103 protein-coding genes, 1 tRNA gene and 25 pseudogenes (2 of these 129 only partly in view) are annotated in these 115,343 nt (G+C 32.1%); 61 read left to right on the top strand and 68 right to left on the bottom strand.

Translation table 11 applies throughout. The features are described from left to right. A protein-coding gene (locus ACZZZT_RS02690) for a hypothetical protein (RefSeq protein ID WP_463459323.1) crosses the window boundary here: on the bottom strand, positions 1-30 show its beginning. It extends 216 nt beyond the left edge of the window; 30 of the gene's 246 nt are visible here — the first part of the coding sequence; it begins with the start codon at positions 28-30; its stop codon lies off the left edge, out of view. Positions 31-172: 142 nt separating this feature from the next. On the opposite strand from ACZZZT_RS02690, the gene ACZZZT_RS02685 reads away from it, so the two are divergent. Continuing rightward, complete coding sequence (locus ACZZZT_RS02685; RefSeq protein WP_042564915.1) at positions 173-1,156, top strand: SPFH domain-containing protein; 984 nt, start codon at positions 173-175, stop codon at positions 1,154-1,156. Between the two features lie 18 nt (positions 1,157-1,174). Here the strand turns inward: ACZZZT_RS02685 and ACZZZT_RS02680 are convergent, their stop codons facing one another. The 5 genes from ACZZZT_RS02680 to ACZZZT_RS02660 all read right to left on the bottom strand — a co-directional run bounded on the left by ACZZZT_RS02680 (position 1,175) and on the right by ACZZZT_RS02660 (position 5,774). Next, positions 1,175-1,429, bottom strand: a complete 255-nt coding sequence (locus ACZZZT_RS02680) for a DUF6327 family protein (RefSeq protein ID WP_463459322.1) — start codon at positions 1,427-1,429, stop codon at positions 1,175-1,177. 4 nt (positions 1,430-1,433) lie between these two features. Continuing rightward, a complete protein-coding gene (locus tag ACZZZT_RS02675) occupies positions 1,434-1,784 on the bottom strand; it encodes a hypothetical protein (RefSeq protein WP_042564913.1) in 351 nt (116 codons plus the stop codon). 74 nt (positions 1,785-1,858) lie between these two features. Next, the gene (locus ACZZZT_RS02670) at positions 1,859-2,185 is read right to left on the bottom strand and encodes a YtxH domain-containing protein (RefSeq protein WP_463459321.1); all 327 of its coding nucleotides are present in this window, start codon (positions 2,183-2,185) and stop codon (positions 1,859-1,861) included. Between the two features lie 91 nt (positions 2,186-2,276). Then, positions 2,277-2,753 carry a hypothetical protein gene (locus ACZZZT_RS02665; RefSeq protein ID WP_073394440.1) on the bottom strand — a complete coding sequence of 159 codons (477 nt, stop codon included), beginning with the start codon at positions 2,751-2,753 and terminating at the stop codon, positions 2,277-2,279. 903 nt (positions 2,754-3,656) lie between these two features. Continuing rightward, positions 3,657-5,774, bottom strand: a complete 2,118-nt coding sequence (locus tag ACZZZT_RS02660) for a glutamine--tRNA ligase/YqeY domain fusion protein (RefSeq protein ID WP_463459320.1) — start codon at positions 5,772-5,774, stop codon at positions 3,657-3,659. Between the two features lie 106 nt (positions 5,775-5,880). On the opposite strand from ACZZZT_RS02660, the gene folB reads away from it, so the two are divergent. Continuing rightward, positions 5,881-6,240, top strand: a complete 360-nt coding sequence (folB, locus tag ACZZZT_RS02655) for a dihydroneopterin aldolase (protein WP_463459319.1) — start codon at positions 5,881-5,883, stop codon at positions 6,238-6,240. Between the two features lie 94 nt (positions 6,241-6,334). Further along, positions 6,335-6,405: transfer RNA gene (locus ACZZZT_RS02650), tRNA-Cys, on the top strand. Positions 6,406-6,958: 553 nt separating this feature from the next. Here ACZZZT_RS02650 and ACZZZT_RS02645 read toward each other — a convergent pair. The 3 genes and pseudogenes from ACZZZT_RS02645 to rnr all read right to left on the bottom strand — a co-directional run bounded on the left by ACZZZT_RS02645 (position 6,959) and on the right by rnr (position 10,527). After that, positions 6,959-7,638: pseudogene (locus ACZZZT_RS02645) on the bottom strand (LysE family translocator). Positions 7,639-7,654: 16 nt separating this feature from the next. Next, positions 7,655-8,323, bottom strand: a complete 669-nt coding sequence (locus tag ACZZZT_RS02640) for a head GIN domain-containing protein (RefSeq protein ID WP_042564905.1) — start codon at positions 8,321-8,323, stop codon at positions 7,655-7,657. A 23-nt stretch (positions 8,324-8,346) separates the two neighbouring features. Next, entirely contained in the window at positions 8,347-10,527 is a 2,181-nt protein-coding gene (gene rnr, locus ACZZZT_RS02635) for a ribonuclease R (RefSeq protein WP_463459318.1), read from the bottom strand. Positions 10,528-10,635: 108 nt separating this feature from the next. Between rnr and ACZZZT_RS02630 the strand changes: the two genes are divergently transcribed. Together ACZZZT_RS02630 and rpiB are read left to right on the top strand one after the other, a co-directional pair. Continuing rightward, positions 10,636-10,869 (top strand): putative signal transducing protein, encoded by a 234-nt coding sequence (locus ACZZZT_RS02630; protein WP_042564903.1) that lies wholly within the window; start codon positions 10,636-10,638, stop codon positions 10,867-10,869. Positions 10,870-11,653: 784 nt separating this feature from the next. Further along, positions 11,654-12,085 (top strand): ribose 5-phosphate isomerase B, encoded by a 432-nt coding sequence (gene rpiB / locus ACZZZT_RS02625; protein ID WP_463459317.1) that lies wholly within the window; start codon positions 11,654-11,656, stop codon positions 12,083-12,085. 150 nt (positions 12,086-12,235) lie between these two features. On the opposite strand, the pseudogene ACZZZT_RS02620 reads toward rpiB, so the two are convergent. After that, positions 12,236-12,504 (bottom strand): annotated as a pseudogene (locus tag ACZZZT_RS02620) (DUF1294 domain-containing protein). 116 nt (positions 12,505-12,620) lie between these two features. Between ACZZZT_RS02620 and ACZZZT_RS02615 the strand changes: the two are divergent. From ACZZZT_RS02615 to ACZZZT_RS02605, 3 genes and pseudogenes are all read left to right on the top strand, one after another. Next, positions 12,621-14,743, top strand: a pseudogene (locus ACZZZT_RS02615) (Tex family protein). A 214-nt stretch (positions 14,744-14,957) separates the two neighbouring features. Next, complete coding sequence (locus ACZZZT_RS02610; protein WP_463459316.1) at positions 14,958-15,395, top strand: hypothetical protein; 438 nt, start codon at positions 14,958-14,960, stop codon at positions 15,393-15,395. A 64-nt stretch (positions 15,396-15,459) separates the two neighbouring features. Next, a complete protein-coding gene (locus ACZZZT_RS02605; protein WP_463459315.1) occupies positions 15,460-15,582 on the top strand; it encodes a hypothetical protein in 123 nt (40 codons plus the stop codon). A 65-nt stretch (positions 15,583-15,647) separates the two neighbouring features. Here the strand turns inward: ACZZZT_RS02605 and ACZZZT_RS02600 are convergent, their stop codons facing one another. The 3 genes from ACZZZT_RS02600 to ACZZZT_RS02590 form a co-directional block, all read right to left on the bottom strand. Beyond that, entirely contained in the window at positions 15,648-16,817 is a 1,170-nt protein-coding gene (locus ACZZZT_RS02600; protein ID WP_463462371.1) for a glycosyl hydrolase family 8, read from the bottom strand. Between the two features lie 35 nt (positions 16,818-16,852). After that, entirely contained in the window at positions 16,853-17,053 is a 201-nt protein-coding gene (locus ACZZZT_RS02595; protein ID WP_463459314.1) for a hypothetical protein, read from the bottom strand. A gap of 115 nt (positions 17,054-17,168) precedes the next feature. Next, complete coding sequence (locus ACZZZT_RS02590; protein ID WP_042564899.1) at positions 17,169-17,348, bottom strand: Sec-independent protein translocase subunit TatA/TatB; 180 nt, start codon at positions 17,346-17,348, stop codon at positions 17,169-17,171. Positions 17,349-17,556: 208 nt separating this feature from the next. Between ACZZZT_RS02590 and ACZZZT_RS02585 the strand changes: the two genes are divergently transcribed. From ACZZZT_RS02585 to ACZZZT_RS02530, 12 genes and pseudogenes are all read left to right on the top strand, one after another. Further along, positions 17,557-18,054, top strand: coding sequence for a peptidase (locus ACZZZT_RS02585; protein WP_463459313.1), 498 nt, complete (start codon positions 17,557-17,559; stop codon positions 18,052-18,054). 8 nt (positions 18,055-18,062) lie between these two features. Then, a pseudogene (locus tag ACZZZT_RS02580) lies at positions 18,063-19,546 on the top strand (GH3 auxin-responsive promoter family protein). Between the two features lie 16 nt (positions 19,547-19,562). Beyond that, complete coding sequence (locus ACZZZT_RS02575) at positions 19,563-19,901, top strand: hypothetical protein (RefSeq protein ID WP_463459312.1); 339 nt, start codon at positions 19,563-19,565, stop codon at positions 19,899-19,901. Between the two features lie 249 nt (positions 19,902-20,150). Beyond that, positions 20,151-21,829 (top strand): annotated as a pseudogene (locus ACZZZT_RS02570) (DUF6909 family protein). A gap of 8 nt (positions 21,830-21,837) precedes the next feature. Continuing rightward, positions 21,838-22,830 carry a hypothetical protein gene (locus ACZZZT_RS02565; protein WP_073394450.1) on the top strand — a complete coding sequence of 331 codons (993 nt, stop codon included), beginning with the start codon at positions 21,838-21,840 and terminating at the stop codon, positions 22,828-22,830. A 26-nt stretch (positions 22,831-22,856) separates the two neighbouring features. Beyond that, positions 22,857-23,597: a lipopolysaccharide biosynthesis protein gene (locus ACZZZT_RS02560; RefSeq protein ID WP_463459311.1), complete on the top strand. Its 741-nt coding sequence runs from the start codon at positions 22,857-22,859 to the stop codon at positions 23,595-23,597. Then, complete coding sequence (locus ACZZZT_RS02555; RefSeq protein WP_463459310.1) at positions 23,579-24,160, top strand: MATE family efflux transporter; 582 nt, start codon at positions 23,579-23,581, stop codon at positions 24,158-24,160. The genes ACZZZT_RS02560 and ACZZZT_RS02555 overlap by 19 nt, the downstream gene beginning before the upstream one ends. A 42-nt stretch (positions 24,161-24,202) precedes the next feature. Next, positions 24,203-24,598 carry a glycosyltransferase family 2 protein gene (locus ACZZZT_RS02550; protein WP_463462370.1) on the top strand — a complete coding sequence of 132 codons (396 nt, stop codon included), beginning with the start codon at positions 24,203-24,205 and terminating at the stop codon, positions 24,596-24,598. 38 nt (positions 24,599-24,636) lie between these two features. After that, positions 24,637-25,188 (top strand): hypothetical protein, encoded by a 552-nt coding sequence (locus tag ACZZZT_RS02545; protein WP_463459309.1) that lies wholly within the window; start codon positions 24,637-24,639, stop codon positions 25,186-25,188. A 47-nt stretch (positions 25,189-25,235) separates the two neighbouring features. Then, the gene (locus ACZZZT_RS02540) at positions 25,236-25,811 is read left to right on the top strand and encodes a hypothetical protein (protein ID WP_463459308.1); all 576 of its coding nucleotides are present in this window, start codon (positions 25,236-25,238) and stop codon (positions 25,809-25,811) included. Then, complete coding sequence (locus ACZZZT_RS02535; RefSeq protein ID WP_463459307.1) at positions 25,808-26,263, top strand: hypothetical protein; 456 nt, start codon at positions 25,808-25,810, stop codon at positions 26,261-26,263. Before ACZZZT_RS02540 ends, ACZZZT_RS02535 begins: the two co-directional genes overlap by 4 nt. A gap of 288 nt (positions 26,264-26,551) precedes the next feature. Then, positions 26,552-27,538 (top strand): O-antigen ligase family protein, encoded by a 987-nt coding sequence (locus tag ACZZZT_RS02530; RefSeq protein WP_463459306.1) that lies wholly within the window; start codon positions 26,552-26,554, stop codon positions 27,536-27,538. Here the strand turns inward: ACZZZT_RS02530 and ACZZZT_RS02525 are convergent. Then, on the bottom strand, positions 27,474-28,115 hold the full coding sequence (locus ACZZZT_RS02525; protein ID WP_463459305.1) for a glycosyltransferase: 642 nt from the start codon (positions 28,113-28,115) through the stop codon (positions 27,474-27,476). The genes ACZZZT_RS02530 and ACZZZT_RS02525 overlap by 65 nt on opposite strands. 80 nt (positions 28,116-28,195) lie before the next feature. Next, positions 28,196-28,582, bottom strand: a complete 387-nt coding sequence (locus ACZZZT_RS02520; protein WP_463459304.1) for a glycosyltransferase — start codon at positions 28,580-28,582, stop codon at positions 28,196-28,198. Positions 28,583-28,748: 166 nt separating this feature from the next. Here ACZZZT_RS02520 and ACZZZT_RS02515 point away from each other — a divergent pair, with 166 nt between their 5' ends. From ACZZZT_RS02515 to ACZZZT_RS02500, 4 genes and pseudogenes are all read left to right on the top strand, one after another. Further along, complete coding sequence (locus ACZZZT_RS02515) at positions 28,749-29,732, top strand: UDP-glucuronic acid decarboxylase family protein (protein ID WP_318801339.1); 984 nt, start codon at positions 28,749-28,751, stop codon at positions 29,730-29,732. 64 nt (positions 29,733-29,796) lie between these two features. After that, a complete protein-coding gene (locus ACZZZT_RS02510; RefSeq protein ID WP_463459303.1) occupies positions 29,797-30,723 on the top strand; it encodes a hypothetical protein in 927 nt (308 codons plus the stop codon). 26 nt (positions 30,724-30,749) lie between these two features. Further along, a pseudogene (locus ACZZZT_RS02505) lies at positions 30,750-31,163 on the top strand (sugar transferase); the annotation flags it as partial. Continuing rightward, positions 31,163-31,930 carry a glycosyltransferase family 2 protein gene (locus ACZZZT_RS02500; RefSeq protein WP_463459302.1) on the top strand — a complete coding sequence of 256 codons (768 nt, stop codon included), beginning with the start codon at positions 31,163-31,165 and terminating at the stop codon, positions 31,928-31,930. The pseudogene ACZZZT_RS02505 and the gene ACZZZT_RS02500, both read left to right, overlap by 1 nt. 141 nt (positions 31,931-32,071) lie before the next feature. Here ACZZZT_RS02500 and ACZZZT_RS02495 read toward each other — a convergent pair whose 3' ends face one another. Together ACZZZT_RS02495 and ACZZZT_RS02490 are read right to left on the bottom strand one after the other, a co-directional pair. Continuing rightward, positions 32,072-32,599 (bottom strand): ORF6N domain-containing protein, encoded by a 528-nt coding sequence (locus ACZZZT_RS02495; protein ID WP_463459301.1) that lies wholly within the window; start codon positions 32,597-32,599, stop codon positions 32,072-32,074. A gap of 39 nt (positions 32,600-32,638) precedes the next feature. Then, positions 32,639-33,947, bottom strand: a pseudogene (locus ACZZZT_RS02490) (phenylacetate--CoA ligase family protein). 136 nt (positions 33,948-34,083) lie between these two features. Here ACZZZT_RS02490 and purD point away from each other — a divergent pair. Further along, positions 34,084-35,358 (top strand): phosphoribosylamine--glycine ligase, encoded by a 1,275-nt coding sequence (gene purD / locus ACZZZT_RS02485; RefSeq protein WP_463459300.1) that lies wholly within the window; start codon positions 34,084-34,086, stop codon positions 35,356-35,358. Here the strand turns inward: purD and ACZZZT_RS02480 are convergent. After that, positions 35,350-35,601 carry a DUF6341 family protein gene (locus ACZZZT_RS02480; RefSeq protein WP_463462369.1) on the bottom strand — a complete coding sequence of 84 codons (252 nt, stop codon included), beginning with the start codon at positions 35,599-35,601 and terminating at the stop codon, positions 35,350-35,352. The two genes, purD and ACZZZT_RS02480, sit on opposite strands and share 9 nt — an antisense overlap. Positions 35,602-35,718: 117 nt before the next feature. Here ACZZZT_RS02480 and ACZZZT_RS02475 point away from each other — a divergent pair, with 117 nt between their 5' ends. Continuing rightward, complete coding sequence (locus ACZZZT_RS02475; RefSeq protein ID WP_073394460.1) at positions 35,719-36,648, top strand: DUF6427 family protein; 930 nt, start codon at positions 35,719-35,721, stop codon at positions 36,646-36,648. Here ACZZZT_RS02475 and upp read toward each other — a convergent pair. Further along, positions 36,643-37,296 (bottom strand): uracil phosphoribosyltransferase, encoded by a 654-nt coding sequence (upp, locus tag ACZZZT_RS02470; RefSeq protein ID WP_073394461.1) that lies wholly within the window; start codon positions 37,294-37,296, stop codon positions 36,643-36,645. The two genes, ACZZZT_RS02475 and upp, sit on opposite strands and share 6 nt — an antisense overlap. A 111-nt stretch (positions 37,297-37,407) precedes the next feature. Here upp and ACZZZT_RS02465 point away from each other — a divergent pair, with 111 nt between their 5' ends. Next, positions 37,408-38,013: a DUF4254 domain-containing protein gene (locus ACZZZT_RS02465; RefSeq protein WP_042564958.1), complete on the top strand. Its 606-nt coding sequence runs from the start codon at positions 37,408-37,410 to the stop codon at positions 38,011-38,013. Between the two features lie 36 nt (positions 38,014-38,049). Beyond that, positions 38,050-39,056 (top strand): annotated as a pseudogene (locus ACZZZT_RS02460) (glycosyltransferase family 9 protein). 97 nt (positions 39,057-39,153) lie between these two features. Here ACZZZT_RS02460 and ACZZZT_RS02455 read toward each other — a convergent pair. The 3 genes from ACZZZT_RS02455 to ACZZZT_RS02445 form a co-directional block, all read right to left on the bottom strand. After that, complete coding sequence (locus ACZZZT_RS02455) at positions 39,154-39,399, bottom strand: hypothetical protein (RefSeq protein WP_463459299.1); 246 nt, start codon at positions 39,397-39,399, stop codon at positions 39,154-39,156. Between the two features lie 340 nt (positions 39,400-39,739). Then, positions 39,740-40,048, bottom strand: coding sequence for a hypothetical protein (locus tag ACZZZT_RS02450; RefSeq protein WP_073394463.1), 309 nt, complete (start codon positions 40,046-40,048; stop codon positions 39,740-39,742). Between the two features lie 152 nt (positions 40,049-40,200). Beyond that, entirely contained in the window at positions 40,201-41,253 is a 1,053-nt protein-coding gene (locus tag ACZZZT_RS02445) for a ferredoxin--NADP reductase (protein WP_042564879.1), read from the bottom strand. Positions 41,254-41,377: 124 nt separating this feature from the next. Here ACZZZT_RS02445 and ACZZZT_RS02440 point away from each other — a divergent pair. From ACZZZT_RS02440 to ACZZZT_RS02310, 27 genes and pseudogenes are all read left to right on the top strand, one after another. Next, positions 41,378-42,837: pseudogene (locus ACZZZT_RS02440) on the top strand (DUF5687 family protein). A gap of 95 nt (positions 42,838-42,932) precedes the next feature. Next, on the top strand, positions 42,933-43,628 hold the full coding sequence (locus tag ACZZZT_RS02435) for an ABC transporter ATP-binding protein (RefSeq protein ID WP_073394465.1): 696 nt from the start codon (positions 42,933-42,935) through the stop codon (positions 43,626-43,628). 89 nt (positions 43,629-43,717) lie between these two features. Beyond that, the gene (locus tag ACZZZT_RS02430; RefSeq protein ID WP_463459298.1) at positions 43,718-44,086 is read left to right on the top strand and encodes a hypothetical protein; all 369 of its coding nucleotides are present in this window, start codon (positions 43,718-43,720) and stop codon (positions 44,084-44,086) included. Next, positions 44,086-46,338, top strand: a complete 2,253-nt coding sequence (gene porW / locus ACZZZT_RS02425) for a type IX secretion system periplasmic lipoprotein PorW/SprE (RefSeq protein WP_463459297.1) — start codon at positions 44,086-44,088, stop codon at positions 46,336-46,338. The genes ACZZZT_RS02430 and porW overlap by 1 nt, the downstream gene beginning before the upstream one ends. Positions 46,339-46,342: 4 nt before the next feature. After that, positions 46,343-46,751, top strand: a pseudogene (locus tag ACZZZT_RS02420) (bactofilin family protein). Next, the gene (locus tag ACZZZT_RS02415) at positions 46,717-46,944 is read left to right on the top strand and encodes an AtpZ/AtpI family protein (RefSeq protein ID WP_042564874.1); all 228 of its coding nucleotides are present in this window, start codon (positions 46,717-46,719) and stop codon (positions 46,942-46,944) included. The pseudogene ACZZZT_RS02420 and the gene ACZZZT_RS02415 overlap by 35 nt, the downstream one beginning before the upstream one ends. Positions 46,945-47,001: 57 nt before the next feature. Continuing rightward, complete coding sequence (locus ACZZZT_RS02410; RefSeq protein ID WP_073394468.1) at positions 47,002-47,394, top strand: hypothetical protein; 393 nt, start codon at positions 47,002-47,004, stop codon at positions 47,392-47,394. A 117-nt stretch (positions 47,395-47,511) separates the two neighbouring features. Then, a pseudogene (atpB, locus tag ACZZZT_RS02405) lies at positions 47,512-48,686 on the top strand (F0F1 ATP synthase subunit A). Positions 48,687-48,723: 37 nt separating this feature from the next. Next, positions 48,724-48,921 (top strand): ATP synthase F0 subunit C, encoded by a 198-nt coding sequence (gene atpE / locus ACZZZT_RS02400; RefSeq protein ID WP_008465835.1) that lies wholly within the window; start codon positions 48,724-48,726, stop codon positions 48,919-48,921. An 89-nt stretch (positions 48,922-49,010) separates the two neighbouring features. Next, on the top strand, positions 49,011-49,511 hold the full coding sequence (locus ACZZZT_RS02395; protein ID WP_042564872.1) for a F0F1 ATP synthase subunit B: 501 nt from the start codon (positions 49,011-49,013) through the stop codon (positions 49,509-49,511). A gap of 4 nt (positions 49,512-49,515) precedes the next feature. Then, positions 49,516-50,048 (top strand): annotated as a pseudogene (gene atpH / locus ACZZZT_RS02390) (ATP synthase F1 subunit delta). Between the two features lie 38 nt (positions 50,049-50,086). Further along, positions 50,087-51,664: a F0F1 ATP synthase subunit alpha gene (gene atpA, locus ACZZZT_RS02385; protein ID WP_042564870.1), complete on the top strand. Its 1,578-nt coding sequence runs from the start codon at positions 50,087-50,089 to the stop codon at positions 51,662-51,664. An 86-nt stretch (positions 51,665-51,750) separates the two neighbouring features. Next, positions 51,751-52,611 (top strand): ATP synthase F1 subunit gamma, encoded by an 861-nt coding sequence (gene atpG, locus ACZZZT_RS02380; RefSeq protein WP_318801362.1) that lies wholly within the window; start codon positions 51,751-51,753, stop codon positions 52,609-52,611. A gap of 394 nt (positions 52,612-53,005) precedes the next feature. Continuing rightward, complete coding sequence (locus tag ACZZZT_RS02375) at positions 53,006-53,686, top strand: hypothetical protein (RefSeq protein ID WP_463459296.1); 681 nt, start codon at positions 53,006-53,008, stop codon at positions 53,684-53,686. After that, entirely contained in the window at positions 53,686-53,940 is a 255-nt protein-coding gene (locus ACZZZT_RS02370; protein ID WP_463459295.1) for a hypothetical protein, read from the top strand. The genes ACZZZT_RS02375 and ACZZZT_RS02370 overlap by 1 nt, the downstream gene beginning before the upstream one ends. A gap of 2 nt (positions 53,941-53,942) precedes the next feature. Next, positions 53,943-54,806, top strand: a complete 864-nt coding sequence (locus tag ACZZZT_RS02365; protein WP_463459294.1) for a hypothetical protein — start codon at positions 53,943-53,945, stop codon at positions 54,804-54,806. Between the two features lie 28 nt (positions 54,807-54,834). Next, complete coding sequence (locus ACZZZT_RS02360) at positions 54,835-56,649, top strand: OmpA family protein (protein ID WP_463459293.1); 1,815 nt, start codon at positions 54,835-54,837, stop codon at positions 56,647-56,649. A 289-nt stretch (positions 56,650-56,938) separates the two neighbouring features. Next, entirely contained in the window at positions 56,939-57,463 is a 525-nt protein-coding gene (locus ACZZZT_RS02355) for an ABC transporter permease subunit (protein WP_463459292.1), read from the top strand. 2 nt (positions 57,464-57,465) lie between these two features. Beyond that, positions 57,466-58,296, top strand: coding sequence for an ATP-binding cassette domain-containing protein (locus ACZZZT_RS02350; protein WP_463459291.1), 831 nt, complete (start codon positions 57,466-57,468; stop codon positions 58,294-58,296). An 8-nt stretch (positions 58,297-58,304) separates the two neighbouring features. Continuing rightward, entirely contained in the window at positions 58,305-59,834 is a 1,530-nt protein-coding gene (locus tag ACZZZT_RS02345) for an AAA family ATPase (protein WP_463459290.1), read from the top strand. A 570-nt stretch (positions 59,835-60,404) separates the two neighbouring features. Next, positions 60,405-60,851: a GNAT family N-acetyltransferase gene (locus ACZZZT_RS02340; RefSeq protein ID WP_463459289.1), complete on the top strand. Its 447-nt coding sequence runs from the start codon at positions 60,405-60,407 to the stop codon at positions 60,849-60,851. Between the two features lie 93 nt (positions 60,852-60,944). Beyond that, positions 60,945-62,404, top strand: a pseudogene (locus ACZZZT_RS02335) (lipopolysaccharide biosynthesis protein). A gap of 29 nt (positions 62,405-62,433) precedes the next feature. After that, positions 62,434-62,867, top strand: a pseudogene (dut, locus tag ACZZZT_RS02330) (dUTP diphosphatase). A gap of 225 nt (positions 62,868-63,092) precedes the next feature. Next, positions 63,093-64,109 (top strand): sugar phosphate nucleotidyltransferase, encoded by a 1,017-nt coding sequence (locus ACZZZT_RS02325; RefSeq protein ID WP_463459288.1) that lies wholly within the window; start codon positions 63,093-63,095, stop codon positions 64,107-64,109. A 26-nt stretch (positions 64,110-64,135) separates the two neighbouring features. Next, positions 64,136-65,484: pseudogene (locus ACZZZT_RS02320) on the top strand (tetratricopeptide repeat protein). Positions 65,485-65,499: 15 nt separating this feature from the next. Beyond that, the gene (lolB1, locus tag ACZZZT_RS02315; protein WP_463459287.1) at positions 65,500-66,276 is read left to right on the top strand and encodes a lipoprotein insertase outer membrane protein LolB1; all 777 of its coding nucleotides are present in this window, start codon (positions 65,500-65,502) and stop codon (positions 66,274-66,276) included. 24 nt (positions 66,277-66,300) lie between these two features. Continuing rightward, a complete protein-coding gene (locus ACZZZT_RS02310) occupies positions 66,301-67,581 on the top strand; it encodes a murein hydrolase activator EnvC family protein (protein ID WP_042564859.1) in 1,281 nt (426 codons plus the stop codon). A gap of 37 nt (positions 67,582-67,618) precedes the next feature. Here ACZZZT_RS02310 and ACZZZT_RS02305 read toward each other — a convergent pair whose 3' ends face one another. Continuing rightward, complete coding sequence (locus ACZZZT_RS02305) at positions 67,619-68,041, bottom strand: CBS domain-containing protein (RefSeq protein ID WP_073394475.1); 423 nt, start codon at positions 68,039-68,041, stop codon at positions 67,619-67,621. Between the two features lie 215 nt (positions 68,042-68,256). Between ACZZZT_RS02305 and rbfA the strand changes: the two are divergent. The 5 genes and pseudogenes from rbfA to ACZZZT_RS02280 all read left to right on the top strand — a co-directional run. Further along, positions 68,257-68,580: pseudogene (gene rbfA / locus ACZZZT_RS02300) on the top strand (30S ribosome-binding factor RbfA); the annotation flags it as partial. 69 nt (positions 68,581-68,649) lie between these two features. Then, a complete protein-coding gene (locus ACZZZT_RS02295) occupies positions 68,650-69,849 on the top strand; it encodes an ABC transporter permease (protein ID WP_073394476.1) in 1,200 nt (399 codons plus the stop codon). Between the two features lie 170 nt (positions 69,850-70,019). Continuing rightward, positions 70,020-71,447, top strand: coding sequence for an MATE family efflux transporter (locus ACZZZT_RS02290; RefSeq protein ID WP_073394477.1), 1,428 nt, complete (start codon positions 70,020-70,022; stop codon positions 71,445-71,447). Between the two features lie 91 nt (positions 71,448-71,538). Next, positions 71,539-72,087, top strand: a complete 549-nt coding sequence (locus ACZZZT_RS02285) for a DUF6934 family protein (RefSeq protein ID WP_073394478.1) — start codon at positions 71,539-71,541, stop codon at positions 72,085-72,087. Between the two features lie 9 nt (positions 72,088-72,096). Next, complete coding sequence (locus ACZZZT_RS02280) at positions 72,097-72,318, top strand: hypothetical protein (protein ID WP_073394479.1); 222 nt, start codon at positions 72,097-72,099, stop codon at positions 72,316-72,318. Between the two features lie 101 nt (positions 72,319-72,419). Here the strand turns inward: ACZZZT_RS02280 and dusB are convergent, their stop codons facing one another. The 39 genes and pseudogenes from dusB to flxA form a co-directional block, all read right to left on the bottom strand. Beyond that, entirely contained in the window at positions 72,420-73,412 is a 993-nt protein-coding gene (gene dusB, locus ACZZZT_RS02275; RefSeq protein WP_073394480.1) for a tRNA dihydrouridine synthase DusB, read from the bottom strand. A 143-nt stretch (positions 73,413-73,555) separates the two neighbouring features. Then, the gene (flxY, locus tag ACZZZT_RS02270) at positions 73,556-74,818 is read right to left on the bottom strand and encodes a flexirubin biosynthesis putative acyl-CoA ligase FlxY (RefSeq protein ID WP_463462368.1); all 1,263 of its coding nucleotides are present in this window, start codon (positions 74,816-74,818) and stop codon (positions 73,556-73,558) included. Positions 74,819-74,857: 39 nt separating this feature from the next. Then, a complete protein-coding gene (locus ACZZZT_RS02265; RefSeq protein WP_463459286.1) occupies positions 74,858-76,519 on the bottom strand; it encodes a C45 family autoproteolytic acyltransferase/hydolase in 1,662 nt (553 codons plus the stop codon). Positions 76,520-76,577: 58 nt separating this feature from the next. Beyond that, positions 76,578-78,094: pseudogene (locus ACZZZT_RS02260) on the bottom strand (phytoene desaturase family protein). Beyond that, positions 78,095-79,321, bottom strand: coding sequence for a lysophospholipid acyltransferase family protein (locus ACZZZT_RS02255; RefSeq protein WP_463459285.1), 1,227 nt, complete (start codon positions 79,319-79,321; stop codon positions 78,095-78,097). Next, positions 79,297-80,547 carry an MMPL family transporter gene (locus ACZZZT_RS02250; RefSeq protein WP_463459284.1) on the bottom strand — a complete coding sequence of 417 codons (1,251 nt, stop codon included), beginning with the start codon at positions 80,545-80,547 and terminating at the stop codon, positions 79,297-79,299. The genes ACZZZT_RS02255 and ACZZZT_RS02250 overlap by 25 nt, the downstream gene beginning before the upstream one ends. An 11-nt stretch (positions 80,548-80,558) precedes the next feature. Beyond that, positions 80,559-81,770: an MMPL family transporter gene (locus tag ACZZZT_RS02245; protein ID WP_463459283.1), complete on the bottom strand. Its 1,212-nt coding sequence runs from the start codon at positions 81,768-81,770 to the stop codon at positions 80,559-80,561. 127 nt (positions 81,771-81,897) lie between these two features. After that, positions 81,898-83,079, bottom strand: a pseudogene (locus ACZZZT_RS02240) (DUF2062 domain-containing protein). A gap of 19 nt (positions 83,080-83,098) precedes the next feature. Continuing rightward, positions 83,099-83,584 carry a hypothetical protein gene (locus ACZZZT_RS02235; RefSeq protein WP_463459282.1) on the bottom strand — a complete coding sequence of 162 codons (486 nt, stop codon included), beginning with the start codon at positions 83,582-83,584 and terminating at the stop codon, positions 83,099-83,101. Positions 83,585-83,586: 2 nt separating this feature from the next. Next, a pseudogene (locus ACZZZT_RS02230) lies at positions 83,587-83,957 on the bottom strand (3-hydroxyacyl-ACP dehydratase). Between the two features lie 6 nt (positions 83,958-83,963). After that, the gene (locus ACZZZT_RS02225) at positions 83,964-84,605 is read right to left on the bottom strand and encodes an outer membrane beta-barrel protein (RefSeq protein WP_463459281.1); all 642 of its coding nucleotides are present in this window, start codon (positions 84,603-84,605) and stop codon (positions 83,964-83,966) included. Positions 84,606-84,618: 13 nt separating this feature from the next. Beyond that, a complete protein-coding gene (locus ACZZZT_RS02220) occupies positions 84,619-85,236 on the bottom strand; it encodes a porin family protein (RefSeq protein ID WP_073394488.1) in 618 nt (205 codons plus the stop codon). 20 nt (positions 85,237-85,256) lie between these two features. After that, positions 85,257-85,892 (bottom strand): flexirubin biosynthesis protein LolB2, encoded by a 636-nt coding sequence (lolB2, locus tag ACZZZT_RS02215; RefSeq protein WP_463459280.1) that lies wholly within the window; start codon positions 85,890-85,892, stop codon positions 85,257-85,259. Beyond that, positions 85,858-86,484 (bottom strand): flexirubin biosynthesis/transport protein LolA2, encoded by a 627-nt coding sequence (lolA2, locus tag ACZZZT_RS02210; RefSeq protein ID WP_302094149.1) that lies wholly within the window; start codon positions 86,482-86,484, stop codon positions 85,858-85,860. Before lolA2 ends, lolB2 begins: the two co-directional genes overlap by 35 nt. 522 nt (positions 86,485-87,006) lie before the next feature. After that, positions 87,007-87,561: a polysaccharide deacetylase family protein gene (locus ACZZZT_RS02205; RefSeq protein ID WP_463459279.1), complete on the bottom strand. Its 555-nt coding sequence runs from the start codon at positions 87,559-87,561 to the stop codon at positions 87,007-87,009. Beyond that, the gene (locus tag ACZZZT_RS02200) at positions 87,558-88,619 is read right to left on the bottom strand and encodes a beta-ketoacyl synthase N-terminal-like domain-containing protein (protein WP_463462367.1); all 1,062 of its coding nucleotides are present in this window, start codon (positions 88,617-88,619) and stop codon (positions 87,558-87,560) included. Before ACZZZT_RS02200 ends, ACZZZT_RS02205 begins: the two co-directional genes overlap by 4 nt. Beyond that, the gene (locus ACZZZT_RS02195; protein ID WP_463459278.1) at positions 88,615-89,817 is read right to left on the bottom strand and encodes a beta-ketoacyl-[acyl-carrier-protein] synthase family protein; all 1,203 of its coding nucleotides are present in this window, start codon (positions 89,815-89,817) and stop codon (positions 88,615-88,617) included. The genes ACZZZT_RS02200 and ACZZZT_RS02195 overlap by 5 nt, the downstream gene beginning before the upstream one ends. Before the next feature lie 172 nt (positions 89,818-89,989). Then, positions 89,990-90,247, bottom strand: coding sequence for a phosphopantetheine-binding protein (locus tag ACZZZT_RS02190; protein WP_042564839.1), 258 nt, complete (start codon positions 90,245-90,247; stop codon positions 89,990-89,992). A 2-nt stretch (positions 90,248-90,249) separates the two neighbouring features. Next, a complete protein-coding gene (locus ACZZZT_RS02185; protein ID WP_463459277.1) occupies positions 90,250-90,867 on the bottom strand; it encodes a 3-oxoacyl-ACP synthase in 618 nt (205 codons plus the stop codon). Positions 90,868-90,937: 70 nt separating this feature from the next. After that, positions 90,938-91,549, bottom strand: a complete 612-nt coding sequence (locus ACZZZT_RS02180) for a hypothetical protein (protein WP_463459276.1) — start codon at positions 91,547-91,549, stop codon at positions 90,938-90,940. A 144-nt stretch (positions 91,550-91,693) separates the two neighbouring features. Continuing rightward, on the bottom strand, positions 91,694-92,833 hold the full coding sequence (locus ACZZZT_RS02175; protein ID WP_463459275.1) for a beta-ketoacyl synthase N-terminal-like domain-containing protein: 1,140 nt from the start codon (positions 92,831-92,833) through the stop codon (positions 91,694-91,696). 189 nt (positions 92,834-93,022) lie between these two features. Next, positions 93,023-93,472, bottom strand: coding sequence for an acyl-CoA thioesterase (locus ACZZZT_RS02170; RefSeq protein WP_042564836.1), 450 nt, complete (start codon positions 93,470-93,472; stop codon positions 93,023-93,025). Continuing rightward, positions 93,447-94,730 (bottom strand): ABC transporter permease, encoded by a 1,284-nt coding sequence (locus tag ACZZZT_RS02165; protein WP_073394497.1) that lies wholly within the window; start codon positions 94,728-94,730, stop codon positions 93,447-93,449. Before ACZZZT_RS02165 ends, ACZZZT_RS02170 begins: the two co-directional genes overlap by 26 nt. Further along, positions 94,720-95,418, bottom strand: coding sequence for an ABC transporter ATP-binding protein (locus ACZZZT_RS02160; RefSeq protein WP_302094156.1), 699 nt, complete (start codon positions 95,416-95,418; stop codon positions 94,720-94,722). The genes ACZZZT_RS02165 and ACZZZT_RS02160 overlap by 11 nt, the downstream gene beginning before the upstream one ends. A gap of 60 nt (positions 95,419-95,478) precedes the next feature. Next, a pseudogene (gene darH / locus ACZZZT_RS02155) lies at positions 95,479-96,476 on the bottom strand (BtrH-related acyltransferase DarH). After that, the gene (DarG, locus tag ACZZZT_RS02150) at positions 96,476-96,880 is read right to left on the bottom strand and encodes a flexirubin biosynthesis protein DarG (RefSeq protein WP_042564833.1); all 405 of its coding nucleotides are present in this window, start codon (positions 96,878-96,880) and stop codon (positions 96,476-96,478) included. The pseudogene darH and the gene DarG overlap by 1 nt, the downstream one beginning before the upstream one ends. Positions 96,881-97,207: 327 nt before the next feature. Beyond that, a pseudogene (locus tag ACZZZT_RS02145) lies at positions 97,208-97,668 on the bottom strand (ABC transporter permease). Positions 97,669-97,675: 7 nt separating this feature from the next. Beyond that, positions 97,676-98,106, bottom strand: a pseudogene (locus ACZZZT_RS02140) (hypothetical protein). Further along, positions 98,106-99,238: pseudogene (darB, locus tag ACZZZT_RS02135) on the bottom strand (dialkylresorcinol biosynthesis protein DarB). Before darB ends, ACZZZT_RS02140 begins: the two co-directional pseudogenes overlap by 1 nt. A 16-nt stretch (positions 99,239-99,254) precedes the next feature. After that, a complete protein-coding gene (locus tag ACZZZT_RS02130) occupies positions 99,255-100,157 on the bottom strand; it encodes an NADPH-dependent FMN reductase family protein (protein WP_463459274.1) in 903 nt (300 codons plus the stop codon). A gap of 44 nt (positions 100,158-100,201) precedes the next feature. After that, positions 100,202-101,221 (bottom strand): phytoene desaturase family protein, encoded by a 1,020-nt coding sequence (locus ACZZZT_RS02125; protein ID WP_463459273.1) that lies wholly within the window; start codon positions 101,219-101,221, stop codon positions 100,202-100,204. A 107-nt stretch (positions 101,222-101,328) separates the two neighbouring features. Then, entirely contained in the window at positions 101,329-101,589 is a 261-nt protein-coding gene (locus ACZZZT_RS02120) for a hypothetical protein (protein ID WP_463459272.1), read from the bottom strand. Continuing rightward, positions 101,586-101,843 (bottom strand): phytoene desaturase family protein, encoded by a 258-nt coding sequence (locus tag ACZZZT_RS02115; RefSeq protein ID WP_463459271.1) that lies wholly within the window; start codon positions 101,841-101,843, stop codon positions 101,586-101,588. The genes ACZZZT_RS02120 and ACZZZT_RS02115 overlap by 4 nt, the downstream gene beginning before the upstream one ends. A 185-nt stretch (positions 101,844-102,028) precedes the next feature. Next, positions 102,029-102,912, bottom strand: a pseudogene (locus ACZZZT_RS02110) (LpxL/LpxP family acyltransferase). Then, positions 102,912-103,166 (bottom strand): acyl carrier protein, encoded by a 255-nt coding sequence (locus ACZZZT_RS02105; protein WP_042564825.1) that lies wholly within the window; start codon positions 103,164-103,166, stop codon positions 102,912-102,914. The pseudogene ACZZZT_RS02110 and the gene ACZZZT_RS02105 overlap by 1 nt, the downstream one beginning before the upstream one ends. A gap of 4 nt (positions 103,167-103,170) precedes the next feature. After that, a complete protein-coding gene (locus ACZZZT_RS02100; RefSeq protein ID WP_042564824.1) occupies positions 103,171-104,394 on the bottom strand; it encodes a beta-ketoacyl-[acyl-carrier-protein] synthase family protein in 1,224 nt (407 codons plus the stop codon). 229 nt (positions 104,395-104,623) lie between these two features. Further along, positions 104,624-105,354 (bottom strand): annotated as a pseudogene (gene flxB, locus ACZZZT_RS02095) (flexirubin biosynthesis SDR family reductase FlxB). A 36-nt stretch (positions 105,355-105,390) separates the two neighbouring features. Then, entirely contained in the window at positions 105,391-106,623 is a 1,233-nt protein-coding gene (locus tag ACZZZT_RS02090) for a WG repeat-containing protein (protein ID WP_463459270.1), read from the bottom strand. 35 nt (positions 106,624-106,658) lie between these two features. Beyond that, positions 106,659-108,179 (bottom strand): flexirubin biosynthesis tyrosine ammonia-lyase FlxA, encoded by a 1,521-nt coding sequence (gene flxA, locus ACZZZT_RS02085; RefSeq protein WP_463459269.1) that lies wholly within the window; start codon positions 108,177-108,179, stop codon positions 106,659-106,661. 101 nt (positions 108,180-108,280) lie between these two features. Between flxA and ACZZZT_RS02080 the strand changes: the two genes are divergently transcribed. Further along, complete coding sequence (locus ACZZZT_RS02080) at positions 108,281-109,543, top strand: NAD(P)/FAD-dependent oxidoreductase (protein WP_042564820.1); 1,263 nt, start codon at positions 108,281-108,283, stop codon at positions 109,541-109,543. Positions 109,544-109,574: 31 nt separating this feature from the next. On the opposite strand, the gene ACZZZT_RS02075 is transcribed toward ACZZZT_RS02080, so the two are convergent. The 6 genes from ACZZZT_RS02075 to galK form a co-directional block, all read right to left on the bottom strand. Then, positions 109,575-110,594 (bottom strand): hypothetical protein, encoded by a 1,020-nt coding sequence (locus tag ACZZZT_RS02075; RefSeq protein WP_463459268.1) that lies wholly within the window; start codon positions 110,592-110,594, stop codon positions 109,575-109,577. Positions 110,595-110,901: 307 nt separating this feature from the next. Beyond that, positions 110,902-111,192 carry a hypothetical protein gene (locus ACZZZT_RS02070; RefSeq protein ID WP_463459267.1) on the bottom strand — a complete coding sequence of 97 codons (291 nt, stop codon included), beginning with the start codon at positions 111,190-111,192 and terminating at the stop codon, positions 110,902-110,904. A gap of 175 nt (positions 111,193-111,367) precedes the next feature. Further along, on the bottom strand, positions 111,368-111,706 hold the full coding sequence (locus tag ACZZZT_RS02065; protein ID WP_463459266.1) for an L-rhamnose mutarotase: 339 nt from the start codon (positions 111,704-111,706) through the stop codon (positions 111,368-111,370). Positions 111,707-111,829: 123 nt separating this feature from the next. Next, positions 111,830-113,515, bottom strand: a complete 1,686-nt coding sequence (locus ACZZZT_RS02060) for a sodium/sugar symporter (protein ID WP_463459265.1) — start codon at positions 113,513-113,515, stop codon at positions 111,830-111,832. Positions 113,516-113,766: 251 nt separating this feature from the next. Next, positions 113,767-114,840 (bottom strand): UDP-glucose--hexose-1-phosphate uridylyltransferase, encoded by a 1,074-nt coding sequence (locus tag ACZZZT_RS02055; protein WP_073394512.1) that lies wholly within the window; start codon positions 114,838-114,840, stop codon positions 113,767-113,769. Positions 114,841-114,850: 10 nt separating this feature from the next. Further along, positions 114,851-115,343, bottom strand: partial view of a galactokinase gene (gene galK, locus ACZZZT_RS02050; protein ID WP_463459264.1) — the 3' end only. It continues 668 nt past the right edge of the window; 493 of the gene's 1,161 nt are visible here — the last part of the coding sequence; the start codon falls outside the window, past its right edge; it ends in the stop codon at positions 114,851-114,853.

Below are 115,343 nucleotides of genomic sequence, written 5' to 3'. Positions count from 1 at the left end.
TAAGGCAATACTAAGTAGTATTCTTTTCATAAATTTGTTTTTGGGTTAAAATTTGAACCAAATGTAGAATAAATTTTAACAATTAAAATCTTCTAAAGAAATTAATAAGTAACCAATCTCATTATATTATTCGTATTTTTAAAAAATTAATAAAATCTAAATTAATATCACCATGAACACAGCTTTAATTATCCTTTTAGTATTTGGATTCTTCATTTTTATGTCTTCATTTTTTACCGTAAAACAACAATCATCTGTTGTAATCGAAAGATTTGGTAAATTTTTAAGCGTAAGAAATTCAGGTTTACAACTAAAAATTCCGATCGTCGACAGAATCGCAGGACGTGTAAATTTGAAGATTCAACAGTTAGATGTTATCATCGAAACCAAAACCAAAGACAACGTTTTTATCAAAATGAAAGTTTCGGTTCAGTTTAAAGTTATCCAGGAAAAAGTATACGATGCTTTTTATAAACTGGAATATCCACACGATCAAATTACCGCTTATGTATTTGATGTGGTTCGTGCCGAAGTTCCAAAACTAAAATTGGATGATGTTTTTGAAAGAAAAGATGATATTGCAATTGCTGTAAAAAGAGAATTGAATGAAGCCATGACTACTTATGGTTATGATATTATCAATACTTTGGTTACTGATATCGATCCGGATATTCAGGTAAAAAATGCCATGAACAGAATTAATGCTGCAGACAGAGAAAAAACGGCTGCTGAATTTGAAGCTGAAAGTTCAAGAATTAGAATCGTTGCAAAAGCAAAAGCTGAAGCAGAAAGTAAACGTTTACAAGGTCAAGGTATTGCAGATCAACGTCGTGAAATTGCAAGAGGTCTTGTAGAAAGTGTTGAAGTTTTGAATAATGTTGGGATCAATTCTCAGGAAGCTTCTGCCCTAATTGTAGTTACTCAACATTATGATACTTTACAAGCAATTGGTGCCGATGCAAATTCTAATTTAATCTTGCTGCCAAATTCTCCACAAGCCGGAAGTGATATGTTGAATAATATGGTTGCATCATTTACAGCTTCAAACCAAGTTGGTGAAATGATGAAAAAGAACAATAAAAAAGTAGAAAAACCAAAACCTATTCAACCACAATCTGGTTATGAAGATGACATTCAACCAGATGTGCAACAATAATAAAAATAAAAAAGAGGCTTAACGGCCTCTTTTTTTATTTATAAACCAATTGAAAACAAATGGTAAAATTGATTGTAAAATTTTTGGATAGGATTCTGAAAAGTAATCTGTATATGAAGAAACAAATCCATTTACGATTTTTTGTGGTGTAATGCCTTCTTTAGTTTTCTGAAAACTCAAAACTAATTTCTGATAATTTATATCTTTTTCTAATTTCAGAATTTCTAAATCTCTGTCGATTTCAGCATAAGATGAGTATTTTTTCTTTTCCATTTTCTTAATCGTTAAAAAATATTTCTGAAAATTTCTCTAAAATCGGTCCTTCGACAATCTTATCTTTTATAAGAAAAAGTAATATTGTAAACAAAAGATAGATCCCTCCTACTGCTAAAAATCCAAGAGCATTACTTCCGAATAAATCTCCAAAAGCATAAGCTGCCGCAAAAGATCCAAAAAATAGAACCATAGTAAAACACAATAAAATCAAAGTAAACTTTAAAATTAAAGTTGTCGACTTCATTGCAACCTTAAAACCCCAAAGCTTATAATAAGCCAAATGACTGTCAATATAAACTTTAGTCTGATCCTGAATTTTTTCTGTATTTTCTTTTAACTCTTCAAAAGCCATATTTAATTTTTTAAAATAAAAAAAAGCACAAAACTTACGTATATAAATAAGTGTATGTGCTTCTTGTATCGATTTTATTTTTGAAGTTTAGCGTTTTGAGCTTTCAAATCAGCCAATTTAGATTCTAAAAAAGTAATAACTTCTTCAGTTTTATGGCTTACATTCGATAGCAACTCATCTAAAGTTCCGTCAAGATTTTGTGTTGCTCCGGAAAATTTTTCACGAAGAACATCTGAAGTAGCTCCTAATGAATCTTTTATATTGCCTTTTGCATCATCAAAGCCTTCCTTAAGTTTTGCTCTTGTATTTGAACCTTTATCGGGAGCCAATAAAATTCCGATTGCCGCCCCTACCGCAGCACCAGCTAAAATAGCCGCTATTGTATTTGAATTATTTGACATAATATTAAAATTTAAATGAATACTAAAGATACAGTATTTTTGAAAGATAAATAATTGATTAAAAAATATTTACCAATAATTAACAATAAAATTAATACACATAAGCCACAGCTTCGTATTTACCATCTTTTTCAATAATACTTACAAAAGGATAACCATTTGATGCTGACTTGGTTTTGATTCTCATAGCAGTATGATTTTTATTAGCCATTGGCGGTTCTCCTTTTGTCTTTGTCGAGACTCCCGTAAAATTAGCCGCTTGTTTTAATCCAATTGTTTTTTCCTGAGACAAAACAGTTACCATTGAATAATCTGATTTTGAATCTACTATAACTTTATCAGATATTTTTTGAGTTTGATTTGTTTGTTTATTGGTAATTTGTGAAACAGCATATTTACTTATTTTGTGTTCTTCTGCACTTCCGTTAAAAGAATAATAAATTAAACCATTTTCGTTTTTAATAAAGTTTACATCCAATTGTTCACCATTGTGTTTTGTAATTTGATGAGTTTGAGAAATTGCAATGTTTGCAAATAAAATAGCTAGTGTAAAAAATAAATTTTTCATGATAATTAAATTTAAGGGTTAAAAAATTTCTTAGTTCAAATGAAAATCAAAATTTAAATAAACCACAAAACTAATTTCATGAAATTTGAAAATTATGCAATGCAATTGAAAAATACTTATTTAAACATTGAAGTATTATCAAAACAAAATCATAATTAGAAATTGACCATAAAACCAATTTTCAGAATTCAGACTTAGAATAAATTCTAAAACAAAAAATTACATTTTAAAATTTTAGAAAAACTCAGTTTCGATTCTTAAAGTGTCATTTTTAAAATTATAAAATTTCAGATTTGACCTTTGGATAAAAATACCAACTTTATAAACAATTGTGTGTTAATAACCCGTTAAACTGACAAAAATAACAGCTAAAACTAAAATAAAGACCAATAACAAACAATAATTCAAAAAACGAATAATGTGTCGACTACTATAAAAAAATAGCTTAAAAATAAGATATGAAAGTTATTTTTTATATAAATAAACTATTAAAAATATAATTATAATAGATTATATAAATAATAAATAAAATTTACTAATTAAACTAAAATAATCATTTTAATTGATTTAATATAAAAATAGAATTTTCAATTTGATTTTACTATTGAGCTAAAAATTTGATCTGTTTTTAGAAAAATTACATCGATTATACTTTATAAACAATTCACTGTTAATAACCTGTCAAGTAGCATAAAATAAGGGCTAAACTTAAAATAAAGCGTTTTAAACTATTAACTTTTAAAAGATGATAATTGAGATGGAAGAATTTAAAAAATAGCTTAAAATTAATTTATGAAAGTCATTTTTAATCTAAAATATTTATTATTTTTTAATTTTTAATATAAAATATAAATAATAAAAAAAGCGCTTATATAAAGCGCTTTTTAATAGATTCTAATTATATTATTTTTTTACCATTTCGGCAAGAATTTCAATTTCTCTTTCCGAAGCATTTTTTGGAGGATTTGAATATAATTTCAAAATTTCATCATCAAATTGATTTTTGAAACTTTCATTTTCAATATCTCTTAAATTTAAAAGTGCTTTTGATCGAACATAAGTCGATTCGCTTCTTAGAGACATTGTATATAATTTTTTAATATCTTCTTCTTCAAAATCTGTTGATTTCCAACTAGAATATTTCAAAAGAAACTGAGAAAATAATAATGAAGCTTTATTATTGTTGATATTCTTCTTTAATGAATTTTGTAATAATGAAAAACTTGAAACATTTTTGATGCTCTCCCCTATTGCACTTTCAATCGCAATACGTTCCGGTTTAGATTCTACTTTGAAATATTTATTGATTTCTTTTAAAGAATTATTAATACTGTTTTCTTCTTTTTTACCTTTTTCTTCCCAGGCATCTTTCAATCCAACAGTTTTGTTAAATACTAGTTTTGAAGGAGTTGAGTCTTTATCAACAGTAAAATATCCTAAACGTTGAAACTGAAATTTATCCTCGTTTTGAGCCGTTGCCAAACTTGGTTCAACAAATCCTTTGATGATTTCTAATGAATTTGGATTGACAAAATCTAAGAAATTTTTCTCTTTATAACTGTCCGGAGCTTCATCTGTAAACAAACGGTCGTACATACGAACTTCTGCTTCCACAGCATGAGAAATTGAAACCCAATGTAAGGTTCCGGAAACTTTTCTTTGACTTGCTTCTGTCCCACTTCCGCTTAAAGAATCGGTATCGTAAGTAACGTGAATTTCTGTAATATTTCCACTAGCATCTTTTATAACACTTTCTCCTTTAATGATATATGCATTTTTAAGACGTACTTCTTTTCCTAATGTCAAACGGAAAAACTTCGCTGGAGCTTCTTCCAAAAAGTCTTCTCTTTCAATGTATAATTCACGAGAAAAAGGTACTTTTCTGAAACCTGCATTCTCATCTTCCTGATTATTTTCGGCTTCAAGCCATTCTTCTTTTCCTTCAGAATAATTTGTAATTACCAATTTTACAGGATCTAAAACAGCCATTACACGAGGTGCAATTTTGTTTAAATCTTCACGAATACAAAACTCTAAAACCGATACATTTATTAAATTATCACGTTTTGCAATACCAATTGTATTGGCAAAATTACGCAATGAAGCTGCAGTATAACCACGTCTTCTTAATCCTGAAATGGTAGACATTCTTGGATCATCCCAACCGTTAACATGCTTTTCCTTAACTAGTTGCTGCAATTTTCTTTTACTAACAACTGTATGTGAAAGGTTACGTCTTGCAAATTCTCTTTGCTTTGGACGAATCTGATTTTCATCAATAATCTGGTCTAAAAACCAATCGTATAATTCACGGTGAGGCAAAAATTCAAGTGTACAAAATGAGTGTGAGATTTCTTCTAAATAATCACTTTGTCCGTGTGCCCAATCGTACATTGGATAAATTTTCCAATCATCTCCGGTTCTATGATGATGTCTGTGTAAAATTCTGTACATGATAGGATCACGCATCAGCATATTGGTCGATTTCATGTCTATTTTTGCACGAAGAATATGTGTTCCAGCCTCAAATTCACCATTTTTCATTCTTTCGAATAAATCTAAATTTTCTTCAACAGAACGATTTCTGTATGGACTATCAGTTCCGGTTGTAGACGGAGTTCCTTTTTGAATTGCCATATCTTCAGAAGACTGACTATCAACATAGGCTTTATCTTTTTTAATTAATAAAACAGCCCAATCATATAATTGTTGAAAATAATCAGAGGCATAACGCTCTTCTGCCCAGGTATACCCTAGCCATTCGACATCTTTTTTAATAGCATCGACAAATTCCTGTTCTTCTTTTTCAGGATTCGTATCGTCAAAACGTAAATTTACAGGTGACTGATAATCAATTCCTAAACCAAAATTTAAAGCAATAGAACTTGCGTGACCGATATGCAAATAACCATTTGGTTCTGGTGGAAAACGAAAATGAAGTTTAGTTTTGGAAAGACCTGATTTCAAATCTTCCTCTATGATTTGTTCAATAAAATTGAGTGATTTCTCTTCTGATGCCATTATTTTATAGTAATTTTAGCAAAGATAAAAAAAGGTTTCAGGTTTCAGGTTTAAAGTTACTTAAGTGGCGGAAAACCTGAAACTTTAAACTTTAAACAATAAGAAAATGGGAGTTATAAAACTAAAAAACATTCGAACTTTCTCCTACCACGGATGTTTAATTGAAGAAGGAAAAATTGGATCTGATTACACTGTTGATCTAAAAATTAAAACCAATTTACAAAAATCAGCACAAACAGATCATTTAGCTGACACAGTTGATTATGTACATTTGAACAGAATTGTTACTGAAGAAATGGCAATTCGTTCGCATTTGTTAGAACATGTGGCTAAAAGAATCAATATTCGGGTACTTACAGAAATAGAAATGATAGAAAAAACAACGGTTTGGGTTTCTAAAATAAATCCTCCTATTGGTGGTGATGTTGAATCAGTTACTATAAAAATGACTGAAATTAGAAAGTAATTCTATCAGACAAAAAAACTAATTTTTTAAAATAGTTACTTTTAAAGTTTTGAATTTTAAAGATTTTAGTTACTTTTGCCATCCGTTCAACTACGGCGTCGTGGCCGAGCGGCTAGGCTGGGCTCTGCAAAAGCTCCTACTCCGGTTCGAATCCGGACGATGCCTCTAAAACCTTCAAGGAAACTTGGAGGTTTTTTTGTGGTTAATTTTTAGAAAAAATTAGATAAAGATTTACGTTCGAATCCGGACAATCCTCTAAAACCTTCAAGGAAACTTGGAGGTTTTTTTATGATTAATTTTTAGAAAAAATTAGATAAAGATTTACGTTCGAATCCGGACAATGCCCTAAAACCTTCAAGGAAACTTGGAGTTTTTTTGTGATTAATTTTTAGAAAAAATTAGATAAAGATTTACGTTCGAATCCGGACGATACCTCTAAAACCTTCAAGGAAACTTGGAGGTCTTTTTGTGGTTAATTTTTTAAAAAAATTAGATAAAGATTTACGTTCGAATCCGGACATTCCTCTAAAACCTTCAAGGAAACTTGGAGGTTTTTTTGTGCCTATTTTTTTCGCATTTTATGTCATTTCTGAAATGACAAGATTGCGTCAAACCCGCAATTATCTTTGTCAAAGTTTCAAACTTTGACAAAGATTTAGAACACAAAAAAACCTCCGAAATTCAGAGGTTTAATTTTATAATTTAAGGTTATTAACAACTACTTCTTCTCAATCTTCTCAAAAGCATTTCTAACCATTTCTTTTTCACCTGGAAACCAGCCTTGTGTTATTAAAACCAATCCAAAAATCATTAAAACAATACTAATTACTTTTTTAATTTTTAGAATATTTCTTGGTGTCATTTTAGATTTTAATTGTTTGGCTAATAGTATCTTAATACAGTCAACTAGCAAATAAGTAATGATAACTGAAGTAAAAAAGTAAACATTCTTGAGTTTTGCATTTCTAATTTTGGTCCCACAGAAATGATAACTGCCAGCCAAAAACCCAAAACTCCAATGTTAATAACGTTGAGTAAAAAGCCTTTTATAAACAAACTACCATAATTTCTTTTTATAATATCACGATCTATTTCTTCGTCATCAATTTTTTCTTCATTTCTTAATCTTACGAAAGAAATAATTCCATAAGCCACCATTATAATTCCACCAAAAATAAAGAGTGCCGGTTTATCTTTTAAACTCTGAATTAATCTGTAACTTCCTAAATAAGCAATTGCTATAAAAAAAATATCACCTAATACTACACCAAAATCAAAGACAATTGCAGCTCTGAACCCTTTTGTAATACTGGTCTCTAATAGTATAAAAAATACCGGGCCTACCATAAAACTCAGGAAAATTCCCCATGGCAGCCCAGCTAAAATATCATTTATCATTCAAATACAAATTGATTTATTTTACTTCTTCAATCTTACCACCAAGAACAGTTTTTTGATTGATTTGTTTTGGTTTTCCGTAAATGTAAATAGAGCCTCCTGCGCTAACTTTTGCATCAACAAGAGTAGAAGCATTCACATCTGCTTTTCCTCCCGCAGAAACGCTTACTTTAGTTTGAGAGGTAGCTAATTTACTTCCTAGGAAATATCCGCCGGCTCCTAAACTTGCATCAAGGTTATCTGCTTTACCAGTTGCAGTGATTTCGCCGCCAGAAACAGAACTTACTTTCAACTTATCAACATTCAAATCTACATTAATTTTACCACCTTCCTGAGCACTTACTTTAAATGAAGTTGCTTTCAATGTTTCCTTGCTGGTAACTTCTGCACCTTCATTCACATCGATTAATTCAATATGTTTATAATACAAAGTCACTTCAAGATCATTTCCTGAAAGAAGTTTTGGAAAAGGCATTCTTATTTTTAAAATACCATTTTTATTAACAGCTTCTAATTCTGTTTCTCTTGCTCCTTTTATAACAACTTTATTTTCAGAAGACTGAACTAGTTTTACACTTAATTTATCATAAACTTTCACTGTATCAAAATCACCTAATTCTTTAGTAACCTGACCAAAAGACATTTGTGCAATAAAAATTGCAGCTCCTATTAATAACTTTTTCATCTCTCTATTTTTTAATTTAACAACTATTCTGCTCTTCTTAAAAAATGGAAATCCAGTTGTTTTTTAACCAAATCTGCATTTTTTACTTTAACATAAATTTCATCTCCTAATTGCAATATACTATTTGAAGTTGCGCCAACTAAAGCATATTGCTTTTCATCGAAAGTATAATAATCATCTTTAATTTCTCTGATTCTTACCATTCCTTCACATTTGTTAGAAACAATTTCAACATAAATTCCCCATTCTGTAACTCCTGAGATAACTCCCAAAAATTCTTCGTCCTGGTGATCCTGCATATATTTAACCTGCATGTATTTAATACTATCACGTTCAGCATTTGTTGCTAAACTTTCCATACTAGAACAATGCAAACATTTTGTTTCATAAACTTCATCATCTACAGAAGCTCCATTATCCAGATAATATTGTAGCAAACGATGTACCATAACATCAGGATAACGACGAATTGGCGAAGTAAAATGACTGTAATAATCAAAAGCTAAACCATAATGACCAATATTATCTGTTGAATATTTGGCTTTACTCATACTTCTAATTGCAAGAGTATCAATTAAGTTTTGCTCTTTTTTCCCATTTACTTCTTCCATCAATGCATTCAAAGACTTCGAAATATCACCTTTGTTACGGAAATCAATTTTATAACCAAATTTAGCAATTACGGTTTGCATCGCAATTAATTTGTCTTCATTTGGTTCATCGTGAATTCTGTAAACAAATGTTTTCTTTTGTTTTCCAATGTATTCAGCTACTTTTCTATTGGCTAAAAGCATGAATTCTTCAATCAAATGATTGGCATCTTTAGAAACTTTAAAGTAAACTCCTTCTGGTTCACCTTCAGCATCTAAGTTGAATTTTACTTCTACTTTATCAAAAGAAATAGCACCATTAGCCATTCTTTTCTTTCTTAAAATCTTAGCTAATTCATCTAATTTTAGAGTTGCATTTTTTATTTCATCCGAAACTGTGTAAGATTCTCCGGTAATAGAAACATCAACCGGAATCGTACTATCTTTTGTTTCAATGATATATTGTGCTTCTTCGTAAGCAAAACGCTGATCAGAATAAATTACAGTTCTTCCAAACCATTGGTTAATAACCTGAGCATTTTCTGAAACTTCAAATATGGCAGAGAATGTATATTTCTCTTCATTTGGACGCAGCGAACAAGCAAAATTGGATAAAACTTCAGGAAGCATTGGCACCACTCTATCGACTAAATAAACAGAAGTTGCACGTTGATACGCTTCATCATCTAAAATTGTTCCTTCTTCCAAATAATAAGAAACATCGGCAATATGAATCCCGATTTCGTAGTTTCCGTTTTCTAACTTTTTGAAAGACAAAGCATCATCAAAATCTTTTGCATCTTTTGGATCTATCGTAAACGTAAGCGTATCACGCATATCACGACGTTTTGCAATTTCAGATTCCTGAATCGAAGTATCTATTTTTTGAGCATACACCTCTACTTCTACCGGAAAATCTGCAGGTAAACCATATTCAGCCAAAATCGCGTGAATCTCTGTATTATGTTCTCCTGGTTTTCCTAAAACTCTGATTACAGATCCAAACGGACTATCAGCTCTTTTTGGCCAATCTTCAATTGTAACTAAAACAACATCACCATTTTCTGCTTCTCCAATTTTATCTTTTGGAATAAAAATATCCGTATACATTTTAGGATTTGCAGTAGACACAAATGCAAAATTTGCCTGGATATCAATTACTCCAACAAACTCAGTTTTGTTCCTTTCTATAACTTCAATTACTTCACCTTCAGGTCTTTTTCCTTTTCTTCTGTTATAAACATAAACTTTTACTTTGTCTTTATCTAATGCACGATTCAAATTATTGGTCGGAATAAAAACATCTTCGGTAAAATCAGGACAAACAAAATAGGCCGTTTTTCTACTCGTCATATCAATTGTTCCTTCGTAATAATCCTGGCTTTCGACTTTTACTAAATATTTACCAGGTTCAGTCTCTATTATTTTCTTTGAAGCAGCCAGAATCTTTAAATCTTTTATAATCTGATTTCTGCTTTTTGTATCATCAAGTTCTAACTTTGCTCCTATCTGTTTATAATTGAATGCTTTATTTGGGCTTTGCGATAAAATTTTTACTATTTTGCTCGAGAAATCTTTCTCATTTTTTATCGGCTTTCTAATTTTCTTACTCATAAATCTTTTTCTTAAAAAGTTAAAATTACAAATAAGATACCACATTATAGATTTTAACAAATAAATTATTAAAAATATAACTTTCGTATCTTTATAAAAAGACACTTTATGGAAAGCTTTAAAACCATCGCAATATTTAATTATCAGCACGAAACAGTGGTTCTGAAACACTTATTAGAGCAAGAAGAAATTCCGTATTTTTTTGAGAACGAAATAACACTTTCAGTTGTTCCCATGTATACTTCGGCACTCGGCGGAATTAAACTTAAAGTTCATCCAAACGATTTCGAAGAAGTTCAGCAAATTCTGGACAATCTTAATAACCCACTTAAAATCGTTTAGACAGTTTCTTTTTTTCAGTTCAAAAATTTTTTTCTCTTTTCAAATTTCAAAGTTGTCAACATATATTAAATACAACAAAAAAGAAATTTTAAATTTAATTAATTTTTGATGGTTATTATAGCTTGTTAATATGTCGAATAAATTTATTTTTAAATGTATTGAAATGAAGTTTCTCTTAGTTATATAGAGTTATCAACATAGTTATATTTTGCTAAATGATTAATTTATAAGACTTTTTGTATTTTAATTAACAACGGTTGACAACCAAAAACACATTCAATTTGTAGATAAGTTCATATGTTGATTTTTGTTGAAAATGGCATTTTTGATATTGATAACTTTTCTAAAAATTCATCAAACTTTATTAGGTTTTTTGATTCCGGTTTTGGATTAGGTTTTTTTTCGACACAACCAAAAAATACTTCTAATTTTCTATCTTAACTTATTAACAAATAATGTTAATTTAAAGTTAACTGAATATCAACGAATTAGGTTTAGGTATTAACATTCTAAAATTTTAACAAAAAAGCAAAATATTCTTAACTGATTTACAGATAATTACAAGTTATTAAAATTGTTGATAACGTATAAGATTTTGATCTGAAGTAAGTTATAAATTCAGTTTTTTTACCGCTAATTTCACGAATGTACACGAATTATATTGATTTGTTAAATTGTGTTCTAAAAAAGTTTAAAAGAAAAATATTAGTGAAAATTAGCGGAATTAGTAGCAACCATTTATTAATTAAGTAAATTTGCAATACACAACTTAATAGTATTTAAAATGAAAATTTCGATAGGAAACGACCACGCAGGACCGGATTATAAAAAAGCAATCGTTGCAATGCTTAAAGCAAAAGGATATGAAGTAACGAATTACGGAACAGATTCTGAAGATTCTGTTGATTATCCTGATTTTGGACATCCGGTAGCAAATGATGTGTCTGAAGGAAAAGCTGATTTTGGAATCGTAATCTGCGGAAGTGGAAACGGTATTGCCATGACAGTTAACAAACATCCAAAAGTAAGAGCGGGTTTATGCTGGACTAAAGAAATTGCTTATTTAACACGTTTACATAATGATGCCAATATCGTGAGTATTCCGGCACGTTTTACCTCGATTCCACAAGCGGTAGAAATTGTTGAAATGTTTTTAACAACTGAATTTGAAGGCGGAAGACACCAAAACAGAGTGAATAAAATCGCCTGTTCGTAAAAAGTCAAAAAAATCGGGTGCTACGCACCTATAAATAAACACACCGGGCGGATTTTTAATTCATCCGGTTTTTTATTTAAAAAGCTTAAAAATTAATAAATTAACTAACTGATAAATAGTTTTTTGTCGAGTTGTTAACAATGGAAATGTTTATATTTTATGGGTTAATTTCAGATAAACCAATACAATTTGAAGCAAAAGAATTATCCCAAATTTAACAATAAAAGAAGATTTACTCGTTTTATGTCTAAACAATAACATTGCTAACAATAATCCGATTGAACCTCCAAAAAAGCGATTGTAAATAATGTATTTTCAGGAATTCGGTATCTGTTTTTAATGGCTAAATATTTGTCATATCCAGCAATGACGAAGGTTAGGCAAGTTACAATTAAAAAATACGCGAATAAAACTTCCATAGGCTTAAAATTAAAAACAAAGATATTATTTTAGCAGAATTATTGATTAATTTGCTTCTTTATTTTAACAAGTAAATTATATCATTTTGTAATTAAGAATTATTTCATTAAAAGTTATGACTAATATTCAATTCATTGCCAAGACTGTTCAAACAGCAGCGATTAACATTCAAAACACGGTAAAACTGTTAGAAGAAGATTGTACGATTCCGTTTATTTCCCGTTATCGAAAAGATACAACCGGAAATCTTGACGAAGTTCAAATTGAGCAGATAGCAAAACTTCATAAAGAATATGAAGCGATTGTAAAACGTAAAGAAGCAGTTTTAAAATCGATCGAAGAGCAAAAAGCACTTACACCCGAATTGAAGCAAAAAATAGAACAAAGTTTTGATTTACAAGAAATTGAAGATTTTTATTTACCTTTTAAAAAGAAGAAAAAACAAAAGCCGATGTAGCTCGCGAATTTGGTTTAGAGCCGTTGGCAAAAATAATCATGTCTGAAAATGATGTTGATGTTGATTTTATTTCGACGCAATATTTAAATGAAAATGTAATTAATGAAGAAGCCGCAATGCAGGGCGCACGTGATATTATCGCCGAATGGATTAATGAAAACATTTATGTTCGTAAACAACTGCGACGATTATTTAACAGAAAAGCGACAATAGGAACTAAAGTCGTAAAAAAGAAAAGCGAAGAAGAAGGAGCCCAAAAATTCAGTCAGTATTTTGATTGGGAAGAACCGTTGACAAAAGCACCATCCCACCGATTATTAGCAATGCTTCGTGCAGAAAATGAAGGTTTTGTAAAAATGAAAGTTGATGTTGATATTGATGAGGCTTATGATATTATTGACGAAATAATCATTAAAAAACAAAATAGTACAACAGCACATTTGCAATTAGCGATTGAAGATAGTTACAAACGATTATTGAATCCGGCGATTGGAAACGAAACCTTACAAGAAGCAAAAGCAAAAGCCGATGCCAACTCAATTCAGGTGTTTGCGAATAATTTAGGTCAGTTATTATTGGCGCCGCCTTTGGGCGAAAAACGAATTCTGGCAATCGACCCGGGATTTAGAAGTGGTTGTAAAGTAGTTTGTCTGGATGAAAAAGGCGATTTATTATACAACGAAACCATTTATCCACATGCATCACAAAACGAGGAAGCAATGGCGATTAAAAAAATTCGTTCTATGGTAAATGCGTATCAAATTGATGCCATTTCTATCGGAAACGGTACGGCCTCCAGAGAAACTGAATTTTTCATAAAAAAAATCGCGTTCGACAAACCGTTGCAGGTTTTCATCGTTTCCGAGGCTGGAGCTTCGGTATATTCGGCATCAAAAATTGCGCGTGAAGAATTCCCAAATTACGATGTTACCGTTCGTGGTTCGGTTTCTATCGGTCGACGACTTTCAGATCCTTTGGCCGAATTGGTAAAAATTGACCCAAAAGCCATTGGCGTAGGCCAATACCAACACGACGTTGATCAAACTAAACTAAAAGAAGAATTAGACAATACGGTAATTCGCTGCGTGAACTCGGTTGGAATTAATATCAATACGGCTAGTAAACATTTGCTAAGCTATGTGAGTGGAATAGGAGAGAAGCTAGCAGAAAATATTGTACAATATCGTTCTGAAAACGGTCCGTTTGAAGATAGAAAACAGCTAAAAAAAGTGCCTAGATTAGGCGATAAAGCGTATCAGCAAAGTGCGGCTTTTATTAGAATTTCGAATGCCAAAAATCCGCTGGATAATTCGGCAGTACATCCTGAAGCATATCCGGTTGTGGAGAAAATGGCAAAAGATTTAAATCTTTCGGTAAACGACTTAATTGCAAACAAAGAGAAAACGGCCTTAATTAAAGCCGAAAAATATATTACACCAGAAATTGGTTTATTAACTTTAAAAGACATCATAAAAGAGCTTGAAAAGCCAGGATTAGACCCAAGAAAGTCTGCGAAGGTTTTTGAATTTGATGCAAATGTAAAATCGATCAAAGATTTAAGAACCGGAATGATTTTACCGGGTATTGTAAACAACATTACCAACTTTGGCTGTTTTGTTGATATCGGAATCAAAGAAAGCGGATTGGTTCACATTTCTCAGCTAAAAGCAGGTTTTGTAAGCGATGTAAATGAGGTTGTAAAATTACATCAGCATGTTGACGTAAAAGTTACTGAGGTTGATGAAGATAGAAAAAGAATTCAGTTGACCATGGTATTGTAGAATAAAATTCCAGGTTTTTAATTCAAAATTCTAATGTAGGATACTAAAAACTCCCAAATTACAAATTGTAGTTTGGGAGTTTTTTTATAATCTAATAAACTGATATTGAATTGGCTAAAATTGCTGAGGTAATGAACACTTGATATGACAGTAATTATTAAAATAATTTCTTATTAAGAACTATATATTTGCGTAAAATTATAAACCCCAAAACATGAAAAAATTATTTACACTATTAGTTGTATTACTATTCTCTGCTGTTGGACATGCTAAATATTATAAAGCGGTTTTGTATATGCAAGATGGAACAAATAAAACAGGTCTGGCAGAATTAGTAGATATGGAAGACTCTAAAGTCTATTTTAAAAGCAATGAAGAAGCAAAAACCGAAAAAATATCCAGCACTGACCTTACAAGAATTGTATACACGTATGATACGGGTCAAATTGTAACAATGGACTATTTATATTTAACAAGTGAAAATATTTTTTCTAAAAAGATATCTAAATCTAAAAAGAAAAAGTGGTTTACAATTCTATATAGTAAGGATTTTAAAATAGGCAGAATTGATGATAAAGGAAGTCACGGACCTAACAATTTTAGAGCAGCCAGTTCTTCTTATTTTTTGAGAAGAATGGAAGTGACCAATTAGTTTTTGGTTTTAATTCTTTAGGAAGTATAACAAAATCATATGGAACAGATGCGAGAATAAAAAAATGGCAAAAGAAACATTTGTAGATTGCCCTAAACTTATTGAAGCAGTTGAAAATGAGACATTTACATTGGATACTGCATTAAATCAAATGATTGCTATTTTTGCAACAATAAAATGTAATTAAAAATCTTTTATATAAGTAAAAACTCCCAAACTACAATTTGTAATTTGGGAGTTTTTATTTTATAATTATTTCAAAATCACCTTTTTGGTAATACTTTTATTTTCGTTTGAAATTTTTATCAAATACAAACCAGACGAATGATTGGTCAAATTAATTTCGGTGGTTTCGGCATTTGTTTTTTGTTCCGAGATAATTTTTCCTTGCGGAGAAATCACAGAAATCACAGATTTTTCGGGAGCAAAAACGGTAAATTTATCCGCACTTGGGTTTGGAAATAAAGTAACAGTCGAATTTTCTAATTCAAATTCATCATTCGATAACGTTGCATTCGACGGCAAATAAAAGTTACCCGTTAATAATAAAGAATATAGTGTTTTTAAAGTGTGATTAAAGTAATTGTTTGGCTCATTTAAATTGTTTAAATCTGTATAAGAAGTATTTAAATGCGTTTGATTTTCTCCTCCCATTGCTGCACAGGCAAAAGCTCCAACAAACGTGGCGTTATGCCATTGTCCTATTAAAGAACCATTTTGATTATAACCATCTTTAATATTTGCAGATCCGCCAAGGTTTATGCGAACAAAATCGGATGATTTTTTAGAATAGGTTTTGGCATCGGCATTGCCAAACCATAAATAATCTACAGCAATACGCCATGGAGTTCTGGCCGCATCATAAGTATATGCTTTTCCTTCTCTATTGTATCCATTCGCAGAAGCTACAGGCGAATATGCACCGGATGCCATACACCAGTCAGAAACCAATCCTCTGGTGGCATTATTTACAGTTAAATTATTGTTGATAATCGTATACGATTTTGCAGCAACCGAATTCCAAAAAGCCACATCGTTTGTAAAAGTTCCAAAAACTCTGTAGTAAGCTGGTGAAAAATAAGAAGGATTTGTAATTTGGCTTCCGCCGAATTGATCTCCGGGCTTTAAAACAAAAGTATTTGCTTCGACTTCATGTGCTTTAATAGTAGCGATTAATGTTTTGGCATCCGCTTTATAATTGATATTTCCGGTGCTTGCCCACTGATAATCGGCTACGATAAGAGCAAAAGCTGCGTCCAGTTCAGCATCTGTTGCACCATTGGGGCCATCAATTCCTGAACAGCCATTAATTTTCCAGTTCATAACACCGTTTGAATTGACATTGTCTTTATAATACAGCCAAAGTCCGTCGAAGAGTGTTTTATCGGCCATATAAACAGACAGAAGCATTCCATAACCAATTCCTTCAGAAACAGTTTTATTAGGATCGTCAAATTTTATTCGTTTTCGGCCATTTGCGCAATCTGCAACAAAATTTTTTTCCAGGTATCATAATTAGTTTGAGCATCCTGGCTATTTTTATTGGTTGCCATAAGGCCATTTCCATAAACTTTGTTGGCAGGAAAAGGTTGAGTAGGGTTTTGTGAATAACTCTTGAGACACAAAAATGCAATACTTACTAAAAGTAGGTTTTTCATAAAATATTATTTATTTGATTTAGGGACTCTAAAAGTAAGAATTTTTAGATATAAAAAAATCCCAAACAACAATTCTAGAATTGTTGTTTGGGATTTTCAATAAATTTGAAGGTTATTATTTAGTTTCCTCTTCTTGTTTTTTAGCAGGCGCAGGTTGATCGTCTTTAGCAGCGTTTTTAAATTCCTTAATTCCACTTCCTAAACCTTTCATTAATTCTGGAATTTTTTTACCTCCAAAAAGTAATATCACAATACCTACTATAACAAGGATTTCTGTAAGACCTAATCTTCCCATGGTTGTATATTTAATGCCGAAGCAAATTAATTCTTAATTTTGACGCAAAGTTATATAGAATATACGAACAACAAGTGTTTTTGGATTAAAAATTTATTTTTTAGAGCGTTAAATATTTTATAAAATAAGTAAATTAATACGCTTGCCAATTTTTGTCTGATATTAACAAGGCGATTAATTATTATATTTGCGAGTATATCTTATAACAATGGCAAGGAAAAAACGCGATTTACGGAAAAAATTATATACAAAAAACCGATTGGTAATTTTGAATGAAGATACTTTTGAAGAGATTTTTTCATTTAAACTAACCTTAATGAATGTTTTTGTAGTTTTTTCTTTGGGTGGAATATTCTTAATATTAGTAACAACTTTTATTATCGCTTTTACGCCATTAAGAGAATTTATTCCGGGATACTCTTCTACGCAATTAAAAAAGAACGCAACACAATTGGCCATTAAATCAGATTCTCTGGCTGTTGCTTTAAAGAAAAACGAAGCTTATATAAAAGGAATTCAAAAAGTATTGAGAGGCGAACTGGAGTACGCAAAGTTCAATAAAGATTCTATTTTATCAGAAGCAGAAGAGACTCCGCATCTTAATATGAAAGCCTCTGAAGAGGAAATTGAATTGAGAGAAGAAGTAAATAATATAGAAAAGGAGTCAGGCGTTACTGGAAATAAAAATAAAAAAGCCAAAAAATAATCAATACAATGTCAATTAAATCAGTAGCAGCAAAATTATTTGCCGGCAAAATATACCATCAAACCAAAACCTGGGCCAATAAACCTGTTGAAACACAATTGGCAGTTTTTAAGAATTTAATCAAAGATGCAAAAAGGACTGAATTTGGGATTGATCATCATTTTGATAAAATAAAAACGTACGAAGATTTTAGGAAAAATGTTCCGGTTCGCGATTACGAAGATCTAAAAACCTATATCGACAAAGTTAGAGCAGGCGAAAAAGATATTCTCTGGAAAGGAAAACCACTTTATTTTGCCAAAACATCCGGAACAACATCCGGGGCAAAATATATTCCGCTTACCAAAGAATCAATGCCTACGCACGTAAATGCAGCGCGAAATGCTATTCTTCATTATATTAATGAAACCGGAAATGCAGATTTTGTAGACGGAAAAATGATTTTTTTGCAGGGAAGCCCTATTTTGACTGAAAAATACGGAATTAAATTTGGAAGACTTTCCGGAATCGTGGCGCATTTTGTTCCTAAATATCTGCAGAAAAACCGAATGCCTTCGTGGGAAACCAATTGTATAGAAGATTGGGAAACCAAAGTAAATGCGATTGTTGACGAAACAATTAAAGAAGATATGTCGGTTATTTCCGGAATTCCGGCCTGGGTTCAAATGTATTTTGAGCGCTTACAGGAAAAAAGCGGAGGAAAAAGATAAGCGAGATTTTCAGGAACTTTAATCTGTTTATTTACGGAGGTGTAAATTACGAACCATATCGCGCCAAGTTTGAACAAATGATTGGTAAAAAAGTCGACAGCATTGAGTTGTTTCCAGCTTCAGAAGGATTTTTTGCCTATCAGGATTCACAAAAAGAAAAAGGAATGTTGCTGCTTTTAAACTCAGGAATTTTTTACGAGTTCATTAAAGCCGATGAATTTTTTACAGAAAATCCAAAAAGACATACTATTGGTGAAGTAGAAACAGGGGTAAATTATGCCTTAATTATTTCTACAAATGCCGGACTTTGGGGATATAATATAGGAGATACAGTTCAGTTTACGTCTTTGTTTCCGCATCGTGTAATTGTTTCGGGCCGAATTAAACACTTTATTTCTGCTTTTGGTGAACATGTTATTGCCAATGAAGTCGAAAAAGCGATGAAAGAAGCAACAGAAGCAACAAAAACGGTTATAAACGAATTTACAGTTGCACCACAAATTAATCCTTCAGGAGGATTACCCTATCACGAATGGTTTGTAGAATTTGAAAATGAACCGGAGAATATGCAAGCTTTTGAAGAAGCAATTGACAATTCGATGCGAAAACAAAACATCTACTACGATGATTTGATTACCGGTAATGTTTTAAGAAAAGTGGTTGTAACCAAAGTTTCTAAAAACGGATTTCAGGAGTATATGAAATCGCAGGGAAAATTAGGCGGACAAAATAAGATTCCGAGATTGTCAAACAATAGAGATATTGCAGATAATTTAAAATAGAGAGCAGTTTATATTTATGAAATATAAATATTATTTAAGACCGGGATATAAATCTCAAGATCTGTTAATTGAGATATTTAGTGGTGCCGAAGGCGAATGTTTTCTCACAGACCTATTAGATTCAATTTCAGAAATAAATCCAAAAGTTGATAAAATGAATGACCTTTGGATGAATGATGAAATTGAGATAGAAGTTAGCTCAGATATTGGTTTATTCTATGTTTCGAAAGACATTTGGGATCTGGCTTTTATAATGTCAGATAATAATCAGGAATGTATCAACAAGATAAATTTGATTTTACTAAAAGATAAAAATTTCCATAAAACAGAAGTTAACTTCGAGGATTATAAATAACAATACAATAATAAATAGTTTAAAATTATCAAAATAAGAGCGATAATTTGAAATAGAAAACTTAAGATAAATTCTTCTTCTAAATTTTTTAAATTACAGATAATAAATTACTTACCATAAAATTATATTGTAATAACAGTTTAGTAATAATGATGTTTTGCAGAGTTAACGTTTTTAATTCCTATTTTCGCTAAAATTAATAATACTCAGATTAATCTTCTAAAACGGAAGATTTTTAAAATATAAAGCATGAAAGAAACCAAACATATATCAAGATCAAGAGCGCAGGAATCATCTGCAGCAATTGAAAAAATGTACATAACAATGCGCCACTTATTCAACCGTGGTTTTTATAAACCTATGGGAGTTTCGGGGGATAGTTTACGTGAATCATTATTGGCCTTGCGTCCGGAAATTTACGGAAACATTGGTGAAGAAAAAGTAGAACTTAATGGTCTTCTATATGTTATAGAACGTCTTCCGATAGGAATTGAACAATGCCGATTTATTAATTTAACTTCAGATGAAGGATATTCTAAATCACATTTTCAGGCCATTGTTCCTCCAAAAGAAGAAGAAATTGTTATCGAATTGATGAGGAACAAATGAATGTTGAAATCACCCGAGGACGATCTGACATTTATGATATTTTGACGCATTTGACTTTTATTTTTATCGAATCGCACAAAATAAAAAACAGAGTTTTATTGGATGATGGTGGTGAAGTTTCACGCGATTGGATGAAATTGGAACAAGCTGTATTACAGACAAAAAAACTTTCTTTAATAGAAAAAGAAAAAGCAATCTCGCATGTTGCCAATATTTTAGGAAGAACATTTGAAGAAGTTCTGGATATTTATGATGCTTTTGGATCAGAAAATGCTCCGGATCGTTTTCTGCACGTTATTTATTGGTTAGGAAAACTAGCGATAGAAGAAATGATCGATAATAACAAACGTACAATCACTTTTAGTCCTGTTTTAAGAGAACGTCTTGGACATCATATTCATGGTGAAATCTGGGCAACAAATATCAAGGAAGTTTTAAAAGCGAATAACCTTTTAAAGCGTCCAATTCATGTGATAAGTGCGAATATGCACAGTGTAATGAATTCGATTTTTGCAACTCCGTTGTTGAAAACGAAATTCAAGGACAAATCTGATTTCTTTATTTATGAAGAACTAAGCAAGTCTGGCGCAAAAGAACTTAGAGCACATGTTGAAGAACTGGCGTTGAAAAATGGAATGATTTCTTTACCGGATAGTTCAGGAACAAATATCGATGTTCAAATTTTTGACACGGCCAAAATCGACTGGTCAAAAACGGCATTTTCGTATGGAAATATAGATGAAGAAAAACCGGTAATCATTGTAATGGATTATGCATTTGGCGAGCAGGCTTATGAAACTATCGACGAGCTTTTAAAACCGTATAAAAAAGAAACGTTACTAAATGTAAAATCAGTTTCGATAATGGGTAAAGCCGGAATCCTGGAAGGCGGAAAAGGCGACATTATGATTCCGTCTGCGCATATAAATGAGGGAACGGCAGATAATTATTTCTTCGAAAATGAATTAACAGGCGCTATGTTTGAAGGAAATGACATTGCTGTTTTTGAAGGCGCAATGGTTACTGTTTTAGGAACATCATTGCAAAACAGAGATTTGCTAAAATTCTTTCATGAGTCGACCTGGGGAGTAATTGGTCTTGAAATGGAAGGTTCTTATTATCAAAAAGCAATACAATCGGCATCAAAAATCAGAAAAAGTGTACCGCATGATATCAAAGTTCGCTATGCTTATTATGCTTCAGATAACCCGTTGGAAACCGGAAGTACACTTGCTTCGGGTGGATTAGGAACAACCGGTGTAAAACCAACTTATTTGATTACTATTAAAATTTTGGAACAAATTTTCAACGTAAAATAAAAACTTAAATGAGTACAAAAGTACCCGAAAATACCACAGATCAGGAAATTGATATTTTTCAGCTTTCAAAAAGTATTGGTAATTTTTTTGATAGAATTAATGCTGCAATTTTTCAGTCGATTCAATTTTTTGTTCGAAACTGGGTTGTTGTTTTGATTTTGCTTATAGTTGGTTTTGGTTTTGGATGGTACTTAGATTCTAATAAAAAATCATTTGAAAATCAGGTAATTGTTACACCAAATTTTGGAAGTGTTGATTATTTGTATGCTAAAATCGATTTAATTCAATCTAAGGTTATTTCTGGAGATGCTTCTTTCTTAAAAAATGTGGTAGGAATTTCAGATCCAAAATTAATTAAGAAAATAGAGATTAAACCTGTTGCCGACGTTTATAAATTTATTGAAGACAAAGAGCAAAACTTTGAACTTATAAAATTAATGGCTGAGGTTGGCGAAGTAAAAAAAGTTTTAGAAGATAATGTAACGAGTAAAAACTATACTTTTCATACAATTTCTTTCGTTTCAGATGAAGCTATAAATGAAAAAGAAGTGGTTGAACCGTTGATGAAATATTTGAATGATTCTGAATATTTTGCCGCAATTCAAAAAATAGGATATAAAAATCTGGAACAGCAAATTGCTCAAAACGATACGATATTGCTGCAGATAGACAATGTTTTAAACGGATTTTCGAATAAAGTAAAAGGAGGCTCAAACAACGACAAACTGATTTATTACAACGAAAATTTACAGCTAAACGACATTATAAAAACCAAACAAAAATTAGTTACAGATCAGGGAGAAAACAGATTAAAATTAATAAGTTTTGACAAAACCATTAGAGAAATTAATTCGACGCTTAACATAAATGATAATAAAATTACAAACGGCAGATTTAAATTTTTGTTTCCGGTTTTCTTCATATTTATTTTTGTCCTTATCAGCTTATTTTCTAAATTTTACAGTAAACAGCAGAGAATTCATAATACAAAATCAATTTAAAGGATATTCTCTTTAACATACACCAATTGAAAATCAATATCATATTTGAGAAATTATCTCGAAATCCATTTTTAAAACAAAGTTTTGCCACTTTGCTTTTAAGGGTTTTTGGAGTTCTCTTGTTGTTTGGTTTTACGGTTCTTCTAACCAAATCTTACAGCCCAAAATTAGTAGGGCAATATGATTTTGCAAGATCGTTTTTGATATCGGTTAGCAGTATTTGTATGTTGGGCTTTGATCAGTCCATTTTATATTTTAAAGGGAAATTAGCCAGTGACAATGCGATTTCAGAATTGAAAAAGATTTATGCTAAAATGGTAAAGATGCTTTTTGCAACTTCTGTACTTGCATTTATTATAATTCTAATGATCGATGACGAAATAGTGAATGGTTATTTTAGTGATTCTGAGGTATATCTTATTTTTCTAAAAGGTGCTGCAACCTTATTTTTTTACGGCCTTTCAATATTAAATACAGAAGTCATAAGAGCTTTAGATAAACTCTACATTGCAGAATTATTCAGAAACATTCTCAAATATATACCGCTCATAATAGGTTCTATCGTTTTGCTTTACTGGAATAAAGAAAACTATTTGGTTGATGTTTTCTTTTGGGGATTTGTTTTATTAGCAATAGTGAGTTCAGCATTGGTTTTACATTATTTTAGAAAAGTAAAAATTGTAAAAACAGCTTACAGTATTTCTAGTAAAGAAATTTTTTTAAATCATATCCAATTGCCATTAGCAGCATGGCTATGTTTTTATTAATGTGTTTTGATATTATGTTTTTAAAAAAGTACCGTAATGATGAAACAGTTGCCTTTTATTCTATTGGAGTCAAATTAATGACTATTGTTTCTGTAGTTATTTTGTCAATCAACATTACGATTTCGGCTAAAATTTCAGAATATTTTTCAAGTGAGAACAAAGTAGAACTAACAAAAACATTAAGAAATAGCTCGCGTTTAATTTTCGGAATTACAGTTCCGGTAATTATTGCAATGTGCATTTTTTCAGAAAATATTCTGAACTTTTTTGGCCATCAATATGTGGTCGCCCAACAGGCATTTTTAATTTTAATAATAGGTCAGGGAATTTGTTCTGCATTTGGAGCCGCTCCTGTTTATCTAAATATGACGGGAAGACAGCATGCTTTTCAGGTTATTTTGATAATCGCTGTTATAATTAATTTTATGATGAATCGATTTTTAATTCCTGTTTATGGCATGAACGGTGCCGCAATTGCGTTTGTTTCCAGCTCTTTTTTCTGGAATTTTATGGTTGCGATAATCATTTATAAAAAAGATAAAATAATAGTTTTTTTGAATTAAAATGAAGGAAATGAGTAATCAGGAAAAAGCTGTTTTTTTAGCATTATTATTCCAGTTTATAATGTTGAGGATTATCTAAACCAATGTTTAGATAGTATTTTATGCCAGACCTATTCTAATTATGAAATTGTTTTGGTTAATGACGGTTCTACAGATTCTTCTTTTCAAATTTGCCAAAAATACCAGCAAACTTCATCACACATAATATTAATTAATAAAGAAAACGGAGGTTTATCAGACGCCAGAAATAAAGGTTTATTAGCGTCAAAAGGCGATTATATTATTTTTGCAGACAGCGATGATTACTGGTCAGGAGATTCTGTTTTAAGGGATTTGAATAATCTGATCGAAGAATCAAATCCGGATTTGATTATTCATGAAGAAAGCCGTTTTTTTCTGAGCAGGATGTGCATTGCAAGTACAACCAGCGATTTATAAAAAACAAAACCGGAAAAATAGAGGACGAAATAGTAAACTTGGTTTATTACGATTTGTATGTTGCATCTGCCTGGGATAAAGTAATTAGAAGGTCAATTTTAACAGATAATCAATTGTTTTTCCCCTTAGGGCGAAAATCTGAAGATATTGAATGGTGCGGCCGATTAATGCATTACATTGACACTTTTAGTATTTACTCTAAATCATTTTACATTTATCGTCAGGTTAGAAAAGGATCTATAACTACAAACGTAACCGAAAAACATATTGAAGATGTTTATTTTATGGTAAAAAATGGTTTAAATGCACCAAAAGCAAATTCTGAAAATATAAATCAGGCAATAGAAAATTATTGGGCTTTTAATTATGTTGTAATTTTAAAAGATTTTTATTTACTCTCTTCAAAAACGAGACATACTATTTGGAGAAATATAGTTTCCTGGAAGTATTTGCTTCAAAAAAAGCGAAATTTAAGAGTTGATAAAGTGGTAACTTTTTATCAATATTTACCTTTTACAGCATTGATACTTTTTTTAAACGGATATAGAATTAAAACAATTTTGTTCAAGAAATACAGAGCTTTAAAATAAAAGGATTTTAGTATGCAGAAAAATATAAAAAAAGCACCGCAGCATTTTTGCTTATTGCAATTGCCAATTTGGTTATTGCATGTACTGCTTTTTTTATTTTGCCACCCCGTTTTTTTTATGATGCAGCCATTATAGCCTATGATAAAGGAAATTTGATAGGATATTTAGGAAGTTATCCCCTTTCAATCTTATTCTATAAAATTTCAGGGTTCCGTTATTTGCCATTTCCCGTAATAGCGTTAATTCAATTCCCCGTTTTGATGTATGTTTTGTATAAAATTGGTATTCCCGATAGATTTGAAAAACTTAATGTCAAGAACATTTTGGTTTATATGGGAATTTTAATGATTGCCATTTTTATCTCAATGCCATCAAAAGAATTTATAACCTTTTTATACATAACGCCAATTGTTTTTTTGTGTATGAATGATGAGGTATCGCTAAAGAAAACAGTTGTATATACCATTTTAATCTTGTTGTTTTTTGGCGCAATTTTTCGTCCTTATTTTGCCTTAATTCCTATTATTGGCGGCGGAATGTATTTGCTTAGTTTGATAAGCTTTAAGAACAAAACGATAACAACAATTTTTTACGGTTTATTAATTGCCTTTTTTTATCATTGAGCCATGGTATTATAAAAGGAAAATATCTTTCAGAAATTAGTCGTGAATTGGTAAATAACGACCGGGTAGGTTCTGCAGATGCAAATTCTATGATTGTTTCGCCTGTAAAAACAGATACCTGGTATGGAGAAATGGTGAGTGTTTTTTACGGCTTTTTTACAGTTAATGTTCCTTTAAATGGGTTAAAATATATATTTTCTCCTCAAATAATAATCTTTATAATTTGGCAGCTTTTGTTGTTTTACATTTTATTTGTTCGCTTTTCTAAATGCCTAAAAGGGAGAAAAACGTATTCAAAAGAACTTCTGATTTTATTAATTCTTTTTTCCTTTTTTATTGTGCAGGGTGTATTCGAACCAGATTTAGGGACTGCTGTTCGACATAAAATAGGCATTTTTCCTTTAATTTATTTTGCGTTATACTATGAATCTTTCCGAAAAGAACTTCAATAAAATATTCCATGTTTTTTTATGTCTCATCGCTGTTGCGATGATTTTTAGAAAACCGTGTTCATTGCTTATAATTTTATTTGCTGTTTTTAATTTGGTTTTTATTCGAAAATTAAAATTCACCAAAACGAGCCTTATTTTAATGGCCTGTATTGCTTCACCTATATTGTTGGAGTTATTGTTTTTTGGAATAATGATTCTTTTACAAAAGGACTAAAAGCAATAGAAAAAAGCACTTCGTTATTATTGTTTCCAATTTTTATTATTGGTAATTATCAAAGAATTAATTTTTTGAGAATAACACAAATTTACAGCATTGCAACAACAATTTTAATGTTGTTGTTGTTTATCCGTTTTAATGTTATTTATCCCGAATTGATGAATAAATATCGTAACGGAATCGATTTATGGGAAATGGGATATCAATTTGCAGACAGTATTGGTATTCATGCTCCGGCTTTAAATATGCATTTGGCTTTTGTTTCGGTTTGTGCTTTGTTTTTTGTTTTTTATAGTATTAAAAATCAGGAAAAAAGAAGTTTTAAGATTATTCGATTAATTGTTTTTCTTTTATCGTTTTTCTTTGTGCTTTTTGTGAATACCAGAATAGCGTTGGTTAATGTTTTGGCAGGATTTGCGATTGTTTTCTTTCTTGAATTTAAATCAAAAATAAACGTAAAAAAAACGGCAATAATTTCAGCAATTGCTTTGATTTTATTGGGAAGTATTTTGTTTTTTTTCGTTCAGAAAAATCCATATATGAAAGAGAAATATTCTAAAACAACTTTTGCTTATATGGATAAAGTAGGGAAATTAGATGAAATTGATCATCCTGAAATTAAGGTTTTCAATTCTTTTGTAACCCGTCTTTCGATCTGGAAATCAGCTTGGGAATTGTCTGAAAAAAATCTTCCTTTCGGAGTTGGAGCGTCTGACGGAAAGCCGGAATTGGTTAAATATTACAAAGAAACCAATCAGCATTTTTTGGCTAAATATGAATTTCCAACACATAACCAGTTTCTTGATTTTTTATTAAAATTCGGAATTCTTGGGCCAATAGTAGCGTTGCTTTATATGTTTACGATTGGATTTTTAGGTTACGATTTAAAAAGTGCCATCATAATTTCATTTTTTATGATCTTTTTTACTTCAAATTTAACCGATGATTTTTTACTTCGTTTTGATGGAATAGCTTTCAGCGGATTATGGTTTTCTATTTTTGCAAGTTATTGGCTTCAGCAGAAAACGATTCTTGATAAAGGGCAAAAAGCTGCTTAAAATTTTGATTTGTATCAAATAAATCTTCGCATCTTTTTAATGCTTTTTTTCCAAAATCAGCTCTTGTTTTATTCTCTTTTAGAATTTCAAAATAATTTTCAAGTTCATCAATATTATCAAAAAGAAATCCTGTTTTATTATGTAAGACAATATCTTTATTACCAATAATATTGGTTGCTATAACTGGTTTTTCTAAAACCATTGCTTCTAATAATGCAATTGGTAAGCCTTCCCAAAGAGAGGTTTGGAGATAAATATCAATTGAATTTAAAGCTTCAAAAACAATATTTTTATCCATAATCCATCCGGTAATCTTAATATTTTCAGAAGTAATTAAATGGCTTAGTTCGCCATCGCCTATCCAGATAAAATTAAAATCCGGAAACTTTAGGGCAATATCATTAAATAATTTAGGGTTTCTTGCGGCTGTGATTCGGCCTAAAATGCCAACAGTTAATTTTGAGTTTTGATGAAGTAAAAAGTATTCACGAATAGGCGGAATATCTACACCATTTCTCACCAATTTTGAGGGGCCAATTTTTTTAGCAATTTCAAATTCGGTATCTCCACATGCCACAATTGTTCCGCCAAATAATCTCTGAAAACTTTTTTCAATGATCGAATATAATTTTCTGGAAGATTTTGAAATATCAGTTCTTAGAAAAGCATATCCGTGAGGCGTATAAAAAACTTTCTTTTTTTGAATAGGAAAAAATAGGCAATTCGACCTAAAACACCTGCTTTTGATGAATGAAGATGAATTACATCAGGGTTAATTTTCTTTAATTCTTTAATTAATTTAAAAATAGATTTTAAATCCTGAAAAGGAGAAATCTCCCGAACCATATTAAGATGAATCAGATTAACACCGTTTGAAAATTCAGAGTTTACTTTCTCAGAACTAATCCCTTTTCTATTACTGCTGTAGACAATAGTGGTTTCTACATTTTTACTTATTCCATGATCTCCAAAAAAATTAGACAAATCTCTAAAATAAGTATATACACCACCTTCTAGTGCTTCAACGACATGTACAACTTTCAAAATAATTAAATTTAGTTTAGTAAAAGTAGAATAAAGCAATTAATAATGAATTAAAAATTGAATCTCTCTTTGCATAAAAATTTAGTCAATTTAAAGGCAGGATATTTTATTACATTTGTGCATATTTGCAGAGATTATCAAAACCAATAGGTTAAATAAAACCATTATGAAAAGAATACTTATTACCGGAGCGGCAGGTTTTTTAGGATCGCATTTATGCGATCGATTTATTAAAGAAGGATATTATGTTATTGGTATGGATAATTTAATAACCGGTGATCTTAAAAACATCGAACATTTATTCAAATTAGAGCACTTTGAGTTTTACCATCATGACATCACTAAATTTGTTCATATTCCGGGAAATTTAGATTATATATTACATTTTGCTTCGCCTGCAAGCCCAATCGATTATTTAAAAATTCCGATTCAGACATTAAAAGTTGGATCATTAGGAACACATAATTTATTAGGTTTGGCCCGAGTTAAAAAAGCAAGAATTTTAATCGCTTCAACTTCTGAGGTTTATGGAGATCCTTTGGTTCACCCTCAAACGGAAGAATATTATGGAAACGTAAATACAATTGGACCAAGAGGAGTTTATGACGAAGCCAAACGTTTTCAGGAATCTATAACAATGGCTTATCATACTTTTCACGGTGTTGAAACCAGAATCGTTCGTATTTTTAATACTTACGGACCAAGAATGCGTCTCAACGACGGACGTGTAATTCCGGCATTTATAGGTCAGGCACTTCGTGGCGAAGATTTAACCATTTTTGGAGACGGAATGCAAACGCGTTCTTTCTGCTATGTTGATGATCAGGTTGAAGGTATTTTTAGATTGCTGCATTCTGATTATGTTTATCCGGTAAATATTGGAAATCCGGATGAAATCACAATTAAGGATTTTGCCGAAGAAATTATAAAACTTACAGGAACAAATCAAAAAGTGGTTTATCATCCGCTGCCAGTAAACGATCCGTTACAACGTCAGCCAGATACAACCAAAGCAAAAGAATTGTTAGGTTGGGAAGCAAAAGTAAGCCGTTCTGAAGGAATGAAAATCACATATGATTATTTTAGATCACTTTCAAAAGAAGAACTTTCAAAAGAAGAGCACAAGGATTTTTCGAATTATATAAAATAGCTATTATAAGTACGGCTATTTAAAATCACATGTGCAATAAAATGATTGTATAGAGGAACAAATTATGACAGTATTTCAAACAGGAAGATACTCAAAATATATCAGGCCAATTAGTATTTTAATTGATCTGACAATTATTACAGTATTAAGCTTTTTTATATTTAAAGAGCTAGTTTCAAATATGTTGGTTTTTGTTTTGTATCAATATATTGGCTGGGGTTTAATAGCTTTTTCAACACATTTTTATGATGTGTACAGATTTACAACTCCAATAGAAATTGCCGCAAAAATGCTAAGACAGGAAATTTTATTTCTTCTCGTTGTAATTGCATTTTTTCCTTTTTCGCCACAAGTGATTTTTAGCCAAACTGCCATTATAATATTTATAATGTTAGCTATATTATTGGTAACAATTTTTAAATTCTCATTGTTTTTTTATTTAAAAGAATACAGAATAATTACAGGAAGCAATTATCGAAGCGCTGTTATAATAGGTTTTACAGAAGAAGCAATTCGATTAAAAAACCTTTTTGAAACCAGAAAAGATTATGGATATCGATTTTTGGGATATTTTTCGGATAAGAAATCAGGCGAGAATATCACAGGAAAATTGACAGATTTAAAACCCTTTATAGTTGAAAACGAAGTAGATGAAATTTATTGTTCTTTAAATGAAGTATCAAACAAATATTTGAAAGATTTGATTGATTTTGCCGATGAAAATAATAAAACATTAAAGTTTATTCCAGATACAAAAGAGATTTTCTCAAAGAATCTAAAAATAGATTATTACGATTTTTTCCCTGTACTTTCGTTAAAGCAGACTATGCTTAATGAACCGGCAATACAAGTATTGAAACGTACTTTTGATGTTGTTTTCTCAATTTTAATTATTCTGTTTGTATTATCCTGGCTAGGTCCAATATTAGCAATTCTAATAAAATTAGAGTCTAAAGGCCCGGTTTTTTCACACAGGGAAGACCTGGATTAGGAGAAAATGAATTTGTATGTTATAAATTTCGCTCTATGCGAATTAATAAAACAACCGAAACAGAAGCTTCAAAAAATGATCCCCGAGTTACGGCAATTGGTCGTTTTATGAGAAAAACCAGCATAGATGAATTACCGCAATTTATTAATGTTTTAAAAGGAGATATGTCGGTCGTTGGACCAAGGCCACATCTTTGGTCGCAGAATAAAGAATACGGAAACAAAGTAAAAAAATATATGATTCGTCATTGTGTTAAACCCGGAATTACCGGATTGGCACAGGTTAGTGGTTTTAGAGGTGAAATCACAATAGAAAGAGACATGATTAACCGAATTAAATTTGATGTTTTTTATATCGAAAACTGGTCTCTTATTTTAGATTTGAAAATAATTCTTCAAACCGTAATCAATATTTTTAAAGGCGATAAAAAAGCATATTAATGAATGAATTAGTTTCAATTATAACGCCAACTTTTAATGCCGAAAAATTTATTCGGGCAACGATAGAATCTGTGCTAAATCAGAGTTATCAAAATTGGGAAATGATTTTGGTTGATGATGCTTCTACAGATGAAACTGTTTCGATCATAAAAGAATTTGCTCAAAAAGATAATCGGATAAAATTAACGGAGTTACCTAAAAATTCCGGAAATGGTTTTGCGAGAAACGTAGCTTTAGAAAAGGCAGTCGGGAAATATATTGCTTATTTAGATGCAGATGATTTGTGGTTTCCGATGAAGTTGGAAAATCAGATTCAGTTTTTAAAAGCCAACAATTTACCCTTTACTTTCAGTTTTTATGATTGTATAGATGAAGAAGGAAATTCTTTAAACAGGCGAGTTGAAGCGCCTTTAGAATTGACTTATCATCAATTGTTTTTTTGCAATTACGTTGGGAACTTAACCGCAATTTATGATGTAGATTTTTTCGGAAAAATTGTTATCGAAGCGACCCAAAAAAGACAAGACTGGCGATTATGGCTTACCATTTTAAAACAAATTGAAGTAACAAAGCCAGTACCGGAGATTTTAGCCCTTTACAGAATTAGGAAAGATTCCATATCCTCTTCAAAATTCAAATTGATAAAACACAATTTTGGAGTTTATAGAGATTTTCACGGATTCAATTTTGTGTTTTCTGTTTTGTTGATGACACGATTTTTATTTACTCAGTTGATTATTAAGCCTCGATATATAAAGAAGATTTAGTATTCTCTAAGGTCACAAATTGTGACCTTAGAGAAATCAGACCTTGTTTTTTAAATCTTGAAGTCGCAATTTGCGGCTTCAAGATTGTGATTTAATTCTTTAAGGTCGCAAATTGCGACCTTAGAAAATAGGACTTAAAAATTATTTATATCCAATTTTCACTCTTTCACTTTCATTTTCTTTTTTTTCTGTCAATTCATCCAAATAAGAAAAAACCAACTCTATATTTTTATCATGGTTCTCTAGTTTCTTTTGAATCTGAAGAATATCAACTTTAATTTCTGTTGTGTCCTGAAGCATTTGTCGCACTTTTGTGAAAATGCGCATAATTTGAATATTGGTTTGAATGGCTTTGTCACTTTTTAGCACACTTGACAACATTAAAACACCATGTTCAGTAAATGCAAAAGGCAAATATTTCAAGTTAGTTCCTCTGCCATTCTTCAAGGTCGCAATTTGCGACCTTGAAGAATTATATTCATTTTCAGTTAGTTGAAACATGAAATCTTCAGGAAATCGGGATAAATTCCTTTTTACCTGTTCATTTAATCGTTTAGTTTCGACTCCGTAAAGATTAGATAAATCACTGTCAAGCATCACTTTTTGACCACGGATAAAATATATTTTGTTTGAAATAGTTTCTTCAGAAAGTAAAGATTGATCGTCCATAAGTTTTAATTAAAAAACAAATGTAAGATTTTATTTATATTATAAATACGATTTGAATTGCTTTAGTTTACCACGATTGGTTCTTTCTAAAACATTTTTTCTCGTAAAAATGAAGCTCAAGTTTGGTTCAAGATATAGAGCGATTGCTTCTTTTATTTTTTGAATTTGTTCTGAATTTAATTGATTTTCAGAAACATATTCAATTTCAAAAGAATCTAATTTGGTTTGTTTGATAATAAATTCTTTTACATTTCCATCATCTTCAATGATGCTTTTTGTAACGTAATAAAATGTCAAGCCAGGAGATTTTTTCCGCTTGGTAAAATGGCAACATCGTTTGTTCTACCAACCAATTTTTTTAAGATTGGTTTTTGCGGAGTACTTTTTTCATCCAAAATTCCAATGTCTCCAATATCATATCTGATAAATGGATTTGCTTTATTGAAAAGAGAAGTAATTACAATTCGGCCTTCTTTTCCGTAAGGAAGAATCTGATTATTTTCGTCCAAAATTTCAACAAATAATGTTTCAGCATTTATTTGCCATTCGCCTTTTGTATTTTCAAAAGCAATCAAATCCAATTCTGAAGCTCCGTATTCATTGATAATTGGAATGCCGAATTGTTTTTCCAACAATATTTTATCCGATTCAAAAAGCATTTCCGAAGTAACAAAACAAGCTTTTAAAGTCGGACAAATTTCACGTAAAATGATATTTCTTTTTTCTAAAAATTTAGCAAACAAAACGATCGAACTTGTGTAACCATTGATATAATCGAATTTTTGCGTTTTAAATTTTCCCAGGAATTTTTCTAAAACTTCATCAGATAAATCAAAAACTGGAAAGCGAAAACGTCCGCTCAAAAAATCCTTAAAACGTTCTTTTTGGTATCCAATAAAATCCATTGGAATGCCGTAAAAACGCGCTTGGTACGAATGATTGAAATCAATATTAAACCATCCAAAACGCATAATATTCGATGCCCATGTCAGAGCGTGAGCATATTTATCTTTGGAAAAAACAAAAGGTGTTCCGCTAGATCCGGATGTTTTGTTGAGGTAAACGTTTTTTAAAGTATATCCTTTAGAAAGTCTTTCTGAAAGTGGTTTTTGTAAATTTTGTTTGTTTAAAATGGGTAAATTTTCCCATTTATAATCATTTTTATTTCCAACTAATTCCTGATAAAAAGAATTATTCTGTAAATGAAAATCAACAATTTCTCTTTTTTATCCTGAATGAATTTCGCATGTTCCTCAGTAGATAAATTCACAATTGATTCTAATTCGGCTTTTGCTTTCTTTATCGGAAAACCATTTAATTTTAAGGAAAGATCGAAAAGTGACAGCATTTTTTGAAGATAAATTTTCACCAAAAATAATATTTACCAATTACTAATATAGAAGAATCAACAACTTTTTAAGATTTAATTATTTTTTACGTACAAAAGCAATTATTTTTGCACCACAACTAAATACAACTATACCATGACAATTTTACTATTGGGATCAGGCGGAAGAGAACATGCTTTTGCGTGGAAAATGATTCAGAGTCCGCTTTGCGAAAAACTTTTTGTTGCACCGGGAAATGCGGGAACAGCTGCAATTGCTACAAATGTTGCAATGTCTCCAACCGATTTTGATGCCATAAAAGCATTTGTACTAAAAGAAAATGTAAAAATGGTTGTTGTAGGACCAGAAGATCCTTTGGTAAAAGGGATTTATGATTATTTTAAAAATGACGAAAGTTTACAACATATTCCGGTTATTGGACCATCAAAATTAGGTGCTCAATTAGAAGGAAGTAAGGAATTTGCTAAAGAATTCCTGATGAAACACAACATTCCAACGGCAGCTTACGACAGTTTTACTGCCGAAACTGTTGAAAACGGATGTAAATTTTTGGAAACATTACAACCACCATACGTTTTAAAAGCGGATGGTTTAGCAGCCGGAAAAGGAGTTTTGATTATTCAGGATCTTGAAGAAGCTAAAACTGAATTGAGAAACATGCTGGTTCACCAAAAATTTGGAGCAGCAAGTTCAAAAGTAGTTATTGAGGAATTTTTGGACGGAATCGAATTAAGCTGTTTTGTTTTGACAGATGGAAAAAGCTATAAAATTCTTCCAACTGCAAAAGATTACAAACGAATTGGAGAAGGCGATACAGGATTAAACACAGGCGGAATGGGAGCAGTTTCTCCAGTTCCTTATGTTGATGCTGTTTTGATGGAGAAAATTGAAACAAGAATCGTAAAACCAACAATTGAAGGTTTTCAAAAAGATGGAATCGAATATAAAGGTTTTGTTTTTATTGGTTTAATTAATGTAAAAAATGAACCAATCGTTATTGAATACAATGTAAGAATGGGAGATCCTGAAACTGAAGTTGTAGTGCCAAGATTAGAATCTGACTTGGTTGAATTATTCTTATCAGTTGCTAATCAGGAATTAGATTCTTTCGAATTAAAAGTAGATCCAAGAAGCGCAACTACAATTATGGTAGTTTCGGGCGGATATCCTGAAGATTTTGAAAAAGGAAAAATAATTACAGGATTAGAAAATATTACAGATTCTATTGTTTTTCATGCAGGAACAAAATTAGATGGCAAAAATGTCGTTAGTAATGGAGGACGTGTATTAACAGTAACATCTTATGGGGACGATTTCCAACAAGCCATAAAAAAATCTTATCAAAACATAGATAAACTAAATTTTGATAAGATGTATTTTAGAAAAGATATTGGCTTCGACTTACTTTAAAAAAGAGTGAGCTGTAGTATCTTGGTTTTCTGTTCCAGCGTCATCAAAAATGCGTAATTGTTTAATCCAATAAACGATTGCGCATGAGCAGATGATCATAAAAATCCAGTTAATTGTATTTGCACCAAACCATGTAACAAGTTCTAAGCGACGTAAAAAGTCAAGTGGAGCAAATAAAATGTTAACGAATAAGTATTGTATTCCTTCAAAAAAGCTGTCATAATTTCTAAAATTATATGTTATTTATTGTTGTGTAACGCATTGAAATCAAATTCAGATTATAGAATCTTTTTTCAACTTGTTGGTTTTACTTTTTAAACAAGTATTATATTTACAATCACAAAAGTATAAAATATCCTTATGATAACAAGTGTTTTTAGAAAATCTACGCCATTAAATTATTCGCTGGTCGTAATTTTAATACTGGTTTTCTTTTTTCTGTTTCAATTTCAGGAACCATCATGGATGAGTTCTTCATTTTTGGCGTTTCAGAAAATAAGTTTATTGTGCTTTATATTTGCTTCTTTTTTTCTGATAAATTTTATTGTAAAGAAGAACGGACTCAGTAAAGACAATGGTTACGCGATATTTTTTTACTTATTGTTTATATTGTTTTTCCCCACAATATTTAATAATGCAAATGTAGTATATGCCAACTTTTTTGTTTTGCTGGCACTTCGACGATTGATTTCTTTACAATCTTTAAAAGCTTCAAAAGAAAAAATATTTGATGCTTCTTTTTGGATTTTAATAGCTTCTTTATTTCAATTTTGGTCTATTCTTTTCCTTATATTGGTTTTTATATCGATTATTTTTCACGTTTCGCGCGATTATAGAAACTGGGTTTTGCCATTTATAGCACTTATGGCCGTTGCGGTTATCTTTTTACTGATCTCTTTAATCTTCCATATTAACGCAATTGAATTTTTTCAAAAACGCGCTGTGGTTGATTTTAATATTGATTATTTTAAAAACAATTACGAAAACGGAGCACTATCAATTTATGTTGCCGTGTCATTATTTTTTGTCGTTTCGATGTTAATGACTTTTTCAAACAGACCTCAAATTGTGCATTCTTCATACAAAAAAATCGTAGCCTGTTTTTTTATAGCGGCTTTTGTTTTCATTATTTCGCCAGATAAAAGCAACGATTTATTATTGTTCAGCATTGCTCCTTTAACAATGATGGCGGCAAGTTATGTCGAATATGTGCAGCAAAAATTAAACAGCGAAATTGTATTTTATACTTTAATTGCGTGTAGTTTATTTACTTTTTTCAGCCAATTATAATTTGCTGCCGTAAGCAAGATCACCGGCGTCGCCCAATCCCGGAACTATATAATTTTTTTCATTCAGTTTTTCATCGAGAGACGCAACCCAAAGATGACAATTGTCCGGAAGATTTTTTTCAAGATAAGCTACACCTTCCGGAGCTGCAATAACGACAACAATATGAATTTCGTTTGGAGTAGCATTCTGAACCAATTTTTCATGAACTGCCACTACTGATTGTCCCGTCGCCAACATGGGATCAAGAAGTAAAACTGTTTTATTATTGATATTTGAAACGGCTTGATATTCAACCCGAATTTCGAACTCATGATCGTTATTCGGATGATATCTGCAAGCAGAAACAAAACTATTTTCAGCATGATCAAAATAATTTAAAAAGCCATTATGCAATGGTAATCCGGCTCTTAATATTGAACATAAAACCAAATCATCATTAATTTCGGTAGTTTTTTTAATGCCAAGCGGCGTTTGAATATCTACATTTTTATATGACAAATTTTTGCTTAATTCATAAGCCATAATTTCGCCAATTCGTTCGATATTTTTTCTAAAACGCATACTGTCATTTTGAACATTTACATTTCTGATTTGACCCAAAAAATGATTTAAAACGCTATTATTTTCAGATATATAATGAATTTTCATGTGGAGTTTTTAGAATTATCAATGATTTGTGATACTAAAATGAAAAAACCAACGTTTTTTTCACAGCATAAAAGTATAAAAAGTATCTTTGCTTCTCTAATAATTAAAGACATGTTTTCAAAATTAGCATATTCTGTTTTCGAACAAAGCATCAAAGATTATCACCAGTTTGATAACGTTGATCAACCTATAAACAATCCATATTCTAAGGATAAATTCGAGCATTTATTATATTTAAAAAACTGGATTGACACAGTTCAATGGCATTTTGAAGATATTATTCGTGATCCGCAAATTGATCCGGTTGCTGCATTAACTTTAAAAAGAAGAATTGATGCTTCAAATCAGGAACGTACAGATATGGTGGAATATATTGACAGTTATTTTTTGCAAAAATACAGTGATGTAAAAGCAAAAGATGGTGCAAAAATCAATTCTGAAAGTCCGGCCTGGGCTTTTGACAGATTATCTATTTTGGCTTTAAAAATTTATCACATGAACGAAGAAGCTACTCGTGCTGAGGCTTCACAAGAACACAGAGATAAATGCCAGGAAAAATTAAACATTCTTTTAGAGCAAAGAAGCGATTTGTCTACAGCTATTGATGATTTGTTGGCAGACATCGAAAGTGGAGAAAAATTTATGAAAGTGTACAAACAAATGAAAATGTACAACGACGATGAATTAAATCCTGTTTTATATCAAAATAAAAAATAATTGGCAAAATTGTCCAATATTAAGCATATAGCCGTCATGAGACTTTCCGCAATGGGAGATGTCGCCATGACGGTTCCTGTTTTACGCGCTTTTGTAAAACAATATCCGGAAGTTAAACTAACAGTAATTTCACGTCCGTTTTTTAAACCCTTTTTTGAAGGAATTCCCAATCTGGATTTTTTTGCTTTTGATGAAAAAGAACGTCACAAAGGTTTCGGAGGACTTTTACGGTTGTTTCAGGATGTCCGGAAATTAAAAATTGATGCTTTTGCAGATCTTCATAATGTATTACGATCTAAAATTGTGAGTTTGCTTTTCGCTTTAAGCGGAAAAAAAGAGCCACTGTTGACAAAGGCCGTGAAGGAAAAAAAGAATTAACCCGGGCAGAAAATAAAACATTCAAACAATTACCTACAATGTTCGAAAGACATGCAAAGGTTTTTGAAGAACTTGGTTTTACTCTAGATTTATCTAATGCAACTTTCCCTGAAAAGGCAAATTTGAGTGTAGAAATTTTTGAAATTATTGGCGGTCAAAATCAAAAATTAATTGGAATTGCACCTTTTGCACAATATGATTCTAAAGTTTACCCTTTGGATTTAATGACTGAAGTTATTACAACTTTGGCACAAAACCAAGATTATAAAATTTTGCTTTTTGGCGGAGGAAAGAAAGAAATCCAAATATTAGATTCACTTTCACAACCATTTGAAAATGTAATAAACATTGCTGGAAAAATTAAATTTCAGCAGGAATTACAACTAATAAGCAATCTCGATGTAATGCTTTCTATGGATTCTGGCAATGCACATATTGCAGCAATGTTGGGCGTTAAAGTTATTACGCTTTGGGGCGCAACGCACCCTTATGCTGGATTTTTGCCGTTTAATCAAAGCTTGGAAAATGCTTTAACTTCAGACAGAAATCAATATCCGAAATTGCCAACATCTGTTTACGGAAATAAAATTGTTGAAGGTTACGAGGATGCTATGAGAACGATTTCTTCGAAGACTGTTGTTGAGAAGATTCAGCAGTTATTATAAATTCCAAAGAATTTCCCAAATAGAAATATCTAAAAAAAATTCCAAATTCCAACTTTACAATTGGAATTTGGAATTTTTTTATTGGAATTTAATTTTCTCATAAATCAAGAAAAAGATATCCCATTGCTTTCTTTTTGTTTCTATCAACGACAACTTTTACAAAATGATTTTCTTTTTCAGTAGCGAGTAAAATGTGTTCAAAATCTTCGGTAGAATTTCTGTAAACCTTATGTATCAACTGCGATTCTTTGATTTTGTTTGATAAAATTTTAGCAGCTTTTAATTCACTTATATAAGGCCAAATATTAAAAAAACTATCGGTAGAGACTGATATTTCTGCCATTTCCCCAGTTATTGTCGAATTATACTTTTCTTTCGAAAGTAGTTTAGGAACTTTTCTGTTTCTTCTTTTTTTAATTATAAAGTAGACACAAAACAAAGATGTTACAACAAAAAGGAATATAAAAGTTAAACGGAGGTAGTGATGCATTGCCATAATTTAATGTTTTAAACGTGTTGACAAATAGAAATAGCTTTACATAGATAAAAATGTATCAGCTTTTGAAGTACTAATATACTAAAATTCTAGCTCTTTTTTTAAAAATACTTAAAATATAATATGCTTTTTTGTCAATTAAACATAGCGGTTTTAATTTTAAGTTGGAATTTGGAAATTTTAATTTTCACAACCAAATTTTTTCATCACGGCATCTTCCATAAATATAACTTTTAAGATTTGAAATTGTAGCTTGATAATCAGGAACTTCAAAGCCAAATCGTTCATGTTCCATTTGTGCTTTTTCAATTTCGTTACAGCCTTTTATAACTTCCCTAAGCATGTCTAGCATTGCCAGTTCTTTATTATTGTTTTTTTGAAATTTAAACTCCACAATTTCATCTTGCAGTTCTTCACAATAATCAATAAGTTTTACAACTTCTGCCTCTTCTAAAAGATATTCTTTGTTTTTAAAAATTTCGCGTACTGATTTCATAATAGCTAATATTAAATTCCAATCCCGAAGTCTCGGGATAAATCCCAAATTCCAATTTGACAAAGATTGCTAATAATTACAAACAAAAAAATTCCAAATCCCAATTGTAAAGTTGGAATTTGGAATTTAATTTTTTATTGGAATTTTAACCTCTAAACATCATCATAATCTACATAAATAGATTCTGAAGTTGGGTGAGCCTGACAAGTTAAAATTAAACCTGAAGCAATTTCTTTATCGGTTAAAATAGAATTTTTAGTCATTTCTGCAGTTCCGGATGTTACACGCGCTAAACAGCTGCTGCAAATTCCGCCCTGACAAGAATACGGAGCGTCGATTCCTTGTTTTAAAGCTGCGTCAAGAATGGTTTGTTTTTGAGACATTTCAAAAGAAACTTCATCATCATCAACCAAAACAGTGATTTTTGTATGTCCTTCTAATGAAGTTTTTATTTCATGTTCCTGAGATGAAGAAGTAAAAAGTTCAAATTTAATTGCGGAATCTTTTACGTTTTTCTCTTTCAAAATTGCCGAAACGGTATTGATCATTTCTTCGGGACCGCACAAGTAGAATTTATCAAATTCAAGTTCTTTGTGTTTGTTGTTCAAAACAAAATTTACTGCCGATTTTTCGATTCTGCCAAACAATGCGTTTTCAGCTTTAGCCTGACTAAAAACAAAATGTACAAAAAAGCGTCCTACGTATTGCAATTGCAAGTCGTGCAATTCCTGGTAAAAGATGGCGTCTTCTGGAGTTCTATTTCCGTAAACTAATACAAATGAGCTTTTTGGCTCACTTTTTAATATCGATTTTATAATAGAAAGTACTGGAGTAATTCCGCTTCCGGCAACAAAAGCTGCATAATTTTTTTGTCTTTCGGCATCTGGTTCAAAAGTAAATTTTCCTTCTGGCTGCCCTACTTCAAGAACGTCTCCTGCTTTTAATTTAGTATTGGCAAATTGCGAAAACAAACCGTTTTTTACTGCTTTTACAGCAATTCTTAGTTCGCCGCTTTCTGGAGCTGAGCAAATAGAATAAGCACGACGAATTTCTTGATTATCAAGAGTTAACTTTAAGTTTACGTATTGTCCGGCAATAAATTTATAATCTAATTTTAGTTCTTCGGGAACATTAAAAAGTATCGAAACCGCATCGGCAGTTTCACGTTTTACCTCTTTAATTATAAGTTTTAAGAATGAAGGCATGATTTAATTTTTATGCAAAAGTAGCAAACGGCGCTTAATTGATAGATACGAATTTATTATTTTTAACTTTTTTTGTAATGTTTTCTTACATTTGGACTCTTACTATAAACTCAAAACCAAAACAATGATTAGAAAGTTTATTTATCTTGAATGGAAAGCCTTTACCAGATCTGCATCTTTTGGAGCAAATCTGGCCATGAAAATTTTAATAGGCTTTTTGATGATCTATTTCTCGGTCATCTTTATCGCAATGGGCGTTGGTACTTTTTACCTGCTCAAGGAAATGAATTTTGAACCATTATCAACAGTCAATAGATTTTTGATTTATTATTTTTTATTCGATTTGGTCATTCGTTTGTTAATGCAGGCAATTCCTGTTCTTAATATAAAACCGTTATTGGTTTTACCTTTTAATAAAAATACAATTGTTCATTTTTCATTGGGCAAAACGGCTTTGTCCTTTTTCAATTGGGTTCATGCGCTTTTCTTTGTTCCGTTTGCAATTGTATTAATAATAGAAGGTTATGATATCATTGGAATTGCATTTTGGCTTTTGGCGATTTTTTCTTTAATCTACATCAACAATTTTCTCAATATTATTTTAAGCAATATCGATAAATTGTTTGTTGTTTTTATAGCAATTGCTTTGGCTCTTGGAGCAGCGCAATATTATAAATTATTTGACATCACGGTTTTTACATCACCATTTTTTCAGGGACTTTATAGTAAAAAGGGATTTTTTTAATTCCGGTTTTAATTTTAATTGCATTGTATCAGTTTACGTTTAAATATTTTAAAAACAATTTATTTTTAGATGCCGGACTTTCTAAAAAAGAAGATATTGCAACGACCGAAAATTTAGTTTGGTTAAATCAATTTGGAACTTTAGGAACATTTCTTAAAAATGATATTAAATTAATCAGAAGAAATAAAAGATCAAAAACGACTCTTATTATGAGTTTTTTCTTTTTGTTTTACGGATTGATCTTTTTTGGGAATACGCATCAACCACCAATCATGCATATTTTTGCCGGAATATTTGTTTCGGGCGGATTTTTATTTGTCTTCGGACAGTTTGTACCAAGCTGGGACAGTTCGTATTATCAGTTGATGATGACACAAAACATTCCATATCGCGGATACATTACTTCAAAATGGTGGCTGGTTGTAATTGCCACTTTTATTTCGACAATTTTAGCATCATTTTATCTTTTGTACGGATGGGAAATTTATTTAACCATTGTCGTTGGAGCCATCTATAATATAGGAGTCAATTCGCATTTGGTACTTCTTGGAGGTGCGTTTACAAAGACTCCAATTGATTTAAGTAATGCCGGCGGTGCTTTTGGAGACAAAAAAGCATTTAATGTAAGTGCGATGTTGCTCACTTTACCAAAATTATTATTGCCTTTGGGATTATACGGCATCGGGCTTTATTTAGGAAATAAAAATCTCGGATTAGCTCTTGTTGCCGGGGCGGGAGTTTTGGGTTTTATTTTCAGAAACAGTGTTTTTTCATTAATCGAAAAAAGATATAAAATAGAAAAGTATAGTACTATCAATGCTTACAAACAAAAGAGTTAATTAGACAATGTGCCAATTTGATGATGAGATAATTTATCAGATTTTTTAATCTAAAATCAATCCCGAAGCTTCGGGACTAAAATCTAAAATTACAGATGATACAAGTAAATCAGCTTTCAAAAATATATAACGGAACAACAGTTTTAAACATTAAATATCTTGAAATACCAAAAGGTCAAAGTTTTGGATTAGTGGGGAATAACGGAGCAGGGAAAACTACTTTTTTTAGTTTACTGTTAGACCTGATTCAGCCATCAACAGGAAATATTAAAAGCAATAATATTGAGGTAAATACAAGTGAAAACTGGAAATCATTTACAGGTTCATTTTTAGATGAAAGTTTTTTGATTGGCTATTTAACTCCCGAAGAATATTTTTATTTTATTGGAGATTTACGCCATCAAAATAAAGCAGATATAGATGCTTTGTTAGCCCAATATGAAGAGTTTTTTAATGGAGAAATTCTCAACAACAAAAAATATCTTCGTGATTTGTCTAAGGGAAATCAGAAGAAGGTGGGGATTATTGCCACACTTATAGGAAATCCTGAAGTTGTTATTCTGGATGAACCGTTTGCAAATTTAGATCCGACAACTGTAAGCCGATTGAAAAAAATTATAAAAGAGCTGGCACAAAATCCAAACGTTACAGTTCTGGTTTCCAGCCATGATTTGCAGCATACAGTGGAAGTTTGCGATCGTATTGTTGCACTTAATAAGGGTGAAATTGTAAAAGATATTCAAACATCAGAAGAAACCTTACAAGAACTCGAATCGTTTTTTGCTGTTTAAAGTACAGTTATATCAAAAAGAAGCGTAATTTTACGGGGCATTATACTAAAAATCCTTTTTAGAAGTTAATTGATTTAAAATCTTTTCTATTGAAAAAGAATACTCTTAAATATAGTTCTGCTTTGGCATTTCTGTTTGTCTTGATAGCTTGTTCTACCAAAAAGAACACTTTTTTGTCAAGAAATTCTCACGCTTTAAGTACAAAATATAATATTTTGTACAATGGCGGTATTGGTTTAGACAAAGGCTTAAAATCTATTCAGGCAGATAATAAGGATAATTTTTGGAAGATGCTTCCTATTGAAAAAATGCAGGTTGATGAAAATTTTTCTGAAGAAGGAAAAGCAAAAAATGCAGATTTTGAAAAAGCAGAAACCAAAGCAACAAAAGCCATTCAAAAACATTCTATGAATATTGGGGGAAGAGAAAAAACTCCCAAATTGATGAGGCTTACTTAATGTTAGGAAAAGCCAGATACTACGATCAGCGCTTTATTCCCGCCTTGGAAGCATTCAATTATATTTTATATAAATACCCAAACAGCAGTAATATTTATACAGCAAAAATATGGCGCGAAAAAACCAATATGCGTTTAGGTAATGATGCCATTGTAGTAAAAAACATCAATCTTTTATTAAAAAATACGGATTTAAATAAGCAAACATTTTCGGATGCAAATGCATTATTAGCCGAAGCTTTTTTAAATTTAGAAGAAAGAGATAGTGCTGTGACGAAGCTTAAAATTGCAGAAGAATTTTCGAGAATAAACGAAGACAAAGCGCGCTATCGTTTTATTCTTGGACAGATGTATCAGGAAATTGGAAAAAAAGACAGCGCCAATTATTTTTATGATGGTGTAATTGATATGAACCGCAAAGCTGACAGAAAATATATGATGCATGCGTATGCTAAAAAAGCGCAGATGTATGATTATGAAAATGGCAATGACACAATATTTTTAAAAACCTATAATGATTTAGTAAAGGATCGTGAAAACAGACCTTACTATGATGTCCTTTTTTATGAAATGGGTGTTTTTTATGATAAAAAGAAACAGCAAGACAACGCTTTGAAATTCTATAATAAATCATTAGCAAGAAAATCGCAAGATTCATATTTAGTAGCTTCGACTTATAGAAATATAGGAGATATGTATTTTAAAAATACAGATTATACAATGGCTGCCAAATATTATGACAGTACATTGGTAAAATTAGATCCGAAAACGAGAGAATACGCTTTTATTCAAAAAAACCGAAAAAATCTGGATGACGTCATTAAATATGAAGCAATTGCCAAAAGAAATGACAGTATTATAAAAGTTCATGATTTACCGGCACCGGATCGAAAAATTTATTTTGAAAATTACATCGCTGAATTAAAAAAGAAAGATGAAGCTAAACGTATTTTAGAAGAAAAGGAAAAAGAAAGACTGGCAAATATAGAACGTAATTCAAATTCTGGTGGTGGCGGGCCAACAGCTGTGAATCCTGCATCAATAGGAAAACCTTCAGATCCAAATGTGGGAGCTATTATGCCGCCTGATGGAAATTCGACGGTAAGTACTTTCTATTTTTATAACCCTACAACAGTTGCCTACGGTAAGTTGCAGTTTAAAAAAATGTGGGGCAACAACCGAACTTTAGGAACAAACTGGAGATTGGCAGCTGTAAAATCTGCAAATAATATTGCATTAAATGATACTTTAAATAATAATCCAGATGCAATTAATGCATTAAAAGATACCATTGTTATTGAAAAGTACACCACAGAATTTTATGAAAAACAGCTTCCAACGTCTCAAATTGTAATGGACAGCATTGGTAAAGAACGAAATTTTGCTTACTATCAGTTAGGGCTTATTTATAAAGAAAAATTTAAAGAATATAATTTAGCAAGTGATAAGCTGGAACAATTATTAAAAAACAATCCTGAAGAGAAATTGGTTTTGCCATCAATGTATAATTTGTATAAAATCTATCAAATTACAAATCCTGCTAAAGCCGAAGCAATAAAAGCAAATATTACAGGAACTTATCCAAATTCGAGATATGCCCAAATTTTGAATAAGACAAGTGAAGATGATTTAATTACACCCGACAAAGAATACAAGAAATGGTATAAGCTGTTTGAAGAAGAACAGTATTATGTTGTTTTAGACAATATTGATAATTTAATAAATCAATATTCAGGTGATGAAATTGTTTCTAAATATGAACTGCTGAAAGCGAATACTTTAGGGAAAACAAATGGTTTAGCGGCTTATAAAAAAGGTCTGGAAGCAGTTGCAGATAATTATCCAAATACTGAAGAAGGAAAAAATGCACGTGAAATCCTGGAGAAACAAATTCCGAGTTTAGAAAAGCTTGATTTTACAACAGTTGATAATAAAAACTGGAAAATTTTATATCAGGTTTCTAGTACTGATTCTCAAATAAGTAAAAAAATTGAAGAAGCAATAAGAGTATTTTTATTAGTTGAAAATTATGAGAGGTTAACAACTTCTGTAGATAAGTACAATAAAACCTACAATTTTGTAGTTATCCATGGAATTAAATCAGAGGCGTATGCAAATGATGTTGTTGGAATCTTAAGAGATGATAAAAAATATAAAATTGCACAGCCAGGAATTATTATCTCGAGTGACAATTATAAAGTTATTCAAATCAAGAAAAACATTGAAGCGTATTTAGCCCCCAAAAATCCATAATAAAATGTTTGACAAAGTAAAAAAACGGAACTGAGCAATTAGGTAAAACAAACAGAATTGTAGAAGGCACATCCATTATTGGCGATATTGTTTCTAAAGCCGATTTTAGGTTAGATGGAGAGTTAATAGGAAACTTTACATCACAGGGAAAATTAGTGATTGGTGCAAGTGGTGTTATTAAAGGAGAAATTATTTGTAACAATGCCGATATTGAAGGAGAATTTCATGGAAAAATAAAAGTACTTGAAATTCTTAATATTAAAGCAACGGCAAGAATTCATGGAGAAGTTGCTGTTGGGAAATTATCTATTGAGCCAGGAGCCGAATTTACAGCTACTTGTACGATGTTGAAAAGCAATAACGAAGTAACAAATAAAGATGGAAAAGGAGCCCAACAAAAACAGGCGGAATAAATGGCTGCCGTTAATAAATATTCCCGTTCAAATGGGAATTATTATTTTTTTGTTTTCCTATTTTGGTACTTGGTTAGATGAAAATCATCCAAGTCCCAAAGTTTATTATAATACAATTTTTGTAATGCTTGGTGTTGGACTTGCCTTATATAATGTTATTCGGCAAGTAAACGACATTAATAAAACAAAGTAAATTACGTTTAAAAGTGCTTTAAATAAATATTGCATCTTTGCATAAAAATTATTTCAAATGCTTTTAAAAATTTACAAACCTATTTTACAATTATTCTTTTTAGCTTTAGCCGCATATGTTTTGCAGAAAGCAGCTTTTTTACTTTTAAAAGTTAACCCCCACAACTTTTATTATAGTATAGAATTTTTGTATTTAATTTTTTTCGGAATTTCCGCATTGTTATACCTTATATTATTAATAGTAAAAAAGAAGAATTTTGAAATTGTTGGAATGGTTTTCCTGTTCGGGACCTTTACGCAAATGTTATTAGGATATTTAATTTTGAGACCTATTTTAGAAAGCAAATCGGAAGAGGTCATGATTGAGAAAATCAATTTTTTTGTAACATTTATTTTATTTTTGTTATTTGAGACGCTTTTAACTGTCCGATTATTAAATGAAAAGCGTTAAAATAACGATTCTGTAAAACAAGGTTTAAAAATAATTTTTCATATCCTTTTGAATATTAATAAAAAATGTACCTTTGCACCAAATTTCAGAAACGTAAAAATAAGATTTTTAACAGATATGGTGATTTCAAACAGACCGCTTAAATTTATTCTTGCAGCTTTAGTAGCTTGTCTTCCAGTATCGGGTTTTGCAAACTCAGAGAATGACTCAACGCATGTACAAAGTGAGGTAACTCATGAGGAGAAAGTTGTTTCACATGATAATCATGCAGAAGCAGAACATGTAGCACAGGATCCAAAAGCAAAAGTTGATGCTTTTATTGATCACCACTTACAAGACTCTCATGATTTTGTTTTCTTTTCAGATGATAAAGAAAATAAACATTATGGTTTCCCATTACCGGTTATTCTTATTGACGGAGGTTTGAAAATTTTCTCGTCTTCAAAATTACACCATGGTGAAGAAGTTGCAGAAGTTGATGGAAACTTCTACAAACTGGTTCACGGTAAAATATACAAAACAGATGCTGCCGGAACAATTACTTTTAATGAGCACGGACATCCTGAAAATGAAAAACCGTTAGATTTTTCTATTACAAAAAATGTTGTGTCAATGCTTTTTGTTGCAGTACTATTATTCTTCATGTTTACCGGTTTAGCCAAGTCATATAAAAAAGGACCAATCCCAACTGGATTTGGCAGAGTTTTAGAACCGCTAATTATTTTTATCAGAGACGAAATCGCTGTTCCAAATATTGGTGAAAAAAATACAGAAAATATATGGGTTACTTATTAACCGTATTTTTCTTTGTATGGGTGTTAAACTTATTAGGTATGACTCCACTAGGAATTAACGTTACAGGAAATATTGCAATCACAGTTTGTTTGGCAATGTTTACTTTCATCATTACACAATTTAGTGCAAACAAAGATTATTGGGGACACATCTTCTGGATGCCGGGAGTTCCTGTACCTATGAAAATTATCCTTGCACCAATCGAGGTGTTAGGAACATTAACAAAACCATTTGCTTTATTAATTCGTTTGTATGCAAATATTACTGCAGGTCACGTAGTAATTATGAGTTTAATTGCGATGATTTTTGTTGGAAAAAATTTAGCTGCAGATTTGCCAATTTCTTTAGGATTAACATTATTTATTTCTGTTATCGAAGTTTTAGTTGCATTTTTACAGGCATTCATTTTCACTATGTTATCATCACTATTTATAGGTATGGCTGTTCAGGATCATGATCATGCACATCACCATGAAGATGAAACAGCAATCATTTAATTTTTTTAGAAGTTTAATTTTATATATATAAATACTTATGGGAACAATTCCAACTTTAGTAGGTGCAGGTTTAGTAGTAATCGGTGCAGGTTTAGGTTTAGGTAAAATCGGTGGATCTGCTATGGACGCGATTGCTCGTCAGCCAGAAGCTGCTGGTAAAATTCAAACTGCGATGATTATTATCGCGGCTTTATTAGAAGGTTTAGCATTTGCTGCTTTAATCTTAGGAAAATAATAAAGAAGAAAATAGCAACATCTTTAACGGTTGGTTAAAGGTGTTGTTACCTTTTAAAAAAGAAATTAAATATTTTAATATAGTATAAAATGGATAAGTTAATTAACGATTTTTCATTCGGTTTATTCTTTTGGCAAGCTTTAATCTTGTTGGTTTTAATTTTACTTTTAGTAAAATTTGCCTGGAAACCTATCATGCAATCTATTACAGATAGGGAAGAAGGTATTAAAGATGCATTACTTTCTGCTGAAAATGCAAAGAGAGATATGGAAAACTTGCAAGCTGATAATCAAAGAATCTTGAATGAAGCTCGTGCTGAACGTGACGCGATGTTGAAAGAAGCTCGTGAAATGAAAGAGAAAATGATAGCTGATTCTAAAAACGAAGCACAAGAGCAAGGTCAAAAAATGATCGAGCAGGCAAAAGCTGCTATCGAAAACGAAAAAAATGCAGCAATGGCAGAATTGAAATTACAAGTTTCAACGCTATCATTAAGCATTGCAGAAAAATTGTTGAAAGATGAATTATCTAACAAAGAATCTCAAACTAAATTAGTAGAGAAAATGTTAGGTGACGTAAAGTTAAACTAAGATTATGGCAAGTACAAGAGCAGCAATTCGTTATGCAAAAGCAATTCTAGACTTAGCAAACTCTAAAGGTGTTGCCGAAGCTGTCAATAACGACATGAAGTCAATTGCATCAGCAATTGAAACAAATGAAGAATTGAGTACCTTTATTCAAAACCCAACTACTAAGGTTGAAGTAAAAGAAAGTGCTCTTTTAGAAGTTTTTGCAAATGTAAATGGAGTTACTAAAGGTTTATTTCATTTATTATTTGAAAACAAAAGATTCGAAATTTTAGAAGCAATTGCTTTAGAATATAAAAAATTATTTGATGAAAACAATGGTGTTGAAGTAGCAACAGTTACAACAGCAATTCCAATGGATGCAGCATTAGAAGCTAAAGTTCTGGCTAAAATTGCAACATTATCAGATAAGAAAATTACAATTGAAAATGTAGTAGATCCGGCAATTATTGGAGGATTTATTTTAAGAATAGGTGATAATCAATATAATGCTTCTGTGGCAAACAGATTGCAAGTATTAAAAGAGAGTTAAGTAATTAGTTTTATTACACATAAAAGTGTCTAAATTATAAATTAAGATGGCGGAAATCAAACCTGCTGAAATTTCAGCAATATTAAGAAAGCAAGTAGAAGGTTTTGAATCTGGTGCTACGCTAGAAGAGGTAGGAACAGTACTTCAAGTTGGAGACGGTATTGCTCGTATTTACGGGCTATCGAATGTACAATATGGTGAGTTGGTTGAATTTGACAACGGACTTGAAGCTATTGTATTGAACCTTGAAGAAGACAATGTTGGTGTGGTACTTTTAGGACCATCAACAGGAATCAAAGAAGGATCAACAGCAAAAAGAACACAACGTATCGCTTCTCTTAAAGTAGGTGAGCAAATGGTAGGACGTGTAGTAAACACTCTTGGTTTTCCAATCGATGGAAAAGGACCAATTGGTGGAGACTTATACGAAATGCCTCTAGAAAGAAAAGCTCCTGGAGTTATCTTCCGTCAGCCGGTAACTGAGCCATTACAAACAGGAGTAAAAGCAGTTGATGCTATGATCCCGGTTGGTCGTGGACAACGTGAGCTTGTTATTGGTGACCGTCAAACAGGTAAATCAACTGTTTGTATCGATACAATCTTAAATCAAAAAGAATTTTACGATGCAGGAAAACCTGTATTTTGTATATATGTTGCAATTGGGCAAAAAGCTTCAACTGTAGCAGGAATTGCTAAAATGTTAGAAGAAAAAGGTGCAATGGCTTATACTGTTATTGTTGCTGCAAATGCTTCTGACCCGGCTCCAATGCAAGTTTATGCTCCTTTCGCAGGTGCTGCAATTGGAGAATATTTTAGAGATTCAGGTCGTCCGGCACTTATTGTGTATGATGATTTATCTAAACAAGCTGTTGCTTACCGTGAGGTTTCTCTTTTATTAAGAAGACCACCGGGACGTGAGGCATATCCTGGAGACGTTTTCTACTTACACTCTCGTTTATTAGAGCGTGCTTGTAAAGTAATTGCTGATGACGGAATTGCTAAAAACATGAACGATTTACCAGATTCTATTAAGTCTATCGTAAAAGGTGGTGGTTCATTAACTGCATTGCCAATTATTGAAACTCAGGCTGGTGACGTTTCTGCATATATCCCAACAAACGTAATTTCGATTACAGATGGTCAGATTTTCCTTGATGGAGATTTGTTCAACTCTGGGGTTCGTCCTGCAATTAACGTAGGTATTTCTGTATCTCGTGTTGGAGGTAATGCTCAGATTAAATCAATGAAAAAAGTTTCTGGAACTTTAAAATTAGACCAGGCTCAATTCCGTGAATTAGAAGCTTTCGCTAAATTTGGTTCTGACCTGGATTCTGTTACATTAAACGTAATTGAAAAAGGAAAAAGAAACGTTGAAATCTTGAAACAAGGTTTGAACGATCCTTATCCTGTTGAAAACCAAGTTGCAATTATTTATGCTGGATCTAAAAACTTATTAAGAAACGTTCCTGTAAATAAAGTAAAAGAATTTGAAGCTGATTTTATTGCTTACTTAAACAGTAAACATAAAGATACGCTTAACGCGTTGAAAGCTGGTAAATTAGATGACAACATTACTGATGTTATCGAAAAAGCAGCAAAAGAAATTTCAGCAAAATATAACTAATAAGATAATTGTCAATTAGATAATTAGAATCTTTAAGAGTTTTCTAATTATCTAATTTTCAAATTGTCACATTCTTTAATCGACAAATGGCAAATTTAAAGGAAATCCGTAATAGAATTACTTCCGTTTCATCGACGATGCAAATTACATCGGCAATGAAAATGGTTTCTGCTGCAAAGCTTAAGAAAGCACAAGATGCAATCACTGCAATGCGCCCTTATGCCGAGAAATTAACGGAGCTGTTACAAAATCTTTCTGCTACACTTGATGGTGAAGTAGGTGGTGATTACACAACTCAACGTGAGGTAAAAAAAGTATTGCTTGTTGCTATAACTTCAAACAGAGGTTTATGTGGTGCATTCAATTCAAACGTAATTAAAGAGATTAAAAACCGTACTGAATTTTACGCTGGTAAACAAGTTGACGTTTTTGCTATTGGTAAAAAAGGAAATGACGTTTTAAGTAAAACACATAAAGTTCACGGTCATCATAATGCAATTTTTGATCATTTAACTTTTGAAAACGTTGCCGGAATTGCTGATAATCTTACTGAAAAATTCTTATCTGGAGAATACGACAGAATTGAATTAATCTACAATCAGTTTAAAAATGCCGCGACTCAAATTGTTCAGACAGAGCAGTTTTTGCCTTTAGCTCCAATTAAATCTGATACTGCAGTTTCAGCAGGAGATTATATTTTCGAACCTTCAAAAGAAGAAATTGTATTGACTTTGATTCCTAAATCATTGAAAACACAATTGTATAAAGGTATTCGTGATTCATTTGCTTCAGAACACGGAGCACGTATGACAGCTATGCATAAAGCAACTGACAACGCAACTGAATTGAGAAACCAATTAAAATTGACTTACAATAAAGCGCGTCAGGCAGCTATTACTAATGAAATCTTAGAGATCGTTGGTGGGGCAGAGGCTTTGAACGGATAATTTATTTAAGAATATACAAAAAAGAGCCGACAATTATTTGTCGGCTCTTTTTGTTTAGGATTTATCATAATAAGATTTATTGATTTACGAAAAATTAAAAACAAGAAATAACTTACAATTATATGTTTTTGATTTATAATTGAATTGATTTTTTAATTACATTTGATGTTTATTTTTATAAAGCAAGAATTACTATGTAATAGCTTTTTCGATAAGTAATAATAGTTTTTTTCACGTATTTAAATACCAATAAATGCATCTGGTTATAAATTAGTTATGTTTAAATTGTAAAAAAAGTATATATTTAGGCTTTTAAATTAGTAACTTTTTAACACTTTCTGCGTATAACATTTAACAACCAAAAAGTTATTAAAAAATAGATTCACTAGAAACAATGGCAAAAGAAAGTTTTAATTGGAAAAGTCTTTTCATCAATGATGAGGCTAATAATAATGCTGAGGGCAAAGCTGCTGCTCAACCATCGGCACCCATTTCCCCAACTCCTGATAACAAATTTCCGAATCAAGTTGCAGAATCATTCCCAACAGGTGGTTCGTTGACAAATCCTTTCTTAAATGAAATTTTTGACATTTATGATAAAGGTTTTGAATCATTGAATGAGTCTGGTTTTGACTTTTTTGAGCTTTATAAATCTGTTATGGCGGTTGGAGTTACAAATCCACAAAGTTATCAGATGGCTTTTACAATGGGTAAATCGATTAAGTCTGATTTAACCAAAGAATTTCTTTTGCAAAAAGGAAGTTTTTATATCACTGAAATAGAAAAGGTTTATGCTAAATATGATACGATTGGCAAAACTAAAAAAGCAGATTTAGATAATACCATTACGAAAGAAAAGTATAATTTATCTAAAAGTATTTCTGATTTAGAAGCAAAAATCATTGAACTTCAAAAAGAATTAGAAGCTAAAAAAATAGAACTTCAAAAAATTGATCCGGTTAATATGGAGCAGCTTTCAGAAATTCAATTAAAAATGGAAGCTAATAATTTGGCAAAACAAAAAATATTATCATCAATCAATACTGTAATAACAGGAATTAATCAATATTTATAATGGACAAATTTGATCAGGAAAGAAGCACTCTTTTGACATTGCCAATACTTAAACATTTTGACGAATCTAAAGGAGAAATTGCTCTAAAATCAGGGGCACTTAAAAAAGGAGAAAAGTCATTATTTTTGGCTTTGGCCTTAGGTTTATTAGGAGTTGGAGGTTATTTAATCTGGACTTATATTATTCCGCCATTATTTACAATGTTGGGTCAGGCAATCGCTTTATCTGCAACTGGGGTATTTTTGGTTTTTTAGTTATGATGGCTCCTGTTATAATGAAGGCACTTCGTTTTGCAACAAAAAATATTCATAAAGCATTAATACAAAGTAATCCTTTTAATGAATTAGAAGAGCAAAAACAAAAAATGATTAAAAACCGTGAAGTTTTTAAGAATACTAAAGCAAAGCTTAAAGGTCTTAAAAATGAAATGGAAATAGAAGCCAATAAATCTGAAAAAGAGGCAAAGGCATTTCAGGAAGATGTTTTGAGTTTACAGCGCCAGTCTGAAAAATTGAAATCAGCGATGGATGAAATGGTGAAACAAAATGGGGTTGCTGCAAAAGATACAGATGAGTATGTAGCCTTGCAAAGTGAATTGGCCAGAAAGCTGAGTGATTCTCAAAGAGTTTCGACACAATATGAGCAAAGCAAAAGCTTTATCCAAAAATATGGTGTTCGTGCCAATGTTTTAGGAAAAATGGATCGTAAACTAACTTTAGCGGGAACAGCGATTGATATCAAAATTGCCGATTTTGATGTTACAGTTAAGATGCTTCAAAAAGAATATGAGTTTGCGAAAAATGCTAAAGAAGCAACAGAAAGCGCAAAAAGTGCGATGTTGTTTACTAAAGACTGGGAATTAGAATATGCACTGGAAGTTGTAACTTCTACAATTGCTCAGGATATTGCTAAAACTTCAGAAAACCTGATTGACATTGATGCGCTGACATCTAAATATTCTGTTGATAATGATGAACTTTATTCAAGATTAGATTCATTAGCAGATGAAATTAAAACAGGAGACAATACAATTCCGGATTCAACAAAATATTCAAGTCCAAATTATAAAATGACCAAAGAAGATAAATTATCTGGCGGTGGTTTTGGCGATATTTTTTAATACAAGTAAATTTAATTTTTAAATAAAAATGGGAAAAATTTTAAGAACAGAAAAGTTAACGACGTTTTCTGAATTATTAATCGTTATTGCTGGAATTGCTGTAATTTTAGGAGGCGTTTATTATTTGTCTCCTGGAATCAAGACTGCTGTCTCAAAACAATTAAACGGTATAGATTTAAGCCAGACAGATGTTAATAATGTTAGCAATGCCGTAAAAATCGCTCTTCCGTCTACAGAAGTATCTAAAGAAGTTGCAGATAAACCACTAGTAAGAATTGGTGCTTATGCCTGGAATGCACAGTCTGGAATTATCGTTTCTAATGGTGGTCCTAAAACAACAAAAGGATCATTGATGGAAAAAAACGGAGTTAATCTTGAAATTATTCGTCAGGACTGGCTTTCGGAATTGCGTAACATGCAAATGAAATTTATCGAAGAATTTGATAAAGGTGAAGCTTTTCCTTCTTCAGAAAAAAGTGTTTTTGCTGTTATCATTATGGGTGATGGCGCGCCATTTTACATTAGTTCTGTTCAGAAATCATTAGATGAAAAATACGGAAAAGACAAATACCACGTACAAGTAATGGGAGCAGTAGGTATGAGTTATGGTGAAGATAAATTGATCGGACCTCCAAACTGGAAATCAGATCCAAAATCAATGAAAGGTTCTGTTATATCTGCAGTTCTTGGTGATGGTGACTGGGTTACTACTGTAAACTATTGTTTTGCAAACGGATTAAAAGTAAATCCTGATCCAACAACTTATGATGCTGAAGCGGTAAATATTTATCCATCTGAAAATGATGATTATATTAAATCGGCAGAAGAATTGATAAAATCTCAAACAACAGGATGGACTGTTACTTTGAAAGAAGTTGTAGATGGAAAATTAACCGGAAAATCAGTTAACAGAAAAATCGACGGTTGTGCAACATGGACTCCCGGAGATAAAACGGTTTTTGATAAACTTACTGGTTTTGTTGATATTGTTTCTACAAAAGAATTCAATAACCAAATGCCAACTACTATTATTGGTGTGAAAGAATGGGCAGTGAAAAATCCGGATATTGTTTCTAATATTTTGAAATCGGCATTGACGGCTTCAAATCAAATGAAAAATTATGAAGACTGGAAAGTAAGGGCTTCAGAAGCAGTTGCAGCAACTTATAAACTTGAAACTCCTGAATATTGGTACAAAATGTTCAAAGGACAACAAGGAACTAAAGGCGGATTAACCTATAATATGGGGGGTTCAAAAGTATTTAATTATGCTGATGCTATGCAATATTACGGTTTGACAGATGGTGTAAACAGATACAAATCTGTTTATAATCAGGTTTCTGGATATTTGACAGAATTGAATCCATTTGGATTTAATGAAAACGTTGGAGCTGTTGTTCCTTACGATCAGGCAGTAAACTTGTTCTTTTTGAAAAACATCAACGATATCGAATCGACTTCTGCAGATAAAGCAGATTATAGTAGTGAAGCAAAAGAAGTTGTAGCTTCCGGAGAATGGAAAATTAATTTTAATACCGGAAGTGCTGACATCTCAAGTTCATCTAGCAAGGAAGTAGAAAAAATTTACAACCTTTTAGTTCAGGCAGAGAACACAAAATTAACTGTTGTTGGACATACTGATAATGTTGGAAATCCTGATTCTAACTTAGCTTTGTCAAAAAGTAGAGCACAAGCAGTTGTAGATTACCTAAAACAAAAAGGGATTCCTGCAAATCGTTTTCAATTAGTTGACGGAAAAGGTCAAAATGATCCAATTGCAGATAATAATACTGCTTCAGGAAAAGCATTAAACAGACGTGTAGTTATTACTTTCTTAAAATAAATAATTAAAGGCTATCGTAATAGATAGCCTTTTTTACAATTAGCATGATAAAAATTTTAACTCCCTTTGAAAAAATATCAAAACTTAACAAAACACTTATTTTAATAAGCTGGCTAGTTCTTTTGATTATTATTTGGTTTGCAACAACATCTGGCGAAAAACATCTTTTTCCTTCACCGTCTCAGGTTTTAACAGGTTTTTCAGATTTGTATAAAGAAGGTTTGGTTGTGCATATTTTCAATTCGTTGAAATTGTGTTTTGTTTCAATTTTTTTGCCACTTTAATTTCCTTGTTATTTGCTTATGCATGGCCAATACCGTTATTAAAATCGATTTCCGAATTCGTTACAAAATTTAGATTTTTACCTTTTACCGGTCTTTCGTTTTATATTACAATGGTTATTCATGAGGCGAGAACAATGCAGGTTTGGATTTTGGTCATTTTCCTGACAACTTTTTTAACGACTTCATTAATAGCTGTTATCAAAGATATTCCGCAAGAAGAATTTGATCATGCCAAAATGCTAAAATGTACCCGTTGGGAAGTTCTGTTGCAGGTTATTATTTTAGGAAGAATAGATTATGTTATTGATGTAATCAGACAAAATCTTGCCATAACCTGGATGATGCTTGTTACGGTAGAATCTATTGTGGTAGCTTCCGGAGGACTAGGATTTTTGATTAAAAACTCTGATAAGTTTATGAATACCGGAAGAATCATTGCACTTCAAATCATCATTTTATTAATAGGTCTTGGCTTAGATGCAGGAATAAATTATTTAAGAAAAGCACTATTTAGATATTCAAAAATATAATCATGACACACGAATATAAAGAGACGCTTTTGTATGTAGAAAATCTTAGCGTTGCCTACGATGATACCGTTATTATAAAGGATATAAGTCTTATAGAAAAAGACGTAATTAGAGAAGGAGTTGATTGTACGGGACAAGTTATTGCTTTTGTTGGAAGATCAGGAAGAGGAAAATCAACTTTTTTTAAAGCATTGACAGGATTGATTTCAACGAATTCCGGAAAAATATTGATCAGAGATTTTGAAAACAAAGAACTAAATGCGGCAAAATCTGTATGCGAAGGTGACATTGGTTTTGTAGATCAAAAATATACTTTGTTCAGACATAAAACAGTGACTGAAGCTTTAAAATTTTCGCTAAGAAAAACAACACTTTCGAATACTGAAAAAGAAGAAAAAATAAAGTTATACCTGAAAGAATGGGGATTAGAAAACTGTAAAGACAAATATCCTAATGAACTTTCCGGAGGACAAAGACAAAGAACAGCGATTATAGAACAATTGTTTTCATCTGATCAGTTCATTGTTTTAGATGAACCTTTTTCGGGATTGGATGTTGGAAATATTCAGGAAGTAAAAAAATCATTTGAGTTATTAGGTAAATCATCTGAGTATAATACCGTTATTTTTTCTACGCATGATATTGAACTGGCAATTGAGTTAGCGCAGACCATTTACGTTATTGGACACCCAACCATTAATGGAAAAAAAGAAAACTATGGAACCATTGTGGCCAAATATGATCTAAGAGAAATGGAATTGGCCTGGAAAGATTATTGTGATGATCATTTAAAATTATCAAAAGAAATTATTCATCAAATGATGATTTCTTAAATAAACATATGTCAAAAAAGAACAATCCAATATCGATTATTGAAGAATCATTTTTGTCTCTAAAAAAATATTTAGAAACAAATATATCTACGAATGAAGCCGTTTTTACGGCTTCGTTTATTATAGAAATGCAAAAGGAAACCAGACAGATTCTTGATATTTGCAGTGAGTTAAATCAGGATACAGATTTTATTCAGAAGATAAATGAAGCAGTTAATCCAGTTTTTTCTAAAGGCTTATTGTTTAAGGCAGAACATTTTTTTCTTTCGGATATTATTGATCTTTATCAAAGAGAACCCGAAGCAAAAAATGAAAGACAAGAATTTGTTTTGGCCTATTATTATGATGTTTTGCGCAACAAGCATTTTGCAAATGAAAATTCTGTAAGTGAACTGAATCAGTTGGTTTTTACAGAGAGCTTTAAAAATCATCTCATAAAAATAAAAAAAGACAATAAGATAATAACTTCAAACGCGCAGCAAAATCAATATTTACTGCCAGAAGTATTATCCGAAAAAAAGAATATTAAATTAGAAGGAATTCTGTTCAAATATCAAAATTTCATTCATTTTGCGTTTGGCAAAAAGTTTGAAAACACAACAGCTTTCAGCAATTATTTGGGTTTAAATTTAAGCAAATCAAAAACGGATAAAAAAGAAATAGAAATTCCGGAGGAAGATACGCTTGAAAAAGTTCTTAAAGAATTAAACAATCTTGTTGGTTTAGCAGAAGTAAAAAAAGATGTTTCGGAACTGATTAATTTGTTGGAAATACAAAAAAAACGTTCAAAGCAAGGATTAAAAAATGTCGAAATCACATTGCATACCGTTTTTCTTGGACCTCCTGGAACCGGGAAAACTTCTGTAGCAAGACTTTTAAGCCGAATTTTTAAACACTTAGGATTTTTATCCAAAGGTCAAATGTACGAAACCGACAGAGAAGGCCTGGTCGCAGGTTATGTGGGGCAAACAGCAACAAAAGTAAACACTGCTGTAGAATCAAGTCTTGGAGGTGTTTTGTTTATTGATGAAGCTTATGCCTTAAATCAGAACGCATTTGGAAACGACTATGGAGCCGAAGCTGTAAATACATTATTGAAAAGAATGGAAGATCATCGGGAAGATTTGGCAGTTGTTGTTGCTGGATATACAGAACCGATGAAGATTTTTATAGAATCTAATCCGGGACTGCGATCTCGTTTTAATAGATATTTCTATTTTAATCATTTTACGCCGGCAGAATTATTCGAGATTTTTGAATCATTTTGCTCAAAATCTGATTTTATTATTGCTGAAGAAGCCAAAGAAAAACTAACAGATACGTTTGATTTATTGTACGAAAGTAAAAATGAAAGTTTTGGAAACGCCAGAGTAGTTAGAAATTTATTCGAAAAATGTATTCAGAATCAGGCAAACAGAATTGTGAAATTAAAAAAAATCAGCAATCAAGTTTTAAAAACACTTACCGAAGAAGACATTCCTGAACCGAAAGAAACAGAGAAAAATGTTAATCTTGAATTAAAAGATAAAGAGGAATAAAAACACAAAAAGAGCCGACAATTAATTGTCGGCTCTTTTTCTTTATAGTAGTTTTAGTTTTTTCGTTTTAAATAAAACTTATAAAATGGTGATTCTCAATTCATTCATAAACCGAGAATCAATACCATTTTATAAAATTACTAGACAGATAAAAATCTGCAGTGCTTTGTCTTTCATGGGAACAAACTAGCTTTATTAGTCCCAATGCTCTGTTTTTTTAAGGGTTACATTTCAGCAGAATCAATCCCTTTTGCTTTGTCTTTTATGGGAACAAACTAGCTTTATTAGTCCCAATGCTCTGTTTTTTTAGGGTTACAATACAGCAGAATCAATCCCTTATCGCTTTGTCTTTTATGGGAACAAACAAGCTTTATCAGTCCCAGTGCTTCCTTTTTTATAAGGGTTGTATTTAGCTTTCTCAATCCCTGTATTACAAATTTAAGAAGATACGTCGTAAAAAAAGTTATATAATTTTTATGAAAATTTTATACATTTCACATGTTTTAGTTTTGTATCTTATAATTGGCTATAAAAAAAATTGAGTATTTTTGACTTCCATTTACTATTATAATGAAATTACAGATACAAGAACTCACCACAATTAAGGAAATGCTGCAGCAAATTGAAACGATGCGTTTTCTTTATCCTAATCTTTCCATTGAGAAATATGAGGAATATCTTTCTCAAATGATACCTCATAACTATATTCAGATTGGAGTTTTTGAAAATGAAGTTTGCCTTGGAATTACCGGTTGTTGGTCGGCAACTAAATTATGGACAGGTAAATATCTTGAAATCGATAATTTTGTAGTTAATCCTGAATTTCGTTCAAAAGGAATTGGAAAAATACTAACGGATTATATTGAACAAAAAGCAATAAATCTCGATTGCAGCAGTATTGTCCTGGATGCTTTTACTGGAAATTTTGCGGCGCACCGTTTTTACTACAATCAAGGTTACGGACCAAAGGGTTTTCATTTTGTTAAAATTTTAGACGAAAAAAAATTAACAGTATAAATTATGTCTAAGTTTTTTTATTGAATCAACAAAATCAATAATAAACGAAAGAATTGGTTATTTTTGTCTTACAAACTTTATTACATACATATTTTGGGATTATATAAAAATCTATTCAAACAAACGGCTATTTACGGATTAGCGACAGTATTACCCCGAATGCTAAGTTTTTTATTAGTGCGGCTTTATACCGGGATTTTACCAACGGCTGAATACGGAGAAGTTTCGATTGTTTTATCATGGATGGTTTTCTTTAACGTGGTTCTTTCTTACGGAATGGAAACCGCTTTTTTAGATTTTACAGTGCCGAAGAAGATAAGCAAAATGTAATTGCAACATCAACTATATCAATATTTTGGTCGTCAATTGGATTTCTTTTTGCAGCATTAATTTTTAGAAATACCTTAGCAAATTGGGCAGAAGTCGACGCACAATATATCACTTATTCGGTTTGGATATTGGTATTGGATGCTTTGGTTTTGGTACCATTTTCAAAACTAAGAGCCAACCAAAGACCAATGGTTTATGCAGCAATTAAAATAGGAAACGTAGTAATTAATATGTTGCTTAATTTCTTCTTTTTAATATACCTGCCAAAACTTGCAGCTGCAAATCCTAATTCGGTTTGGGATAATTTATATGTAGAAAATTTCCAGATTGCTTATATTTTCATCGCAAATCTATTGGCAAGTTTGGCCACATTTGTTGTGCTTTCTCCAAATTATCTTTATTTGGGAAGAAAATTTGATCCCGTACTTTGGAAAAAAATGATGAAATATGGTTTACCAATTTTGGTTGCCGGTCTTGCATTTGCAGTAAACGAACATTTCGACAAAATCTTACTTGGGTATTTGTTACCTGAAAATTTAGCGAAATCAGAAGTTGGAGCTTATTCGGCCTGTTATAAATTAGGTTTGTTCATGGTTTTGTTTGCAACCGCTTTTAGATTAGGAATTGAGCCTTTCTTTTTTAGTCATGCAAAAAATGAAAATGCACCGCAAACCTATGCAGTAATCACTAAATATTTTGTGATTTTCGGATCGCTAATTTTATTGGGAGTAATTGTTTTTGCAGATGTTTTAAAATATCTATTGCTTGATAATAAATCCTATTGGGAAGCCATGAAAGTAGTTCCATTAATTATTCTGGCGAACTTCTTTTTGGGTATTTACAACAATCTATCGGTTTGGTATAAGCTGACGGACAAAACAAAAATAGGCGCTTATATTTCTATAGTTGGTGCTATTGTAACTTTGGTTTTAAATTATATGTTAATTCCAAAATACAGTTATTATGGTTCTGCAATTGCAACCATTTCTGCTTACGGAAGTATGATGTTGATCTCATACATTTTAGGAAATAAATATTATCCAATACCTTATGATATGAATAAAATTGGTGCTTATTTGGGCATTTCAATTCTGTTTTCGGCAATTTCTTTTTATGGATTTAGAGAAAATTATTTTGTTGGAATTCCGTTATTACTAGCGTTCATCTATTTTGTTTATCATAACGAAAAAAACACAATCAAAGGAATTATGAATAGAAAGTAATCTAGCTTTTTAATCTTTTAAAAATAAAAATGAAAATACAAATAATCAATAAATCACAGCACGCGTTACCTAATTACGAAACAATTGCTTCGGCAGGAATGGATTTACGTGCCAATTTGACCGAATCAATAACATTAAAACCATTAGAAAGAACCATTGTAAAAACGGGACTTTTTATTGAATTACCAATTGGTTACGAAGCACAAGTAAGACCAAGAAGTGGTCTGGCTGCAAAAAAGGAGTGACTGTTTTAAATTCTCCGGGAACTGTTGATGCTGATTATAGAGGAGAAATAGGCGTAATTTTAGTAAATTTATCAAACGAAGAATTTGTAATCGAGAATGGAGAACGAATTGCACAATTGATTATTGCCAAACACGAAAGAGCTGAGTGGATTGAAGTTGGAGAACTTTCTGAAACATCAAGAGGCGAAGGCGGATTTGGAAGCACTGGCGTAAAGTAGTTATCAGTTTTTAGTCGCAGATTTCAGTGATCAGTTTGTATTAACCAATTACTTTGCGATCTTAAAAATGAAATGAAACTTAAAAATCTTTGCGAATCCCGATAGCTATCGGGATTGCGAACTTTGCGGTAAAAAATTAGAACAAATTTAATTTTTACGCCAGCATCATAATTTGAACTAACCAAACTGAAGATTTTAAATCTTCCCATATTAAATAATTTCAAAATGAAAATAATCGTTCCAATGGCTGGTCGCGGATCAAGACTTAGACCACATACATTAACAGTACCAAAACCATTAATTCCGGTTGCCGGAAAATCTATAGTGCATCGTTTAGTTGAAGATATTGCCAAAATATTAAAAGAACCAATTGAAGAAGTGGCTTTTATTTTGGGAGATCCTGCTTTTTTTGGCAATGATCTTGTAGAAAGTTTAGAAGAATTAGCTGGAAGTTTAGGAGCAAAAGCTTCTATTTATCGTCAGGATTTGCCTTTAGGAACCGGTCATGCGATTATGTGCGCCAAAGAATCTTTATCAGGTCCTGCTGTAATTGCTTATGCAGATACTTTGATCAGAGCAGATTTTGAATTAGATCCTTCTGCAGATGCTGTAATTTGGGTAAAACAAGTAGATCAGCCGGAAGCATTTGGAGTTGTTAAATTAAACAGTAACAATGAAATAATAGAATTGGTAGAAAAACCAAAAGAATTTGTAAGTGATCTTGCCGTTATCGGAATCTATTATTTTAAAGAAGTTGGTGATTTGAAAAAAGAACTTCAGGGTGTTTTGGATAATAATATTCAGAATGGTGGTGAATATCAAATTAATGACGGAATCAAAGCAATGATGGCTAACGGAAAAGTTTTTAAAACCGGAAGCGTAGACGAATGGATGGATTGCGGAAACAAAGATGTAACCGTAGAAACTAACACAAGAATGTTAGGATTTTTACATAATGATGGCGAACATTTAGTAGATTATAACGTAACTTTAGATAACTCTACGATTATTCCACCATGTTTTATTGGCGAAAATGTAGTGTTGAAAAATACAACAATTGGTCCAAACGTGTCTTTAGGAAATGGATGTCATGTAAGTGACAGCGTTATTAAAAACAGTTTGGTACAAACTTTTTCGCAAATAAAAAATGCTAACCTGGATAATGCAATGATCGGAAACCACGTTAGTTACGATGGTAAGTTTACAAGTATTAGCATTGGCGATTATTCTGTTTTAGAATAATAATTTAAAAAGAAATTATGTAAATGATGAAAAAAAGAGTTTTAGTAATTTTAGTATTCGTTTTGTTCAGCAATGCATTTTCGGTTATGGCACAAACCAATCCGGAAGATATTGCTATGGCAACGGATGAATATCAGGACTCTTTTTATGAATCATTGAAACAAAAAGGAATTGAAAATTACGATAAAGCAATCGTATCATTAGAAAAATGTATCAAACTAAAGCCTAATGATGCCGTAGCTTATTTTGAGTTAGGTAAAAATTACCTGTCTTTAAAAGATTATGGTAATGCCCAAAGTTTTTTTGAAAAAGCGACACAATTAGATCCAAAAAATAAATGGTACTGGCTGGGAATTTACGATGTAAGTTACGAAACCAAAAACTATCCTTTGGCAATCGAAACGATTCAAAAAATTATTCCGTTTGACGAAGAATATAAAGACGATTTAATTTCGTTGTATATGATTTCAAATCAGTATGACAAAGCGCTTGCAACGATTAATGAAATGAACGATAAGTTTGGAAAATCTGAAGATCGCGATCGTTATAAAATGCAGATTTTATCGCAGGGAAAATATCAAAATGCAGAGGCGTCGAATTTGATTGATCAGATTAAAAAAATCCGAAAGAAGAATCCAATTATATAGATCTGATTTCTTTGTATTCAAAATCAAATGAAACGGATAAAGCTTTGGATGTTGCAAAACAATTGGCAAAAGAAATCCCAACATCAGAGTGGGCGCAGGTAAGTTTGTTTAAAGTATATTTAGATGCTAACCAGGCTGACAAAGCGATTAATTCGATGAATATAATTTTGGCAAGCTCAAAAATTGATTCGAAAATAAAACATCGAACACTAAATGAGTTTTTGATTTATACGAATAAAAACCCGCAATATGCGCCGGCTTTAGAAAAAGCAATTGGTTATTTTGATAATGACCCGAACGTTGATGTTGCAAAAGAAATAGGAAAATTTTATCATAGCAAAAATCAGTTTGAAAATGCAATTAAGTATTATGAAAAAGATTTAAGCGCCAATTCAGATACAGATCGTGAAACCAATTTGCTTTTGCTTGATGCTTATACACAGGCAAAACAATTTGAACCTCTGACAAAAAGAGCCATGATGATGATTGAAGTTTACCCGAGTCAGCCGCAATTTTACTATTTTGCCGGAATGGGAAGCAATCAGCTCAAGCAATTTAAAAATGCAAAAACCGTTTTAGAAATGGGATTAGATTATGTGGTTGATGATGCTAAGCTGGAGGCAAATTTTAATTTTCAATTAGGAGAAGCTTATAATGGATTGGGAGACGCTAAGAAAAAAGAGGAATACTTTTTGAAGGCAAATGAATTATTAAAGAAAAAGAAGTAAAAGAGAAAAATTCAGATGAAAAAATATATAGCACTTGTATTAGTATCAGTTTTTATGATTTCATGTAAATCTAAAGCTGTTGCGGTACAAAACAATACGACAGAAGTTGCACCAAAAACGGATAACAAAGTAGTAGAGAAACATTACGACAATAAACTAGATTTCAAAACATTATACATAAAAGCAGCTGCCAGATATGTTGATGAAAAACAAAGTCAGAATGTTACTGCAGAAATTAAAATTGAAAAAGATAAACAGATTTTAATAAGCGTTCGTTTTCTTGGAATCACAATGGCAAAAGCATTGATTACACCAACAAGCGTAAGCTATTACGAGAAAATAAACAGTACCTATTATGAAGGAGATTTTACCAGTTTAAGCAAATGGCTGGGAACAGAACTTGATTATAGTAAAGTACAAAATTTATTAGTTGGAGAAGCTTTAGACGATTTAAGAAAAGGAAAATACACCCAGACCATTGTAGAAAACCTGATTCGATTAGAAGATGAAAAAGAAACTAAATTGAAAAAAGCTTTCTTTCTTGAACCTGAAAAATATTTGCTGCAAAAAGAGCAGATTTCACAGGCAACAGAAAATATTATGTTAGAGATAAAATATGCTGATAATAAAACTTTCGATCAGGGAAATCTTCCAACAAGTATCGAAATTAATGCAATTCAGCCGAAAGGAAAAACAGACATCAATTTAAATTACAATAATATTTCGTTTAATGAAGAACTTTCTTTCCCTTATAGCGTACCGGGTGGTTATAAGAAAGTTTTAATTAAGTAAATTTGCAAAAAGAAAAAGATAAACATGCCGAAATTTCTCCTCAGCCTAATTTTTATATGTGCCACAACTTTTGGATGGGCACAGGATTCGCAGCAAGAAAAACTTGAACAGCGAAAAGCTCAGATTCAGCAGGAAATTAGAGACAACGAAAAAATGTTGCAATCTGTAAAGAAAAAAGAAAAATCAGCAGTAAATGTGTTTTTAATTCAGGCTAATAAAATTAAGCTGAAAGAAAAACTTATCAATACAACGGCAAAACAAGAAAAGATTCTAAATAACGATATGTATATTAACCAATTGAAGGTTAATAAACTAAACAGAGAATTGGCTATTTTAAAAGAAGATTATGCCAAAATGATTTTAAAATCGTACAAAAGCCGCTCTGAACAAAGCAGAGCCATGTTTATTTTATCTTCAGAAAGTTTTCTGCAAGCCTATAAAAGAGCACAATACTTAAAACAATATACCAATTTCAGAAAAAATCAAGGTTTAGAAATTGAGTCAAAAACCAATGAATTAGTTGATTATAATGCCAAATTGGACGGACAAAGAAAAGTTAAGAAAAAAATTATTGCTGAAAACGAAAAAGAAAAGCAAAGCTTAGAAGTTGAAAAGAAAGAACAGCAAAAATTGGTTAACGAAATTAAAAAAGACAAAAATAAAATTATTGCCGATACAAGATCTAAACAGCAGGAATCAAAAAGAATTGACGCAAAAATTAAGGATCTTATCCGTGAACAAATTAGATTAGCCAATCAACGGGCCGAAGAAGAGAGACGGAAAAGAATCGCAGAAGGTAAAGCCAGCGAAGCAGATAAAGCAGAGGCTGCAGCGCCTAAAAGTTATTCATCAGATAGAATTACATTAACCCCGGAAGGTAAAATTTTAGCTGCCGATTTTAAAGCAAACAGAGGAAAACTGCCTTGGCCGGTAGAGAAAGGATTTATATCTCTTGGCTACGGAGATCAGCCACATCCAGTATATCCAACATTGACGGTTCATAATTCTGGAGTAGAGATTACTACAGAACAAGGAGCAAATGCACGCGCAGTATTTGAGGGAGTAGTATCAAAAGTTATAGCCTTGTCGCCTGTAAACAAAGCTGTTTTTATTCAGCATGGAGATTACTTTACAGTATATCAAAATCTAAGTCAGGTATCTGTTGAACAAGGTGACAAAGTAAAAGTTAAACAAAGTATTGGAAAAGTAAGAACAAGTGGCGACACCGGAAAAACAATTATTAAGTTTTTGATTCTTCAAAACACATCAAATAATAATCCGGAAGGATGGTTACAAAACAGATAAAAGAAAGGGAGCAATTGGCTCCCTTTTTTATAAGTATTTAATTAGTATATTGTTCAAGAAAATATTTTACAACATCTGTCGTGGTGACAATTCCTTTAAGCTGACCATTATCTACAACAGGCAAAGCATGGAAATCTTCTTTCACAAAAATTTCAGCCAAATCCCTAATTATAGTATCAGATGAAACGGTTTTGGGTTTTGAAGTCATAACCTGAGAAATAGTAAGCATGTCAAGAATGGCTTCATCTGCACCTTCCTGTCCTTCAAATAAAGCACCGAAAGTTAATCGGTTGATATCTGTTCGGCTGATAATACCAACTACATCTTTACCCCGAACAATTGGAATGTGTCGAATAGTATTTTTTCTTAATAGCTCAACAACATTTTTTAAGTTGTCATTTTCATTTGCAGTCACTACGGTTTTGGTCATGATATGACTGATTGGTTCTCGCTTTTTCATAGTTAAAGAGTTTATTATTCTATCAAAGATGTGTAATAATTCTCACAAATAACATGATTTTTATCATCACCAAACAATGAACCAACTAGAGGATTTATTGGTTTTTTTGATGAAAAAGATCGAAATTTGAAATAAAGAAGATAAGAATGTAAAAATCATCCCATTGTTCATTTGAAAATTGCATTGATGAAATTTAAAAATAGTATTTTTGCATTATGGAAACAAATAGACAGAAAAAAATAGGCGGTGTCATCCAGAAAGATCTGGTTGATATTTTGCAAGGTGAAGTGCGAAAAAACGGAATTAGTAATTTGGTAATTTCGGTATCCAAAGTTAGTGTTACTTCAGATTTATCTGTGGCAACGGTTTATTTAAGCATTTTTCCTCAGGATAAAGCGAAGGAAACTTTAGAAGGAATAAAATCAAATACCACATTAATCAAACACGATTTATCACAACGTGTACGTTTGCAATTGCGCCGTGTACCAAACCTGGTATTTTTTATCGATGACTCATTAGATTATATTGAGAAAATTGATAATGCTTTATCAAACAGAGAAAACCCAATAGAAAACCGTGATCTTTTAGAAAAAGAAGAAAATCATAAATTGAATTTCCCCCTTTACATAGCCAAACGTTACATTTTTAGCAGAAGTAAAAATAATGCTATTAATATTATCAATCGTATTGCCAGCTTAGGAATCATAGTTGGTACAATGGCTTTGTTTGTGGTTTTATCTGTTTTTAGCGGATTAAAAGTCTTCAGTCTTTCGTTTACAAACGAAATAGATCCTGACTTAAAAATGACAAGTACAATTGGAAAATCATTTTTGATAACCCCGGATCAGGATAAACAGCTTAAGAAAATTGACGGAGTTGCTTCGTATACCAAAATTATTGAAGAACGTGTTTTGTTTTTATTTAAAGACAAACAGCAGGTTACGTATTTAAAAGGAGTTGATAGTCTTTATCCCGTAGTAAATGACATCAACAAAAAACTTTTTAACGGGCAATGGATTAAGCCTGAAACATATCAGGTTGTTGTGGGTTATGGAATTGCCCGAGATTTCTCGATGGGAATTTTAGATTTTGAAAATCCGCTGCAGATATTTGCGCCAAAACCCGGAAAAGGAGCTTTTGAAAATCCCGAAGAAGCATTTAATAAAACTGATGTTTTGCCAGTTGGAATTTATTCCATTAGCGAAGATTTAGATTCTAAATATGTATTTGCTGATTTAGGTTTAGCACAGGAATTACTCATGTACAAACCCAATCAAATTTCAGGAATTGAATTTCATTTAAAAGAAAATGCAAATGAAAGCGCAATCAAAACTCAACTAGATAAAATTTTCAAAAACAAAATCACTTTAAAAAATAGAGCACAACTAAATGAATCTCTATATAAAATGCTCAATACAGAGAACATTGTGGTTTACCTCATTTTTACATTAGTAATTATCGTGGCACTTTTTAACTTGGTTGGAGCATTAATTATGATGATTTTAGAGAAAAAAGGAAACTTAAAAACCCTTTTCAATTTGGGAACTGAAATTAAAAGTATCCGAAAAATATTTTTATTGCAAGGAACTTTGTTAAGTGTTTTTGGAGGAATTGTTGGTCTTGTTTTGGGTATTATTTTAGTCCTGTTACAACAGCAATACGAGCTGATTATGATAACGCCAACTTTAGCATATCCGGTTGTTTTTAATCTGGAAAATGTATTGATTGTGATGACAACAATTGTTTCGCTTGGTTTCGTAGCATCTTTAATTGCCAGCAGTCGCGTAAGCAAAAACTTATTAGATTAATATTTCTTCCTAAAAATATTACTATATTTATCCTCTCAAAAAGTACAGCCTTATGATTGTTTCTGCTTAGTCCTAATTTATTTTTTAGAATAATTAGGATACTTACGTTTATTTTCTTGAGTTCAGATATAGTGTATCTGGGCTAATCTTATCATTTATCCTAACAAATCATGACAGAAACTACAATAAAGAGAAGTTTATTTTCTAAAATTTTCACCACATTAACACAAGCATTAAAAGGCGATGAATCTTTTGATTATACTGCCGGAAGTATCAAAAAAGCAGTCATTTTATTAGCCATTCCGATGGTTTTAGAAATGATGATGGAATCCGTTTTTGCTTTAGTCGATTTATATTTCGTCGGACATTTAGAGCACAGTAGTTTTGCAATTCAAACCGTAGGTTTAACCGAATCTGTTTTAACAATTATATATTCCCTCGCAATTGGAATGAGCATGGCGGCAACCGCAGTTGTGGCAAGACGTATTGGAGAAAAAGATCCTGTCGCAGCGGCAAAAGCAGGAATGCAGTCCATCATTATTGCATTTGCAGTCAATAGTGTAATGAGCATTTTCGGAGTTATCTATGCTAAAGATATATTAATGTTAATGGGAGCGTCTGCAGATGCGGCAGAACACGGTTATCGTTTCACACAAATTATGATTGGCTCAAGTTTATGTATCATGCTTTTATTCTTAATTAATGGAATATTTCGTGGAGCAGGAAACGCAGCAATTGCCATGAAAAGTTTATGGCTGGCCAATATTTGCAATATTATTTTATGTCCAATATTAATTAACGGTCTTGGACCAATTCCTGCTTTCGGATTAACAGGCGCAGCGTTGGCTACAACTTTAGGAAGAAGCATTGGAGTATTATATCAAGTGTATCATTTGTTTTCGGGAAACAATGTTTTAAAAATCAAAATTGCCTATTTCGCACCAGATTTCAAGCAGATAAAAGCATTAGTAAAAATTGCAGCTCCGGGGATTTTACAATTTGTAATAGCATCCTGCAGCTGGATTTTTCTGGCACAATTAGTAGCAACAACCGGAGGCGATCACGGATCTGCGGGTTATCAAACCGCGTTGCGAATTATGATGTTTTTCATTCTTCCGGCTTGGGGGTTAAGTAATGCCGCCGCAACTTTGGTAGGGCAAAATTTAGGAGCCAAACAAATTGAACGTGCCGAAAAATCTGTGTTTACAACAGCTAAATACAACGTGATTTTTATGGCAACCATTATGGTTATTACCTTATGTTTTGGAAAATATATTATTTCATTTTTCACGAATGATGAAATGGTCCGAACAGTTGCAGTTGAAGCTTTACAAATTATGAGTGTAGGGTTTATTTTCTACGGAATTGGAATGGTTTTAATAAACACTTTCAACGGAGCAGGAGATACCTGGACACCAACGGGAATTAATTTCTTTGGATTTTGGTTGTTCCAAATTCCGTTAGCTTATGTATTAGCAAAACATTTTAATATGGGACCAACAGGAGTGTTTATCGCAATTCCGGTTGCCGAAACAGCTATAACTTTAGCAGGGATTTTCTTTTATAAAAGAGGAAAGTGGAAACGTATTCAAGTATAATTAGAATAATAAAAAGACCTTCAATTTATGAAGGTCTTTTTATTTGTAAGAAATTTATATTAATTTTGTTTGTGTAAATTTAATGTTTCTTATGATTAAAATTAATTTAGAAAATACTTTTGAAGCGACGTATGTAAGTTCTAATTTCGATCAATATATTTTTGAATCTCAATTAAAGAATAATAAAATAGTTCAACTAAAAGTTAAGTTTACAAACATCGCAGATTCTTTGTTACCAAATGTTTACAATCTCGCTTTTGGTCCATTTGATTCAACTGGAAAAATTAATGATTCTATAAATCTTAAACATCAAGATAGTAATAAAGTTTTTTCAACCATTATCTTATTTTCTATAATTTTTCTAAAAGACAATCCTCATGCAACAATTGGTATAGACGGTTCAGATGATATACGCGCCAATTTATATCATCGAATGTTTAGATATAATTATAAAGATTTACAAGACTTCATAGTTATTATTGGAGTAGACTGGTATGTGAGATTATTAAGAAATGGAACAATTGAATTAGATATTGATGGATTGGCATTTTTTAAACCAAAACCAGAGCCATTTAATCTACAAAGAAAATCTAGTGATCTTTATAGATATTATATGTTTAATTTAAATCATAATTTTTAAATTTGCTGTATGAAAGATTCTATTCAAAATAAAATTAATAAAATTCAAGAAATTGCCTTAGCTTCCAGGGCTAAAAAAAGCATGATGGATAATAATATCATAGAATTAAAAAACAATGATAATTTATCTAAATCTATTAGAAATGCTAAAGAAGCTGAATTATTCTTTTCTGAGTTAAAATCAGCAATTGATCTTGCTAAAAGAAATTCAACGAAAAATGTTTTAGAATAAATAACATTCTCCGCATAATAAAAAAAAGACCTTCAAATTTGAAGGTCTTTTGTATTTAGATCTTTGTCAAAGTTTCAAAACTTTGACAAAGATTATATGTTTTAAACAAATTCATATCCGGCATAAACCTGCTCAATTTCTTTCATAATAGCAAAAAGATTTTCAGGTTCGTCGGTTGTAACGAGTTTTTGTTTGTATTCTTTAAAAGAGTGGATACCTTTGAAATAATTGGTATAATGACGGCGCATTTCAACAATTCCCAAACGTTCGCCTTTCCATTCCATCGACCACATTAAATGGTTTCTGGCGGCTTCTACACGATCAATAACTGTTGGTGCAGGTAAATGTTCTCCGGTTTTAAAGAAATGTTTGATTTCGTTAAAAATCCACGGATAACCAATTGCGGCGCGGCCAATCATGATACCGTCAATTCCGTATTCATTTTTATATTTTAATGCTTTTTCAGGACTGTCGATATCGCCATTTCCAAAAATTGGCATTGTAATTCTCGGGTTATTTTTTACACGTGCAATATGCGACCAATCGGCGTGGCCTTTATACATTTGCGCGCGGGTTCTGGCGTGAATTGTTAAAGCCTGAACACCAATATCCTGAAGTCTTTCTGCAACTTCATCAATATTAATAGAACTGTCATCCCAGCCCAAACGTGTTTTTACTGTTACAGGCAAATCAGTGCTTCTGATAACGGCTTTTGTCAAACGCACCATCAAATCAACATCTTTCAGTACTCCGGCTCCGGCTCCTTTACAAACCACTTTTTTTACCGGACATCCAAAATTAATATCAACCAAATCTGGTTTTACTGTAGAAACAATTTTAGACGAAAGCGCCATTGCTTCTTCATCACCACCAAAAATCTGGATTCCAACCGGGCGTTCGTAATCAAAAATATCCAGCTTCATTCGACTTTTGATAGCATCGCGAATCAATCCTTCCGAAGAAATAAATTCTGAATACATCATGTCAGCGCCATGCGTTTTGCATAATCTGCGAAACGGCGGATCGCTTACATCTTCCATCGGTGCGAGTAATAAAGGAAATTCGGGTAATTCTATGTTGCCAATCTTGACCATCTTCAATATTTTGTGCAAAATTACAACATTTAGTTTAATTTGTACCAAATTGAGGTTCAAAGGTTCAAAGTAACAAAGTTGCAAAGGTTTTATATTGAGAGGCTAAACCTTTGTTCCTGTGAACCTTTGCAACTTTGTACCTTTTAAACAGTTGTTTTACGGTAATCAAAAAAGCGAATAGGTTTTCTGCTCATCGGATTAAAAACCAAAGGATTTAATATTTCTTTTGGAGCAAATTCTATTTTTGGAGTTACTCTTAATTTGGCTCTAAAGTGATCTTTTATTTCTTGTAAAAATTCAGGGGTTTGATTTTTGGCGGCGATTTTTATCAGGATTTCATCTGTTCCTAAATCGTTGGTAGAGATTTCGATAATATGGTTTTCGATGTTATCAAAATCGCTCAAAACATCATTCATCGCAGGCGGATAAAGCGTAGTACCTTTATATTTTATCATTTGCTTTTTACGACCCACAACCGGACCAACACGAACGGTATTTCTTCCGCACGCGCAAGGTTCATTATGAAGCTGTACAATATCTCCGGTTTTAAAACGCAATAAAGGCATAGCTTCAATACCCAAAGTAGTAAAAGTCAACTCGCCAATTTCACCATTTTTTACCGGATTATTTTCTTCGTCCAAAACTTCAATAATAATTAATTCCGGGTGATGGTGTCCGCCAATACCATGTTCACATTCTGTAAAAGCAGTACTCATTTCTGTAGAAGCATAAGTCGAAAACAACTGAATATTCCATTTTTCAGTGATTTTTTTAGACAAAGTATTCATCGAAAAATCCTGATTTCGTAATGATTCGCCAATGCAAATTGCACCTTTTATACTCGAATTATTATAATCAATTCCGTGTGCTTCTGCATATTCAATTAACTTCAATAAAAAAGAAGGAACCGTAATTAAGTACGAAGGTTTGTATTTTAAAATGGAATCCCATTGCAATTCCGGAATTCCCGCACCAACGCGAATAACACCAACCTGCAGTTTTCTTAATCCCAGAAAGTAAGCCAGACCAGCCATAAATTTTCGGTCAATTGTTGTCATTAATTGCACAACATCGCCTTCTGCAATTCCGGCGCAGGCAAACGAAATCGCTTCATTATAAGCCAGTCGATCCAAATCAGAATCAGTTAAACCAAAAGTAACCGGATCGCCTAAAGTTCCTGAAGTCGAGGCATAATCGATAATTTTATGCTGCGGAACACACAAAAAATCATCATTATATTGTTGTAAATCTTCCTTTGTTGTAACTGGTAAATGCTGTAAATCTTCCAGCGTTTTTACTTTCGAAATATCGATATTCTGACCAGCAAAAAGACGTTTGTAAAAAGGAGAATTTTGACTGATATAAGATAAAAGTTCTGCTAATTTCTGCTCTTGAAAATTTTTAATTTGTTCTAAAGAATCCTTCTTCTATTGTTGGAATCGTGTTCATTTTCTTTTGAGTTTTTTTAAATATTTTTCAATTGCTTCTTTATCAGGAACAGTTGTAATTTCTTTGGTTAATGCTTTTTCAAAATTGCTTTGTGCAAACTGAAAATATTTCTGTTCGTAAAAATACAATCCCGCTTTATAATACACAACCCAATAATCCGGGTTTAAAGATTGGTAATTCTGAATAAATTCGAAAGGAATTTTTGTTTTATTCTTCAAATACAAATCCATTTTGTGGTCTTCAATTCTAAACTTTTGATAGTTTAAAAAAGCCGTAGTTTCTAAAAAAGGATCTTTGGCAATATTAAGGTTTTCTTCTTCAAATGAAACAGGAAGATCTGTTTTTCTTTCTTTAAAAATCGAATCTAAATTATAACACACAAATTCGCCCAATTGATACGGATTTGCAGAAACCCAAACTAATTTTTCTTTCGGTTTAAAAATAATTCCGTGATGTGCCATCAATTGATTTAGCGCTTTTTCGTTGCCATAACCCAGCGCCATATTTTGTAAACCATCTTTATTTCTTAAAATATCAGATGCTATTTTTGGATTAATTTTTGGGCTTTCACTAAAAAGTTCCTGCATTCTGTCATAACGATATTTGGAATGACTGTTGGCAATTTGCGACAGATTTCGTTCATCATTTTTAAAAGCATCACTTTGAAAATGGTTTGAACAAATTAATTGATTGCTGTTTGCGACATCAAAAACATCCATTTTTTCGGGAGAAACTTCAATCAAAACGGCTTTATTATCGTGTGCACTTCCAACCATAATAGATTCTGAAACAAACAATTGTCTTTTTTTTGCAATTGCAACTGCTTCATCAATATTCTTTGCGTGCTGTAAAATCTCCCGGGTTAAAATCGAAATTGGTGTTTTGGCAATTATCGGAATTTTCGATTTTCCGGCATTGATCGTTACCGTTAAACCTTCCTTATTCATTCCCGAAACCGTACCCACCATTCCGGGCCAGGTAACCGTCATAAAAGGATAACCCTCTTTCGGATTTATAAACGCGACGATTTTATTTTCTGCGAAAGCATCATTTACATAAAAATCAAAATTACGGCCGAGAATTAAATTTCCATCTTCAGATTTTTCACCCCAGGCAGCAAAAGACGAACAGCCAACCAAAGCCAAATCCTGTAAAGCGTGACCAATGTCGTGTGCGGCATGCAGGTATAAACTGCGTTGATATTGGGGTGCGATGTTATTGAAATCCTGCGAAGTGTATTGCGAAACGCCGTAAATTTCCGTTTGATATTCATTGGGAACATTCAAATATAATTTTCGATTGTACCATTTTAGAAAATTCCGAAGTAAATTTTGCTGAAATTTTGAAGGAACAATATCTTCAATTCTGCCGAAAAATATTTGTTCCTGTTTCTTTAAAAGTGAATCTGATAAAGCGCCGGTTGTAAGTCCGATTTCTAATGGATCGCCTTCAACATACAATTCCCAAAGGCCTTGTTTGTTTTTTAAAAGTGAATTTTTTCCAGATGTAAAAAGTGCATTTGAATGTTTTGTTACAACTGGTTTTACAGTATTATAATTCGAAATTTCCGGCAAATGATGCATTGATTTTGAGGTACCACAAGAAACTAGTATCAATATAAAAATTATAAAAGATAAAAGTAAACTTTGGTTTTTCATAACAGTAGTAGCTGAGTTGGAATTTGGAATTTTCTATTTGGAATTTTCTCTTATAATTTTATTCAGATGCCTGATTGATTTTAGTTACTAAATATTCTTTTCCAACAATTTCAGAACAGGTTACAACCGCTCCAATTGTTACGCCTAAAACGCCATGCATATTAATACTTTGACCTGTAAGGTAAAGATTGTCCAGTTTGGTTTTTGACGGAATCAAGGTTTTCATCGGGTTGCTGGCATCCTTTACATAACCGTACATATTGCCATTGCTGCCGCCAATATAATCGCGGTAAGAAAGCGGCGTAGAAGTATGAATCGACTGAATGCATTCTTTAATTCCCGGAAATTTTATCTCGATTTCTTTTAGAAACTTTTCGACTTTTCTGGCTTTAAATTCTTCATAACTTTCGCCACGATCACTTTCTTCGGCAGTTGTATTAAAAGTATTTACCCACGGAGCAACATCATCATATTTCATATACGTAATAAAAGTCATTCCCTCTGCCCATTCTTCCTGCTTTTTAGAAGCATTCATAGAAGCCATAAATGCTTTTGGCCAGGATTCTTCATCATATTCGTGACAAGTCCAGACTTCGCTGCTTTTCTTAAAATGATAATGATTATGGTTGATGTATTTAAACGTTTCCGGTTTAAAAACAATGTATAAACTGAATGCAGAAATAACACCTTCGAGACTTTGAACACGGCTGAAAAATGATTTTCTAAAATGTTCCTCGCCAACCATTTTCAAAGTAGTTTTGGGTTCAATGTTCGAAATAAAATAAGATGCAGAAACCTGAGTTCCGTCTTTCATTTCTACAGAAGTTACTTTGTTTTCTTCAACATTAAATTTTACAACTTCTTTATATTTATAAAACTCCCCGCCATATTTTTTGAGCTGTTTTAAAAGCTGTTTCGTAATCTGACTTCCACCATTAATGCACCGCCACGAACTTTGTATATATGAGTTTACCGAAAGGGCATGAACGTAAAAAGGCGATTTATCCGGAATACCGGCATACAAAAAATTAGAACCCGCCAAAACCGCTTTTAGTTTTTCATTTTCAGTAAAAGCATCAATGGTTTCTTTTGCATTCAATGACAGGATTTCATTGTCATATTTTCCTTCCCATTGCAAATTATAAAGAGGAAAAGATTCGCAGATCACTTTTATCTTGTCACAATATTTTGTGATGTTTTCTTTTTCATCAGGAAAAAAACACCTAACTGATTGACAAAATTATCGTAACCCTGTGCGTGAGGATATTCGTTTTCATCATCATCAAAAGAGATAATATCAAAACCGTTATCGTCCATTTTTTTTAAATTCAAATGATCGATAATACCCAGATATTTAAAATATTTATACAGATTCTCTCCTTCACTTAAACCACCGATATAATGAATTCCGGTATCAAAAATGGTTTTATCGCGAACAAAAGTCTGCAGATTTCCGCCGTATTGATTGTTTTTTTCGAGCACGCAAACGCTGTAACCTTCTTTGGCCAGAATAATTGCCGAGACCAAACCGCCTAAACCGCTGCCTACAATTACAACATCATACTGCTCTTTCATTTAATTTTTCTTTAATACAATTATATTATTTTCTTCCAAATCAGAAGAAAAACCAAAGTTAAGCAATGTGTTTTTTAAACCTGAATTATCGATTAAAATAATGGTAGAAGTTACAGCAGCAATTTTTTCGATATCGCCAATATTTTCATCAGAAATTAAAACAGCATCATATTCATTTTGTAACACCAAATCAATATTTTCTAAATAAGAAATTTTTCTTTTTTTGAGGAAATAATTGGTTTTTGCAACCAATCGTTTTTCTTCGTCATTGATAAAAGAAACTACTTTTCGCTGCGGTTCCTGCAATGTCAGTAAAACATCCAACTGCCCATAATCATTTGCTAAATGTAATATTTTGGCTTTCGCCGAAAGATGTTTGTTTAAGCGATGATATGTTTCCAAATGACTTTCGAGATTGCTTTTCACACTTTTTATGACTTCCGTTTCCTTATAATCATAACTGTGAATCAGCATTTTTTTGAAGTATGACGAACCTTCAAATTCCTGACGAATCTTGCGATATTCCTCTTTAAAAAAGGAACTTAATTGTTTCGTTCTTTCAACATAATTTTTTCCGAAAGAAAGATTATCAGGCGCAATTCTTTCTAGAATAGAAACCGTAACCTGACTGTGATGAATAACAAAATCACCTTTCGGAATTGCTTCTGAAGCACCGTGAATAACAACGGGAACTATATCCAGATTAAATTCTTCGGCAAGGAAAAAAGCACCTTTATGAAAACGCTTAATTTGATTGCTTTCTGAACGGGTTCCTTCCGGAAAAACCATTAACGAATATCCTTCGTTTACTTTTTGACGCAAATGTTCAACACCGCCTTCAATTCCTTCAGACACCGGATAAAACCCTGCTTTTCTAACCGTTCCGCCAAAAATAGGAGAATTGTAAACCCAGTCGCTTACCAAAAATATAATTTTTGGACTCAGCATTCCCATTGCCAGAATATCAATAAACGAGGTATGATTGGCAATAATTATGGCTGGTTTCTCAAAAGTTTCATTGTATTTATTGATAACTTTTTTATGTAGAAAAGGATTCGAATACAAAACTGAATTCATGAATTTTGAAATTGCATATCGAAATGCCTTCATTTTCGTTTTCTCCTTTATCGGAATAATCGGCATGATTGTGATGCTGAAAAGCGACATTAAAATTCCGCCAAGACCATAATAGGTAAATGAAATTACACCATGAATAAAAGTTCGCAAAACAAAAGGCGGATTTCCTTTTTCGAACGATTTGATATAAATAATTTAAAGAGAATCGGGTAGAAGATAAACGTGATAATCAACGCGGCAAAAACCCCAATTAAGGAAACTGATGAGATAGATCTAAGTGCTGGATGCTCTGCAAAAATCATCGCGCCAATTCCTAAAATAGTAGTAATAACAGCCAGAATTATAGAGGTTCTGTAAATCGCAATTTCGTTTTTTCCGTTTGTGTATTCTTTTTGCAGCGCACTTGTCATGAAAATACTAAAATCGACACCATGACCAAAAATCAAAGTACAGACAATCATACTGAAAATGTTCATCTGAATGCCAAAAATGCCCATAATTCCTGCCGTAACAATTCCTGTTAGGGCAATAGGAATACAGCTCACAATAACCAATTCGATTCTGCGGAAAAAGAAAAACAAGATCAGAATTACGGCAACAAAAGAATAATTAACCAGCGAATTAAAATCTGTTTTTAAAGTACTAAAAAACGTTTCATTCATTTGTTGACGGTCAATCGCAATAATATTATTTTTGGCTGTAGCCGATTTTACAAAAGTATCTCGTTGGTCCGGTTTTACTTTTACTAAAGTTGAAATTGTATAAAAACCATTTTTTTCCGTCACAAATTCTTTCAGCTGCAACGCCTGAATTTTTAAATAATCGTTTGCAGAAATTGGTTTGAAATCAAAATCTAAATGCTCAAAAAAGATGGAATAAGTTGTTGGTTTGAAACCTAGTTTTGAACCTTCGGCAATTAATTGAGATTTTAAAAGTTCTTTTTTATTCGTGTTCCAAAAGGAATTCCATTGTTCTATTTTTTGCTTTTGCTCTTTTTGCGAAAGCATAATTCCGCCAACCGAACTGAAATTTAAAATTTTATTTTGCTGTTTTTCTTTCGATAAAGATGAAAAAAGCTGATTGTTGCTTTGCAAAACTTCTTCCATACTGTTTCCGTAAGCAGCAACATAAATGGTTTTTGAAGTTAAACTCGTGCTTTCTTCCAGATCTTTTTCGGCAGCTTTAATTTCCTTTGGAACAAAATTTAATTGTGACAAATCGTTATTGAAACCAACATTATTGTAAGTAAAAAAGCAAACAATGGTAATTAGAACGCAAAAACCAATCAGGAATTTATTGTTGTGAAACGAAAAATGTGCCAGTTTATCGATGACATTTTTCTTATGATCAAAATTATTTTCTTTTGGTTTGTACAAATGCGGTACAATTAAAAGAGAGAAAATGCCGAAGCTATAACAATCACGGCGGCAAAAATTCCCAAGTCGTTCAATGCATCAGATTTTACAAATAGCAGACACAAAAACGCAACGGCAGTTGTTGAACTACTCATAATTACGGGCATCGTAATGTCTTTGTAAAGTGTTTTTACATCGCTGTTATGTTTGTAATGAGTAAGAATATGAATGGAATAATCGATCGTAATTCCTAACAAAATAGAACCAATTCCCAATGAAATTGCTGAAATAGTTTCTTTTACGAAATATAAAAACGCAACGGCAAACAAAGCGCCAAAAACCGTGGGAAGAAAAATAATAAGCGGAATGAATATCTTTCGATAAAATAAAATCAAAATCAACATCAGCGTAAACATGGCGATTGATGTTGTTAGAATAATATCGCTTTTAATTTGATTGGCATTAGCAACGGCAATCAAAGCCGAACCAAAATAACTGATAGAAGTTTTGGTTTTATATTGCTGATTTAAATGATCCTGAATCGATTTTAATTTAGCCGCAAAAATGGTGTTTTTTTCTGTCTCACTCGACGGAAGATTTGATGTAATAAAAAGCAATAATTTCTTTTTATCTTTCGTCATTACAAAACCATTATCAAGCGTAAAATCGTCGCCAATATTTAATTGTTGTAATTTTTTTAAAGCGATAAAAGAAATCCCAAGCGGATCCTGCAGAATAAAATCTTTGGTTATAAATCCTGAAGGAGAAATAATAGATTTGTAATTTCCCTGAACTGTTGCCGCAATACTGTCTTTTCGAAGTTTATTCTCAATCGTCGCATAATCTTTATTATCTAAAAAAAGCGGCAGATTATTGTATACAAAATCAATAGTTTCCTGAATATTTTCTTCGTCAACTTTTCCCTGAATTCCGGTTACGTAAGGTTTGCAGGATTTGGCAACGCTGTCTGAAAATGCAGTTGCCATTTGTTTTAAATCTTCGTCGGTTCCGTTTTTTTCGAGTTTGAAAATAACGGTAATTTTATCGGCAAAATTAAGTTGTTTAAGCACTTTTGCCGTAACATCTGCCTTATCGTTTGTTGGGATAAGTTTGGTAATATCTTCTTCAAATTTAATTTGTGAAGCAAAAAATCCAAAGGCAAAAAGCATCAAAATGGCCAGAAAAACCGACAAGGATTTTCTTCGGTTTACAAATAAATGAATGGCGTAGAAATAGTGATGCATGATTGTTATTTTTTTCCGCCACGAATTTCGCGAATTTCCACTAATTAATTCATGCTAATTTGTGAAATTCGTGGCAACTCAACAGAGATTATAAATCCTTTTAATCTTATAATCTGTGGCAACAAATTTAATTTTTGTTTTTTCTTTTAGAACTAAATGCGGCTAAAAGCATGTAACTTAAAAGTCCGGATAATAGCGCTAAAACGGATGCTAAAGTAAGACTTCCGACGATATATTGCGTAGCATTTTTTTGAATATCGTCGAGCGTAATTGTACTATCTAAAATTAGTGGGGCATCGGTTGAAACAAAAAAGCTTCCCATTTTTAGCGAACCGTAGATAACAAAAGGGATAAAAGGGGAAAGCTTACATTGGATGCCATATAAGCGATGACTTTATTGAGCTTAAAAATTGTTGCAAAAAATAAAAGAAAAACGGTCTGAAACCCCCAAAATGGGGAAATTCCTATAAAAACCCCCAATGCAATTGCAGCCGATTTTTTAAAATTAGAATCACCGCTTTCTAAAATGTCTTCAAGAAAGAATTTTTTAAAGCCTTTTTTTTGCTCTTCTAAAAAAATCCCTGGGTTTGATGTACAACAAAGCGTTTAAAACCAAAACCGTATTTAAAATACTGATTCTGGTAAAATCCTTAAACGGACGAAAATGCGAAACCCGTTCTGCAGGATCGTATAAAATCTGGATCGGAATGTTTTTTACCACAATTCCTTTCCACGCAGATCTTACAATGACTTCAATTTCAAATTCAAATTTATTGGTATAAAATTGCTTTGGAATTAATTTTAATGGATATAATCTAAAACCCGATTGTGTATCTTCGAGTTTAATTCCAGTTTCAAATTGGAACCAAAAATTCGAAAATTTATTTCCAAAACTACTTTTCTTTGGCACATTTTCCTGCGCCATATTACGGCTTCCAATCAATAAAGAATTGGGTTCTTTTTGAATTTCGGCAATAAAATTCGGAATGTCAGAAGCAAAATGCTGTCCGTCAGAATCGATCGTGATAGCATATTCGAAATTCATTTCGATTGCTTTTCTAAAACCATTTCTTAACGCTCTTCCTTTTCCTATATTTTTTGGATGGTGAATTTGCGTGAATTGCGAATATTGTTTTAATATTTCACTGGTTTCATCGGTAGATCCGTCATTAACAATAATGATATTTTGAGTGAAATCTAAAATAGAATCCAGCACTTTTTTCAAAGTTTTCTGATTATTGTACGTTGGCACAATAACACAAAAATTGGTCGAATTAAGTAATTCCTGCTGAGATAAAGTTGGTTGCATGGGGGGATTTTTTCTTTATCTACTTCACAAATTGCTTCTCTTTTTCAGAAAAACTTTTTGATTGTAAAACAAAGTCTTTAAGGTATTCTTTTAAAGCACCAGTTTGCTCAGCGTAATGCGTTGTAATGAATTTTTTGTCTTCTTTAATATTCTTTTTATATCCCGTAATTCCAGGCACATCTTCCTGAATACTCAAGCGAATCATTCTGATTTCGATATTGTTTGGATCGCTTTTTAAAGTTGCCTCAAGAAGTTTTGCGCCTTCTTTAAAACGCGAAATTTTACTTCCAATTAAACTTTCAAACTTAGAATCGACCAAAATTGAAGCCGCTTTGTAGGCCACTAAAATTTTCTCGTCGCTGTTTGCAATTCCGGCAAGTTTCTCTGTAAATTCTTTAGCATTCGCTTCTGATTTAGCAACATCAGGATACATTTTTCGGATAGCTGCCAAATCTGGATTTACAGCAAAATTAATCCATAAAAGTAGTGAGAATAGTAATTTCATAATTATAATTTTTTGTACACATTGCTTAATTTCAAGGCAATGGTGTCGTTAAAATAAGTCGTGTTTTTACTTTAACCAAATCATCTTCGGTTGTAACAATGTCAAGTTCCAGGCGCAATTCCGGAGTCGCCTCTGGATTAATAAGCGCCATGAATTTTACATTCGACAGCGTTTGAATCATCAAAGTGCTTTCAGTAATTTTCTCTGTAAGTTCTTTGATAATCTGAATCATGCAAACGCCGGGCATGATAGGATTTCCAGGAAAATGGCCTTTAAAAACATCGTGTTTTTCATTGACCAAAATCGTAATCGTATATTTAGAATCAGTTGTTTTTTCTTCCGAAAGAACTTTATAAAAGTCTTTTAAAACCATATTTTTTTATTTTCCAAAAGTGTAAGCGGCACCAAATTGAAACACCAAATTATTATTACCGTCAGAATAATCATAGTCGTTGCTAAAAGCACTTGTAAATCCTTTTTTTATTCTGGCTTCAAATGCAATACCATTTTTTAAACTGTATCCTAATCCTCCGGTAAGACCTAAATCAATATCTTCACCTTTAGTAAAACTTCTTTCTTTAGCCGAAGGATCTACTTTGATATCATCAGCAATTAATATATCTAAAAATGGTCCGGCGAGGACGTAAAAATTTTCATTAAAATTAATTTTATTAATAGTTAATGCTGAAAGATATTGTAATGAAGCATTTACAGTACCGCTTTCATAAATAGTACTATATGAATTTGTTTGAGGATCATATATACTGTTAGTTCCCATACTTGCCGTTCCTTTTCCTCCTTGTCTTGAATAGGTTATTTCAGGTTGTAAAGTATAAAATTTAGAAAGTTTTAATGCCCCAAAAGCACCAATATAAAAATCAGTTTTACTGTCAAGTCCAGAATCTGTTATTTTAGATATATTAACTCCAGCCTGAATTCCTGGTCTAAAAGTTACTTGGGCTTGTGTTTTTGCAAAAGCAAAGAAAGCTATAAAGGCAAATGCTAAATTTCTAATGTTCATCAATGTTTATTTTTTATTTTACTTTAAAGGTATAACTAATACCAATCTGGAAAACCTGATTTAAAATTAAATCTTCGTAATAATAATTATCGTCATTATCATATTCAATGCCGTCATAACCATAAATATCAATAAAGCCTTGCTTAAATCTTGCTTCAAATGTTAATCCGTTTGGCAAAGAATAACCCACTCCGGCGATTATAGAAAAATCAAAATCGATAGGATCAAAACCATATCTGCCAAAATTATCACTTGTTTTAAAATCTGCGGATGGACCGGCTAAAATGTGAAAACCTTGTCCGCCAAAATGAAATTTAGCTACGGCATCTAATGAAAGATAATTTAATTCATATTTTGTTCTGGTTCCAAAATCAGGATTTTGCTCACTGTAATATCTACCCTCAGAACCTTGTCGCGAATAGGTTAATTCAGGTTGAAGTGTGAAATATCTATTGAATTTTATAGCGACTAAACCGCCGGCATAAAAATCAGATTTTAAACCATTGTCATCTATATTTGTTAATCTTGAAAGATTTAAACCTCCTCGCAAACCCGGACTAACCGTTACCTGAGCTTGAGACGTTACAATTCCGATAAATAAAATAAAAGCAAGTGTAGTTATTTTTCTCATTTTAATTTTGGTTTAAATTTCTACTCTGATTTAAAATAATTCAATTCAATTTTCAATTTGATATTCTGATGGATAATCTCAATTTTTTCGGCAAAAATATCGTTTTCCGAATTAAAAAGAAGCGTTATTTTTTCTTTTGTTTTCGACGAATTAATGACTTTCTCTAATTTACGATCTTTTTTTGATATAAAAAGATAATTATCTCGTTTTCCGTAAGCAGATTTGTAAATATCGTCTGACTCGTTTTCAAATTGCTCCTGAATCTGATATTCTTTCTTTAAAAGCAGTCGAAAATCGTCTCTTAAAGTATTGACTAAAATTTTGCGGTCTAACTCTGATACAATTGAATTAACTTTAAAATTGTTCTCAGAAATTTCAAAATCCAGCAATTTGTTACCAAACTCTGTCGTAAACACAACACGATGTGTTGTATCGTTTATTTTCTTGGCAATAAAAATTCCAGTTAAATCATGACCATAAACCGTAATATTTGTTTTATAAACATAATCGGTTTTAGAATCTTTAAAATAGGGAACCTCGTAAGATGTTTTATCTAATTTTTTGGGAGTATAATTTTTTGTGACTGAGCCACAAGAAATCAAGATAATTGCCAGAAAGCAATTAATTAGTAAAAACTGAATCGTCGATTTTTGCATTGATCACTTTATTTTTAAGTACAATTCTTGTATAATCTTCAGATGATTCCAGTAGTTTTACTTGTTCTACCGTAGCCTCTTCTTTGTCAAAAGTTAGTTCAATTTGTTTGATGTATTTTTTTAAAGTAGCATCTTTGGGTACAAATTTCGCAATGTTTTGTCCTTTCAATTTAAAATATGAAATGGTAAATTCTTTGTCGTCAAACATGTTTCCGCTAACGCTTCCGATAATTAGCTTATTGATGCGGCTAAAAATTTTGCTATTGCCAATATCGACTGCACTTTTTTTGCCTTCGTCATTAATAAGGATTTTACCGTTTTTAAAAACGATACTGTAATTGTACGGTTTTTTATATTGCCATTGAAGTAAATTTGGTTCCTTAAAAATCATTTTTCCAGAAGTCTCGATATCTTTAGACAAGAAATCTAAATGTTTGTACTGAACAAAATCAGTGCTTAGCGTTTTGATTTTTTTAGAAACCACATTTACATCTTCCTTAAAAGAAGCAATTTCTGCAGCCGTCATTTTTTGTTCCTGAGCAAACAAATTGCCTGAAATAAATAAAATTAGTAGTGCTATTTTAGTTTTCATATTTTGTAAAAATTGTGCTTAAAAATATTTTGCAACAAATTAAAATCCATTTGGTATAATTATTTTAACACATAGAAACATAGAATCATTGAACTTAAAAAAGGCGTTTCACTTGCATCAACAAATCCCGATGCTTCGGGACTATGTGTGAGAAACTAGTTTCTTTTTTGATTACTTTTTTCAAAAGCATAAAATCTATGTTTCTATGTGTTTAATTAATTTTTATGCATTACAACCGTCAGCTTGAATTAAAATCTGTTTTTATCCGCGTTTTCGCTTTAGCGAATCTGCTTTATCCGCGTTCAATTTCATAAGCTTTAAGATTCAAAAGTTCTTCCGTCGAAATCACTTTATAATTGTTTTGCTGTAAAAATTGCAAAAACTGTTCCAATACCAAAACAGAGTGTGACGCCGTATCATGCAAAAGTACAATTCCGCCGGGAGAAACACGTTTTATTATGCGATTGAAAATTAAATTTTGATTTTTTGTTCCCCCGTCGAGCGAACGAATATTCCAGCCAATTACTTTATGTCCGGTTTTTTTAAAGCTCTTCGAATCGAAGGTGTTGTAACTCCGTATGGCGGACGAAAGAAATTTATTTTTTTTGAAGTATATTTTTCTAAAAGCGCATCCGTTTTTTCAATTTCTTCCCTGATTGTTGCAGCATTATAAAAATCAAAAAAAGGAGAATGATTGTACGAATGATTTCCAACCAAATGCCCGTCGGCAATAACTTGTTTTAGAATTTCAGGATGGGCTTCAATGTTTTTTCCGATGCAGAAAAATGTCGCTTTTACATTGTATTTTTTTAGAAGTTCTAAAATTTCCAAAGTATAAATACTCGGTCCGTCATCAAAAGTAATGGCAATTTTTTTTTCTGTTTCAGATGGATTATTGCAGTATGCTTTTACGTGATAATCAGAAGATATTCGGGCTGAACCAACAGCATTAATTCCTAACCAAATCAAAATAATTAGAACAAACCACCAAATATTTATTGCTGTATAAAAATTCAAAAGAAACAATAAAAGCAATAAAAGGACAAAAAATAGTGATATGTTTTTGTGCGTTATCATTTTGAGATTAACGTAAAACTATGATTTTTTCCGTTTAACTGATTGTACAGTAAAATGGTTTTATAAGCTGGTTTTTCAACCGAATTTACTTTTATAATTTCCGGAATTTCCTGATTTTTCAATACTTTCGCTGCCATCCATAAAGCAAAAGCCGAAGCCGTATCATATTCGCCACTTAAATGTTTGTAATACAATTGAGGTGTATTTGCAAAAGAGTTTTCGCCAAGATTCCTGTAATAATTTTCAAAATCAACATTTCCGTCAAAACCTAAAACCAATGCGTCAATATCTGAAATGTTTAAATTATTTGCTTTTAGAAAAGATAACGTTTCCGCTTCAACTTCGTTTTCTTCCAAAGTATTTAGAATCGTAACATCCAAAATTTCTGCATAAGTAGTTTCTTTTCTTTCATTTTCTAAAACAAAAAAACTGGCGCCTTCTCCATAAACCGCTCCGCTTGTATCAGAATCTAAAAGATTGTAAGGCTGTTGATTATCTGGTTTTATTCTTCCTGACAATTTAAAAAGCGCCGTAGTATAATCACCATTTTCGTCAACTCCGCCAACCAAAACCGATTGCGCTTCGTCTTCTTCAATTTGCATTTTAGCATCAATAAGAGCAGATTCAAAAGAAACAGCTCCGTTTACATACGTAAAATTATACCCTTTACATTGCTGTAAAAGTGCAATTTGCGCACCAACAGTATTGTGTGTAGATTGAATAAATGATGTCGGCGTTAAAAACTCTTCGTTATTATCTAAGATGTTTTTCAGGAATTTTTCAGAATCTTCGATACATCCTAAACCTGTTCCGGTAATAATGGCGTCTACGTTTTCAATATTTGCATCTTTCATGGCTATTGCCGAAGCTACAATTCCGTTTTTTACTCCTTTTGCCATTCTTCTGGCTGCAGCTGGAGAAATAAAATCTTTGTAAATTGGCGGAACGATTTTAAGCACGTTCTCGTCATGATTGTGTACCGCTTCTTCTAAAAAAACAGTATCAAATGTTTTTTGAGTCGAAATACAGCCGATTCCATTTATATATGTTTTTTTAATTGCATTTTGAAAATATAAGAGTAGAACAATTTCCTCCAAAACCAAATGAGTTGGATAAAACATGTTCGATATTTTTATTTAGTAATGAAGTTTGCGGCTTCAGATCAAATTCTTCCATTGGAGTTTCAAAATTCAAATTCGGGTAAACCACACCATTTTGAATTGCCAATACACTATAGACAGCTTCAATTGCTGCTGCTGCTGCCAATGTATGCCCGGTAAAAGGTTTTGTTGAGCTAAAATCAGGAACTGTTGCATCCTCGTAAATTCTTTTGATTGCTCTTCCTTCAGATAAATCATTGTTTGGAGTTGCAGTTCCGTGTACATTGATGTAATCAATTTGCGACGGTTTTAAACCCGAAACTTCAAACGCTTTTTTCATTGCTAAATAAGCGCCATCACCATTTTCTGAAGAAGCAGTTTGGTGAAAAGCATCGTTTGCATTTCCGTAACCGGAAACACGGGCCAATACTTTTTTATTTTGTTTAGCAACAACTTCATCAGATTCTAAAACTAAATAAGCAGCGGCTTCACCAAGATTTAATCCTTTACGGTTATTGTCAAAAGGTTTATTATAATCGTCAGATAAAATCATTAAAGTCTTAAATCCGTTGATGGTAAATTTAGCCAAACCATCAGTTCCGCCCACGATAACGCGATCCAGTTTTCCGGTTTTGATTAAACGAGCACCCAGCATAATTGCATTTGCTGCAGAGGAGCAAGCGGTACTTATTGTAGTAACAATTCCTTTTAATCCTAATTCATCAGCAATCTTATCAGCGACATCTCCGCCATCATGACAAGTAATGTATTTAACAAGTTCAGGATGTGTGAAATAATCGTAATAATGTTTTTCAGTCATGTCCATTCCGCCTACACTTGTAGCCGAAATAAGTCCGGTTCTGAATTCATTTATAGATGTAATTCCTGCATTTTCAACAGCTTGTTTGGCAGCAATAGTACCAATCATAGCCGTTCTCGAAAAATTATTATCTTCGGTAAGTTTCAATTCGTTGACCAATTCGTCATTGGTTTTTTTAATTTCACCTACTTTAATAATATCGGCGTGAACAGTCGAAATATTTTCGATACGGGTAACGCCAATTTTATTTTCAATTAACGAAATATAATTTTCTTCGACTGAATTTCCAATCGAAGAGATAATTCCCATTCCTGTTATAGCAACACCTTTTGTCATTTTAGATTTATGATTTTAGATTGTAGATTATTCAATCTTTGTCAAAGTTTAAAACTTTGACAAAGATTCCTGAATTTTAAATTTAGACTATTGTTTAGGTTTGCAAAAAAATGAAAACCATTAGATTTTGAATATTTCGCTTTAAGAAATCTAAAGTCTAAAATCTACAATACTATTTAGTTCTGTTAGCGCTAATATAAGCAGCCATACTTTCTATAGATTGAAAAATGGTTTTTCCTTCTTTCGGGTCAACCAATTTAATACCATAATCTTTATCTAAAATCACGATTAATTCAAGCGCATCAATCGAGTCTAAACCTAAACCGTCTCCAAACAAAGGATCGTTATCAGCAATATCTTCAATTGCAATATCTTCAAGGTTAAGAGTAGTAATGATTTTGTTTTTTAATTCTTCTTTTAATGCTTCCATGATTATTTATTATATAATGTATTGATAGTTTCGTTTTTATATTTTTCGTTTTCTTCTTTACTAATGGTGCAAAGAAATGCTTTATAATTGTCATTAAAAAATTCAACCCAGCCGCAAAGCACTGTTTCTGCCTTGTTTGAATTCAGCAGAATGTTGGAATAATTCGACATAAATTCAGGATTGAAGGCCTCAAATATAAAGAAAGAATTTTCACTTTTCAGCTGATGACGAATACTTATTTCGCCCAGACAAATATTTGGCAGCGTATAAACGAAAACCGCCGGACTCGGAAAATAGTTTTCTTTATCAGAAATAGATTCCTGATACTTAACATCTGTATCTAAACTCGACGATTTATTGGCCAAAACCAAAGCAATATTATTTTCTTTTTCCGTTGAAATAATCGGACTCAAAAGCAATTCAGATCCTAAAAAAGCCAATTTGCTCAAAGCATCCATTTTAAAAAACTTTGGGTATTGCATGTCAAAATTACGATACGCTTGTTTTGAGAAATCGCCAAAATCTGTTGGTTCTATTTTGAATACAGAAGTTCCGTTCAAAACAATTTCGTTGTTTTGGATGGTGATGTAGGATTGTATGTAGGTTTTATTTTGAGTCATTGTTTTTATTTAACACTAATTCCACGAATTGGCACAGATTTCTTTTTGGTTTAAAATTTCACAAATTAATTTAAGAAACCCAAGTTTGATTAATATTTGTAATATGCCATTTACCGGATTTATTTTCAATTGTAATTTCAAATCCTCTTCCACATTTTCCACCTCCGCATGAAGCGCTGGCAATTATAGTTCCCAAAGATTTATTTTTATTAAACTTAATATTGGAAATCTCAATCGTACCAACTGGCATTCCGCTTTTTTTATCTTCTATATTCCAAAATCGTTCTTCGGGAAATTTGGAGGTATATTGAAAATCAAATTTTTTATTGTTTTGAAAAGGCGTTAAATCAAATTTATCATTCCTAATTTTATTGTTTACCACAAAATCATAAACGCCAATTAAAATTCTGTTTTTGTCATTTTTAATACTGTCTTGCTCAATCTGATATCTTTTTAATTTTTCATGATATCCGATTGTGTCTTCTTTATTAGTTTTAAAATCTAGCCTTGGCATTGGCGGTGGTTCCATTGTTCTTCGATCCATATAAATAGAATCTACAATTTCCACAAAAACACTATTCATGACCTCTTTTTCAAAATCAGATTCAGGCACTTCTTTCTTTTTACATCCAAAAAATGAAAGAAGAATTAGAGTTATAAATATGAATTTTGATAATTTCATTCTTAATCCAATTATTTTGAACTTGTAAAATTTCTTAACAAGTTGAAATTTTTCTTGTTGAACTGTTCAGAATTCCCGAACAGTTCAAAATATATTACAATAGATAAAAAAATCTAATCCGTGAAAATTAGTGAAATTCGTGTTTTATTTCACTTTTTCAAAAACCACCGCCGTATTACAACCTCCAAAACCAGAAGCTGTTTTCAGGAAATAATTAATAATTACCTCTTCATTTTTCTCAATAACATTTATCGTTTCGCTTACGCCAATTTCGTCAAAACCTTTCGATTCAAAAAGCATATTTTTATTCGCGGATTCAATGGCAATTACGGTTTCTAATAATCCCGATGCGCCTAATGTGTGACCGTAAAATCCTTTTAAACTATTTATGGGAGCTTTTTGCAAATTCAAACGACTTAATGCAATCGCTTCCATTTCGTCATTAAACGGAGTTGCGGTTCCATGAGCCGAAATATAATCTAATTTATCAGCATCAATTTGCGCTTCTTTCAACGCATTCTGAATACTTCTAAATAAACCTTCGCCTGTTCTTGACGGACCCGAAATATGATTCGCATCGTTTATCGAACTATCTCCAATAACTTTTATTTTAGCGTTTTTAGCTTCCGCCGAAACTAAAACTGCTGCGGTTGCTTCGCCCAAACTTACGCCGGTTCTGTTTTTAGAATACGGTTTACAAGGCAAATCACTCATCGCTTGGAAAGCATTAAAACCTGATAAAACAAATTCTGAAACTTCATCACCCGCCACGACAAAAACATTGTCGTACAATTCAGACTGAATCATTCTTTTAGCAATTGAAACGGCTAAAATTCCTGAAACGCAGGCATTCGAAACTACAATTGGCTGTGTTTTAAATTGGAAGAAATCAGCAACATTTTTTGCTAAAACATCTAAATGTGCGTTATTAAAACTTGCTTCAGAATCTTCTTTTAATGCCGTAATATTTCCTTTTGTAGTCGAAAGTATAAAAGCAGTTTTTGAATTTAATTCAATTCCAGAGTTTTTGATGATTGGTTCTAAAGCCAAAATCATCATTTTTTCTAAACGGGAATATTTTTTGTCTGTGCTGATTTTTTCAAAAGCACTGTTTATTTTTTCGGTAGAAATTATAGACGCGTAAAATGAATTTGGCATTAAAGAAACATCGCCGTGCAGTTGAATTCCGGATTCGCCACGCAAAATAGCTTCAACGTTCGATTCAACATCAAATCCTAAAGGTGTGATACAATTGGTTTCGGTGATGTATATTTCTCTTATCATTTTCTCTTTTTTATTTTTCCTGCAAGGTTTTCAAAACCTTGTAGGTATGTTTTTTAAGCTTATTTAAAAATGCCACGTATATTTTACGTTTAAATTTTATACCTACAAGGTTTTGAAAACCTTGCAGGAAAGCTATACGATTGATTACAACAGTTTTTTAATTCGTGAAAATTAGTGTAATCCGTGTTTTTATTTTAATAATCCAACTTTTCGTTTCCAGTTTTCGTAAAACTCAGGATTCGTCAACATTAAATTTCCATCTTTATCTAAAAATACCTGAACCGTTTCTCCAGTACAGGCAACGTCTCCTTTTGCATCAATAATTTTAAAACGATAAATCATTTTTGCAGCAGGCGTATCAACAACCGTAGTTTCGATTGTTACAACATCGCCGTAGCGCAAAGATAATTTATGTTCGCATTTTGATTTTACGATTGGAGTAGTGTAACCGGTTTCTGCAATATCAAGATATGTAAGTCCGTGTTCGCGGCCAAATGCTTCACGTCCATCTTCAAAGTATGTAATATAATTGCCGTGCCAAACGATTCCAAGTGGATCAGTTTCGTTAAAACGAATTCTGATTTCGTGAGAAACGGTTAGGGATGTGGCTTCGTTATACTGTTCTTTTCTTTTTGTCATAAAATAATGCGATGGATGTTGTGATAATAAAAAACAAAAACAATAAACTTATTTTTGGTATGATTTCTAAGAAAGAGATGTTGCGTAATAAAACATCATAAAAAGCTTCTAATGCCCAATTCATTGGTGAAGATTTGGCAACGATCTGCATGATTTTTGGCATTGCAAAAACAGGGACCCAAACACCGCCAATAGCAGCTAAAATGATAACACTTGTTGCGCCAAAAGGAGCTGATTGTTCTTGCGTGCTGGCAACAGTTCCTAATAAAATCCCGAAACCAATTGCTGCAAATCCTGAAAATAAAGCCACAATACTCATTAAAAATAAATGACCTTCGATGTTTAATGACGGCAAACCAATATGAGGAAATAGAAAAACTGCCACAGCAACCATCATATAAAACTGGATCATACAAATGGCGGAATAGGTAATCGTTTTTCCGATAATCACAATAAGATTAGAAGACGGATTGGTTCTTAAACGAACAAATGTTCCTTGTGTTTTTTCTTTTACTATATTAATAGACAACGGAATTACAATAAAAAATATGGCAAAAAGAGTCCAGGCCGGAACGTTATGTTGCACCGAATTTGGTCGAACTTCTTTGTTGTTTATTGTTGGAATTATTTCTTTGAAAGAGATAAAACTTTTTTGCTCGAAATCTGCATTTCCTTCTCCCAATTGATTTTGAAAAGTTTTGTAAATTGATTTTGATTCGATTTGAGAAATCATTTTATCAATCGAACTCATTACCGCATTTTTAAAACTTAACTGAACCGCCGGATCAAAATAGAGTTTTACTTCTTTTTCTTTGATTATTTTTGGAGTAGCAGGTTTTGCAACACTATCGGTTAAACCCATATTGCTCAAAATGTTGTCTACATTCTGATCAATTTTGGCTTGTAAATCAACGCTTAATTTGGAAGGAATTACAATGGCAAGTTTATATTTTCCTCTGTAAACAGCTTCTTTAGCAATCTCTTCTGTAATAGGCTGATTGTCGATTTGCGTTACGACAGTAAACAAACTGCTTTTTTCAAGATTTTCAAAAACAGTTTTAGAAACGTCTCCTTTATCATTATCGATTAATAAAATCTCAATTTTAGAATCGCTTACGGTTTTAAAAGTACTGTCTTGTATCAATGTAACGGTGATAACAAGCACCAGCGGCATCACAAACAGAATAATTAAACCTCCCAAATCCCGTCTTAACAACAAGAATTCTTTTACTACAGACATCCAAATTTTATAGCTCATCTCTAAAGTCTTTACCGGTTAATGAAATAAAAACTTCTTCAAGGTTTCTTGCTTTTTCAGTAGAAGAAATTAAGCTCGAAGGCGTGCCTTGTGCATAAATTTTGCCTCGGTCTAAAATGGCGATATTGGTGCAAAAATCTTCGGCTTCAGCCAAATGGTGCGACGTATAAATAATGGTTGTTCCGTTTTGGTTTAATAATTTCAAATAATCTATAATAGCATTTTTGGATTGAACGTCAACACCAACGGTTGGTTCATCTAAAAATAAAACTTTTGGATTGTGCAGAATTCCGGCAATCAAATTAACTCTTCTTTTCATTCCGCCCGAAAAAGTTTCGATTCGTTTGTCTGCGAACTTTAATAATCCTAAAAGGTCTAAAGTTTCTATTACTTTATCTTTTAAATCAGAACCTTTTAAACCGTACATACTTCCAAAATAGTGCAAATTTTCCCTGGCCGTTAAAGTCGGATATAAAGCATATTCCTGAGGAACGACGCCAATGATTTTTTTTATTTGTGAAGAATCGTCAGTGTAGTTTAAACCATCAATTGTAAAATGTCCTGAAGTTGGTTTTACCAATCCGCAAAGCATAGAAATTAAAGTGGTTTTTCCGGCGCCATTTGGGCCTAACAAACCAAAAATACTGCCTTCATTTATATGCAGCGAGACTTCGTTCAAAGAATACATTTCTGCATTTTTGTACTTTTTCGAAAGAGATTCTATTTTAATTATTGAATGCAAAATATATTAGCTTATGGCTTGTTTTAGTTTTTTGAAAAAGATTTCTTCACGATTGGCAATGTCCAAAAGTTCATCTGCGATGGTGTTGTAGGCATCTTCTTTTGCACTTCTGTTTTTGTAAATACGAGAAGCTTCAACAGCAAAATCGCGCCATGAATCTCCAATTAAAGTCATTTCTTTTGACAGCGTTTTCAATTCTTCATTGTTTAAAATAACCGATGCTTCCTGTAAAAAAGCAGCATATATAAAACGAAAACCACCGCCTCCGGTTCCTATTTCTTCCTGCATACGAACCATTTGTGCCAAATAGTGATTGGCTTTCTTAGTACCGTGTTTTATAGGCCATTTTCTAATTTGTTTCGATACAAATTTAATTCCGCGAACCCCAACAATTGGCATTGGCGCCAGCATGTCTCGACAGGTATTTTTGATTCCTTTAATGATTGCGCTTTTCAAATCAACAGCTGCCGGAATTTGAATTGGATAATACATTTGTCCTCTTGGCGCAAAAGCACCTTTGGCGAAACGTACTTTATCAAGTTCATCGTGCGTAAGTGTGGTAACGGTTTCCATAACAGGATCGCTCACTAAATAATCGGTTTCGGTTTTTCCGTAAACGACTAGATTGTGTGCGTTAAAATGAAAGCGATATTCATCAGGAAAATAACTTAAATGATACACGCCAACTTGTAATCCGGTTGGAATATTGTTTTTTAAATTTTCATCTAATGCTTTATTTGCATTTGTTGTTGATGAAAATTTTTGTCTTTTTATTTTTAAGTTTAAACGACTTGCCAGTTTATTAAAAATTTGTCCAGGCAAAGTTCTGTAACTAATTGCCGGCGCATGATTTACTTTTATAAAAGGCAAATACACAAAAAAAGTCCGGAACCAATACCAAAAACCATCGGTTCACTAATGTTAAGGCCGTTGTTTTTTAACAAATTCGAAGCTACTCCGTTTTCGCAATGAGCAGATTGATGATGTGTGAAATTAACTTGCATTAGTCTGTTTTAATATTTTTTAATTCTGCTACCGAAATGTCAAAAGCATCGGCATATTTTTTTAAAATTTTATCGTTTAATTTGGCAAAAACTTCGGGTTTAAAATGTCTTTTTACACGCCATTTCCAAAGTCCTACGTAACTTGCCAAAATAGTCAAATCCATTTTGTTAAGTTCCATATAATAACAAATCGGACTGGCTTCGCCGGTTTCGACCTGCATTTTTGCTTCGGCGATTCGTTCGTTTATATCGTCAATAGAGTTGGAAAGTGCAATTGTTTTTGGCTCCCAGCCAGTACTTAAAGTCGTAGTGTAGTTTCCGTTTTCATCGGTTGCATACAAAAGTTCTTTAACGTTGTTTTTAGTTAAGTTGCTTTTGTCCTGCGGTACTTTTTCTTTTTCCATATCATTACAATTTAATTTATGTGATACAAAAAGGTAATACCAAGCATAAACTAATCATTAAAAAGATCAGATTTGTTAAAGCTAAATTCCCTTCTTTTTTTCAAATAAATAAAACATTTCTATTATTAGCCCTAAATAAAATACTACTATAACTATGAACCATAAAATAAAAACCCCTAAACCTCCATCAACATGTTTATGTCCGTTTTCGTCACAAAATTTATGAGGATCAAAGGTAAAATACCAAAACAAAAAAACCAATCCTGTCAGGAAAATCAAAATTCCAATTCTGATTAACAGATGAAAAATGATTTTTTTAGAAATCATTTACACCGACATTGTTTTTTGAATGAACAGGTTAATTTCGCATTCCAAAAGTTTTTTTCGCCAAGTAAACTCTCGCAGCTCATTGTACATAAAGTATAATCTTCGCCTGAAAATTTCGAAACCAAATTTGCTTTGGTTATAATGGTGTCTCCCACTTTTGGTAATTCGTGTATTTTTAAATTTTTTATTGCGCTGATAAAACCAAGAACATTTACGTTTTCATTTTCGGTTCCGTCTTCTTCAAAAAAATATTTTTTACCTACAATTGACGAACAGGTTTGTGCTGTATTTTCGATTAAACCGGCTTCAATAAAAGTACCTTTATCAACAAAAATATTGTCGTCTTTTATCAAAAATATGGTTTCTACAAAATCTGATTCAATTTCCAAAATTAAATCCACCATAAGCAACGGTGCCCGGTGTGGTAAATAGTTCTGAATGTCGACAGCAGCAATATTCATACTTATATTATTTGGCTAAAACGGTTTTCATTTGCCCTTTAGCGATTTCTTCATTGTTTAAAGTCGTAACGATATCAACCAAAGTAATTCCGCCAAATTCCTGCAAAATAGTTACGGTTGACTGAATTGTATCGTTTATTTCGGGTAATTTTTTTATTTCAATGTCTTTAATAGAACCAATGTATCCCGTTGGAGCAATTTCGTTTCTTAAAAAATATTCGTAACCTGTATGTAAAGCCACAGATTGCGCCATGTGTTCGATTAAACCAGCTTCTAAAAAAGTATTCTTATCAAAAAAATATTGTCGTTTTGAATCTTTAATCCCGAAACCAATGAAGTTTCGGTAAAGGAATACATTTTGTCTACCATTACAAAAGGAAACTTTTGTGGAAGTAAATTTTCGACAGCATTTTTTTCTAAAAGTAAAGTTCTTTCCATTAACAAACGGTTAAATAAGCATAGGCAAAAGAAAATCTTCCACTTTCGGGAACTGATAAAAGAATACGTTCTCCTTTTTTTAGTTTTCCAGAATTCATCAATTCTTCTACAGCCAAATAAATAGAGGCAGAACCTACATTTCCTACTCTTGAAAGATTCATAAACCATTTCTCGTCAGCCATTCCAATTCCTTTTTCGCTTAATCCTTTTTTTAATCCTTCGACAAAAAAGTTAGATGAAACGTGCGGAATAAAATAATCAACCTGATCTGATGTAATATTATTTTTAATCATGGCATCATACATACTCTCAGCTCCTTTAGAAAGTATAAATTCGTCCAATAATTTTACGTCTTGTTTAATAGCAAAAACAGATTCGTTTAGCAATTCTTCCGGCTCATAATCGCTCCACGATTTAATTTCACCGTTTTCTAATTTATCTCCGCCGGCGTACATACAAGTCTCTAATTCAAATGCGTATGAAAAAGCTTCCATCCATTCTATTTTTAGGGAAATGTCTCCGCTTGGTTTATTTTCCAATAAAAAGCTCCGGCACCGTCAGATAACATCCAACGTAAAAAATCTTTTTTGAAAGCAATAATTGGCTGTTCTTCAAGGGTTTTTAAATTGCTTACTTCCTGACTGTATTTTTTAGCAATTAGCCAGGTCGAAACTTTTTCTGATCCTGTGCAAACAGCATTTTTTGAGTTTCCTGATCTTACAGACAGGAAACCAAATTTTAGTGAATTCATTCCGGCACAACAAACTCCTGTTGAAGAGTTTAATTCTACCGATTTATTTTGAAGTAAACCATGAACCATTGCGGCGTGTGACGGAAGGAAAATATCTGGTGTTGAGGTTCCACAAGAAAGGACTTCTAAATCCTGAGCTGTGAAATTTTCATCAAATAACTGCACAATTGCATTACGTGTTAATTCGGCATTGCTGTGTGTGCTTTTTCCCGTTTTGTCTACAGCGTAATAGCGGCTTAAAATTTTATTATTGCGTAAAATAATACGTCTTGCTTTAGAAGCGGTATCATTAATAAGACCTAAATAACTTTCCATTTCATCATTTGAAACAGCTTCGTTTGGCAAAAATTTTGCGGCTTTGGTAATATATACTTCAAACATAATCTACTTTCGTCTTCTAAACTCCTTTATAATATTGAGTTTCTTTTTTTATGGTTTTTAACTTAATGGGGTATGTAATAAGGTGCAATATATACACTATTGGTGAGATTAACCATATCGCAAGGAATAAATAAACATTAAATACTTTAAGAAGCAGTTTTCTGTTATTTTTATTTTTATAAATCAGATTTGACCATTTATTAAAAATTTTATTCGCTGTTTTGTCAACAGTTATAAGATATGAGCTAATTTTTACCGCACCTATTCCTGTTAATTTTGGCTGTAAATTCTTGAGATTGTCTTGTTGAAACTCAGAAAGCATTACTTTTCCAAATTTTTCTGATTCCTGAATGTCTTTTTCTGAAACTCCCGGTAGTGGGAAAATTCCCAGATATTTTTTCTTTACTCCGGAGAACATCCATTCAACAATAGTAATAACACTAATCAGGTTTCCGACTCTGTCAACCAAAGCTACATTTCCTACTAATTGTGCGTTGGCTTCCTTTAGTAAAACTTTGATTTTTTCCTGCGCCATGATCCACATATTACGAGAACCGCTAATGGTAATAACCGGTGTATCGTTTAATAGCTTTTTTCCATCTGCACTTTTTAGAAATGAGTTTATTGGAATAGATGGTGACAAATACCAAACCTGATAATGAAAAAGAACCAGGTCAAATTTTGTATTTAGAATTTCTTCTGATATTGGTTTTAATTCTCGTGGAATTTGAAGAAAAGATTCCGGAAAAGCATCAAAAAAAGAATCCTTGTCCCACGGAAAAGGGAAGGGTTTTTCTAGTTGAATTTCGTGAAATGTTACTTTTATATCTTCTGAATTTAAGAAGGGTTTTGCAATATTTCGTGCAATTTCTTCCAGTTGTCCAGATTGGGAGTAATAAACAACAAGAACATTTTTCATTTTAGATTGGTGGCTTTTTGGTTTAGTTGCAAAAGTAATTAATTTTATGAGACAAATTTCCTGATTTTATCGCTTCGTTTTGTATGAACCCAATCCGGCCATGAAGCAGGATCTTCGGCATCATAAATTCTGATTTTTTGGTTTTCATCTTCAATTAATAAATCGTCTGAAGTGCATTCTAAAATGGCTGCAGCAGCTGCAACGCCCGAGTATGAAGCGCCTGCAACTCCGTGAGATAAAGTACACGAACCGCAAAGAAATAAATGCTCTATTTCGGTTTTGTTTTTATAAGCAAAAGGACCTACCTGATTTAAGGTTTTTTCGGTTCCGTAAACATTTCCTTTTGTCGAATTAATGTAAAATTCATTTGTTTTTGGAGTTCCTAATTCTGCCTGAATAATATGCTGTTTTGCATTCGGAATTATCTTCTCGACATTATTCATTAATTTATTAGTGATCTTTTCCTTAAAGATTTTATACTCTTCGTTATGATAATCTTGTAAACCGTTAAAATCTTTTAAATGATCGTAATTAACGTAAGTAACAATTTCGAAATTATGATATCTTCCGTTAAAACTGGCAGGATCTTTAAGTGTTGTACAACTTATAAAAACGGCAGGAAATGAATCTCCTTCGTCAATATTATTGCTCATTAAATTTTCAAAATTCTCGTCGTCATGTTCGTCTTTCATCATCCAGATATTTCCGGAATCTATTTGAAATTGAGTAACATCTATATCTAATGTTAAAAATAAAATTAAAGACGTAACAGAATATTTTGTTTTCTCTAATTTCTTAATCAGTGATTTACTTAAATGTTCTTTATCAATTAAATTTAAATAAGTAATGCTGGGATCTGCATTTGAGACAATATTTTTAGCAAAAATTCTTTCGCCGTTTTCAAGCTCAACGCCAAATGCTTTTTTATTTTCGATTAAAATTTTATTGACATTTTGTTTTACCCTTACTTCTCCGTTATGTCTTTTTATTCCGTTTGTCATGGCTTTAACGATTCCGCCACCGCCGCCCATTGGATAAAAACCGCCATCAAAATAATGGTTCATAACAGAACAATGAACAGGGAAACACGCTCTGTTTGGAGGAAGTCCGTGATCTCCGCATTGAATATTGAGAACAGATTTTAACTTTGCATCTTTTACATGCCAGCCAATTACTTTTTTAGGGGAAATAAAGCAAATTTTCCAAAATGTTTGGTTCGGAATGGAACTGTAATATTTTGCCAGAAACCTTTTAATTTCGGAATCAATTGCAGTTCATACGCTACTTTTTGAACAACGGTAAGATATTCGTTTATGTTTTTTTCTTCGTGTGGAAAATGAGAAGAAAGTGTTTTTTTAAGATTGTCGATTCCTGCCGGTAAGTCAAAAACTTCATCACCAATTAAACAATGTTCATAGGCATTTTTGTTCATTCGAAAAAAACCATGTCGTTGGCAATTCCTAAACCGCGATATAATTCATTGGTAGATTGACCTTCTTCCATCAATCCTACATAATGAACACCCGGACTAAAACGCTGACCATTTAATGTAAAACTATGACTCCAGCCACCAGGAACGTAATGCTGTTCGAGCACTAAAACTTTTTGTCCTGCTCTTGCCAGACATATTGCAGTTGCTAATCCTCCAACTCCTGAACCGATGATAATTGTGTCAAATTCCTGCATATTCTGTTTTAAGCGTTTAAGGATGAAAGAATGACTTTTTAATTAAAAATTGAGAATTAAAAATTAAAAATTGTTTGGTGTAATTACCGCTAAGCTAAATCAATACAAAGCTTTGCGAACTTTGTGTTTTTATAAAATCCGATATGTAAAAAACTTTGCGAACTTTGCGGTTAAATAGCAATTGTTTACTTTGACTTTAACTGATTCCAGAAATCAAAATAATTGAACCATTGCAATGGATATTTTTGAAGCATAGATTCTACACTTTCAATATATGATTTTAAAAGGGCTTTTTCGTCACGATGTTTTACAACGGCTTCGCGTGCGTATAAATGATAGTGTAAGTTGGGCTCTTTCATTACATAAACAAAAACAACCGGAACTTTTAAGCGCGATGCAATTAAAAACGGACCTGCCGGGAAATTAGCTTCTTCGCCTAATATTTTTTCTGACAGCGATTTTGTTCCTTCAAAATAACGATCGCCAGTAAAACAAACCAGTTCATTATTGGCCAAAGCAGCATTGATCTCAAAAATATGAGATAAATCATCTTTGATAATGATGAATTTTACGGTTGGTTTTTGAGTAACACTTTCCAGATAATTCTTAATAGCAGAATGTTCTAAATCTGTAGTAACCAGATTAATTTGAAAATCGATGTCGATATCACCTAAAAAATGTTCGGCGATTTCAAAATTTCCAATATGGGCGCTAATTAAAACGCCGCCTTTTTTTCTGCCAAAAGATTTTTTAAAATTTCTATTCCGTCAAATTCGTAGGTAAATTTATTTCGCATTCCTGCCGAAATAGAAATTTTATCAATAATAGTTTGCCCAAAAGTATAATAACTTTTGAAAACCATTTTTTTAGATTTGAAATTGGAATATTTTAGCCTTTCTTTAAAATAATAAGAAATTGCCCTGTTGCTTTTCTTTAAGAACAAAAAGTAATAAGAAGCAACAAAATAAAGTAACACATAAGCGGACTTGACACCCGCTTTTTGTATTAAAAAAACGAATATTTTATAGCCTAAAACTGTTCCTTTTGATTTGCCATCCCATTGACTCATTAAACAGCTTTAGCTTTTAGTTTGTTTTCTATAAGGTCGTAGAAAGTTTGAAAAGAGGAAATTCCAACAAAATCAGCTTCAACTAATTTTACACCAAAGGTCGCTTCAATAGAAACAACTAAATCAACATAGTCTAAACTATCTAACCCTAGTGTATCTTTTAAATTTGCGTCTGGTTCAATGTCATCATTGTCTACTTCAAATTCATCAACCAAAAAACCATTAATTTTTTTTATTATTTCTTCTTTATTCATCGCTTCATTTAAACTTTTTAACTACCAGTGCAGAATTGGTTCCTCCAAATCCGAAGGAATTCGACAAAAATATATCAATTTTTCTATTTAACGTAGTTTTAACTAAATTTAATTTAGCAGAGTCTTCGTCTGTGTTTTCCAAATTGATATTGGGAGCTATAAAATCGTGCTGCATCATCAATGTCGAATAGATAATTTCGCTTGCTCCGGCCATCCAGCATTCGTGACCGGTCATTGATTTTGTTGAGCTTACATAAGGATTGCTTTCGCCAAAAACTTCAAAAATAGCTTTTGCTTCATTGCTGTCTCCAACAGGCGTTGAAGTTGCATGCGCATTGATATAATCGATGTCGCCGGCTTTTAATTGTGCATCATCAAGCGCTCTTTGCATAGCAGTTGCAGGGCCTTCAACATTTGGAGTCGAAATATGACCGCCGTTTGAAGAGAAACCATAACCTGCAACTTCTGCAATAATCGTTGCACCACGTGCAATTGCCGATTCGTAGCTTTCTAATATTAACGTTGCGCCACCACCACTCGGAATTAAGCCGTCGCGATCAGCATCAAAAGGTCTTGACGCCTTTTGGGGTTCGCCTTCTCTTGCAGAAAAAACACCTAAACCATCAAAACTGCACATGGCATATTTGTTGATTTCCTGTGCGCCTCCACAAATAATAATATCCTGAAAACCGCTTTTTATTAAAAAATAAGCCAGTCCAATAGAATGTGAACCACTTGCACAAGCGGCACTGATGGTAAGATTAATACCACGAAGTTTAAAAATCGTAGACAAATTCATCGTTACCGTAGAATTCATTGATTTAAAAATTGCACCAGAACCAATCAGGGCTGTATCTTTTTTCTCACGAACAATATCTGTAGCATCGATAATAGCTTTTGAGACACTATCATTTCCGTACATAATACCCACTTCGCGATCGTCAAAAAAAGCATCATCAATATTGGCGTTTTTTAGTGCTTCGATGGTAGCCATGTACGCATATTCGGTTTCTTCACCAATACTCATACGTTGTCTTCTGGTCAATAAAGATTTTAAATCGGTTTTAGGCACCATACCCGTTAAGGCTGATTGAAAACCAAATTCTTTTCTTTCAGAATCAAACTGAATACCAGATTTTCCGTTATATAAAGACTCCTTTACTTCATCTAAAGAAGTACCTATACAGGAATAAATTCCCATTCCGGTAATTACAACTCTCTTATTCATGGTCTTTTTATAAGTAATTTTTTAATCCTTAAGTATATTTTTTAAACAAAGTCACCAAAGTTTTTTTAATCTATTCTTTAATTTTTTTAATCTCGCAAAGACGCAAAGGGTTTTCTTTATTTAAGTTTTTTAATAAAACTTTGCGACTTAGCGTCTTTGCGAGCAATTTTCGGTGTTAAAGGAAAAAAACTTAAAATAACTTGGTAAACATGGGAGAAATATAATATTTCTAAGAATATATTCCTCCGTTGATGTTAATAATTTCTCCGGTAATATAGCTTGATTTTTTGAAATCAAAAAGCTTACCAAATCTGCGACTTCTTCGGCTTCGCCAAAACGATTTACGGGAATTAGTTTTAGTAATTCTTTTTCGTCTAATTGGCTCGTCATGTCAGTTCGTATAAAACCCGGCGCAACTGCATTAACAGTAATGTTACGTTTTGCAACTTCCTGAGCAAGTGCTTTAGTAGCTGCAACAATAGCCCCTTTTGCTGCCGAATAATTGGTTTGCCCGGCAGTTCCTTTTACTCCCGAAACAGAAACCATATTTACAATTCGGCCATATTTGTTGCGCAGCATTTTTTGAATAAAAAACTGCGTAACATTAAAAAATCCGTTAAGACTTGTGTTTACAACGCCGTTCCAGTCTTCGGGAGTCATCCACATAAAAAGACCATCTTTTGTAATTCCGGCATTGTTTACAATTGCTTCAACGATGGCTTCAGGATTTGTTTCCTGCCATTGCGTTAAAGTTGCTTGTACCTGTTCAAAATTAGAAACATCAAAACCTAAGATTTCTCCGGTTGCTCCTAATTTTTGAATTTCCTGCAAAGTTTCTTCTGCAGCAGTTTTGTTCGAATGATAATTAATCAGAATATGATAGTTGGATTCAACCGCTAATTTTTTGCAAATAGCACTTCCAATTCCTCTTGAACCACCCGTTACTAATACACATTTCATTGATGTAAATTTTATTTTTTATAGAACACAAGTGTGTTATTTTTTCTTTTTAGTTGCTGGTTTTGATCCTGATTTAGCTGGTTTTGTTTCCGCTTTTGTCTCTGGTTTTGCTTTTTCAGTAACGACTTCGTTTGGGGTGTTTTTTTCTGCTGTTTTAGAAAATAGTTCAGCGTTTTCAAACCATTGATTACCTACAACAGTTCCATCTGGTTTAAGAAATCCCCATTTCCCTTCGTTTTTTACTCTGGCAAGACCATCAATAAATCCTTTGTCTTGTTGTACAAATAGAGCAATGACGAATCCGTTTGAAGTAATACCATATTGTGTTGGAATAACTAATTTTCCTGTTTCATTGATAAAACCCCAATTTTTTTCTTTTATAGGAGCCAGTCCGTTTGAACTAAAAACTTCTGCATCACTATAAGTTGGCGGAATAACAAATTCTGCTTTTGGGTTTATATATCCCCATTTAGATCCCACACAAACCGGAGCTAAATTTTTTGAGAACGCTTTTGCTTTATCATAAATAGGAGTAATTACCCAATTTCCTTTAAGGTCAATGAATCCAATTTTTCCGTTCTTTTTGGCATAAGTCAGATCTTGTGTTTCAAAGTCCCAGATTTTTTCGGCACCATCAACAGCAATAAAATTTCCGGAACTTACAATTCCAAACGTCTTATCTTTTCTTGCCCAGGTTGTATTTTTAAAATAGTTTCCTATTTCGTCATACGAAGGTTCTATTAGTTCCTTACCTGAAGCATTAATGATTCCCCATTTTTTATTGTTTTCAACTCTTGCAAAACCATTTTCAAAAGGTTTTATCTGATCGTATTTTGGTTCTAAAACAACGGTCATTTTTGAATTGATTAATCCAATTTTATTGGCTTGTTTTATAAAGGCAACACCGTTATTAAAATCAAATAATTTTTCGGAAGCAGGCGCTTTAAGAATTTCTCCTTTTGTATTGATATAAACCCATTCCTTCTCTTTTTGTACAATAGCAACTCCGCTGTTAAAATCTTTGGCATTTTCAAAAGATGCAGGAATTACCCAGCTTCCTTTGGTATCAATAAATCCCCATTTTCCACCATTTTCGACAGCTGCTAAACCATCAGAAAAGCTTTTTGCAGATTTGTATTGAGGTTCTATTTTAAAAGATCCATCTTTAGAAATATATCCAATTTTTGAATTCTTTTTAACTAATGCCAATTCCTGACTATTAACAAATTGAATAACGAATAGCAACAAAAAAATAAATGGTTTTTTCATGGTTTTAAAATTCAATATTAATAAAAAAGTAACGCTTAACTATTGATAAGATAATCTTTTACTTGCTGAACAAACGGATACATTACCTGATCTTCCTTAAATACAGGAATTATTTTTCTAACATCGTCATACCATTTTTTGGTAACAGATGAAATTTTATCTTTTTGCTGTAAATAATCAATCGCCTGAACAATTGTAATTAATTCGATAGCCAAAACTTCAAAAGAATTCTCGATTACTTTTGATGTAATTACTGCCGAGTTGGTACCCATACTTACAATGTCTTGATTGTCATTGTTGTTCGGGATACTATGAACGTACATTGGGTTGGATAACATTTGGCTTTCTGCAGTTGTTGAAGTTGCAACAAACTGAACTCCCTGCATTCCGAAATTGAATCCTAATGTTCCTAAATTAACAAAAGGAGGAAGGATTTCGTTGATTTTTGAATTCAGCAAATAATTCAACTGACGTTCTGCCAACATCGTTAATTTGGTAATAACAATTTTTAATTTATCCATTTCAAGCGAAATATAATCGCCGTGGAAATTACCTCCGTGATAAACGTGTTTGTTTTTTACGTCGATAATCGGGTTGTCATTTGCCGAGTTAAATTCGTCTTCTAAAATAGAAGCTACATTATTGATAGTCTCCAAAACGGGACCTAAAATTTGAGGCACACAACGCAATGAATAATATTCCTGTACTTTTTCCTTGAAAATTTCTTCGGTATTTTCTCCAGAATATAAATGGTCTTCTCTTTTACGGATTAAAGTACTGTCAGAAAGATTGGCTCTCATTTTTGCAGCCACTTCCTGTTGCCCTTTATGACGTTTAGTTTGGTTTAATTCTTCAGAAAAGTGATCGTCATAAGCCTGAACCAATTCGTTAATGGCGCAAGAAGCTTTTAATGACCAGTCTAATAATTTATTAGCATGGTGCACATTTACAACTCCAATTCCGGTCATTACAGAAGTTCCGTTAATTAACGCAAGACCTTCTCTGATTTCTACCTGAATAGGTTTTAAACCTTCAATTTCAAAAACTTCTGAAGTTGGTCTTCTGTCTCCTTTATAAAAAACTTCGCCTTCTCCAATTAAAACTAAAGCTAAATGGGATAGTTGTACTAAATCTCCACTTGCTCCAACACCGCCGTGTTCAAAAATTAACGGAGTAATATCTCTGTTAATTAATTCGGCCATTAAGTGAATTACAGAAGGGTGAACTCCTGAATTACCTAATGATAAGGTGTTTAATCGCGCCAAAATTGCTGCTTTTGCACAAACCGGGCTTAACGGTTTTCCTGTTCCTGATGAGTGGCTTCTGATTAAATTATATTGTAGCTGAATCTGATCTGATTCTTTAATTCGATATTGAGCCATTGGGCCAAAACCAGTATTCACTCCATAAATAACTTTGTTTCCTGAAAATTCTTTTAGGAAATTAAAGCTTTCATTTACCCGATTTAATACAATGTCGCTCACAACAACTTTGTTATTTCCAAATATTATGGACTCGAATTCTGCTAAACTTAAATATTCATTAATTGTATTCATTAAATTGTTTTTGGTTGTGCTAATTTAATTTTATTTATCAAAATAATTGTAGTTATTTTGATGATGGCAAATGTAGTTTAATAATTGATAACATTTTTAATATGATAAAGGAGTTTGTAGATGTTTTAGTAATAGGTGCAGGACCGTCCGGATGTGTTTCGGCATCTTATCTACACAAAAACAATATTAAGATAAAAGTTGTAGAAAAAACAAAGTTTCCAAGACTGGTTGTTGGCGAAAGCCTTATTCCCAGAGTAATGGATCATTTTGAGGAAGCAGAACTTTTTGAATGCCTGGATGCAATGAATTTTGAAAAAAAACTCGGAGCTCGTTTTATCAGAGGAGAAGAAATTTGTGTTTTTGATTTTAGCCAGAAGTTTGGAGAAGGCTGGGATTGGACATGGCAGGTGCCAAGAGCTGATTTTGACAACACAATGGCTCAGGAAGTTATTAGAAAAGGAATAGATTTGGAATTTGAAACAGAAGTTCTGGAAGTTTCTTTTGAAGGAAAAAATTCGAAAACAATTGTAAAAGATAAGGACGGAAATTTAAAAGAAATTCACGCTAAATTTATTATCGATTCCAGTGGATACGGACGTGTATTGCCAAGACTTTTAGATCTCGATACGCCATCAAAATTAGATCCGCATTCGTCGATTTTTACACACGTAAAAGACATCAACAGACCGGAAGGCGAGGAAGGAACTCAGATTTCATTTGATATTCTGGAAACCGAAGTTTGGTTATGGGTAATTCCTTTTTCTAATGGAAACACTAGTTTGGGAGTTGTGGGGCCAACAGATTTTATCAATTCGCTTTCAGAAAATAAAGATAATGCTGAGGCTTTAAGAAATGCAATTCAAAAATCTGATTATTATATTAAAAGATTTAAAGGAACAGAGTTTTTGTTTGAGCCGGTAAAACTGGAAAATTATTCAAGAGCGGTAAAAAGAATGTATGGCGACGGTTTTGCCTTAACAGGAAACAGTTCTGAATTTCTGGATCCTGTGTTTTCATCAGGAGTTGCTTTTGCGACAGAATCCGGAATGCTGGCAGCAAAATTATACATCAAAGAATCACAAGGAATTGAAGTTGATTGGGAAGTTGAGTTTACAGAATACATGAAGCGCGGAATTGCTGTTTTTACCACTTACGTGAAAGAATGGTACACCGGAAATCTTCAGACTTTATTCTTCCACCAACCGGAAAACCCTGAAGTAAAAGAGAAAATATGTTCAGTTCTCGCAGGTTATGTGTGGAACGAAGAAAATCCGTTTGTTAAGAAACATGATCACGTGATCCAAAATATGGCCTATTTACTGAATATGCAAAAAGAACAAAATGAAAACCCTAGTGTAAACTAGGGTTTTTTGTTTATTTAAAACTATTGGGTCTTTATTTTAAAGTAACTTTTATCATAATATCTTCTTTTTTCTTTTTGTACGCTTCAAAAATAAAGGAGCTATTACTAGTTTTTATCACACGATTTGTTGCAAATTGAAATGTTTCAAAGTCTTTTACTTCAAGTGAATTTAAGATTGAACCTTTTGAGATTTCTCCATTGTTGTCCTTAATTTTAACAGCTGTTAAATATCCACCATTGTTATCAGAATGTAATGCGGGAGTTTTATTAAAAGGAAGATTAATATTTTTCACATTGTCTAAAAAGACAAAAAAATTATCGGTTTCTGTGTTAAAGTATTTATAAGACATTCCACCTCTACTGATTCCACCTCTCTGATTTTTTGGAATTTTTTTCATCCATCCTAATGTTCCATCTGGATTAATCTTTGTTACAATAATATTATTAAAGTAAGAGTGAATTGAAGTGCCAGATGTGCTGGTTGTTGTAGTTATAAGCTGATGTTGTTGTTCTCCAACTAAAAGAATACTTCCATCTTTACGAAGATCAAGATCAGTTAATTTTAAATCGGCAATCTTAGCACCTTCTCCATTTTCTTCTTTTCTATCGTTTTTCCTCTGTTCTTTTTCGGTTACAAATTCATTGATTATATCTAAAGGTATTTCATAAGTAAGTTGACTAGAAAAGCTCCTGTCCTCTTTCATTTTAATCAAGATTATTCCATCGCTATTTTTACCATAATATTCGTTCTTTCCATTGTTATAATAACCACCTAACATTATATTTCCGTTTGGTAAATTAAATAAAGAAAGGCTGGTAATAAATTTGTCTTTGTTTTCAATTTTTGTAATATCTATTTTATCAGAATTAGGTTTAAAAGTAAACAATTCAATATGGGAGTTTGCAACAGTATCATTTTTGCTTTTTTTATCATTATTGCTGTTATCATGATAAATTTTGTTTAACATATAAAAATTGCCCTCTTTGTCAATTTGAAAGTCCAAATTTTCTATTCGGCGTTTCGTATAAGGCATTGTAATTTCTTTGTTCAATATTGTGTTCAAATTTCCATCAAAGGAATATAAACCAATAACGTCAAAACTTTTTTTATCATTTTTTTCTCTGGAATTCTAGTATATTGTATTAGACAAGATTTTTTGTCAAGAGTAGGGGAAATTTGAAATCTTTTATAACCTTCTTCTTGGAGTAGATAGGAATCGTTAAACTCTACATTATCATCAACTGTTATTAATAGTTTTGCATTACCTTTAAATTCCCCTTTAATAAAATCTATTTCCTGAGCAAATAGCTTTTCTGAGTGTTTGTCTGGGATACTATAAAAGAGGAAAAAACTATCGTTTATTTCTTTGACGCATTCAAGTGATACATCTTTTGAAAAATATTTTTCGTATTTTTTTCAGAAATAAGTTCAAGCTTATCGACATTGAATTTCTTTATATAACTATCTCTTGAATCAGTTATGACCGACATTATTTCATTTCCTTTAAGAAAGTATTTTCTGAAATATCCATCTGCTGATTTATAAGGACTACTAACATCATATTTATAGTCGTTTGATAATTCTTTTTGAGAATATCCGTACAAAATGTATAATGAAAGCAATACAGTAAAAAGTAATTTTTTTATCATATTTATTTAGTTTTTATTATTACAACCGAGATTTTTTAATAAACGAAAGTAATCAAAACCAATTGTTAAATATTTAATTTATTATTATATATCGCGTCAATTTTGCTAATTATTTAAAAATGAATAATTAGCAAAATAATAAAGGCCTTAAAGATTAATTTAAAAGAGTTTTCAATTATTTCAACTCAAATATTTTCTCCATCAAAACCCATTTCTCACCCGGTTTTGCCCACGGTAAAGCTTGCTGAAATTTCCACATTAAGTTTTCCCATTCCTGAACTTTTGGGTTTGCAGCATCTGATTTTGATTTTTTTTCGAATGAAAAATCAGCGTCGGCTTCAATAATCATAAAGAGTCTGTTTCCTGTGCAGTAAATGTCAAGAACAGATATTCCAGTGCTTTTGATGCTTTCTGTAATTTCTGGCCAGATGTTTTTATGGAGTGTTTTATATTCTTCAATTAAATTAGAATTATCTTTTAAATCTAAGGCTAAACAGAATTTTTGTGTGGTCATAATATATAGTAGAAAAGTTAGATTATTCAAATAAGGTATCTGAACGAGTAATTTACAAAAAAAAGACTGTCGTTTACAGACAGTCTTTTTATACTTCAAAAAATAATATAGTAAAAAATTATACTACCAGAATTTAACATACAAAGCCACAATAATCAATAATGTAATTACGATTAAAACTGTAGTTTGTGGTTTTACTTTAAACATTTCAGAGTCAATTTCAAACGCTTTAGGATTTACTTTTGGACCCGCGAAACTAATCAAAATCATCGCCAACATGGTAAAGAAGAATGATAATCCCATACAAATATGGAATGGAATTTCGAAAGCTCCTTTTCCGTTAGGATAAGCTGTATATAATAATGTATCGTTTCCAAATAACATTGGAGCATATTCATTGAATAATACTGATAAAACAAATCCTAAAATTACACCCACAATTGCAGCAGTTCCGGTTGTTCTTTTCCAGAACATACCAAGGAAAAACATAGCAAAAACTCCAGGGCTAATAAATCCGGTGTATTTTTGGATATAAGTGAATCCACCAACTCCGCCAATTCCTAAAATATCATTCCATGTAAATAATACTGCTAAAAGCATTGCAGCAAAAACGGCAATTCTACCAATATTTACCTGTTGTTTTTCGCCAGCTTCTTTTTGAATATATTTTTTATGAATATCTAATGTATAAATTGTAGAGATACTGTTTACTTTTCCAGCCAATGAAGCCACAATTGCAGCCGTTAATGCCGCAACAGAAAGTCCTTTTAAACCTGTTGGCAAGAACGTTAATACAGCAGAATAAGCGCCGTCTTTTCCTCCAACCAATTGAGGTAAATGTCCGTTTTGGTATAAAACGAAAGCAGCAATACCAGGCAACATTACGATTAATGGCATTAATAATTTTAGCATACCTGCAAATAAGATACCTGTACGTGCAGTTTGTAAATCGGCACCAAGAGCTCTTTGCGTAATGTATTGGTTACATCCCCAATAGTTTAAGTTGATGATCCAGATACCGGCAACATAAGACATCAAACCCGGGAAAGTTAAATATTTGTCGATTTCAAGTTGAGATGACGTTGCATTTGGTTTTGGAATTATCATTTTGAAATGCTCAGGAGCTTCTCTCATTAAAACTTTAAAACCTGCAATTGCATTTTCGCCTACGCCAAAATATTGTCCAACAGTTGTAAGTGCGATATAAGAAGTTACCAAACCTCCGATAATTAAAACAGCAACCTGAATAACGTCAGTATAAGCCACAACTTTCATTCCTCCAAGAGAAATAAGCAATGCAAATAAAGCCAATCCAACCATAATAACATGAAGATATTCTCCTCCGGCAAGACCATTAATAGCAACAGCTCCTAAATATAATATCGAAGTTAAATTTACAAAAACATACAAAAACAACCAGAAAACGGCCATAATCAATGCAGTCGATTCGTTATAACGTGTTTTTAAAAATTGTGGCATCGTATAAATCTTATTTTTAAGATATACAGGAATAAACCAAACGGCAACAATAATTAAGGCAACAGCAGCCAGCCACTCATAAGCAGCAACGGCAATTCCTAAAAAGAAACCTTCACCACTCATCCCGATGAATTGTTCTGCCGAAATATTTGAGGCGATTAAAGATGCACCAATAGCCCACCAGGTTAAATTTCCTTCAGCCAAAAAATAAGCTTTAGCATCTTGTTCGTCTTTTTTACGTTTATGGTAAATTGTATAACCGTAGACCGATACTACGATAAAGTAGATAATAAATACCGCATAATCTGCGAAAGCAAGGTTCTGGTTCATTGTTAGTAGTCTTTTAAAAATTAGTATAGGGTGATTGTTTGTTTAATTTGTTTTAAAAAGTTTAATTTCTAAAACTGGTTTTTTTATTGTTTAATTCAATTTTAAATATGATATGTGTTTTTATTCTCTTATTTTTTTATGAAAAAAAGAACGAAAGCCAAAAGTAAAATAAAAATCCAGATATCTGCCAAAAACAAATGTGTTTTTTACATTTATACAGAACATAATTGTGTTAAATTTATTTTATTTACTTATGCTTCTTCAAAGCGGCTTTTTTCTTTGTTTTTATAATGTACAGTTGATAATTCTCTTAAAATTTCGGCACTTTTTTCGGGAGTAATATCTCGCTGTGATTCGCCCAGCATTTCGTAGCCAACCATGAATTTTTTTACGCTTGCAGATCGTAGCAAAGGCGGATAAAAATGCATGTGAAAATGCCATTCAGGATGCTCGAAACCATCGGTTGGTGCCTGATGTATTCCTGATGAATAAGGAAAAGATGTGTTGAATAAATTGTCGTATTTTGTAGTTAATTCTTTTAGAATTGTAGCATAAGCAAGAGTTTCCTCTTCTGTAAGATCAGTGATTTTACCAAAAGATCTTTTGCTGATAATCATTGTTTCATATGGCCAGATTGCCCAAAACGGAACCAAAGCCACAAAATGATCATTTTCAATAACAATTCTTTCGCCGGATCTTAATTCGGCCTGAAGGTAATCGGAGAGTAATGTTTTCTGATTTTTATCGTAATATGCTTTTAAACTGTTATGTGTTTTTTCAACCTGAGTTGGCAATGATGACTGCGCCCAAATTTGTCCATGCGGATGCGGGTTACTGCAACCCATAACACTTCCTTTATTTTCAAAAATCTGAACGTGATTAATGTATTTGATATTTCCTAAATCTGTGTATTCTTTTTGCCATGTTTTAATGATGTTTTCAATTTCATTAATACTCATTTCCGGCAACGTAAGGTCGTGTCTTGGTGAAAAACAAACCACTCTCGAAATTCCGCGCTCAGGCTGTGCTTTAAAAAAGGTGTGTTTAATATCTTCTTCAAAAATAATTTCATCCTGTTTCATTGCGGCAAAATCATTTTCAAATACAAAACTGTCTTTGTAGTCTGGATTGCTCACCCCGTTTGCACGAACATTTCCGGGGCATAAATAACAGGTTGAATCGTATTTTGGCAATGCTTCTGTTGCTACTGTTTCATTTTGTCCTTGCCATGGACGTTTTGCGCGATGAGGTGAAACTAAAACCCATTCATTAATTAAAGGGTTGTAACGTCTGTGCGGGTCTTCGTTAATGTCAAAATTTTTCATTGTTGTGGTATTAAAGTAGTGTTGTTCCGTTTGCGATTTTTACATCGTAAAATTTTAGTTCGATACCAAATATATCTAAATAAAGATTTGCAAACTTATTTTTTACCTCATTTTCGTGACCTTTTTTTATTAAATTTATAGTACAGCCACCAAAACCACCTCCCATTAACCTCGAACCAATCACGTTATCGTCTGCTTTTGCAGTATCTACAAGCATATCCAGCTCTTCACAGCTTACTGCATATTCCTGAGACAGACCATAATGCGTTTCAAAAAGCAATTGTCCTAAAAGTTCTATATTTCCGTTGTCCAGCGCTTCGCAGGCTTTGGTAACACGCTTAATTTCTTTAACCACAAAATGAACTCTTTTAAAAACAGTTTCATTCATTTTGTCGCGAATGCTCAAAATCTGCTCTTCTGTACAATCCCTGAAACTTTTTACTTCAGGAAAATTATTTTTTATGATGGATAAACCTTCTTCACATTCAACTCTTCTTGTGTTG

It is taken from the genome of Flavobacterium sp. AC274 (assembly GCF_979258275.1).
The sequence above is the reverse complement of the archived record's forward strand: the minus strand, read 5'-3'. Positions and strand labels throughout refer to the sequence as shown.

Coding starts and splice junctions, on each gene's coding strand:
- ACZZZT_RS02685 (WP_042564915.1), top strand. CDS start 173: ATGAACACAGCTTTAATTATCCTTTTAGTATTTGGATTCTTCATTTTT.
- ACZZZT_RS02680 (WP_463459322.1), bottom strand. CDS start 1,429: ATGGAAAAGAAAAAATACTCATCTTATGCTGAAATCGACAGAGATTTA.
- ACZZZT_RS02675 (WP_042564913.1), bottom strand. CDS start 1,784: ATGGCTTTTGAAGAGTTAAAAGAAAATACAGAAAAAATTCAGGATCAG.
- ACZZZT_RS02670 (WP_463459321.1), bottom strand. CDS start 2,185: ATGTCAAATAATTCAAATACAATAGCGGCTATTTTAGCTGGTGCTGCG.
- ACZZZT_RS02665 (WP_073394440.1), bottom strand. CDS start 2,753: ATGAAAAATTTATTTTTTACACTAGCTATTTTATTTGCAAACATTGCA.
- ACZZZT_RS02660 (WP_463459320.1), bottom strand. CDS start 5,774: ATGGCATCAGAAGAGAAATCACTCAATTTTATTGAACAAATCATAGAG.
- folB (WP_463459319.1), top strand. CDS start 5,881: ATGGGAGTTATAAAACTAAAAAACATTCGAACTTTCTCCTACCACGGA.
- ACZZZT_RS02640 (WP_042564905.1), bottom strand. CDS start 8,323: ATGAAAAAGTTATTAATAGGAGCTGCAATTTTTATTGCACAAATGTCT.
- rnr (WP_463459318.1), bottom strand. CDS start 10,527: ATGAGTAAGAAAATTAGAAAGCCGATAAAAAATGAGAAAGATTTCTCG.
- ACZZZT_RS02630 (WP_042564903.1), top strand. CDS start 10,636: ATGGAAAGCTTTAAAACCATCGCAATATTTAATTATCAGCACGAAACA.
- rpiB (WP_463459317.1), top strand. CDS start 11,654: ATGAAAATTTCGATAGGAAACGACCACGCAGGACCGGATTATAAAAAA.
- ACZZZT_RS02610 (WP_463459316.1), top strand. CDS start 14,958: ATGAAAAAATTATTTACACTATTAGTTGTATTACTATTCTCTGCTGTT.
- ACZZZT_RS02605 (WP_463459315.1), top strand. CDS start 15,460: ATGGCAAAAGAAACATTTGTAGATTGCCCTAAACTTATTGAAGCAGTT.
- ACZZZT_RS02595 (WP_463459314.1), bottom strand. CDS start 17,053: ATGAAAAACCTACTTTTAGTAAGTATTGCATTTTTGTGTCTCAAGAGT.
- ACZZZT_RS02590 (WP_042564899.1), bottom strand. CDS start 17,348: ATGGGAAGATTAGGTCTTACAGAAATCCTTGTTATAGTAGGTATTGTG.
- ACZZZT_RS02585 (WP_463459313.1), top strand. CDS start 17,557: ATGGCAAGGAAAAAACGCGATTTACGGAAAAAATTATATACAAAAAAC.
- ACZZZT_RS02575 (WP_463459312.1), top strand. CDS start 19,563: ATGAAATATAAATATTATTTAAGACCGGGATATAAATCTCAAGATCTG.
- ACZZZT_RS02565 (WP_073394450.1), top strand. CDS start 21,838: ATGAGTACAAAAGTACCCGAAAATACCACAGATCAGGAAATTGATATT.
- ACZZZT_RS02555 (WP_463459310.1), top strand. CDS start 23,579: ATGGCTATGTTTTTATTAATGTGTTTTGATATTATGTTTTTAAAAAAG.
- ACZZZT_RS02515 (WP_318801339.1), top strand. CDS start 28,749: ATGAAAAGAATACTTATTACCGGAGCGGCAGGTTTTTTAGGATCGCAT.
- ACZZZT_RS02510 (WP_463459303.1), top strand. CDS start 29,797: ATGACAGTATTTCAAACAGGAAGATACTCAAAATATATCAGGCCAATT.
- ACZZZT_RS02500 (WP_463459302.1), top strand. CDS start 31,163: ATGAATGAATTAGTTTCAATTATAACGCCAACTTTTAATGCCGAAAAA.
- ACZZZT_RS02495 (WP_463459301.1), bottom strand. CDS start 32,599: ATGGACGATCAATCTTTACTTTCTGAAGAAACTATTTCAAACAAAATA.
- purD (WP_463459300.1), top strand. CDS start 34,084: ATGACAATTTTACTATTGGGATCAGGCGGAAGAGAACATGCTTTTGCG.
- ACZZZT_RS02475 (WP_073394460.1), top strand. CDS start 35,719: ATGATAACAAGTGTTTTTAGAAAATCTACGCCATTAAATTATTCGCTG.
- upp (WP_073394461.1), bottom strand. CDS start 37,296: ATGAAAATTCATTATATATCTGAAAATAATAGCGTTTTAAATCATTTT.
- ACZZZT_RS02465 (WP_042564958.1), top strand. CDS start 37,408: ATGTTTTCAAAATTAGCATATTCTGTTTTCGAACAAAGCATCAAAGAT.
- ACZZZT_RS02455 (WP_463459299.1), bottom strand. CDS start 39,399: ATGGCAGAAATATCAGTCTCTACCGATAGTTTTTTTAATATTTGGCCT.
- ACZZZT_RS02450 (WP_073394463.1), bottom strand. CDS start 40,048: ATGAAATCAGTACGCGAAATTTTTAAAAACAAAGAATATCTTTTAGAA.
- ACZZZT_RS02445 (WP_042564879.1), bottom strand. CDS start 41,253: ATGCCTTCATTCTTAAAACTTATAATTAAAGAGGTAAAACGTGAAACT.
- ACZZZT_RS02435 (WP_073394465.1), top strand. CDS start 42,933: ATGATACAAGTAAATCAGCTTTCAAAAATATATAACGGAACAACAGTT.
- porW (WP_463459297.1), top strand. CDS start 44,086: ATGTTAGGAAAAGCCAGATACTACGATCAGCGCTTTATTCCCGCCTTG.
- ACZZZT_RS02415 (WP_042564874.1), top strand. CDS start 46,717: ATGGAAAAGGAGCCCAACAAAAACAGGCGGAATAAATGGCTGCCGTTA.
- ACZZZT_RS02410 (WP_073394468.1), top strand. CDS start 47,002: ATGCTTTTAAAAATTTACAAACCTATTTTACAATTATTCTTTTTAGCT.
- atpE (WP_008465835.1), top strand. CDS start 48,724: ATGGGAACAATTCCAACTTTAGTAGGTGCAGGTTTAGTAGTAATCGGT.
- ACZZZT_RS02395 (WP_042564872.1), top strand. CDS start 49,011: ATGGATAAGTTAATTAACGATTTTTCATTCGGTTTATTCTTTTGGCAA.
- atpA (WP_042564870.1), top strand. CDS start 50,087: ATGGCGGAAATCAAACCTGCTGAAATTTCAGCAATATTAAGAAAGCAA.
- atpG (WP_318801362.1), top strand. CDS start 51,751: ATGGCAAATTTAAAGGAAATCCGTAATAGAATTACTTCCGTTTCATCG.
- ACZZZT_RS02375 (WP_463459296.1), top strand. CDS start 53,006: ATGGCAAAAGAAAGTTTTAATTGGAAAAGTCTTTTCATCAATGATGAG.
- ACZZZT_RS02370 (WP_463459295.1), top strand. CDS start 53,686: ATGGACAAATTTGATCAGGAAAGAAGCACTCTTTTGACATTGCCAATA.
- ACZZZT_RS02365 (WP_463459294.1), top strand. CDS start 53,943: ATGATGGCTCCTGTTATAATGAAGGCACTTCGTTTTGCAACAAAAAAT.
- ACZZZT_RS02360 (WP_463459293.1), top strand. CDS start 54,835: ATGGGAAAAATTTTAAGAACAGAAAAGTTAACGACGTTTTCTGAATTA.
- ACZZZT_RS02350 (WP_463459291.1), top strand. CDS start 57,466: ATGACACACGAATATAAAGAGACGCTTTTGTATGTAGAAAATCTTAGC.
- ACZZZT_RS02345 (WP_463459290.1), top strand. CDS start 58,305: ATGTCAAAAAAGAACAATCCAATATCGATTATTGAAGAATCATTTTTG.
- ACZZZT_RS02340 (WP_463459289.1), top strand. CDS start 60,405: ATGAAATTACAGATACAAGAACTCACCACAATTAAGGAAATGCTGCAG.
- ACZZZT_RS02325 (WP_463459288.1), top strand. CDS start 63,093: ATGAAAATAATCGTTCCAATGGCTGGTCGCGGATCAAGACTTAGACCA.
- lolB1 (WP_463459287.1), top strand. CDS start 65,500: ATGAAAAAATATATAGCACTTGTATTAGTATCAGTTTTTATGATTTCA.
- ACZZZT_RS02310 (WP_042564859.1), top strand. CDS start 66,301: ATGCCGAAATTTCTCCTCAGCCTAATTTTTATATGTGCCACAACTTTT.
- ACZZZT_RS02305 (WP_073394475.1), bottom strand. CDS start 68,041: ATGAAAAAGCGAGAACCAATCAGTCATATCATGACCAAAACCGTAGTG.
- ACZZZT_RS02290 (WP_073394477.1), top strand. CDS start 70,020: ATGACAGAAACTACAATAAAGAGAAGTTTATTTTCTAAAATTTTCACC.
- ACZZZT_RS02285 (WP_073394478.1), top strand. CDS start 71,539: ATGATTAAAATTAATTTAGAAAATACTTTTGAAGCGACGTATGTAAGT.
- ACZZZT_RS02280 (WP_073394479.1), top strand. CDS start 72,097: ATGAAAGATTCTATTCAAAATAAAATTAATAAAATTCAAGAAATTGCC.
- dusB (WP_073394480.1), bottom strand. CDS start 73,412: ATGGTCAAGATTGGCAACATAGAATTACCCGAATTTCCTTTATTACTC.
- ACZZZT_RS02265 (WP_463459286.1), bottom strand. CDS start 76,519: ATGAAAAACCAAAGTTTACTTTTATCTTTTATAATTTTTATATTGATA.
- ACZZZT_RS02245 (WP_463459283.1), bottom strand. CDS start 81,770: ATGCATCACTATTTCTACGCCATTCATTTATTTGTAAACCGAAGAAAA.
- ACZZZT_RS02235 (WP_463459282.1), bottom strand. CDS start 83,584: ATGAAATTACTATTCTCACTACTTTTATGGATTAATTTTGCTGTAAAT.
- ACZZZT_RS02225 (WP_463459281.1), bottom strand. CDS start 84,605: ATGAACATTAGAAATTTAGCATTTGCCTTTATAGCTTTCTTTGCTTTT.
- ACZZZT_RS02220 (WP_073394488.1), bottom strand. CDS start 85,236: ATGAGAAAAATAACTACACTTGCTTTTATTTTATTTATCGGAATTGTA.
- lolB2 (WP_463459280.1), bottom strand. CDS start 85,892: ATGCAAAAATCGACGATTCAGTTTTTACTAATTAATTGCTTTCTGGCA.
- lolA2 (WP_302094149.1), bottom strand. CDS start 86,484: ATGAAAACTAAAATAGCACTACTAATTTTATTTATTTCAGGCAATTTG.
- ACZZZT_RS02205 (WP_463459279.1), bottom strand. CDS start 87,561: ATGATAACGCACAAAAACATATCACTATTTTTTGTCCTTTTATTGCTT.
- ACZZZT_RS02195 (WP_463459278.1), bottom strand. CDS start 89,817: ATGACAAAAGGTGTTGCTATAACAGGAATGGGAATTATCTCTTCGATT.
- ACZZZT_RS02190 (WP_042564839.1), bottom strand. CDS start 90,247: ATGGAAGCATTAAAAGAAGAATTAAAAAACAAAATCATTACTACTCTT.
- ACZZZT_RS02185 (WP_463459277.1), bottom strand. CDS start 90,867: ATGACTCAAAATAAAACCTACATACAATCCTACATCACCATCCAAAAC.
- ACZZZT_RS02180 (WP_463459276.1), bottom strand. CDS start 91,549: ATGAAATTATCAAAATTCATATTTATAACTCTAATTCTTCTTTCATTT.
- ACZZZT_RS02175 (WP_463459275.1), bottom strand. CDS start 92,833: ATGATAAGAGAAATATACATCACCGAAACCAATTGTATCACACCTTTA.
- ACZZZT_RS02170 (WP_042564836.1), bottom strand. CDS start 93,472: ATGACAAAAAGAAAAGAACAGTATAACGAAGCCACATCCCTAACCGTT.
- ACZZZT_RS02165 (WP_073394497.1), bottom strand. CDS start 94,730: ATGAGCTATAAAATTTGGATGTCTGTAGTAAAAGAATTCTTGTTGTTA.
- ACZZZT_RS02160 (WP_302094156.1), bottom strand. CDS start 95,418: ATGTATTCTTTGAACGAAGTCTCGCTGCATATAAATGAAGGCAGTATT.
- DarG (WP_042564833.1), bottom strand. CDS start 96,880: ATGGAAAAAGAAAAAGTACCGCAGGACAAAAGCAACTTAACTAAAAAC.
- ACZZZT_RS02130 (WP_463459274.1), bottom strand. CDS start 100,157: ATGAAAAATGTTCTTGTTGTTTATTACTCCCAATCTGGACAACTGGAA.
- ACZZZT_RS02125 (WP_463459273.1), bottom strand. CDS start 101,221: ATGAACCATTATTTTGATGGCGGTTTTTATCCAATGGGCGGCGGTGGC.
- ACZZZT_RS02120 (WP_463459272.1), bottom strand. CDS start 101,589: ATGAACAAAAATGCCTATGAACATTGTTTAATTGGTGATGAAGTTTTT.
- ACZZZT_RS02115 (WP_463459271.1), bottom strand. CDS start 101,843: ATGCAGGAATTTGACACAATTATCATCGGTTCAGGAGTTGGAGGATTA.
- ACZZZT_RS02105 (WP_042564825.1), bottom strand. CDS start 103,166: ATGAATAAAGAAGAAATAATAAAAAAAATTAATGGTTTTTTGGTTGAT.
- ACZZZT_RS02100 (WP_042564824.1), bottom strand. CDS start 104,394: ATGAATAAGAGAGTTGTAATTACCGGAATGGGAATTTATTCCTGTATA.
- ACZZZT_RS02090 (WP_463459270.1), bottom strand. CDS start 106,623: ATGAAAAAACCATTTATTTTTTTGTTGCTATTCGTTATTCAATTTGTT.
- flxA (WP_463459269.1), bottom strand. CDS start 108,179: ATGAATACAATTAATGAATATTTAAGTTTAGCAGAATTCGAGTCCATA.
- ACZZZT_RS02080 (WP_042564820.1), top strand. CDS start 108,281: ATGATAAAGGAGTTTGTAGATGTTTTAGTAATAGGTGCAGGACCGTCC.
- ACZZZT_RS02070 (WP_463459267.1), bottom strand. CDS start 111,192: ATGATAAAAAAATTACTTTTTACTGTATTGCTTTCATTATACATTTTG.
- ACZZZT_RS02065 (WP_463459266.1), bottom strand. CDS start 111,706: ATGACCACACAAAAATTCTGTTTAGCCTTAGATTTAAAAGATAATTCT.
- ACZZZT_RS02060 (WP_463459265.1), bottom strand. CDS start 113,515: ATGAACCAGAACCTTGCTTTCGCAGATTATGCGGTATTTATTATCTAC.
- ACZZZT_RS02055 (WP_073394512.1), bottom strand. CDS start 114,840: ATGAAAAATTTTGACATTAACGAAGACCCGCACAGACGTTACAACCCT.